The sequence below is a fragment of the Lysobacter niastensis genome, assembly GCF_031457115.1.
GTDB lineage: Bacteria > Pseudomonadota > Gammaproteobacteria > Xanthomonadales > Xanthomonadaceae > Lysobacter_J > Lysobacter_J niastensis_A.
Map to the genome: position 1 here is coordinate 432,791 of NZ_JAVDVY010000001.1, position 113,433 is coordinate 546,223.

The window sequence follows — 113,433 nt, forward strand, 5'->3', positions numbered from 1 at the left end:
GCCGCAGCCGGGCGGCGGATACCTGTTGCATCACGCCGCCGGCGATCGCCGGGTCGCGGTGCAGCCGATGACCAGCGACACGGCCAGCCCGTTGTTCGACGGCCTGTTCGCGCTGGCCCAGGCCGAACTGGACGCGGCCAAGGTTGCCTCGATTACCGACGGCGCTTTCGAGCGCGGCCAACCGATGGAGTGCCCGTGCTTCGAGACCGGCGAGAAGTGGCGGTATGTCTGGACGCGCGACGTCTCCTTCGCCACCGACCTGGCGCTGGCGAGGCTGGAACCCGAACGCGCCCGCGCGTCGCTGCGCTTCAAGCTCTCCGGCGCTCGTGAGGGCGCGCCGGCCGATGCGCGCTTCGTCGCGCAGGACACCGGCTCCGGCGGCAGTTGGCCGATCAGCAGCGACCGCGTGGTGTGGTTCCTGGCCGCACAGCACCTGATCGATGGAAACGACGAAGACAGTCGTCGTTTCGCCGATGAGGTCTGGCAGGCGCTCAACGATACGCTGGCGCAGGACCGACGCTACGTGTTCGACGCGGGCATGGGTCTGTATCGCGGCGAGACCTCGTTCCTGGACTGGCGCGAGCAGTCGTACCCGCGCTGGACCGCCAACGACGTCGGCTTCATCGCGCAGTCCTTCGCGCTCTCCACCAATGTGTTGCAGTACCGCGCGTTGCGCCTGGGCGAGCGGATGGCCCGCCAGCGCGGCGACGCACGCGCGCAGCAGTACGCCAGCCAGGCACAGGCGCTGGCGGCCGCCATCGAGCGCGCGTTCTGGCGCGAGGATCGCGGCCTGTACATGAGCTACATCGGCACTGCGGCGCATCCGGTGCCGTTCGAGGCCTACGACCTGCTGGGCCTGTCGCTGCTGATCGATAGCGGCATCGTGCCCGCCGACCGTGCCCTGCGCGCCCTGTCGCGCTATCCGGTACTGGACAGCGGAAGCCCGGCGATCTGGCCGCAGCAGCCCGGCACGGCGATCTACCACAACCGTGCGATCTGGCCGTTCGTCAGCGCCTACTCGCTGCGCGCGGCACGCGCGGTCGGGCATGCGCCGCGCATCGCCCACGAGGTCCGCTCGCTGATGCGCGGGGCGGCGCTGGCCGGTTCCAACATGGAAAACTTCGAGCTGACCACGCAGGCCGTGCACGTCGACGATGGCGCGCTCAGCGGTCCGGTGGTCAACTCGCCGCGGCAGCTGTGGTCGGTGGCCGGCTATCTCGACATGGTGATCGGCGGCGTGTTCGGCGTGCAGGCCGACGGCCGCATCGATGCCAAGCTGCCGGCCGAACTGGTGCCGATGCTGTTCGGCGATCGCCAGACCATTTCGCTGCAACTGCCGGAACGCCGGGTAACGTTGCGACGGCCGCGCAAGCTGTCCGGTGACCTGCTGGTGGCCGGCAAGCAGCACGTCGATGGCGCCGATACGGTCATCGACCTGGTCGCCACACGCGGCGCCGGTACTTCGCTGGCGCATGACGCGGCCACCTTCGCTCCGCGGTCGCCGGACGCGCCGGTGATCGACGAGGCCGGCACGCAATGGCAGGTCGACCTGCCCGTGCAGACGCGGCTGTATGAGAACGGCGTGCGCGTAGCCGATGCGACGGAACCAACGACGACGAAGCTGCCGAAGCAGGCGGCCGAGCAGTGTTTCAGCCTGACCCGCATCGACGCGCGCGGCCTGGAATCGCTGCATGGCCCCACCCGCTGCGTCGGTGATGCGCAGATAATCACTGGCAATTGGCCGCGCCGCTGGAGCGCGCCGCAGGATGGCCGCTTTGCCGTGCGCCTGGATTTCGTCAATCACCACGGCCCCATCAACACCGGAATCACCGCCGCGGTGAAATGGCTGGAGGTGCGGTGTGCGGACCAGCCATCGCAGGGTGGCGTGCTGGTGATGCCGCATGGCGAGCAGCGGCAACGTTCCAGCGCCGTGACCTTCCATGCGCCAGCGGGCGCACAATGCCGTTTCGACCTGCGCGACGGTTTCAACATGAGCTACCTGAGCCATTTCGCCCATTACACAGGCGGCACGGGCGGCGAGTCCGGGCCACTGAATTCGGCCGAACTGGGCGCGCTGCACCTGGTCCAGGTGGCTGATCCAGGCAATCCTTCCGTCATCCCCGCGAAGGCGGGGATCCCGTGATGTCGCGTGCAGAGCCAAAGTCCCTGGATTGCCGCTTTTGCGGGAACGACGATTCATTTTTCAAGGCCATAACCGAGATCCCTAAGCCATGACCACCAAACCGCAGCTGTCGTTCTGGCAGATCTGGAACATGTGCTTCGGCTTCCTCGGCATCCAGTTCGGATTCGCCCTGCAGAACGCCAACGTCAGTCGCATCTTCCAGACGCTGGGCGCGAGCATGGACGACATCCCGGTGCTGTGGATCGCCGCGCCGCTGACCGGCCTGATCGTGCAGCCGATCGTGGGCTACATGTCCGATCGCACCTGGACCCGGTTGGGCCGCCGGCGCCCGTACTTCCTGGTCGGCGCGGTGCTGGCCACGCTGGCGCTGTTCGCGATGCCCAACTCGCCAACGCTGTGGATCGCGGCCGGCCTGCTGTGGGTGCTCGACGCCTCGATCAACATCTCGATGGAACCGTTCCGCGCTTTCGTGGGCGACCAGCTGCCGACGCAACAGCGCGCCTCCGGCTACTCGATGCAGAGCTTCTTCATCGGTGTGGGATCGGTGATCGCCAGCCTGCTGCCGTGGCTGCTCGCCAAGGCTGGCATCGGCAATACCGCCGGTCCCGGCGAGGTGCCCGACACGGTGCGTTACGCGTTCTATTTCGGCGGCGCCGTGCTGCTGGCCGCGGTCGGCTGGACCGTGCTGCGCACGCGCGAATACCCGCCGGAAATGCTGCGCGCACACGACACCGTGCCGCGTGCACCGCAGCGTCCGCTCGACGTGGCGCGTGCACGCCGCAACGGCCTGGTCTGGCTGGCGATCGGCGCCGCCAGCGCCTTTGCGGTGCTGCAGTTCGGCCTCGACAAACAGTTGTACATCCTGGCCGGCCTGCTGGCCGCGTACGGCCTGGCGCTGATCGTGGTCGGCTGGACCCGCCGCGACAGCGCGTTCGCCCACATCATCACCGACCTGCACGACATGCCCGCGGAGATGCGCAAGCTGGCGGTGGTGCAGTTCTTCTCCTGGTTCGCGTTGTTCGCGATGTGGATCTACACGACCGCGGCGGTGACCGGCGTGCATTTCGGCAGCGCCGATACTTCGTCGGTCGCCTATAACGACGGCGCCAATTGGGTCGGCGTGTTGTTCGCCGCCTACAACGGTTTTGCCGCGCTGGCGGCGATCGTGATCCCGTGGATGGTGCGGCGCCTGGGCCTGCGCATCAGCCACCTGGTCAACGCCACGCTCGGCGGCCTGGGACTGCTGTCGTTCCTGCTGATCCGCGACCCGCAATGGCTGCTGCTGTCGATGGTCGGCGTCGGCTTTGCCTGGGCCTCGATCCTGTCGCTGCCGTACGCCCTGCTGTCCGACAGCGTACCGGCGGAAAAGATGGGCGTGTTCATGGGCATCTTCAACTTCTTCATCGTGATTCCGCAGCTGGTCGCGGCCAGCCTGCTCGGGTTCCTGCTGAAGACGTTCTTCGGAGGCCAGCCGATCCAGGCACTGGCGATTGGCGGCATCAGCCTGATCGTCGCCGGCCTGTGCGTGCTGCGCGTGCGCGAACCGGGCGCGGCGGTGGCGACCGCCACGGCGGCGCCTTGACGATGGGCTCGATACGAATGAGCCGCAGGCCCGTGGCGCGCGCCATCCGGATGCTGCTGCCTGCGCTGACTGTCACGGCGCTGACTGCCTGCGCCCACGGCGTCGCGACGACATCGAAGCCGTTGGACGTGTACGGCACCACCGAGCCGTTCGCCAGCGAAGCGGTGTACTTCGTGGTGACCGACCGGTTCGTCAACGGCGACACGTCCAACGACCAGCGCGAGCAGGGCGGGCCCGACCCGGCCCGGCGCACGTTCGATCGCCGCATCCCGGGGCCGAACGGCGAGAGCGACAACATCGGCTACCTCGGCGGCGACTTCAAAGGCGTGCTCGACAACGCGGGCTACATCCGCGACATGGGTTTCACGTCGGTGTGGATCACGCCAATCGTCGACCAGCCCGACGAGGCCTTCACCGGCGGCAAGCCGGCCAGTTGGGGCAGCTTCTGGACCGACCAGGGCAAGACCGGATACCACGGCTACTGGGGCGTGAACTTCTACCAGCTCGACGAGCACCTGCCGAGCCCGGGCCTGGACTTCGCCGGTTTCACCCGGGCGATGCAGCGGCAGGGACTGAAGGTGGTGCTCGACATCGTCGGCAACCATGGCTCGCCTTCGTTCACGATGCCGGTCGACCAGCCCAAGTTCGGTGAGATCTACGACAAGAACGGCAAGCTGATCGCCGACCACCAGAACCTGCCGCCGCAGCAACTCGACCCGAAGCACAACCCGCTGCATGCGTTCTTCCACACCAGGCCCGAGATCGCCGAGCTGTCGAATTTCGACGACAGCAACCCGGCGGTACTGGAGTACCTGGCCGGCGCTTATGAGCAGTGGCTGGACCAGGGCGCCTACGCGATGCGCATCGACACCATCGGCTGGATGCCTCACGCGTTCTGGAAGCAGTTCGCGCAACGCATGCGTGCGCGCCGTCCCGGGCTTTTCATGTTCGGCGAGAATTTCGAATACGACCCGGACAAGATTGCGCCGCATACGTGGGCCGAGAACGGCGGCATCAGCGTCCTGGACTTCCCGTTGAAGCAACGCATGGGCGACGTGTTCGGTCGCGGCAAGGACGGCAAGGCGCAGGCCGGTTTCGAGCACCTGGAAGGACGTCTTTATCTGCGAGACGGGCCGTACGCGAACCCGTACGAGCTGATGACGTTCTACGACAACCACGACATGCCGCGCCTGGACGCCAGCGACGCAGGCTTCATCGACGCGCACAACTGGCTGTTCACCGCGCGCGGAATTCCGGTCGTTTACTACGGCTCCGAAGTCGGCTTCATGCGCGGCCGAGCCGAACATGCCGGCAACCGCAACTATTTCGGCCAGGAGCGCGTCGATGCGGCGGCCGGAAATCCCATCCACGACCAACTCCGGCGCATCGCCCGGGTGCGTGCCGCGTCACCGGCGCTGCAGCGCGGTGTGCAACTGGACGTGCTGATGCAGGGAGATCGCGCCGCGTTCTACCGCGTGTACCAGCACGACGGTGTCGCGCAGACGGCGCTGGTGCTGCTCAACAAGGGCGATGCGCCGGCGTCGTTCGAGGTGAAGCAGTGGCTGCAGCCGGGGCGTTGGCGTGCGGCGCTCGCGGGTGGAGAGGTCGTGATCGGTGAAGGGCAGCCGTTGGAAGCGAGCGTGCCGGCGCATGGTGTCGAGGTGTATCTGCTGGATGTGCCGGTGATGCTCGTCGATCTGCAGCAGGAACTGCGCACGGCGATGGAGACCAAGCGGCCGCGCTGACACCGGCGGGGCCCGAACCTTTGTGTATCACCGTTCGTCCTGAGCGTAGGCCAAAGGCCGAAGTCGAAGGATGGACGGGACGCGATGCCTGGGCCCTTCGACTCCGGCGCTTCGCGCCTACGCTCAGGGCGAACGGTTGTAGGACGATTCCCCAACTGGATAACCGCTCGAGGGCGACACTCGAGTGACGATTACGCCCCGCTCGACCGCCTCACCACCAGCGATGCCGGCAACGTGATGCACTCCGTCGGTTCGCCATGCACCTGCCGCAGCAGCGTCTCCACCAGCAGTTCGCCAGCCCGCTTGGTGTCCTGGAAGACCGTCGTCAGCGGCGGGCTGGCGAAGCGCGCCATCGGGATGTCGTCGAAGCCGACGACGGCGATGTCCTCCGGCACGCGCAGGCCGGCTTCTGCGAACGCACGCAGCGCGCCGATGGCGATCAGGTCGCTGGCCGCGAACACCGCATCGAACTGGCCACCGCGAGCGAGCAATTCGCGCGCCGCGGTATAGCCGTCCTCTTCGAAGCTCTCCGCATCGACCTGCAGGATCGCTTCCATCGCGCCCCCGACCTCGCGCAGGGCGGCGTCGCAGCCGCGGAAGCGGTCGAAGAATTCCGGCCAATGACTCGACGCTCCGCCCAGGAAGGCGATGCGGCGACGTCCCAGTCCCACCAGATGTTCAGCGGCGAGGCGGCCGCCATTGAAGTTGTCGCAGCCGATCGACACGCCGGGCTGGTCGGACAGCACCGCGCCCCAGCGCACGAAACGCGTGCCCTGTTCGACCAGCTTCTCCAGCTTGCCCTCGTAGGCCAGGTAGTCGCCGTAGCCCAGCAGGATCAGGCCGTCGGCCTTCATGCTGTCCTCGTAGTCGGCGTGCCAGTCGTCGGACAGCTGCTGGAACGAGATCAGCAGGTCCTGGCCTTCGCGTGCGCAGGCGCGGGTGATCGAGCCGAGCATCGACAGGAAGAACGGGTTGATGTTCGACTCGTCCGGCGTCGGATCCTCGAACAGCAGCAGCGCCAGCGTGCCCGAGCGCTGCGTGCGCAGGCTGGAGGCATGGCGGTCGACCTTGTAGTTGAGCTCGCGGACCAGGGCCTCGACGCGCTTGCGCGTCTCGGCGTTGACCAGCGGGCTGCCCCGCAACACCCGCGATACCGTGGCCTGCGAGACGCCCGCGCGGTGCGCGATGTCCATCGAGGTGGCCTTGAGCTTCTTGCGCGTTCGCATGCGGGTGCGGCGTTCCTGTGCGGTGTTTCCTGAGGTTCCGCAGTGTAGTGAGCGCCGCAGGGGCGCGCATCTGGCAGCGCCGCACGGGGCCGCGTTCATCTGGAAAAGCCGGTTTGGAAGGCCGCTCTCGCCGGCTATGCGGTCCGCCCGGGAATCGAAGCGGGCATCAAAGCGATACGTGGAACAGGCGGCCGATCAACGAAGCCGCGGCCATCGCCAGCGCGCCCCAGAACACCACCCGCCCGGCGCCGCGCGCCACCGCCGCACCGCCGGCCCAGGCCGCCAGGGCGCCGGAGACTCCAAGACCCGCCAGCGTCGCGGCAATCGTGATCGCCTCGATCCGCGCCGGTGGCGACAGCAGCACCGCGGCCAGCGGCAGCAGCGAGCCGATGGTGAAAGCCGCCGCCGAGGCCAGTGCCGCCTGCACCGGCCGGGCACGCAGCGTGTCGGTGATGCCCAGTTCGTCGCGCGCATGGCTGCCCAGCGCGTCGTGCGCGGTGAGTTGCTCGGCCACCTGGCGCGCGAGTTCCGGTTGCAGGCCGCGACGGACGTAGATGCCGGTGAGTTCGAACAGCTCGCTTTCCGGATCCTCGACCAGCTCGCGCTTTTCCTTGGCGAGGTCGGCGTGTTCGGTGTCGGCCTGCGATTGCACCGATACGTACTCGCCCGCGGCCATCGACATGGCGCCCGCCACCATGCCGGCGATGCCGCTCATCAGCACGGAGTCCTGGCCGGCACCGCTGGCGGCGACGCCGACCACGAGGCCGGCGATAGACACGATGCCGTCGTTGGCGCCCAGCACGGCGGCGCGCAGCCAGCCGGCGCGCTCGGAGCGGTGGTGTTCGGCATGCCAGCGGCGCATCAGGGTCTCCACGGTGGTCCGCCATGCCGTGTGCCATGGAAGGCGTGCCATGGAAACCGGCGCCGGCGAAAGTGACGCGGGCAAGACTACAGCGTTGCAGTGTGGAGCTTGTTCGAGGCGGGGTGGGGGCTACACTGGCTGGGTCTTGCTATTGCAGGCGACGGCCGCATATCGCAGACCGGCTCCCAGGAGCTCACTCACTCCCCCATGAGGTGCGCGTGTCCGGTCCCAGTCAGGTCAAGGATGTCCCCATCGCCGCCGGTACGCAGGGGCGGACGCAGCTGATCGAGTTTCTTTCGTCAGGCGCACGCGCGCCCGACGACTGGAAGATCGGCACCGAGCACGAGAAGTTCGGCTTCCGCACCGACGACCTGCGCCCGCCCACGTTCGACGGCGAGCGTGGCATCGAGGCGGTGTTGAAAGGGCTGACCCAATTCGGCTGGGCTCCCGTAGAAGAGAAATCTTCTGAAGGGCCGGGCCGCGTCATCGCGCTCACTCGCGACAACGCCGCCGTGTCGCTGGAGCCGGCCGGCCAGCTCGAACTGTCCGGCGCGCCTTTGGCGACGCTGCACGACACCTGCTGCGAAGCCTCCACCCACCTCAAGGAAGTGCGCACCGTCGCCGAACCGATGGGGCTGGGTTTCCTCGGCATGGGCTTCCAGCCCAAGTGGCGCCGCGACGAGATGCCGTGGATGCCCAAGGGCCGCTACAAGATCATGCGCGAGTACATGCCCAAGGTCGGCTCGCTCGGCCTGGACATGATGACGCGCACCAGCACCGTGCAGGTCAACCTCGACGTGTCCTCCGAGGCGGACATGGTCAAGAAGTTCCGCGTGTCGCTGGCGTTGCAGTCGGTGGCGACCGCGCTGTTCGCCGACTCTCCGTTCACCGAAGGCAAGCCCAACGGTTTCCTCAGCTACCGCTCGCATATCTGGACCGACACCGATCCCAACCGCACGGGGCTGCTGGACTTCGTGTTCGAGGATGGCTTCGGCTACGAGCGCTACGTCGACTACCTGCTCGAAGTGCCGATGTACTTCGTCTACCGCGACGGCAAGTACATCGACGCCAGCGGCCAGTCGTTCCGCGATTTCCTCGACGGTCGCCTCCCGGCATATCCCGGTGAGCTGCCGTCGATCAAGGACTGGGCCGACCACAGCACCACCGCCTTCCCGGAAGTGCGGCTGAAGAAATACCTGGAGATGCGCGGCGCCGACTCCGGCCCGTGGAACCGCATCTGCGCGCTGTCGGCATTCTGGGTCGGCCTGCTGTACGACCAGACCGCGCTCGATGCGGCCTGGGACCTGGTCAAGGATTTCTCGCTGGAAGAAATGCATGCGCTGCGCAACGGCGTGCCGCGGCAGGCGCTGAAGCTGCCATTCCGCAATGGCACCGTGCTCGACCTGGCGCGCCGCGCGCTGGAGATCTCCGCGCACGGCCTGCAGCGCCGCGACCGCCGCAACCGCAACGGCGCCGACGAGTCGATCTACCTGGCGCCGCTGATGGAATTCGCCGAAGCCGGCATCACCCCGGCCGAGCGCAAGCTGGAGCAGTTCCACGGCGCCTGGGGCGGCAGCATCGATCCGGTGTTCACCGAGTACGCCTACTAGGGGGCCTCACCGGCCTCAACGCGCGCCGATGCGTTCCAGGCGGCGCAGCCATTCCCGGTTCATGCGCCGGGAGTGGGCGGGAAGTCTCCGCGCCTGTTGCAACGATTCCTCGCGCAGTCGCATCGCCGCTTCGCTTTCACCCCAGCCGTCGAGCACTTCGGCGTAGCGCGCGCGGGCTTCGAAGCCGCTGAAGTAGCCGACCAGCGTGTCGAATTCGTTCCTGGCCTTGGCGCGGTCGCCTTCTTCGGCCACGGCGCGCGCATAGATCAGGTGGCCGGCCGGCGAGCGGAAGTCCGGGCGACGCTGGATCAGCCCATCGAGCAACTGGCGCGCCTGGCCTGCCTGTCCCGATTCGAGCAGCGCCCGCGTCAGGCGCACCTGCGTGTCGGGATCGTCGGCATGGATGCCGCGCAGCGCATCGCGGTAATGCGGCACGGCCTCGGCCGGACGCCCGGCTTCCACCAGCGCGTCGGCGAGCCGGACGCGGTTGTCGGTGGTGGTCGCGGTGTCGAATGCTTCCTGCGCGGCGCGCAGCTCGCGCGCCGGATCCAGCAGCCGTCGCGCGCCCTGCACGAGCTGGCGACCGCCGTGGCTGTAGCGCAACTCCGGCAGCCAGACCGCGATCGCGTAGACGACGCTGCCGAGCAGCGGAAACACGAACAGGATGAAAAGCCAGTAGCGGTCCTGCCCGCTACGCACGGCGTGCACGGCGAAGAACAGCGCAATCACGACATGCAGACCCAATACAGGCATGGTGTTTCCCCTTGATCCCCGCGCGTATTTTTGCCGAGCGACGCGGGTTGCGCCAGTTGCTCGACGGCCGGCTGGAGACACGGCTGGAGGGGCAGGCACGAAGCGCCAGGGAGAGGGCTGCGTCAGGGCAAGACGAAGTCGGTGTAGGCAAAGCGGCTGTCGCGCAGCACGGTCTCGCCGCCCTGCACCGCCAGCGGCGCGGCGAACATCGGACCGGCGACGGCGAGCGTGTGGAATTCGCCGCGTTCGCCACAGGGGTCGACGGTCCCGGGCAGGTCGGCCAGCAGGTCCGCGTCGAACGCACGGCCGGCGAAGCGTGCATCCAGTTGCGTGGTGTCGACGCAGCACAGCCAGGCGCGCAGCCCGCCGTCGAGCATGTTGCGCGCCAGCACGGCCGTGTCCGATCCGAACAGCGGGTAATGCGGCGTCCAGCCCAGCCGCGCGCACAGGGCATCGCGATAGGCCTTGATGTCTTCGAGGAACAGATCGCCGAAGGCGATATCGGTCAGGCCGGGCCAACGCTCGCGTGCGCGCTCCAGCGCCGTGGCGAAGGTGGCCTCGTAACCGGCGTTGTCGGTGCCCTGCGGCATCCAGGCTTCGATCACTGGCAGGGCGGCGGCTTCGGCCTGGGCGAGCAGCACGGTGCGCCGGATGCCCTGCATCGCCACGCGGTCGTAGCCTTCGGTGAATGTCGTCAGCAGGCCGACGACCTCGACGTCGTCGCGCTGGCGCAGGGCGTGGAGGGTCCAGGCAGCGTCCTTGCCGCCGCTCCACGAGAGCAGGATGGGGGTGCGTTTCATGCGTCCAGCATGCGCGATAACGTGTCGGGATCGTAGTCATCGACGTCCTGGCGCCGAAGTGGAAAGTGGATAGAGGCGTGACCCATTCCGCCCGCTCATCCTTCGACTTCGCTTCGCTACGCTCAGGACGAACGGTGTGGGGCGTCGCGCATATCACGGTAGTCGCAATCGCGGCCCAGGGTTGGAATAGACCGATTCACTGCCACCGTTACGCCTCGATCGGGCCAACTCGCTACCACCGTTCGCCCTGAGCGTAGGCGCGCAGCGCCGGAGTCGAAGGGTGATCAGTCCCGCAGCGAGTCCGTCGCCAGGCCCTCAAAAGCGCGAAGCCGTCAGCTTCACATCCGCCCACTGCCACGCCGCGGCTTGGCGGCGCTCGCTCTCGCTGGCGGCATCGGCCTGTTTCAACGCGCGCTGCGCCTTGGCTTGTCCGTACAGCGACCAGCCGTTGTCGGGATACACGACCAGGTCCTGGGCATAGACCTCCGCCGCGTCCTTCGCACGGCCGGCGTCGAGCAGCGCCGCGCCCAGGTACGGGCGTACCGGCAACGGCCAATCCGGCGGCTCGTTGTAGTTGAGCAGGTCTTCGGCGGCCGCCGCCTTGCGCAGCGAGGCGATGCCGGCCTGGCGCTGGCCGGAAGCCAATTCGATCTCGCCGCGCAGCATCGGCTCGGCGACATCGAGCACGCGATCGGCGCGGTTGATGTCCCACAGCACCACCTTTTCCAGCGACGGATCGGCAGAAGTCCTGCTCAGTGCCTGGAGCTCCGTCTGCGCCGCCTGGATCTTACCCGTGCGCGCATAGGCCATGCCCCGGGCGAAATGCCAGATCGCCGTGGGATAGGGCAGCGGGGCCGGCGATGCCTGCTGCGCCAGGATCGCGTCCCAATCGCCGAACCGCGTCTGCGCGAACAGCGGCGCGACGACGAACTGCTGCATGAAGCTCATCTCTTCAAGTTTTGCCATGTCGGCGCGTTGCGCGGTCTGGCGTGCGGCCTCCAGCGCCAGCGTGCGCGAGCCGTGCAGGGCCGCGGTCATCGCGGCGAAATGCCAGTTGTGCGGCACGTAGCCCAGCGGGTACACGCCGTTGCTGCCGCGGCAGACCGCCAGGAAATCCTTGTCGGCGGTGCTTGCAGCGAAGTTGGTCAGCGTGGCGTCGTGGTAGCGGCCGGTGCGGATATAGATGTGCGCCGGCATGTGCACCAGGTGCCCGGACCCCGGGGCGAGCGAGGCCAGCTTGTCGGCATGGGGCTCGGCCCGCTGCGGCGTCTTCGAGGCCTCGACGGCGTGGATGTAGTAGTGAACCGCGCCGATGTGGTCGGGGTTGCGCTGCAGCACGCGTTCGAGCGCGCTTACAAGATCGTTCGTGTACTGCGCCGGCTGGCCGTCGGCGCTCCAGTACGCCCAGGGCGACAGGTCCATCAGCGACTCGGCGTACAGCGTGGCGATGTCGTCGTCGTCGGGAAAGCGCCGCGCGACGTCGGCCATGGCCTGGGCATAGGCCTCGTCGAGCGGCTTGCGATCGGCGGGCGCGGGCGTCGCGTAGCGCTTGGCCAGCGCTTCGATCAGCGCGCGGTCGGCCGGACGGGCATTGCCCGACAGTTGCACCGCGCGCGACGCCAGCGCGGTCGCATCGGCGGCCAGTTCGGGCGCCATCGGCAGGTTGATGTTCGGCCCCAGCACCAGCGCCTGGCCCCATGCGCACATCGCGCACTTCGGGTCGAGCCGCGCCGCTTCGGCGAACGCGCGGCCGGCGGTCTCGTGGTTGAAGCCGTACGCCAGCCGCAGCCCCTGGTCGAAATAGCGCTGGGCCGCAGGCACCTTCGTATCGATCTCGCGATGCAGCGTGCCGAACGTGTCGAACAGGGGTGGAGCGGCGGCAGTGGTTTCCTCGCGGACCGGCGCTTCGCACGCGGCGAGGAGGGTGCAGGCGAGCAGCAGTGACAGAGTGAGCGCACGACGCATGGCAATCACCGTGGTTTGAAGTTGAGGCGTGAGCCCCTCCCCCGCGTGCGGGAAAGGGTGATGCGAGTGGCGAGGATGCCCTCATCCGCCCCTTCGGGGCACCCCCTGATCGGTGGAAGAACGTCCTCGGCGGCCATTGCCGGTCGGCGTGGGGCAGGGGCCCCACCCGTTGCGCCTGTAACAGTCGCGGAGAAATGTTGCAGTGCGGTAGGCTCGGCGGATGAGCGTCCCAGTCCCCGATCCCGCCGTAGAGCCCACCGAAGAAACCCTGCGCGTGGTCGAGTTCGCCCAGACCGACACCCTGCTGCGCGAGGACGTGAAAATCGTGGGCGCCCTGGTCGGCGAGATCCTGGCCGAGCAGCGCGGTGCGGAGTTCCTGGCCCAAGTCGAACGGCTGCGACGCGCCGCCATTCGCCGCCGTGAAAACAACGCCCCGGCTTCGGAGCTGTCGGACGCGCTGGCTGGCACGCAGTTGGACCACGCCGGCGACCTGATACGCGCCTTTGCGACCTATTTCCAGGCGGTCAACGTCGCCGAGCGCGTGCATCGCATCCGCCGCCGCCGCGACTACGAGCGCAGTGGCGCCAGTGCGCAGCCCGGCAGCCTGCGCGAGGTGCTGGCCACGCTGGCGGAGCAGGGCGTGTGCCTGGAGGAAGTGGCCGCCCTGCTGCCGCGCCTGCGCATCGAGCCGGTGTTCACCGCGCACCCGACCGAGGCGGTGCGGCGCGCGCTGCTGGAAAAGGAACGGCTGATCGTCACCTGCCTGATGCAGGACATCGACCGCAGCCGCACGCCCTACGAGCGCCGCGCCGACCACGAACGCATCCGCCTGGCGCTGACCGCCAGCTGGCAGACCGCCGAGGCCCCGCCGGTCAAGCCGAGCGTCGCCGATGAGTTCGAGCACGTCAGCTACTACCTGTCGGAAGTGCTGTATCGCGCGTTGCCGGTGTTCTACGAGCTGTTCGAGGACGCGCTGCACGAAACCTTCGGCGAAGCGGTGCCGGCGCCGAACGTGCTCGGCTTCGGCACCTGGGTCGGCGGCGACATGGACGGCAATCCCAATGTCGGTGCCGACACCATCGCCGCGACGCTGGCCGGCCAGCGCGCGCTGGTGCTGGCGGCGTACCAGCGGGACATCGCCGCGCTGGGGCAGTTGCTGAGCCAGTCGCTGAGCCGCGTGGCCGTGTCCGACGAGGTGCTCGCGCGCATCGAGGAGTACCGCTACCTGCTGCCGCGCGCCGCCTCGACGCTCAAGCCGCGCCACGCCGACATGCCCTACCGCAACCTGCTCACCCTGATGGGGGCGCGGCTGCAGGCCACCGCCGACGACCACGTCAACGGCTATCCGGACACGGCGTCGTTCCTGGCCGACATCGCCGCCATCGAGCGCAGCCTGGCCACGCACCAGGGCAAGCACGCCGGCGGCTTCGCGGTGCGACGCCTGCGCCGTCGCCTGGATTGCTTCGGCTTTCACCTGGCCAGCCTGGACCTGCGCCAGGATTCGGGCACGCACGATGCCGCGCTGGCCGAATTGCTGGCCGATCCGCAATGGGAGTCGCGCAGCCACGACGAACGCGCGCAACGCCTGCATGCGCTGCTCGACGGCAGCGTGCCGGCGCCGAGCATGGGCAACGGCTCGGCGCGGCCGACGCTGGAGGTGTTCCGATGCGTCGCGCGATTGCGCATGCGCTACGGGGCACGCGCGTTCGGGCCGTACATCGTCAGCATGAGCCGCAGCGCCGCTGATGCGCTGGCGGTGCTGGCGCTGGCGCGCATCGCCGGGTGCGTCGATGGCGAGGGACGGGTGCCGCTGGACGTGGCGCCGCTGTTCGAAACCATCGACGATCTCGACGCCGCCGCCGATGCCCTGCGCGCGCTGTTCGCCGATCCGGTCTACCGCCGGCACCTGGCCTCGCGCGGCGACCGCCAGGTGGTGATGCTGGGTTATTCCGACAGCGCCAAGGACGGCGGCATCCTCGCCTCGCGCTGGGCATTGCAGCAGACACAGATCGCGCTGACGCAACTGGCGGCAGAAAGCGGCGTGCGCATCGCTTTCTTCCATGGTCGCGGCGGTTCGATCAGCCGTGGCGGCGGCAAGACCGAGCGCGCGGTGATCGCCGCGCCGCGCGGTTCGGTCGACGGCTACCTGCGCCTGACCGAGCAGGGCGAGGTGATCCACCGCAAGTACGGCATCCGCGCCCTCGCGCTGCGCAACCTGGAACAGGCCACCGGCGCGGTACTGCGCGCGACCTTGCGGCCGCGCCCGCCGGAAGCGCGCGAAGAGGGCTGGCGCGCGATCGCGGCCGGGCTCGCCGGCGATGCCCGCGCGCACTACCGCGCGCTGGTGCACGACGACCCCGATTTCCCCGCGTACTTCCGCGCCGCCACGCCCATCGACGTGATCGAGCGGCTGCGCATCGGTTCGCGCCCGAGCAAGCGCGCCAGCGACGCCGGCCAGACCTCGCTGCCGGGCATCGGTTCGCTGCGGGCGATCCCGTGGGTGTTCGCGTGGGCGCAGAACCGCGCCGGGCTGACGGCGTGGTACGGCGTCGGCAGCGCACTGGAGCGGGCACTGCAGCAGCACGGTCGCGAGACGCTCGCGGAAATGGCGCGCGACTGGCCGTTCTTCGGCACGCTGATCGACGACCTGGAGATGGTGCTGGCCAAGTCCGACCCCGCCATCTTCGAGCGCTACTCGCTGCTGGCCGGCGAACTGCATTCGCGCTTCCATCCCGTCATCGCCGCCGAGTTCGAGCGCACGCGCGTGGCGGTGCTGGCGATCAAGGGCAGCGACGAACTGCTGGCCGGCGACTACCGCCTGCGCCAGTCGATCCGACTGCGCAATCCCTATGTCGACCCGATCAGCCTGCTGCAGGTGGACCTGCTGTCGCGCTGGCGCGAGGCGGGCCGCCCCGACGACGCACTGCTGCAGGCGCTGGTGGCGACGGTGAACGGCATTTCGGCGGGGATACAGAACACGGGCTAGGGGTCCGCTCCACACCTTCAGGGAGGACTTCGCCCGGGCGCGGGAGATCCGGCAGGGATCCCGCCGAGGCTGTTTTCCTCGACGCCGACGCTTTTTGCTTCAACGCCCAGCCTATAAGCCCCACCGATGCGGCTTTTTTCTTGAACGTCGCAGCTTCCGTGCACCAACGGTGCGCCTTTTTTCCGCAACGCTGCAGCTCGCCGGCATCAACGATGCGGCTTTTTTCTCCGGCGCCGGAGATTCTTTCACCATCGATGCGCCTTTTTTCTGCGTCGCTGAAGCTCCCGGGCTTCGGCGGTGGAGCAATTTGCCGCAACGACCGTCCCGGACCATGCAAACGGCCGGCCCCGGCAAACCCCATCTGCGCCGCCCTAACGCGCCGCTGGCTACCATGCGCGACAACAAGCCAGGGTCAAGGAGTGCCACCGTGAAATCCCGTGCCGCCGTTGCCTTCGAAGCGGGCAAGCCGCTGCAGATCGTCGAGATCGACGTCGCGCCGCCGAAGGCCGGCGAGGTGCTGGTGAAAATCACCCATACCGGCGTCTGCCACACCGATGCCTTCACGCTCAGCGGCGACGATCCCGAAGGGCTGTTCCCGGCAGTGCTCGGCCACGAAGGCGGCGGGATAGTGGTGGAGGTCGGCGAAGGCGTCACCAGCGTCAAGCCCGGCGACCATGTGATCCCGCTGTACACGGCCGAATGCGGCAAGTGCAAGTTCTGCCTGTCAGGCAAGACCAACCTGTGCCAGGCGGTACGCGCCACCCAGGGCAAGGGCGTGATGCCGGACGGCACTTCGCGCTTCTCATACAACGGCCAGCCGCTGTACCACTACATGGGCACCAGCACCTTCAGCGAGTACACGGTGGTGGCCGAAGTCTCGCTGGCCAAGATCAACCCGGAGGCGCCGCTGGAGAAGGTCTGCCTGCTCGGCTGCGGCGTGACCACCGGCATCGGCGCGACGCGCAACGCGGCCAAGGTGAAGGAGGGCGACTCCGTCGCGGTGTTCGGGCTGGGCGGGATCGGCCTGGCGGTGATCCAGGGCGCGCGCCAGGCCAAGGCCGGCCGCATCCTGGCCATCGACACCAATCCGGGCAAGTTCGAACTCGCGCGGCAGATGGGCGCCACCGACTGCGTCAACCCGAAAGACCACGCCAAGCCCGTCCAGGACGTCATCGTCGAGATGACCGACGGCGGCGTCGACTACAGCTTCGAGTGCATCGGCAACGTCGATGTCATGCGCGCCGCGCTGGAGTGCTGCCACAAGGGCTGGGGCGAGAGCGTGATCATCGGCGTCGCCGGTGCCGGGCAGGAGATCCGCACGCGCCCGTTCCAGCTGGTGACCGGCCGGGTCTGGCGTGGCACGGCGTTCGGTGGCGTGAAAGGACGCACGCAGTTGCCGAGCATGGTCGAACAGGCGATGACGGGCGAGATCCAGCTCGATCCCTTCATCACCCACAACCTGCCGCTGGAGCGCATCAACGAGGCCTTCGACCTGATGCACGAGGGCAAGTCGATCCGCACCGTGATCCATTTCTGAGCGCAGCCCGGCGGGAGCGAACTTCCTTGCGCCCGTCGGATACGCAGTGACCGGAGGTGAGCGATGAGCATTGCGATCCATCCATCCGTCGACAACGGCTTCGCGCCGGGCCGCGACGACTTCGCCGGCGGCACGCTGGTGTGCAGGTGCGCGTCGGCGCCCGTCAAGGTCAAGGTGTCGGCGCAGACCCTGCACAACCATGCCTGCGGCTGCACCAAATGCTGGAAGCCCGATGGCGCGCTGTTCGCGGTGATCGCCGTGGTGCCGCGCGACAAGGTCGAGGTCGTCGAGAACGGCGACAAGCTGGCCGTCGTCGACGCCAAGGCCACGATCCAGCGCCACGCCTGCAAGGACTGCGGCGTGCACATGTTCGGTCGCATCGAGAACACCGACCACGCGTTCCATGGGCTCGACTTCGTCCACACCGAGCTGTCGCCCGACAAGGGCTGGTCGGCGCCGGGCTTCGCCGCGTTCGTGTCCTCGATCATCGAGTCGGGCGCCGATCCGGCCAACATGGATGCGGTGCGCGCGCGGCTGCGCGAACTGGGCCTGGAACCGTACGATTGCCTGTCGCCAACATTGATGGACGCGATGTCCACGCACGCGGCCAGGAAAGCGGGCGTGCTCAAGGCGTGAATTACTGACTCAAGGACTTCGATGGAACGGATCGAACAGCACGCCTGCCATGGCGGGCGACAGGAAGTGTGGAAGCATGCCTCGGACACGCTGGCCTGCGACATGCGGGTCGGCGTCTACCTGCCGCCGCAGGCCGAACGCGCGGCGTGCCCGGTGCTGTACTGGTTGAGCGGCCTGACCTGCACCGAGCAGAACTTCATCACCAAGGCCGGCGCGCAACGCTATGCCGCCGAGCACGGCGTGATCGTGGTGGCGCCGGATACCAGCCCGCGTGGCGACGGCGTGCCCGATGCGGAGGGATACGACATCGGCCTGGGCGCCGGATTCTATGTCAATGCGACTCAGGCGCCGTGGTCGACGCACTACCGCATGTACGACTACGTGACGCAGGAATTGCCGTCGCTGATCGAAACGTTTTTTCCCACCACCCAGGCGCGCGCCATCAGCGGCCATTCGATGGGCGGGCATGGCGCACTGGTGGCGGCGCTGCGCAATCCGGGGCGCTATCGCAGCGTGTCGGCATTCGCGCCGATCGTCGCGCCGACGCAGGTGCCGTGGGGGCACAAGGCGTTCGCGCAGTATCTGGGTGACGACCATGAAACATGGAAGGCATGGGACGCGGTGGAACTGGTGCGCGATGCGGCAGAGCGCCTGCCGCTGCTGATCGACCAGGGCGAAGCCGACGACTTCCTCGCCACGCAGCTGCGCCCCGAACTGCTGCGCCGCGCGTGCAGCGACGCGGGCCATCCGCTGCACCTGCGCATGCGCGCCGGCTACGACCACAGCTACTACTTCATCGCCAGCTTCATCGGCGAGCACATCGCGCATCACGCGACTGCACTGCGCGGCTGAGGGAAGTCCGCGCCAAGCCATACGTCAAAAGCCGTGACAGCCGTAACGGGTTAACCCGTTGCCGGAACCCCGTATGAACTCACGAAGCTGACTGCGCTGGCTCGCGGTCGGCATGGCACAAACCGTGCCGCAGTTATCAGCTTTGTCGGGGACCGCTACCGATCATGCGCTGCGGCCGCTGCATCAGCGGCCTGCACGCGATGCACGGAAGTGTCGACGGGTCGTCCAGACCACGCCGCGGCTTCCTGCGAGGGAAGGCCGGCACCGGCAGGAGCGCTGGTCCGCATTCCTTCCCCCACAGCAGCCCATTTCATGCCCATTTCCCGTGCGTTCCGTCATGCAGGTGTCTTGCCTGCGGCCTTGCTCTCCCTTGCCTCGCTCGCTGGCATCGCCGGAACCGCGAATGCCCAAGCCACTTCCGCGCCGGTCGTGGGCGAGCAGAAGACCGCAGTCATTCTGGTCAACTTCCAGGACGATGCCTCCCAACCGATCACCCCGGCTGCCGCGAACGCGCTGGTGTTCGGCGAGGTCAGCGATTTCTATTGGGAAGCGTCCTACCAGCGGACGTTCCTCAGCGGCAACACCTATGGCTGGTTCACGGTTCCTGTCAGCGCCGCCACCTGTGACGCGCCGGCGATTGCCCGCGAGGCCAATGCGGCCGCGGCGGCGGCAGGCGTGGACCTGTCCGGCTATACCCATTTGGTCTATCAGTTCCCTTACCGCAGCGCGTGCGGCTGGTCGGGCGCCAATGACCGCGGTGATCGGGGTGAGAACCGCGTCTTCGTCAACGGCGTGCGCACGTTCAAGGTGATTGCGCACGAACTAGGGCATCGCTTCGGCCTGTTCCATTCCGATTCGCTCGATTGCGGGACGGCCGTGCTGGGCGCCAGCTGCACTCAGAACAGCTACGGCGACCAGGCCGACGCAATGGGAAACCGCGACGCCCATTTCAATGCATTCCAGAAGGAACGCCTGGGCTGGTTCAACGCCGCGGGCGCGCCGGCCCTGACCACGGTAACGGCCAGCGGTCGTTACACGCTTGAGGCCTACGAGACCAAGAGCGGAGGAGTCAAGGCGTTGAAGCTGCTGAAGAGCGTCGATCCGGCCACGGGTCAGAAGACCTGGTATTACCTGGAATACCGTCAGCCCATCGGTTTCGACGCCAGCCTGGCCGACGCCGGCAACCTCGCCCAAGGCCTGCTGATCCGGACGGGCACCGTGGCCAGCGGCGGTTTCGCGACCAGCCTGCTTCTCGATGCGACCCCGGGCAGCAATAGCGTCAACGCGTACGACGTAATGGACGGCGCGTTGGCAGTCGGACGCAGCTTCACGGATGCCGATGCCGGGATGACGATTTCCCTGGTGTCCGCCGATGCCACGGGTGCGGTCGTAGACGTGAATCTTGGGGGGCAGGCGGCACAGTGCATCCGCACCGCGCCCACGTTGGCGCTGTCCGGACCGACGGCCTCGGTCGCAGCCGGAACGGCCAACACCTATACCGTCACCGTGTCCAATCGCGACAGCGCTGGATGCGCGGCCACAAGCTTCAACCTGGCCAGCAACGTGCCGACCGGTTGGAATGGCAACCTGGCTGCAACGAGTGTGAGCATGGGTGCCGGCACCAGCGCCTCCACCACGCTGATCGTGACCTCGCCAGTGGCGGCGACTGCCGGCACTTACACCGTCGGCGTCGGCGCGGCCAGCGGAGCCGGCAGCGTGCACACCGCGAGCGCCTCGGCCGTCTATTCGGTCGCGGCCGCCAACACCGGGACGCTCACCGAAACGCTGGGCACCGACAAGACCAGCTACGTTCGTGGCGAGTCGGTCCGCATGAGTGCGCGGGTGTTCAAGGGCGGAGTCCCTGTTTCCGGAGCGACGGTGAAGTTCTCGATCTCCGTGCCCGGGGGCGGCGTCACGACGATCACGGCGACGACCGCGAGCGACGGCTATGGGCGGGCGACCTACAAGCTGGGCAAGGGCAAGGGCGCCATAGGCGCGTACCAGGTGCGCGCCGATGCCAGCAATTCCGGTGCGAGCGCGACCGCCAGCGTCGCCTTCGACGTGCGCTGACGCCAACACCGCATCAATCCATCGAGCTAAAACAGAAGGGCGACGGAGCCATCGGCTTCGTCGCCCTTATTTCTGCCGCGGCCTAGGCCGCAGGGTTAGCTACTACGGCGTCGGACAAGCAGGGCACTCGGGGCACAGCTTGCAGAACGCATCGTCGGAGTCCTTGACCTCGGCATCAGCCGCGCGCCCGATGGCGACGACTTCGACCGTATCGCTGAACTTCACCTTCGACGGATCGAGGGTCCCGTCCGGGTTGCCAGCGCCGCTGTCGGCGGCCGTGGGCTCATAGCAGATGTCGAAGGACACCGGGAGGCCGTTGTTGGGCAGTGCGAGACTGCCACCATTGGCCGTCTGGAACGCCGCGGTGACGTTCACGCCAGTGCCCACGACTCCGCCGGTTCCCGGATAGTTCTTGATGCTGCTCACATCCAGGTACTGGCCCGAGGCAATCGGGTTGGTCACCTTGATCGTCGCGCACACCTGAGGCTTGAACGTCGTTGGATTGATCGACAGGCCCTTGCAATCCTTGGTCAGGTCGACGAGCGGCTGGATGTCGAGGTGGCAGGCTGCCACGTTGTCCGCGTCCTCTGTATCGGTGTCATCCGTGTCAGCCACGATCGGTGTGCCGTTATCGGTCGAACTCGCTCGCACGGTCACCTGGTTGGCGAAAGAGTTCGCAGGCGACAGGCACATCAGGCGGACCGGAATCGAAGTGCCTCCGGCCAACTCGTTGACGACGTTCTTCCAATCATCGTTGTCGCCGATCGGGATGGTCGGGTTCTGGACCGTATTGCCGATCTTGATGATGTCGCACTGGGTCGTCGAGGTGATGGAATTGTCCTGGAATTGCACGTCGAAGACGCTGCCGAAGCCGTCATTGCTGATCGTGACCACGTGTTCGGTCTTGAACAGATCGGTACCCGGGATGTAAACCGGGCTGGTCGTGTCGCACGCCTTGGTGACCTTCACGTTGCACAGATCGAAGTTTCCAAGGGCGAAGTCCTTGAGCTGCGCCGTCTCCGAGTGGGAAGACCGGGTCTCGGCGAGGAAGCTGGAGAAGCACACAGGACCGATCAGGGTGGTGATGTCTATCCCGCCCTCGAAGAAGCTGCGCGCCGGCATCTTGTTCGGCGGCGACGGATCGTTCGGCACGAAGGCCCAGAACTCGTCGATCTCGAACTCGTTGGTGGTCGCGCAGGCGGTGTTGGCCGGGGCACTGGGCGAGGCGGCGTTGCAGACGGTCACGCCGTCGGCGCCGCCGAAGGCCAGTTCCTTGAGCACCTTGGGCGAGCCGTGGGTGCCGGTGCCGTCGCCTTGCCACTTGAACACCTGGATCTCGGCGCGGGCGCCGCCATTGACGTAGTCCACCTGGACCAGGATGTCCTTGTCGGTGTGGTCGCCGGTGAAGCCGTTGCCGTTGATCTTTATCTCGTTCTGGGTGAACCAGAAGCCCAGCGCGGCATCGCCTTCGTTGTCGAACCGGTCGGCACCGAAATAGATGATCAGGTGGTCGTGCGGTACGGCCGGGTGACCGGGCTGGTCACTCGCAGGGAACTGCACGTTTATGGCCTTGGCATAGGCGTTGGTGATGTTGTTCTTGTTCGGGTTGGTGGCCGTGCCGGTGTTGTTGCCCCATTTGGTCGGGTTGTTGTCATCCTTCGAGCCGCCACCTTGGAAGAACGTTTCGGTGCCGAGTGGTGGCACCTGGTCGATGATGAAGGTTTCGCCCGGCCCGTTCAGTGGCAACTCTGCTGCCCAGTCGGTGCCGCCGCCCGCATCGTCGTTGGCGTTGCCGTCGATTTCCAAAGGCGTAGCGGGGTTGATTGCCAATGCAACGGACAACAGTCCTCCAAGGGTCAGCGCCGTGCCAAGCGCGGTTCCCAAAGCGGCCGTGGTCCAGCGAGGCTTGGTCTGGATCTTGCTTCCAGTAGCCATGGCTGTTTCTCCAAAGAAAACAGTGGTTAGGGGTGCGCACAGCCGGTGGGCAGCGATCTGCGGCCGCGCCAGCCTGCGTGGTTCAGGTCCCGTTCGAAATCGCTCATGCGGGTAGGGTGGCCGGGTCGGGTGAGGTGATGCGTTCATCAAGACAGCCGGCGTTATCAGGGGCGCCGCACCCGTTCCACGTACTGAGGGGTGCCCCACCATGACCACCTTGCCGGTGTTGGCAGTCGGCAGTGACCGCAACTGGCGAGCGCGGCTGGAACGGATCTTGTCCGGCCGCGGCGAAGTGACGTGGCTGGGCTCGCGCGGACCGGGGGAGCCGGGACGCGGGCCGTTGCCATCACTGCTGCTGCTCGACGGTGACGACCCTCGTGTTGAGCGCGAGCTGCAGCGCCTGCACGTGCCGATGCCGCAGCGCCTCTACTTCTTCGTGCGACCCGACGTGGCCTCGCTGCGCGACTGCGTCAACGCCGGCGCCGCCGGCTGCCTCGACAAGGAAGCCTCGCCGGAGACGGTGCTCAGGGCGATCCGCTCGGTCGGCTCGGGCCTGTTCGCGGTCGATCCGGCCCTGCTGATGCTGGCGATGGCAGGCGTGCCGGAGGAGCGCGAGCCGGCCGCGCCGGAGTCCCCGCCGGGCAACTGGTCGCAACTGACCGAACGCCAGCGCGAGATCGTGCGATGGGCGGCGCAGGGGCTGAGCAACAAGCAGATCGCCCGCCACCTGGGCATCAGCCCGGAGACGGTCAAGAGCCACCTGCATCACGTGTTCGAACGCGCCGGCGTCAGCGGCCGCATGGCCCTGTTGGCGATGCGCTGGGCCGAGAGCGAGGCCGAGCACGAGCATGAGGCCGAGGCCTCGCGCGATGGCGAGGGCAACGGTTCCGGAGGCTCGGCCCCCGGATCGAACGGGGCGGCCGGGGGCTCAGGCCGACGTGACGTCGCGTAGTTCCCAGGCGCTGCCGGCCAGCAGGCGCAGGCGGTGCTTGAGGACATTGCCGGAGATGCTGGAGGTGACCACCAGGTCGACGTGGAGATCCTTCTGCGCGCCCTGCACGGAAGCCTGACGATCCACCGCACCCAGCGAAGGATCGACGGCATCGGGATCATCCTGCATCGCGCGCCAGCGCTCGAACAATGTCGTCTCGCGCAACGCGGCCTGCAGTTGCTCCGCGAAACCCTCCGCGCTCACCGCGGTGAAGGCGAGCCCGGGATCCGGGCCGCGCGCGCGTTGCGCATCGGGAAGGCTGATGTAGTAACGGGTGGCCATGCCGTCCTCACTGGTTGGCGTTTGCGATGCAGTGTAGGCGAGCCACGATGGCCGGCCCGTGAAGCGAGCGACTGCCGGCGCCGCGCCGCGCGCCGCAATCAAGCCGAGAACTTCTGCCCTTCGGCCGCGAACCCCACCACCAGCGCTCCCTTGCCGACATTGACCATGCCCGTCAGGCTCATCACGCTTTCGAACAACTCGATGTTGTGCACCTGGCAGGCTTCGCGCAGCGCGTCGTAGCCCGGCAGCGCGCGCATGGCGTCGAGTTCGCCGCCATAGCTCAGGCACAGCGTCGGTGTCATCAGGTCGCCGTGGCCGATGCGCTGGACCACGTGCTCGAACAGCTTCTGCACGGCCGGGTTGAAGCCCTTGATCTTGGCCACCGGCCCGGTCTCGCCGCGGTTGCAGTGCAGCACCGGCTTGATGTCGAGCGCGGTGCCGAGCGCGGCGCTGAGCAGCCCGACGCTGCGGTCGCCCTTGGTGCGCCCGCGATTGCGGATGTAGTACAGGTCCGGCGGGACCAGGTAGCCGTGCGTGTGCAGGGCCAGGTTTTCCAGGCGTGCGCGGATCTTCGGCGCGCCTTCGCCGGCGGCCCGAAGGCGCACGGCCTCCACCGCGGTGACGCCTTGGGCGGCGAACAGGTTCTGCGTGTCGACCACGCGCAGCGCGAACGGCGTGTCGTGGCCGGCGGCGGCGCGCACCGGGCGGTAGTCGTTGAGGATCGCGAAGCTGGCCTGGGTGGCGTTGTCGAAGATCGGGCTGCGCGTCTTCGTGATCGTCATGCAGAACACGTAGTCGTAGTCGATCACCAGCCGCTGCAGGAACAGATCGTGGATCTGCTGCACGGTGAAGGGCATGGTCTCGGCCTCATGGCCGCGTTCGGCGACATGGGCATTGAGGAACTCCAGGGTCGCCTGCTCGTCGCGGTGGTCTGCCAGGACGGCGTCGCCGATGCGCACGGTGATCGGCAAAACCGTCACCTCGTTACGCTGCAGGTACTCCAAAGGCAGGTCGCAGGCCGAGTCGACGACGAGTCCAATGCGCATGTATTCCCCCCCGGGCTGGCGCCGATGCCGTTCTATTTGTGACGGGGAGCATACCTTCCCGTCGCACGGGGGGTTCGCTGCAGCGCAGCGAAAGTCGTTCAGCTGCGGCGCTGGAGGCCCACCGGCAGTTGCGAGGCCCGCTGCATGTCGTCATCGGCCAGCACGGCCGGGTCGCGCAGCGCCGCCACCGCGAAGTCGTGCGCGTCGTTGCCCCAGAACAGTTGCCCGTCCTCGAAGGCCAGCGTCGGCACGCCGTACACGCCTGCGGCGATCGCAGCGTCGGTGTTGGCGCGCAGCGCCGCCTTGGTGGCATCGGCCTGCAGGGCTTCTCCGGGCACGTCCAGCGCCGCCAGCAACGGCGCCAATGCTTCGATGCTGTCGCCGGCGCGGCCCTGCTTCCAGATCCAGTCGAATACCGAGTCCACGGCATCGGGCGTGCTGCCGGCGGCGATGGCCAGGCGCAACGCCGCCAGCGGGTTGAACGGATGCGCCGGTGGAAAGCGCAGCGTTACGCCTTCCTGGCGGGCCTGCCACAGCACGTGCCGGTAGGTGAACTCGCGTTTGCCCGGTATCTCGGCCGGCCCCTTCTGCCCGCACGCGTCGAGCACCGCGGCGAACACGATCGGCACCAGCGTAAGGTCGTAGTCGGCCTGCAGCGCCTTCACCTTCTGCCAGTGCAGGTAGGAGAACGGCGATATGAAGTCGAAGTACCAGGTCAGCTGCATCGCCGAAGTCCTTAGTGCCACGCGCCCAGGATCAGGCCGTACAGACAGAACTGCAGGATGTGGTAGCCGGCGTCGATCGTCCACAGCTTCAGGCTGCGCTGCGCGAAGGCGTAGTTGATGCCGAAGCTGGTCGCGACGAAGAACAGGCCCACGGTGAAGCCCGCGCCGAAGCCGTCGGCCGCCGATGCCTCGTTGCCCAGGAACACCGCAAAGATCAGCGCCGCCAGGAAGCTGCACGCGAACGCCGTGGCGAAGATGCGCGCCGGATGCCGCGGGGTGGTGTCGGGGTCGACGCCGGCCTCGGCGCACCAGGCCTTCTTGAACAAGGGGCCATACCAGATCCCGCCCAGCAGGAAAGCGGAAAGCGCAGCGGCGATGACCGCCAGCCAGTTGAGGTCGATCGGGGGCATGCCCATGAAGGCTCCGAATATTGGGTGGTGGCGATGGGCCACATGGTGGGTGATGCGGGCGGTGCGGTCGAGCCCTCCGTCCGGCGGACGGACCGCTTGGCCAATCGATCGTGGCGAGCGGGTAAGGGGCAATCTCGAGCGCATCCCCCATCGGCGTCCCGAGCCTATCCCCCATCGTCGTCGCGCGGTTTTGGTGGAGCCACCGTGGACAACGCCATCATCCCGGCCTGCGCCGGGATGATGGCGCAAGCGCTCAGCGCGCCGCAGGCACCCGATACGCAGGCGGCAGGGCGCCGCCTTCCGACGGCGTGCTGCCGTGCAGGTAACGGTCGCGCAGTTCGGTCTGGCGGCTGCGCATCGGGATCGCGCGGCCGTCCATCCAGACCTGCAATGCGACCGAACTGACCTCCAGCGGATCGCCGCTCCACAACACCAGGTCGGCGCGCTTGCCCGGGGCGATGGTGCCGAAGCGGTCGGCCACGCCGAAGGTTTCGGCCGGCACACGCGTCAGGCCGGCCAGGCCATCGGCCCACGGCAGGCCCGCCGCGACCGCATTGCCGGCGAGCTGGCGCACCTTGCGCGCGTTGTGCGAGGCGTCGCCCGACTGCGAGAAGCCGACCTGCACGCCCGCCGCATGCAATCGCGCGGCGTTGTCCATGGTGGCGCCGATGCGGTCGAAGTCGGCCGGCAGGTTGGCCAGCGGATCGACGAACACCGGCACCTTGGCCTGCGCCAGTTGCGGCGCGAGCTGCCAGGCCTCAGCGCCTCCCGCGATTGCGATGCGCACGTTGTGACGCGCCGACCAGCGCAACAACTGGCGGATGTCGGCGGCGCGGTTGACCGCGACCACGACGCGCCCGCCACCGCCCAGGTACTTCGCCAGTGCGGCGCGACCGGCAGGCGTCAGCAGGGCGGCGTGCGAGTCCGGCGCGATGCGGCCGCGCGCTTCGTCGATGAGCTGGTCGAGGATCATCCACTGCGCCGCACGCGAATTGCCGGTCAGGCCCGAGGCATCGCTGCCGAGCTTGAGGAACAGTTCGCGCGGTCCGACCGGATCGGCGCTGCCGTCCAGGCGCACCACGCCGCCCTGTCCGGCGACGATCGAACCGCCAGCGCCGGTGCCGGCGCCGAGCAGCGTCCAGCCGATGCCTTCGATGCGGGTCACCGGGACCAGCACCGAGGCCGGGTTGTAGGCCAGGGTGACGTCGAACTCCGGACGCACCGTCATTTCCTTGTTGGCGCCGAGCGTCAGCGTTTCGTCGACGGTTTCCTTCTCGCCGGAGACCTCCTCCAGCCCGATCTCGGTGATGCCGCCGAACAGCGTCGGCGTCAGGGGCCGGCCCTGTGCGTCGATGACCTGTGCATTGGCCGGCGCAGCCAGCCCCGTGCCGATGGCGCGGATGGTGCCGCCGCTGACCAGCACGTCGGCATTCTGCAGCGAGCCCTGCGCGGTGGCGGTGTGGACGGTGGCGTTGCGGATCAGTACTTCCTGGGCATGCGCGCCCATGGCGACCAGCGACAGCGTTGCCGCGGCCAGCGCGGTGCGGGCAAGGCGCCTCACAGCACACCTCCCTGCGCCGCCGCACCCTGGCCGAGCATGAAGTCCGACACCGGCTGGTGCGTGCGGTCGTTGCGGTCGAAAATCAGCGCGCCGTCGATGTAGACGCGCTCGGCCTTGGCGTAGACGCTGAAGGGCGTGCCGTTCCAGATCACCACGTCGGCCATCTTGCCCGGCTCCAGCGTGCCGGTCCGGTCGAGGATGCCCAGCGCCTTGGCGGGGTTCTGCGTCAGCCAGCGGATCGCGCGCTCCGGCGGTATGTCCATGCCGGCGAGCTTGGAATGCGCGATCACCTTCGCCGCCTCCTGGTTCAGGCGCTGGATGCCTTCGTCCGAGTCCGAATGCACGATCGCGCAACTGTTGGCCGGGCGATCGACCAGGGCGATGTTCTCCTGGATGCCGTCGAAGGCTTCCATCTTGAAGCCCCACCAGTCGGCCCACAGCGCGCCGCACACGCCTTCCTGCGCCAGGCGGTCGGCGATCTTGTAAGCCTCCACGCCGTGATGGAAGGCCGCGACCTTGAAGCCGAACTCCTTGGCCAGGTCGAGCATCGTGGTCATCTCATCGGCGCGGTAGCAGTGGATGTGCACCTGGATGTCGCCGTTGATCGCGCCGGCCAGCGTGTCCAGCTTCAGGTCGCGCTTGCCGCCGGTGTCCTTTTCGCTGTCGGCACCGTTGCCATTGCCATTGGACGAGCCCTGCCACCAGCGGCGCTTTTTCGGCTTCTTGTCCTTGGGGGCGTTCTTGCTGATGTACTCGCTGGCGTCGATGAAGGCCGCGCGATAACCGGCGACGTTGCCCATGCGCGTGCCCGGGCCGCTCTTCTGGCCATAGACGCGCTTGGGGTTCTCGCCGCAGGCCATCTTCAGGCCCCACGGCGCGCCGGGGAATTTCATCGCCTGGTACGTCGTCGCCGGCACGTTCTTCAACGTCACGCCGCGCCCGCCGATCAGGTTGGCCGAGCCGGGCAGGATCTGCAGCGACGTGATGCCGCCGGCCAGCGCGGTGGCGAAGCCGGGATCCTGCGGCCAGATCGAATGCTCGGCCCACACGTTCGGCGTGGTCGGCGCGGTCATCTCGTTGCCGTCGCTGTTCGCGCTGACGTTCGGACTCGCGTACACGCCCAGGTGCGAGTGGACGTCGATGATGCCCGGCGTCACCCACTTGCCAGTGCCATCGACGCGGGTCGCGTCGGCCGGTGCCTGCAACGAGGAGCCCACGGCGACGATCTTGCCATCGCGCAGCAGCACGTCGGCGTCGTCCAGGCGCTGGCCGGTGCCGGTCAGCACCGTCGCGTGCTGGATCAGCACCGGGCCGGACGCGATCGGACGGTAGGTGCTGGGGTAAGGGTCCTGCACGAAGCGGGAGCGCGCGGCGGCCTGGCTGGATGAACTGCCGGCTGCGGGCGCATCTGGCGTGGCGGCCTGCGCAAGGCCGACGGACAGCACCGCGACCAGCGCGGTGACAAGAGGTCGAAGCATGGATTTCCCCGGGATGGCAAGGCAACAGCTCCCGCACCGTAGCCGCGGTCACAGGTCCGTGCCAAGCATGACGATGGTCATGCTGGGGCGTGACACAATGCCCTTTTGACGGGCCCCGCTCGTCATTCCCGCGAAGGCGGGAATCTGGCGCCTTCGCTTCTGCCGCCCGATTTCGCAAAGTGCAGGTCGCCGGATGTCCGCCCATACACGACAAAAAAAGAGGAGACACTCCCGATGAAGGACAAGGAACAGATCGTCGACAACTGGCTGCCGCGCTACACCGGCGTGCCGCTGGACCAGTTCGGCGAACACATCCTGCTGACCAACTTTGGCGGCTACCTGCACACCTTCGCCCGCCTGACCGGCGCGGAGGTGATCGGCCTGGACCGCCCGATGCCCAGCGCCACCGCCGACGGCATCACCATGATCAACTTCGGCATGGGCAGCCCCAACGCCGCGACGATGATGGACCTGCTCAGCGCGATCATGCCCAAGGCCGTGCTGTTCCTGGGCAAGTGCGGAGGCCTCAAGCGCAAGAATCAGCTCGGCGACCTGATCCTGCCGATCGCCGCGATCCGCGGCGAGGGCACCAGCGACGACTACCTGCCGCCGCAGGTGCCGGCGCTGCCCGCGTTCGCGCTGCAACGCGCGGTCTCGACGATGATCCGCGATCTCGGCCACGACTACTGGACCGGCACCGTCTTCACCACCAACCGCCGCGTCTGGGAACACGACGAGGCGTTCAAGGAGCGGCTGCGCACGATGCGCTGCATGGCCATCGACATGGAGACCGCGACGATCTTCGCCGCCGGCTTCGCCAACCACATTCCCAGCGGTGCGCTGCTGCTGGTCTCGGACCAGCCGATGATTCCGGAAGGGGTGAAGACCGAGGCCTCCGACGCTCGCGTCAGTTCGGAATTCGTCGACCGCCACATCACCATCGGCATCGAGGCGCTCAAGCTGATCCGCCGCAACGGCAAGTCGGTAAAGCACCTGCGCTTCGACGAGTAGCCGACGGTTTGCCGCGGTCTCCGGACCGTGCTGGCCAACCGCGGAGCCCGGTCCCGAGCCCGTCGTCGGTCGCCCGGCGAGCGACGGCGGCGCGGGCCGCCGCTCCGGTAATCAATGCGGAACCGTGGTCGCAGCCTGCGCAACACCGCATCGGTAATCTCCGCGATCCAGCCGACCAGGATCGTCACCGATGCCCATCCAGACTTACACCGGCAGTTGCCATTGCGGCGCCGTCCGTTTCGAAGCCGATATCGACTTCAGCCACGGCACCGGCAAGTGCAACTGCTCGATCTGCACGAAGACCCGCAATTGGGGCGTGGTGATCAAGCCCGAAGCCTTCCGCCTGCTGAGCAAGCCCAGCGCCACCACCGACTACCAGTTCAAGAGCACCTCGTCGGTGCACTGGCCGTTCTGCAAGACCTGCGGCGTGCGCCCCTATGGCCTGGGCGACATTCCCGAAGTGGGCGGCAAGTTCGTCACCGTCAACATCGCCTGCATCGACAACATCAGCGCCGAAGAACTGGCGGCGATCACGGTGCGTTTCGCCGATGGGCGCAATGACAACTGGTGGAACCCGCCGGCCGTGACCAGCTATCTGTAAGCGTTGTCCCGGGTGAGGCCGCCGGCCGCATCCGGGGACATTCGGAGGCGGAAACGCCTTCGCAGCGCCAGCGACGCCCTCCGGGCACACTGTCGGTCTGGAGCTGGGAGGAAGGGTCATGGACAAATTCATCTACCTGGTCGTTGGCGCGGCGCTGACCTGGCTGTTCTATTTCGTGCAGCGCCGGGTTGAGCGACGCGGCGCGGTGGAGGCGATCGAGCGCAACCAGAAGCTGCTCGACCTCAAGCAGGGCCTGGACACCACCAACACCAACCTCGACGACCTGCGCCGCTTCGAGCAACGCCTGATCGGCAAGGCCGAGACCGCGGCGCGCATCGCCGACAACTATTTCACCCGCGCCGAGGAAGTCGCACGACAGGGCGGCGACGAGGCGGTCACCCAGCACGACATGAACCAGCAGGCGATCGACGAGTTCAGACACGCCGACTCGCGCCTGCAGGTCGTGGTGGCGCACCTGCGCAGCCAGCTCGACGACGAAACGCTGGCGATCTTCGAAGAGGCACAGCGAACCTGGCTGGATTTCCGTGGACGCTATGCGCGGTTCGTATCGCAGTCCTACTCGGGCGGCTCGATCCGTCCGTTGATCCATGCGGTCACGCTGGAGAGCATCACCGAACTGTGGATCAACGAGCTGGAAACGCAGTTGGGCGACGAGTCTGTGTGAGCGCGTTGCAGCAGTCGTCCCGAGCCGTCATCCCCGCGAAGGCGGGGATCCAGCGTCTTCGGGGTAACGACACCGGATGCTCTCCTTTTGCCGATTTGAAGCGGAGCCCGCCTTCGCAGGAATGACGATCGTAGCGACCGGCCGATAAGCTGTTCCCTCGACTCCCGTTCCCGTTGCCGTCCCCATGACCACCGCCACCGCCCACGACGTAGTGACCTTCTGGCGCGACGCCGGCGACCGCTGGTTCAGTCGCGACGAGTCTTTCGACGCGCGCTGCCGCGAGGATTTCCTGCACGCTCACCACGCCGCCGCGCGGCGCGAGCTGGAGCACTGGATGGACAGCGCCGACGGCGCGCTGGCGCTGGTGTTGTTGCTCGACCAGATTCCGCGCAACGTGTTCCGTGGCAGTCCGCACGCCTACGCGACCGATTCGTTGGCGCAGTACTACGCGGTGCGTGCGGTGGGACGCGGCTACGACCGCGTGGTCGATCCGGCGTTGAGGGTGTTCTTCTACATGCCGTTGGAGCATTCCGAGCACCTGGCCGACCAGGAGTACGGCGTGGCGCTCACCGCCGCGATCCCGGGGGACGACGGCCGCACCTACCTCGACTATGCGCAGCGGCACTGCGAGGTGATCCGCCGCTTCGGCCGATTCCCGCACCGCAACCACGTGCTGGGGCGCGAGAGCACCGCGGAGGAGCAGGCGTATCTCGATGCGGGAGGGGGCTTCACCTGAACCGGTAGCGTGACCCCAAAAACGAAACAGCCCGCGACCGGAGCGGTCGCGGGCTGCGTTGTCATGGCGGTGCGTGCGCGGACGATCAGTACTTGGCAACCGCAGGGTTCAGATCCGCCCAGGCATCGATGCCGCCGACCACGTTGTAAACCTCGCGGAAACCGAGGCCGCGGAAATGCTCGGCTGCCTGCTGGCTGCGTCCGGCGTGGTGGCACAGGAAGGCCAGCGCGGTGTCCCTGGGCAGTGCTTCCAGCGAATCCAGGCCATTGTCGAAGGTGTCGAAGGCGACCGGGGCCGCGGCAAGCGCACGCTCCTCGCCCGGACGCACGTCGACCAGCCGCAGCGTGCCGGCGCGCACGCGCTCTTCGGTCTCGGCTGGCGTGATCGTGCGCACCGCCGGTGGCGCGTGCGGGTTGTGCACGATCAAGCCGCGGCCGCGTTCGTCATCGACCCAGTCGATGCTGATGCCGTCGGCGCGGCGCGCCTGCATCCAGTCGGTCTGCACGCGCACGCCATCGATCTCGACCGCCACCGCGTTGGGATCCACCGGCGCCAGTTGCAGGCGGGCGTTGTGGCGCGCGTCGATGTCCAACTGCACGGCATAGCCTTCGCCAGCGTTGGCAACGGCTCCGCGCAGCATCTCCAGCGCGGGCGGGGTGATGGTCAGCTTCGGCGGGCTGCGGTCCGGGGCAGGCAGGCCGAGCGCGCTGTGCAGCTCGCCGCTGCCGGCCATCTGCTCGACGATGTCGCTGCCGCCGACCAGCTCGCCGTCGATGTACAGCTGCGGGATCGTCGGCCAGTTGCCGTACTGCTTGATGCCTTCGCGGATATCGGCATCGGCCAGCACGTTGACGTGGGCGTAGCCCTCCGGCAGCAGCGCGTTCAGCACGCCGACGGCCTTGGACGAGAAACCGCACTGCGGCGCGTCGGGCGAGCCTTTCATGAACAGCACGACGCGATTGGACTGCAGCAGGGTTTCGATGCGCGAAAGCAGCGCGGGGTCGAGGGACATGGCGGACTACCTGAAGGAATGCGGGTGGGGGCGGGTGAGACGTGGGGGCGGGCAGTCTACGTCGCAAGGTACGATGGGGCATGAATTCGCCGTTTTCGTCGCGCCCGCTGCACCAGCCGCCGCGCCATCCGCATGCCTGGGCCTGGGTCTTCGCCGTCTCGCAGTTGCTGGTGATCGCGCTGTGGTGGCGCTGGGGCTGGAAGATGGGCCTGCCGGCGATGGTCGTGAGCCACCTGACCGTCATCTGGGCGACGTTGTGGCCACGCTCGCGCCTGCTTGGGCCGGTGCTGAGCCGGCTGCCGACGTCCGAGCGCGCGGTCTGGCTGACCATCGACGACGGCCCGTCCGATGAAACCGCCGCCGTGCTCGACCTGCTCGACGCCCACGGCGCGGCCGTCACGTTCTTCCTCGTTGGCGAGCGCGCCCAGGCGCGGCCGGAGCTGGTGCGGGAGATCGTGCGGCGCGGCCACGACATCGGCCAGCACAGTCACACCCATCCGCAGGCCTGGTTCTGGGCGTTGCCGCCGTGGGCGATGCGGGCGCAGATCGACCAGGCGCAGGCCGCGCTGACGGCGATCACGGGCACGCCGCCGCGCTGGTTCCGCGCCGTGGTCGGCATGAGCAACCCGTTCGTTGCGGCGTCGCTGAAGCGGCACGGCCTGGCGCGGGCGGCTTGGTCGGCGCGCGGGTTCGACGGCGTGCATTGCGAGCCGGTGCGCGTGGTCGAGCGCATCGACCGCGACCTGGCGCCGGGTGCGATCGTGTTGATGCACGAAGGCGCGGCGCACGGGCGCAATGTGGAAACGCTGGCGCTGTTGCTGGAGCGGTTGCGCGAGCGCGGCTACCGGTGCGTGTTGCCGCAACAGATCGAAGACCTTTCCTCACCCGCCGGCGGGGTTGGGGGCGGTCAAGTCGGTGGTACGACCGAGTCTCCGGAGTCGAAGCCGGTCGAAAGCGCGAACGCGTGAATCGCCGCTTTTGGCCCTCTTCCGGGGCGCTGTTCGCCAGCGCGGCAACAACCCTCAGCGCGACAACAAATCGCGCGCCACCGGCAGGGCCAGCCCGGTCCACAGCTCATACATCGCCGCCGACGGATGCAGCCCATCTTCGGCCAGCATCTCCGCCTCGCCGCCGCGCTCGCGCGACACTGGCGTGATGTCGACGAAAGCCACGCCATGCGCCTCGCACACCACCTGCGCGGCGGCATTGAAGGCATCAAGCTCGGCGGCGATGGTCTCGGGCCTGGCAGGCGTGGTCTTCACGAACGGCGTCACGCCCCAGTCCGGAATCGACAGCACCAGCACGCGATCGGCGCGGCCGCGCGCATAGCGGATCGCGCGCTTGAGCAGATCCTCGAACTCGCCGCGGTAACCCACCGCGCTGCGTCCGCGGTACTGGTTGTTGACGCCGATCAGCAGACTGACGAAATCCCACTCGCCCAGCGGTTCGGCGCCGTCGATGCCCCAGGTCAGCTCGTCGGTGGTCCAGCCGGTGGTGGCGATGATGCGCGGGTCGGCCAGGGCGATGCCCTCGGCGCGCAGCGCCTGCGCCAGTAGCACCGGCCAGCGTCCGCTTTCCGCCACGCCTTCGCCGATGGTGTAGCTGTCGCCGAGGGCGAGATAGGACAACGCGGGAGCCGGCGCGGCGACCATGGCCTCAGGCCACCGCCTGGGATTGCCCGGCGTTACGCCCGGCGTTGTGTTCGGCATGGCGGTCGAGCAGGTGCTCGATGCGGCGGAACACTTCGCGCAGATCGTCCGGTTGCGGAAGTAGCGTCACGCGGAAATGGTTGCGATAGGGCACGTTGAAGCTGGACCCGGGCACCACCAGCACGTCCTCGGTCTCCAGCAGCTCCAGCGCGAAGCGGTGGTCGTCGAAGCCCTTGGCTGCATCGCCAGTCACCGACGGGAACGCATACAGCGCGCCCGCCGGCGCGACCAGCTGCAGATGCTTGCTGGCGGCGACGCTTTCGATCACCGCGCGGCGCGCCTCGTACAGGCGGCCACCCGGCGCGCACAGCGGCGCGATGGTGTCCTCGCCGTGCAGCGCGGCGTCGATCGCGAACTGGCCCGGCACGTTCGCGCACAGGCGCAATGCGCCCAGCAGATCCATCGCGTGGTGCAGGTTGCCGCTGGCGACCGGATCGCCCGACAGCACCGCCCAGCCCACGCGCCAGCCGCAGGCGCGGTGGACCTTGCTCAGGCCGCCGAACGACAGGCAGGGCAGATCGCCGGCAATCGGCGCGACCGGCGTGAACTGCGCGCCGTCGAAGAGGATCGAGTCGTAGATCTCGTCGCTCATCAGCAACAGCTTGTGGCGTGCGGCGATCGCGACGATCTTTTCGATCAACTCGCGCGGGTACGCGGCGCCGGTCGGATTGTTGGGGTTGATCAGCACGATCGCGCGGGTGCGGCTGGAGACCAGTTGGGCGATCTCGTCCGGATCGGGCAGGAAGCCGTTCTCCGGCAGGCAGCGGTAATAGACCGGGCGGCCGTCGTTGAGGATGGTCGCCGCGCTCCACAGCGGATAGTCCGGCGAGGGCAGCAGCACTTCGTCGCCGGGATTGAGCAGCGCGCGCAGCGACAGGTCGATCAGCTCGCTGACGCCGTTGCCGACGAACACGCGCTCCGGGCTCGCGTTGGGCGTGCCGCGCTGCTTGTGGAACGAAGCGATGGCTTCGCGCGCGGCCGGCAGGCCCTGCTGGTGGGTGTAGGGATCGGTGTCGGCGATGCGGTCGGCGATCGCGCGCTGCAGGTGCTCCGGTGCGCGGAAACCGAACGCACCCGGGTTGCCGATATTGAGCTTGATCAGCTTGCGTCCCTGGGCCTCCAGCTCGCGGGCTCGCCGGGCCAGTTCTCCGCGGATCTCGTAGCGGACTTCGGACAGGCGTTCGCGGGTCTTCAACGGGGGCAGGGACATTGCAGCGGGCACGGGGGACGAATGGACTGCCAGACTAGCCGAAAGCGGCGTGAACGGCACCGCATCGGCCCCGTGGATTTGCGGCTGTTTTCGCGCCGCGCCGGCTGATACCGATGGACATGCGCAGCGCAGCCGCGACTGCCCTATGTAGAATCCCGGCATGACTTCCACCGCCGCCGCCTTTTGACTTCCGAATTCGCCGCCTTGCAGGCGATCGGCTGGCCGCTCGCGGCCGGCGAGACATGGCCGGCGGGGGCACCGGACTGGCAACAGGCCTGGCGCGACCTGATGGCCGCGCACCCGCAGTCACGGCCGGCGCGGGTGGTCGAGCAGCACCGCAGCGGCTACGTCGTCGCCGATGGCCCGGACCAGACCTTCCCTGTGGAGTCGTTGCCCGAATGGCAGCGGCCGTCCGGTTTCCGCAAGGGCACCGTCACCATCGAGCAACGCCCCGGCGTGGGCGATTGGCTGCTGGTCGAGAGCCGCAAGGCCGTCGCGCTGCTGCCGCGCCACAGCACGATCAAGCGCGCCGCCGCAGGCGAGCACTACCAGCAGCAGCTGATCGCCGCCAACGTCGACACCGTGTTCGTCGTCTGCGGCCTGGACGCGGACTTCAATCCGCGCCGCATCGAGCGCTACCTGCTGCTGGTGCGCGGCGGCGGCGTGGAACCGGTGGTGGTGCTGACCAAGGCCGACCAGACGCAGGATGTGTCCGACGCGCTGGCGGCGCTTGTCGAACTGGCCGCACAGGAGGTCGCCGTGCGCGCGGTCAACGCCAAGGACGCGCAGAGCATCCTGACGCTGGCGCCGTGGTTGCAGCCTGGCCGCACCGCGGTGCTGGTCGGCAGTTCCGGCGCCGGCAAGTCGACGCTGACCAACACCCTGCTCGGCGTCGAGAGAATGAAGACCAGCGCGGTGCGCGAGAGCGACTCACGCGGTCGCCACACCACCACCTATCGCGCGCTGATCCCGCTGCCCTCGGGGGCCTGCCTGATCGACACGCCGGGCATGCGCGAACTCAAGCCCACCGGCGAGGAAGACGTCGCCGAGAACTTCAGCGACGTCGAAGCGCTGGCCGAGCAGTGCAAGTTCCGCGACTGCCGGCACGAGCGCGAGCCCGGTTGCGTGGTCCGCGCCGCGATCGAGGCGGGCAAGCTCGATCCGCAGCGCTTCGCCAACTACCTCAAGCTGCGCGACGAAGTCGCCGGCGCCGCCGGCCGGCTTGCCAACCGGCGTGCGCAGAAGGCTGATGAGAAAGTGCAGGGCAAGGCGCCGAACAAATACGGGAAGCGCTGAGCAACACACCCGACGCCGTTCGTCCTGAGCGTAGGCTGCAGGCCGAAGTCGAAGGAAGTGAGTCGGCTATTCAGCTTCCAGCCCGCGTTAGAGGGCTATTGCGCTTTGGACGTACACTTCGGCGCGCCACCCAATGAGTGCGCCCAAGCCGGCAGGCCGCCTTGAACAAGATGTCGCACGTGATGTCGCAGGAGGTCGCCCACCATGCCGCGCTCGATGCGCGGATGGTCGCAGCGGTGCGCGACATCAAGCTGCTCGCACTGGCGAGCTGGCCGGCCGACAAGGAAGCGGGCTTCCTGGCCAACTATGCGCGCGGCTGCGTCAAGCTGCCGCAGATCGAGTACCCGAAGCTGGATTTCAGCGAAGCGCGCAGCGAACTGGACGCGATCGCGCAGGCCGCCGATCCGCACCATCCGCTGGGGCATTACGTCGCCGATTCGGCGCGCAGCTGGGGCGTCGCCGCGGCGCTGTGCGAGGCACTGGGCACGCCGGCCGTCACCCAATACTCGATCCAGTTGTTCGGGCATCCCGGCATGGCCTTGCCCGGCGACGGTCCGACCACGCTGGAAGCAGCGCACCACTTCATCTCCATCGCCGACGAACTCGACCACGAGCTGATGTCGCCGGCCGAGCACGTCACCATCTCGGCGACCGCCCTGCAGCTGCAACTGCAGCGCGAGCTGGACGACTACTTCGACGGCCGCGTCATCGAAGTCGAGCTGGACCCGGACCTGATCGCCAAGGCCGCCGCCGGCGCCACCCGCATCCGCCTGCGCCACGGCGCCGCCTTCAGCGACTACGACCGCCACCAGTTGCTGCAGCACGAGGCCTTCGTGCATTCGCTGACCGCCCTCAACGGCCGCGAGCAACCGGTCCTGCCCAGCCTGGCGTTGTCCTCGCCACGCGTCACCGTGACCCAGGAAGGTCTGGCGACCTTCGCCGAGCAGATCACCGGCAGCATCGACATCGGCCGCATGAAGCGCATCAGCCTGCGCATCGAGGCAGTGGCCAAGGCGCTCGACGGCGCCGATTTCGTCGAGGTGTTCCGCTTTTTCCTCGCCGCCGGGCAGTCGCCGGAGGACAGCTTCGCCTCGGCGCAGCGCGTGTTCCGCGGCGTGCCGACCGATGGCGGCAGCGCCTTCACCAAGGACACCGTGTACCTGCGCGGCCTGGTCTGCGTGCACACGTTCTTCCGCTGGGCGCTGCACCAACAGAAGCTGCAGATGTGCCGCTACCTGTTCGCCGGCAAGATGACGCTGGGCGACGTGCAACGCTTCGAGCCGCTGTTCGTGCAGGGGATCATCAAGCCGGCGCGCTGGCTGCCGCATTGGATCGCCCGCGCGAACGGACTGGCCGGCATGCTGGCGTTCTCGCTGTTCGCCAACAAGATTCGCCTGGCCAGCATCGCCGAGGATTCGTTCGGGGAGCTTTAGCGGCCTTTAGCAGGCCTCACACAAGACACCGACACCGTTCGTCCTGAGCGTAGAGCCGAAGGCCCGAAGTCGAAGGAAGCGTAGGGCCGAAGGCCCGAAGTCGAAGGAAGGGTAGGCCGAAGCCGAAGCCGAAGCGCGAGGTGATCGCGATCCGCTCACCCTTCGACTTCGCTGCGCTACGCTCAGGGCGAACGGGAGGTGGGGAAGGCTCTGCGCGGCAGTCAGTCCGCACTTCCCGCCGCATGCTCGGCTTCTCGTAGTCACCGCAACGCCCGCAACCCCCCGTCCTTCCCGATCTCGTAATCCGCCTCGGCGCCCGTATCGACGAGCTGCACGCGTTCGCCGATGGCGACGCCGGCATAGCTCGGGATGTCGTGCATCAGGCGCAGGTAGATCCAGTGCTGCCCCGGATCCACTGCCCGCAGGCGCACAGGGTGCGAGCCGGCATGGACCACGGCATTGGCCATCGCCGGCGAGAACGTCGCCTGCAGCTCGCCCATCTCGTGCATCCGCCGCATCACGTTGACGCCGTGCCAGACGCTCAGCAGCGCCGCGATCACGAACACGATGCGCCCCGTCCGGTCCACCCGCGCCCATGCCGCAGCGGCCAGGCCGGCGGTTGCGGCGGCGAAGCCATAGCCGTACTGGTTGGCCGACTCGGCCAGGATCAGCACCGGTCCCAGCGCCGCCGCGCCCAGCAGCAGGAACCCCAGCAGCCAGCGAGGCCCCACGCGCCAGAACGTCCAGGCCAGCGCCAGCCAGACCAGGCCGGCGACCCAGAGCCGGGCATCGCCGGCGCCCTTGCCGAGCAGGCCGGTGATCCCCAGCCGCGTCGGGATCGACGGGTACAACTGGTACTCCAGCCAGCGCAGCGGCACGAACGCCAGGCTCCAGCCGTAATTGGCGGCTTCGCGCGGCGAGAACAGCAGCACGCCCAGGCGCAGTGCCAGATAGGCGAGGGCCGGGACACTGGCACCGGCCGTGGCCAGCGCCCATCCTCGGCGACGGCCCAGCAGCAGCCAGCCCAGTGCCGTTACGGCCGGGATCACGATCGCCGACTCCTTGGCCAGCAGGCCGATGGCGGTCAGCACCGCGCTGCCTGCGACGGTCACGGCCGCGCCGCGCTCACGCTGCGCCAGCAGACCGGTCGCCAGCGCGCAGCCGACCCAGATCAGGTCGCCGATCGTGCCGACCCAGCCGTGGGTATGCATGGCGAACGGGCCCAGCGCGAATACCAGAGCGCCGCCCAGCGAGGCCGCCACGGACACGCCGACGCGACGCAGAAGCAGCGCCAGCAGCGCCGCGTTGACGGCGCCCCAGGCCACGATTGCGCCGTGGAAAGCTTGCGGATGCGCGAACAACGCCTTCGACAACGCCAGCCACAGCGAGAACGTCAGCGGTCGATACTGGAAGACCTGCAGGTTGGTCCACAGTTGCGGCCGCGAGATCAGGCGGGCGTCGTGCCCAGCGAATGCCGCCCACTGCAACTCATCGTGGCTGAAGTAGCCCGGATTCAGGACCAGCGGCGCCTGTGCGATCAGCACGCAGGCAAAGGTGGCGGCCAGAAGCATCCATTGCGGCGAGGTCCCTGGCGTCCCCAAGCGTGTGCGCATCGTGTCCTTCCTTGTCTTGGAGGGCGCATTCTGCGCAACGCGTCGCGGGCCCGCCATACCGTGGCGTCCTCGGCTGTCTCGGGAAGCGGCTAGAATCGGCGGCCCCCCCGTGGTTTCCCGACCGATGTCCGATACCCCGTCCAGCAACGATCTCAAGCAAGCCGCGCTCGACTACCACCGCATGAGTCCGCCCGGGAAGATCCGGGTGACCGCGACCAAGCCGATGGTGACGCAGCGCGACCTGGCCCTGGCGTACTCGCCGGGCGTGGCCTTCGCCTGCGAAGCGATCGTCGCCGACCCCAGGACTGCCAGCGAGCTGACTGCCCGCGGCAACCTGGTGGCGGTGATCAGCAACGGCACCGCCGTGCTCGGCCTGGGCGACATCGGCCCGCTGGCCGGCAAGCCGGTCATGGAAGGCAAGGGCGTGCTGTTCCAGAAGTTCGCCGGCATCGACGTGTTCGACATCGAGATCGACGAGCGCGACCCGGACAAGCTGGTCGACATCATCGCCAGCCTCGAGCCGACCTTCGGCGGCATCAACCTGGAGGACATCAAGGCGCCGGAGTGCTTCATCGTCGAGCGCAAGCTGCGCGAGCGGATGAACATCCCGGTCTTCCACGACGACCAGCACGGCACCGCGATCATCGTCGGCGCCGCGGTGCTCAACGCGCTGGAAGTGGTCGGCAAGAAGATCGAGGACGTCAGGCTCGCCACCAGCGGCGCCGGCGCCGCCGGCATCGCCTGCCTGGACATGCTGGTCGCGCTGGGCATGAAGCCGGAGCACATCCTGGCGGTCGACCGCGACGGCGTTCTGTACACCGGCCGCGGCCACATGGACCCGGACAAGCAGCGTTACGCGCGCGACACCGACAAGCGCTCGCTGGCGGAAATAGTGGACGGCGCCGACATCTTCCTCGGCCTGTCCGCCGGTGGCGTGCTCAAGCCGGAAATGGTCGCCAACATGGCGCCGAAGCCGATCATCCTGGCGCTGGCCAATCCGTATCCGGAAATCCTGCCGGAGGACGCCAAGCAGGTGCGCCCCGACTGCATCATCGCCACCGGCCGTTCGGACTACCCGAACCAGGTCAACAACGCGCTGTGCTTCCCGTACATCTTCCGCGGCGCGCTCGACGTCGGCGCGACCGGCATCAACGAGCAGATGAAGCTCGCCTGCGTGCGCGCGATCGCCGCGCTGGCGCGCATGGAATCGTCGGACCTGAGCAGCGCCTACGGCGGCGACGTGCCGACCTTCGGCGCCGATTACCTGATCCCGCGTCCGTTCGACCCGCGCCTTCTTGTGATGCTGGCGCCGGCCGTGGCCAAGGCCGCGATGGAATCCGGCGTGGCGACGCGCCCGATGGAGGACATGGGCGCCTACGTCGAGAAGCTCAGCCAGTATGTGTACCGCACCAGCCTGCTGATGAAGCCGGTCTACGACCGCGCCCGCAGCAACCTCAAGCGTGTGGTCTACGCCGAGGGCGAGGAAGAGACCGTGCTGCGCGCGGTGCAGACGGTGATCGACGAGGGGTTGGCTTTCCCGATCCTGATCGGCCGTCCGGAAGTGATCGACACGCGCATCAAGCGCCTGGGCCTGCGCATGCGCGAAGGCGTCGACTACGAGCTGACCAACATCAACTCCGATCCGCGCTTCGACGGCTACTGGCAGCAGTACCACGCGTTGACCGAGCGTCGCGGCGTGAGCCCTGCCGCGGCCAAGAACCTGCTGCGCTCGCGTCCGACGCTGATCGCCGCGCTGATGGTCGAGCGCGGCGAAGCCGACGCGATGATCTGTGGCCTGGTCGGCCGCTTCCACAAGAAGCTGGGCTACCTGCGCAGCGTGTTCGACTTCGATCCGGGCGTGACCGGCACGGCCGCGATGACCGGCGTGATCAACGACCAGGGCGTGTGGTTCTTCCTGGACACGCACGTGCAGTGCGACCCGCCGGCCGAGCAGATCGCCGAGGCGACGCTGCAGGCGACCTACCGCATGAAGCTGTTCGGCGTAGAGCCCAAGGTCGCGCTGCTGTCGCACTCCAACTTCGGCAGCCACGACAACGCGTCGGCGGCGAAGATGCGTCAGGTCTACCAGATCATCAAGCAGCGCATGCCCAAGCTTGAGGTGGATGGCGAAATGCAGGCCGATACCGCGTGGGACGAGGAACTGCGCCACCGCATCTTCCCGAACACCACGCTCAAGGGCCGGCCGAACCTGTTCGTGATGCCGAACCTCGACGCGGCCAACATCACCTACAACATGATCCGGGTGATGACCGACGGCGTCGCCATCGGTCCGATCCTGATGGGCCTGGACAAGCCGGCGCACATCCTGACGCCGGCCTCGACGCCGCGCCGCGTGGTCAACATGACCGCGATCGCGGCGGTGGATGCGCAGATTCGCGCGCTGCGCGGCTGAAGCGGCCCGAGCGCCGGTAACTACCCCTCTCCCGCGTGCGGGAGAGGGCTGGGGTGAGGGCCGCAGCCGCGGCCAATCCAAACGGAAGTAGCCACCTTCAGTGGCTACTCATCCTCATCCCCGCCCCGCAGCACCTTCCGCTGCATCACGTCGAGATAAGCGTCCGCCTCCTCGACCGAGGTGAAGATCTCGTTGAGCGGCACCGCCTTCACCACGTCGAACACCTTCTTGATCTGCGGCTGCGGATTGAGCACCAGCACCTTGCCGTTGCGCGTCGCCAGCGCCTTGCGTGCCTTGAAGATCGAACGCACGCCCGCCGAGCTGATGTATTCCAGCCCCGCCAGGTCGAGCACCAGCGACTGGATGTTGGAGGCCAGCACCGGCGCCAGCCGCCGGTCCAGTTCATCGAAGCTGTGCGTGTCCAGGCGGCCTCCCAGCGCGACTTTCTGGTTGCCGTTGATCGCCGGATCGATGCGGATCTGCAGTTCCATGGAGTTCCCCTAATGGTCAGGCCGCGCGCAACACCACGCGCAGGATGTTGTACGGCTCGTCGCGCTCGTAACTGACCGCCTCGGCGATCTCGCGGATCAGGTGCACACCCAGGCCGCCGAGCGGGCGGTCGAGGATGCACGCCTCCAGCTCCGGTACCGGCTGCGACAGCGGATCGAACGGCTTGCCGGTATCGCGGAATTCCACGTGCAGGCGGTTCTCCTGCCGCGCGATATCGACCACGATCAAATGCTGCGGCCCGCGCGTGTCCTCGTCCAGGCCGTAGTCCATCGCATTGCAGACCACTTCTTCCGCGATCAGCTGCAGGTCGTTGCGCACTTCCGGCGCGATCCGGTGCTCGATCAGGGCGCTGTCGATCGCCGTGAGCAGTTCGCCCAGGCGTTCGCGTTCATTGGGGACTTCGATCCGCAGCTGCATTCAGGCGCCTCCGTCGTTATCCATGGACAAACATAGTGCCAGCACGGTGATGTCGTCCGATTGCGCCACCCCGTCGCTGAAGCGATGCGCGGCCGATACGAGCGATTCGCACAATGCCTGCGCATCGTTCCCCGGCGTCAGCGTCGCCAGCAGCCGTTCCTGTCCGAACGCCAGATTGCTGCCGTCGAATGCTTCGGTGATGCCATCGGTGTAGGCCACCAGCGCATCGCCCGGTTCGAGCCGGCCGTGCCAGATCGGGTAGTGCTCTGCGACGTCCACGCCCAGCGGGCCGGCGGCCTCCACCGGCAGGAATTCCTTGCGCCCGTCGGCCCGCACCAGCACCGGCGGCTCGTGCGCGGCGCTGGCCAGCAGCAGTTCGCCGTCGACGACATTCACCAGCCCGCACAGCACGGTGGCGAACATGCAGGTGTCGTTGCCATCGACCAGTCGTTCCGCGGCGGCGCGCAGCGCATCGGCGGGGGAGCCGCCGCGTCCGGTCGCCACCTCAAGCACCGTCATCGCGCGCGCCATGAACAGCGCCGCCGGCACGCCCTTGTCGGAGACATCGCCGATCGCAAACCACAACCGACGCCCGTCGCGCACGAAGAACGTATAGAAATCGCCGCCGACGGCCTTGGCCGGCTCCAGCATCGCGTAGGCCTGTAGGCGGCGGCCGTCCGCACGCAGCGTCGGTGCGTCCGGCAGCATCGCCAGCTGGATCTCGCGCGCGATCGACAGCTCGCTTTCGAGCTTCTGCCGGTTGCGCGCCAGCGACTCGATCTCGTCCAGCTGCGTGCGGATCGACGTGCGGGCGCGATCGAATGCCCGCGCCAGCAGGCCCACCTCGTCCTTGCGCGAAGTGTGCGGTACCTGCGACTCGTAATTGGCCTGGGCCAGGTGCGTGGCCGACGTCGCCAGTTGCTGCACCGGCTGGCCGATCCGCCCGGCCATGCGTCGCATCAGCAGCACGCAGACGCCGGCCAGCGCCAGGCCGGTCGCGCCCAGGATCATCAGGGTCCGGTTGAGGCGCTCGATGATCAGCTCGTAAGACTGCGCCACCAAGACGGTCCAGCCGCTGTCGCCGACCGGTTCGACCACGGTGAAGCGCTTCTCGCCGTTCAGGGCATCCACGTGCACCAGTTGCAGGTGATGGTGGTCCCGCACCGCATCGGCGGCCGGCCCCAGGTCGCTGCGGCCGGAGAGCTGGATGAAGCGCGCCAGGGTCAGCTCCCGGCTGACTTCCACGTCGGGATTGAGCGCCAGCATCCCGCCGGGCGCGACCAGGCTGACGCGCCAGCCGGGCAGGTGGGCCAGCGTCTGCAGGCTGTCGGTCAGCGCGGTCAGCGGCAGGTCCAGGCTGACCATGCCGCCGCCCTGCGGCAGCGGCTTGTTGTAGGTGACCATCCAGCGGTTGCCCGCGGTCTCGCTGAAATAGGGCTCGGACCACCAGCCTTGTCCGGCACTCACGGTGCGGCGGTACCAGTCCTTGCTGCGGTAGTCGTAGCCCTCGGCGACGAAATCGCGGTCGGCGCCTTCGGCCTGCACGTAGCGCGCGTAATGCGTGCCGCCCGGCGCTTGCGGCTCCAGCGCCAGCAGGCCGCCGGCGCAGCCCGGCGTGGACCTGATCAACGAACGCAGCGTGGCGGTCAGCGTCGCGGGGTCCAGCCCGGAATGCGCAGCCAGGTCCGACACACCGTCGGTGCTCACCGTCACCGCGCGCATGGTCGCGTCGAGTTGCTCGGCGGCCTGCTGCGCATTGGCCAGCGTATCCAGTCGCGCGTCGTGGTCGATCTGGCCCCGCATGTGCCAGGCCATGCCGGCGATCATCAGGCCCACCATCAACGTACCGACCAGGCCCGACCACAACGCGATCCGCAAGCGCAGGCTGTCGCGCCAGCGCACGCTGTCGATCTGGCCGAGCGGCAGAGCCTGCGGTCCGATGGTCATCGAAGATGCCCCTGGTCCCCTGCGCCGATCATACGCAGGAGTTTTGTGAGCGGGGCATGAGCCTGATGGGGGAGGCCATCTCACTCCCGTACCGGCGAGGGATAGCTACTGGCTCACTACCCGCTAGCCCGGGGCGTTTTTGGGAGGGAGCTAAGGATTCGATGCCTTAACGCGGCGCCCAACCCACTCCCACGCTGAAGGCTCGTCCCGCGCCCGGTTCGAAATACCGCTCGTTCGCCTCGTTGACGATCACCGAACCCACGAAGTCGCGGTCGAAAATATTGTCGACCCGCGCGAACCCATGCCATCCCGACCCCGGCACGCGCCACTGCAACCGCAACGCGAGCTGCGCATACCCCGGCGCGGCCTCGGTATTGCGGTCGTCGGTGTAGATCCGGTCGCTGGCGCGCAGTTCCACCGCCGCATCGAAGGCACCGCTGCCGGCGTTCCACGCCAACTCGGCGTATCCGTTGGCGAGCGGAATCCCCGGCACGCGGTTGCCCGCCTCGACGGTGCGCGTGACCACCACGCCGGCCGTGACCACCCGGTAGCTGAAAGGCGAAGTGAAGCGCGCACGCAGCCAGTTGGCCGTGGCCACATACGACCAGCGCTCACCCAACGTGCCTTCAAGCCCAGCTTCGATGCCCTCGCGTCGCGTGCGTCCGGCATTGGCGAAGCTGGCGCGCCCGCCGCGGTTCTCGGCCTGCACGATCTCGTCGTCGCCGTCGATGCGATACACCGCCACGTTGGCTTCGCCATCGTCATGCCGCCATCGCGCGCCGAGCTCGGCTGTGTCGAAAGTCGCCGCACTCAGGTCGTTGAAGCCCGCGCTGCCATCGGGCCGGTACGACAGCTCCGTCACCGTCGGCGTCTCGAAGCCATGCCCCAGGCTGGCGAAGATTTCGCCGCTCGCAAATGCCCGAGCGACACCCACCGACGCCGCCGTCTCGCTGTAATCGATGCGGCCGCTGTCGTCGCCATTGCCCGGCGCGATGTAGTGGTCGCGGGATTCGAAATCGATGCGCGCGTGCCGCACCGCCGCCAGCGCGTTCCAGTCATCGGCCAGGCGCAGGTCGCCGCTGACGAAGGCCTCGCGATCGTCGACACGGTTGTCCTCGTCGCGCCGCAAGCGGCCGCGCACACCGAGCTGGACGTTGCCCAGCCCGTCGTCGACGAAGTTCTCGTACCCGCGCCGATTCTCCTTCAGACGGCCGGCCTCCACGCCCATAGCCAGCGCGCCGCGTGCGAATTCCCAGCGATGCCCGACCTCGGCGCCGGCCGAACGCCGCTCCAGGTCGATCACGCCACCGGCGCTGCTGGGCGCGCGCTGCGCCACCACCGGCACCGCAAGGAACTGCACCACGTCGCGCTCGATGCCATAGCCACCCAGCCAATAGGCGCGGCCCGGCGCATACGCATCGTCCCAGCGCATCCCCGCCTGGGCGTTGTCGATACGCTTGCGCGTGTCGAACAGCAACGCCGCCGGATCGGTGCCGTGCGGCTCGCGCTGCCACTGCGCGCGGGTCAGGCCCAGCGGGTCGTCGGTGTACGGCTGCGACAGCCCGCCCAGCACCACGCGCAGGCGCCGGTCGGCATCGGGCGTCCACTGCGCGACCGCGTCCAGCTGCGCGCGTTCGGCCGAGCTGTGCGGGCGCTCGCCGTCGGTGACGAAGTGGCTGCCCAGCGCCTGCCAGCGCCAGGGCTCGCCGCCCTCGGCCCGTTCGATGCCGACTTCCGCGCGGTGACTGCCGAAGCTGCCGACCCAGCCATCGGCGCTCACGCCGCTGGGCCCATCGAGCGCCGTCTCGGCGACGATCGCACCGCCGGCCGCGTTGCCGTACTGCAAGGCCAGCGGCCCACGCAGCACTTCGATGCGGTCGAGCGAGCCGAGTGGGAAATTCGCCGCCTGTCCCTGGCCATCCAGTGCCGAGGACGGAATGCCATCGACGATCAGACGGATGCCGCGGATGCCGAAGGTCGAACGCGCACCGAAGCCGCGGCTCTGGATCTGCAGGTCCTGCGCATAGTTCTGCCGGTCCAGCACGCCGATGCCGGGCACGCGCACCAGCGTTTCGGCCAGCGACACCTGGCGCTGCCCGCTGCGCAGCGCGTCGCCATCGATCACGCTCACCGCGCCGGGGAAGTCCGACAGTGCACGCCGCGCGCCCAGCACCTGCACCGAGTCCAGCGTGGTCGTGTCCGCGTCCGCGTCCGCGCCTCGCGCCTGGGCGTGCAGCACGGTCATCTGCAAGGCCAGCGCTGCGCCGACGAGCGAGCGGGGGAGGGAAGGGCGATTCATTCGCCCATTCTCGCCAATGCGGTGTCTGTATGAATTGACCCCGCAGTGCCGAACCAACCCGTTGCGTCTCGTGCCCTCGCTCCAGCCCCCTCCCGCAAGCGGCAGAGGAAGCCTCCACCTCGCTTGCGGCACAGAAAGCAGCCCCCATTTCTGCTCCGTGCGCACTACCGCTTGCCACCAGATTCAGCCTCCCATCCCCGCCCAAACCTCACCGCACCCGCAGTCCCAAAAATGTCCCGCCGACATTGCCCAAACCGCACTGTGATCGTTTGCAGTACACCGCCAATGGGCTGCCCAATGGGCCGCCCAGCCAGCGCTTCACTGTTAGAATCCGGACTCTAATCTCCGCCCCCCAACGAGGCGCGGCCACGGGGCCGCGATGTGCATGACTTCTCTCCACGCCGTCATCAACGACCTGCTGCAGAACGACCCGGATCCCACCGAAACCCGCGAGTGGATCGAATCCGTCCAGGCCGTCATCGAGCGCGAAGGCGTCCAGCGCGCCCACCAGCTGCTCGAAGGCATGGTCGAGGTCACACGCCGCGCCGGCGCGCACCTGCCATTCCAGCCGACCACCGAATACATCAACACCATTCCCGCGCACCTGGAGGCCAAGAGCCCCGGCGACGCCGCGATGGAATGGCGCATCCGCTCGATCATCCGCTGGAACGCACTGGCCATGGTCGTGCGCGCCAACCGCAAGCCCGGCGACCTCGGCGGCCACATCGCCAGCTTCGCCTCGGCGGCCACGCTCTATGACGTCGGCTTCAACCACTTCTGGCGCGGCCCGGAAGGCGACCACCCCGGCGACGTCGTCGGCGTGCAGGGCCACAGCTCGCCGGGCATCTACGCCCGCTCCTTCCTCGAAAGCCGCCTGACCGAATCCCAGCTCGACCACTTCCGCATGGAAGTCGACGGCCGCGGCATCAGCTCCTACCCGCACCCGTGGCTGATGCCCGACTACTGGCAGGTGCCCACCGTGTCGATGGGCCTGGGCCCGCTGGCCGCCATCTACCAGGCGCGCAACTGGAAGTACCTGGAAGGCCGCGGCCTGATGCCCAAGTCCGACCGCAAGGTCTGGGCCTTCCTCGGCGACGGCGAAACCGACGAGCCCGAAAGCCTGGGCGCCATTTCCGTCGCCGGCCGCGAAGGCCTCGACAACCTGGTCTTCGTCATCAACTGCAACCTGCAGCGCCTCGACGGCCCGGTGCGCGGCAACGGCAAGATCATCCAGGAGCTGGAAGGCCAGTTCCGCGGCGCTGGCTGGAACGTCATCAAGCTGGTCTGGGGCAGCTACTGGGATCCGCTTCTCGCCCGCGACACCACCGGCAAGCTGCGCCAGCTGATGATGGAAACCGTCGACGGCGAGTACCAGAACTGCAAGGCCTTCGGCGGCGCGTACACGCGCGAGCATTTCTTCAACAAGTACCCCGAGACCGCGCAGCTCGTCGCCAACCTCAGCGACGACGACATCTGGCGCCTCAACCGCGGCGGCCACGACCCGCACAAGGTCTACGCCGCGTACCACGAAGCCACCCAGACCAAGGGCATGCCCACCGTCATCCTGGCCAAGACGGTCAAGGGTTACGGCATGGGCGCGGCCGGCGAGTCGCTCAACCCGACCCACCAGACCAAGAAGCTCGACGACGAGGCCGTGCGCCTGTTCCGCGACCGCTTCAACATCCCGGTCACCGACGCGCAGCTGGCCGACGGCAAGGTGCCGTTCTTCCACCCGGGCGAGAAGTCGCCGGAAGTGGAATACATGATGGAGCGCCGCAAGGCGCTGGGCGGCTTCCTGCCGCAGCGCCGCCGCAAGGCGACCCAGGCGCTCGAAGCGCCCAAGCTCGAAGTCTTCGACCGCCTGCTCAAGTCCAGCGGCGAGCGCGAGATCAGCACCACGATGTCGTTCGTGCAGGCGCTCAACATCATCCTGCGCGACAAGCAGGTCGGCCCGCGCTGCGTGCCGATCGTCGCCGATGAAGCGCGCACCTTCGGCATGGAAGGCCTGTTCCGCCAGATCGGCATCTACGCCCCGCACGGCCAGAAGTACAAGCCGGTCGACCGCGACCAGCTGATGTACTACCGCGAGGACGCTGCGGGACAAGTGCTGGAAGAGGGCATCACCGAAGCCGGTGCGTTCTCCAGCTGGATGGCCGCGGCCACCAGCTACAGCACCAACGACCTGCAGATGCTGCCGTTCTACATCTTCTATTCGATGTTCGGCTTCCAGCGCATCGGCGACAGCGCCTGGCAGGCGGCGGACATGCGCGCGCGCGGCTTCCTGCTCGGCGCCACCGCCGGTCGCACCACCATCAACGGCGAAGGCCTGCAGCACGAAGACGGCCATAGCCACCTGTTGGCCAGCGCCATTCCCAACTGCCGCGCCTACGACCCGACCTTCGGTTTCGAAGTGGCCGTCATCCTGCAGCACGGCATGCAGCGCATGCTCACCGAGCAGCAGGACGAGTACTACTACCTGACCCTGATGAACGAGAACTACGCCCACCCGGACATGCCGGAAGGCGCGGCCGACGGCATCATCAAGGGCATGTACCTGCTGACCGACGCCGGCAAGCCCAAGAAGGGCGAGCTGCGCGTGCAGCTGATGGGCTCCGGCGTCATCCTGCGCGAGGCCATCGCCGCGGCCGAGCTGCTCGACAAGGACTTCGGCGTCACCGCCGATATCTGGTCCTGCCCCAGCTTCACCGAGTTGGCCCGCGACGGCGAAGACGCCATCCGCCACAACCGCCTCAACCCGGAAGCCAAGGACCAGCGCAAGCCGTACGTCACCACGCTGCTGGAAGGCCGCCAGGGCCCGGCGATCGCCGCGACCGATTACGTGCGCACCTTCGCCAACCAGATCCGCGAGTTCGTGCCGATGCGCTACACGGTGCTGGGCACCGACGGCTTCGGCCGTTCGGACACTCGCGCCAACCTGCGTCGCCACTTCGAAGTGGACCGCTACTACATCGCCCACGCCGCCATCACGGCGCTGGCGGCGGAAGGCAAGATGACGGCAAAGGACGTGGCCCGCGCGATCAAGCAGTACAAGATCGACGGGGAGAAGCCGAATCCGATTGGGGTTTGACGGTCGATCCTAAGTTGGCTTTCAAGGGGCGCTTCGGCGCCCCTTTCCCGTCCAGCATCTCCGCAAACCTAGTATTCATCCTTGGCAAGGAGTTGCTGTACGCCGTGCTCAGACACTGCCTTGCGCAAAGCAAGGTAGATCACGACGAAGTAGGGATCGCATAGAGGCGCCGCTTTCCAACCTTCGCAGAGCGAAGCGTTGTGGCGAAATCAGTGCGAGGCGCGTTGAAGGGGAATACATGAGATCGCGTAAATCCCCATTTGGCCAAGAGGCGTTCACGCATCTTGACGGCCTTCCATACTTGGCTAACCAGCCAGCCATCGAGTTGCTGCATCTGCTCCTTGTCGGACAGCAGCGGATAAAAGCTCATTACGCCCTTGTAGAAAATTCGACCGCTGCTTCCAGCTAAGTAGCGCCGGATGTACTCATCACCCCCGAAGACGCGCACCTGGCCCTGGTCCAGGTGCGCGACCATCTGCGCTTGCTCGCCCGCCTCACCGAACCCGGCCGCGCAGCCGATGCCGACGAGGTGTCGCTATCGCCACGGCCTTGGCCCATTGCTTCGACCGCCTGGCCCGCGAGCTGGATGACGCCGCCAACGCCGCGCATTGGCCACGCTAGGGTCCTTAAGGTTGCCGAACCGTTGAGATGAAGTCGCTGAAGCTCAGAAGCTCGGGACGCACAGCCTTTGGATACCGATCATGTAGCGGCTTCGGCACGACCAGGGTCACACCTGCATCCCGCATCTCCTGGAACTGATTCAGAGAGACACCTTCCTGAAGCGTAATCAGGTGTTTGTTCGGGATGAGATCTGCTTCGTGCAGGACCTGACGCCAGCGATCCTTGCACGTGGTCTTCGCGGCTAGCATCCAAAGGGGCTGTCGTCCGCTTCGGTACGCCTGGACTGAGGGAAACAGGAAGTCAGGCTTCTTGTTTCCTTCCGATATCGCGCCGTGGGAGAAGCCCACGTCCTCCTCCTTGAGGATTCCGCGGACATGAAGCTCAAGGGAGCGCCCTGACCTGCTTTTTCGCCGATTGTTTACAGAATTGCTGTACTCGATGAACTCGTCGACGCTACCAAAGCCCTGTTGAATGCGCGGAAGAACGTGCATGTTCTCGATCGACTTGAACATTGAGAACTCACAGTCACGGCGAGCAATCAGGCGATCGTCTGGAGATCGGTTCAGGTGCAGACGCAACTCGATGCACTTGCCGACCACCTCCTCACCGGAGGGGAACGCTGATAGCCATTGAGGTGGAATGGTATCGATGGTCAGAGAGCATGTTCCGGCCTTCGTTTCTACGATCTTTGTTCTGGCCAGGTTCGATAGCAGAAGGGGAACGCCTGGCTCCACGGGGCCGACGCGTTCGACAAGAAAATCCTCTTCCGGCCCACTGCAGACCCAGACCGATACGTAATCGGAATCCGCGCTGGAGTATTTGCGGAACGCGAAGACACCGACAGATCCGGTCGAGTCAGGGTCGAGGACCGGCGAGGAGCGCCCACCCCAGCGTGTGATCCGGCACTCGTTCTTCGCAGCACGATACCAGGTCACTGACAGCTCCCTGTCTGGCTCTGCGTGGGAGTCGACAGAGCCGCGCAAGGAGGATTTCGGGTTCGGCTCCTGCGACGCCTTCAGTGAAGGAAACAGCAGAAACGCTTGTTCATTCGGAATGTAAGGACCGGCCTGATGCGAGTCGTTGGCCAAGGTGTCGTTCGCTGAAAGCCGCTTGATGTACCAGTGCCAGTCCTCTCCCTCATGCGAATCCAGCCAGTTCTGAAACCGCTCAATCAAGTCCTTTCTCCCCGTATCCGTGTGTCAACGTGCTTCGGATGATTGCAGCCAGTGTGCCAGCGAATCGAAGTAGGCCGCGCGCTCGCGCTCGTGTACTCCGCGCAGTGAGCATTCCCAGACGATACGCGTTCGCCACCCCAGTGCTGCGAGCTGACCCAATGCCCTTTCGTCGCGGCTCTGGTTCGACTCGATCTTGGCCCGCCAGAACTCGCTCCTTGTCTTGGGCAAACGGTAGAGCGGGCAATCGTGACCGTGCCAGAAGCAGCCGTGCACAAAAATAGCGGTTCTGTATCTCGGGAGCACGAGGTCCGGCCGACCTGGCAGTCCCGCGCCACCAAGTCGGTACCTGAACCCTCTTGCGTGCAGCGCCTTCCGGACCAGCAGCTCGATCTTCGTATCCGCACCACGGATCCGCGACATCTGTGCGGATCGCTGCTCGGGGGTGAGGATATCGGCCAACGGTCAGGCCACTTTCTTCGAGCGCTTCCTTGGCGAGGCTTCTTCCCTGGTGATGAAGGGCTTCATCGCGCGGGCGACTTCCGCGATCACTGGTACGACAACCGAGTTCCCGAACTGCTTGTACGCGCGGGTGTCGGACACGGGGATGCGGAACTCGTCATTGAAGCCCATAAGGCGCGCGCATTCGCGCGGCGTCAGGCGGCGCGGGTTCTTCTTCGCGCCTTGTGACACCAGGATTTCCGAGCCGTCCTTGTAGTAGCGCGCGGACAGCGTGCGGGTGGTGTCCTTGCCGGTCACCAGCCCGAAGCCGAAGCCGTTGCCCTTCTCGCGGTGCTTTGCGGCGTAGTTCTGCAGGTACGCCCAGAGATTGTCGGTCAGGGTGTAGTTCGCGGTGACCTTGCCCTTCTTTCCATCCAGGCAGTTCCACTCGGCGGGCTCGGAGCCATCCTCACGGTGCAGGATGCTGGCGAGCTTGGGAGCCTTTGCGAAATCCGGCAGCGCGAGGCCATCCCAGTCAAAGCCCACATCCTCGCGGAAGCCCACGATGATGATGCGCTCGCGATGTTGCGGGACGAAATGCTTGCCGTTGATGACCCTCGAGGTCACCTTGTAGCCGAGCTCGTTTTCCAGCACGTCGATGATGGTGGAGAACGTGCGGCCCTTGTCGTGACTGACCAGGTTCTTCACGTTCTCCAGCAAAAACGCTTTTGGCTGCTTCTCCGAGATGATGCGGGCGACATCGAAGAAGAGCGTGCCCTGCGTCTTGTCGGAAAAGCCGTGCGGCCGGCCCAGTGCGTTCTTCTTCGAAACCCCGGCAATCGAGAACGGCTGGCACGGGAAGCCGGCCAGCAGCACGTCGTGGTCCGGCACGTCTTTCTCGTGCACGGTGGTGATGTCACCCGCGAACACATGGCCGGGGCCGTCGTGGAAGTTGGCTGCGTAGGTCTTGCGCGCGTAACTATCCCATTCACTGGTGAAGACGCACTTGCCGCCCTGCTTCTCGAAGGCGATGCGCATGCCGCCGATTCCGGCAAACAGATCGATAAAGGTGAAGTCGGCCGGAGCGTCGTTCTCCAGCCCTTGGAGGGGCAGGAGGCGCTGGCGGATGGCATCGCTGACGTAGGGCGGGGGGTCGGACTCTCGAACCTGCCAGCGGCGGACGGTTCTTGCATCAACTCCGAGCGCCATCGCGACTTCGCGTGGGCTGTAGCGCTCAAGGACGTAATCGATCAGTGCGTGGGTATCCATCTGGGCTCCGGGCGGCGTGAAGACATCTTGTCCGTTTCTGTCCCGTGGGGGAAGAGGCGTGCACCATGAAATCCCAAACCCCGCTCATGCCGTGAGACGGGCTGTGGATAACGCGCCGCCGTCTGATGAGTGCGGCCTTCCGACACCTTGCGTCGCCTGCCGCGACGCAAGCGGCAAGGCTGCCCGGAGAATCGACATGCGAAAGGAACATCGCCCATCCACCGCCGCGCCCACGGCGGCCCCGCTCAACGGTTACGTGCTCCCCGAAGACGCCCACCTGGCCCTGGTCCAGACCCGCGACCAGCTGCGCCTGCTCGCCCGCCTCACCGAACCCGGCCACGCCGCCGATGACGGAGAGCTCTCCCTGTCGCCTCTGGCGCTGGCCCATTGCTTCGACCGCCTCGCAAGCGAGCTGGACGGCATTGTCGATGCGGCCCAATGGCCGCGCGGCATGGAGTAGGCATCACTCCGATGGCGGCGGCGGGAGCGGCTGGCAGATCGCACAGATGTCCTCGCTCGCCTCCGTCTTCGCGCCGTCAGCCTGTGCCAGTGTCCGCTTGATGTAGCTCTGTCGGCTGCGCGTCAGCGTGTCGCGCGTTGCGCCGTACGCGACGGCGGCGTCGTACAGCGCATCGGCGTTCTCGATAGGGCCGCCGACCAGGTTCAACGTCGCCCAGTCGAGCAGCAGGTTGGCGACGACAGGATCCTTCGGTCGCACGAACTGCGTGCGCTCGTACAGCTGATAAGCCAATGCCTGGTTGAGCTCCCAAAGCTTCACCGGCTTGCCATCATTCCCCGCAGGCGTGGCGGTAGGCAGCGGCGGGACAAGCGTGGGCTCGAACGTCACACCGCCCACCGAGCGACCGTCGAGGTAATCCGGGTTCTTCGCCAGCGCAGCCTTGGCCTGCAGGATGCGGGCGTGCAACCACTCCGAGCCATAGTGCTCGTGCTGGTTGCGCCGCATGCCGATGCGGATCCAGCGCAGCGCCACAGTGTCATGGCCGGCCAGTTCCAATGCGGTGCCCAGGTTCGCCGCCGTTTCGTGGTGTCCCGGGAAGCGTCGCTCGACAAACAGGAAGTGGCGGATCGCCAGGTCGTATTGCCCCTGATAGATCAAAAGCACGCCGAGGTTGGTCAGGTGCTCGAAGTCCGGTCTGGCGCGCGCTTCCTGGATGGTGCGGGTCGCGACCGACGACCAGTAGTTCCGCTGGTTCTGTTGGAACATGGGGTCGGTCATGTCCTTGCCGACGTACCAGCCCGCCTCGAACTTCTGTCCGGTGTGGTCGGTCCCCACCGCGTTGACGCAGGCGTTGGCCGTGGGCATGAACGCAAGCATCGTCGCGAAGGCGAAGGCCTTGATACGCATCAACGTCTCCTTGGGCGCCCGCTCCCCGCGAGCGCTATCCAGTATGCCGTGAGGCGGAGGGTCCAAGCTTCGACCTCCAAAGCTCCACGCTTCGACCTCCAAAGGTTGAAGGTCCGAGCTGGAAAGGTCGAAGCTTCGACCTCCGGAGGTGCAAGTTTCGACCTCAAGCCTCGGCCTTTCGACCCCTGGAGGTCCAGGCTTCGACCTTCCGGGGTTCAAGCTTCGACCTCTGAACTTCCACGCTTCCACGTCGACGCTCGGCAGGTGGGCCCTTTGAGGTCAACGCTTCGACCCCACGAGGTCCAGGCTTCGACCTTTCGGGGTTCAAGCTTCGACCTCAAGAGGTCCGGCCTTCAACCTGCAGGTACAAACGCCGACTTCAACCATCAACACCGAACGAAAGCAAAAAGCCCGCGGCTAGCGGGGGTCTTTGCATGCGACGAGTCAACAGCCGCCCTACAGTGAGGCTTACTAGTACGGCCGTTGTCCAATCGACTTCAGGCGGCCTCCAACGAGGCTGGCTAGGTCCACTAGCCAGCCCGTGGACCACTACTTCTTACGAAGTATGGCAATAACGGACGTCACCAACCCTGCTATGACCAGCAAGATGAGCCAATTCCACAAGCTGATTCCGAACATGCTTCCCCACTCCGGTCATTGGTAATAGCACTGCAGCGTGGTCTTGTTGGGGTCCCAATAACACCTCATTGAATTGGATCCCGTAGGGGTACCCGACAGGATTACGCCATAGTTCGATCCTGCATTCACCCAATGCGCCATCTGACCACCGCTACTGAAATGGTACTCGCCAGCGTAATTCGGACCATTCCCGGTGTTAACCGAAGAATCAGGAATCGGGTTGCCGTTGGCGTCTCTGCTTTCTCCAGGCGCGTATTGCGCTTCGTGTGTTGTTGAAGACGTGACCGTAAAGACCGTTGTTGACCCGTCCCGCCACTTGATTATGATTTTGAACCCAACAGGCAATGACATCGACATGGCGACAGAGTTGAGCGTCATGCCCAACTGTTTGAGCGCAGGGTTATTGCCGAGAGCCATTGCCTCGGCAATGCTCGTCCCCAGCTGACTTCGCATCGTCACGGACTGAACGAAATCGTACGCGGTGGCATTTTGGTAGGCGTTAAACGGGTTGGACCCAAATAACATGTCGTTCGCCGCATCTGGCGAGACGTTCACAACGATAAGGCTCTGTCCAGTCGCCTGGGCTTGTATCTTCGAATCCAGAGTGAAGAGGTATCGCTTGTAGGTTTGCGGATCAACTCCAAACTCGTCCGCAACTTTCCGCCTAATTTCCAGATCCTTCCGCACATTCCAAAGCGTAAGTTGCGCGTTTGGCTCATCGATAACGTAGGTCCACCCCAACGGACCAGCAAGCGCCGTCGCCTGCTCCTGAGCCTGACTACAGTTACTGCAGGTGTAGACAGCATCAGCGCTAGCAGAGCCAGAAAACCCCAAGCTACAAAGCAAAGCGGCAGCGGCGCAAACCGCTCTAGTTCCAAAATCCATTTCACCTACTCCTGTGGTGTAGAACGTCCGAATTGCGCACCATGCGCAAGTCATCACGCTCTCACTCGCTGCCAGCCGTCAACTACCGCAGCGCTTCCGCCAATATGCGCACAATGTGACTTCATCACATTGCAGGGGTCGCGCGAGATCAAAGAGCGGTCAACTAGCAGCTCATGCAGCGGCGCGAGCAGCAAGGCAAAACAAAACCCGGCAGACCAGGCGAAAACCTGGCCGGCCGGGCCGTTGATGTCACATTAGTAAGTGTCGTGTCAGCCGGCGGATGCGGACGGCACGGGCTCGGTGGTGTCGGCGGTACGGCGACCGCGGGCAAAGCGCGTGGACAGCTCGCGTCGCGCGCTCTTCAGGGCTTCACCCTTGCCGGACACGGACAGCAGGCGATAGCCCTCCAGCGAGATCGCCATGATGTCGCTGCCCAGCGCCATCTCGGCGTCGTCGGCCAGTTCCATCAGCTGCCGCAGTTGCTGCAGGCGCGGACGCAGGCCCTGCAGCATCGTCCGGTCCGACAGCGCTTCGGGCAGGCCGAGGTTGGGCGGGACGATTTGCGGATTGTTCATCAGCAGGTCCAGGGTCTGGTCGCAAAACGCGTACGACTTGGGCCCCATCTTCTTCATCTCCACACGGTCCTCGGGCTGCAGCGCGACGAAACCGGCGAACACGCGTCGCAGCGTGGCGATGGCGGCATCGACTTCGGCGAAATCCTCCGCCGACAGGTTCAACGAGATCAGGTTCTGCATAGCGCTATTTCCTTATGTCCATTAGCGAGTCCGGGCGTTGGCCGGACGGTCCGTGCTCCGCCGCGATCCGTGCGGACGGTGTTGCTGCGCTGCCGACGCATCGACGAGGGAGCGCAATCAGTGTTGCAGACAATGCGCACGCGCAGAAGTCGCGATGCAAATGTGATTCGCGATGGCGATAATCCCGATGTTTCGCGAACGGGGTGTTTGAGTGCTTGCTTTGATTCGGGGAAAAGTTAGGAAACGTCTCATTACATGGCTTTCGGCGCGCCACTAACCTGCAAACGAGTATTGAGCTTGCTGGCCGTTGCCGCGGCGCTGGTTCTGGAGATGCGCTGGCAACCTGCACAGGATTGCCACCCGTCATGCAGATAGTCCTGAACCATCCTTCGTCGTCGGTCGGGATGTGGCCGTCGGGCCGGTAGTTAGCAAAAGCCCAGACGAAACGGATGAATTCAACCATGTTGACCCGCAGACCCACGCCGCAATTTGTTTCGCTGTGGTGATCACGTGAAAAAGTCGCGCCTCTGCTGGAGTGCTTTGCCGCTCGCAACAGTGGCAACCATCTATATCGCTTCGGGAGTCAGGGCCGGCTACGTGTTTCTGGCGGGTGCCGTCCTTACTGCTGGAGTCGGCCTGCTTCGGGGAAGGAGCTCCAAGTGAAGCCATGGATGTTGGCCGCCGCGCTATCGCTTGTCCTGCTGGCAGGAGACGTGGCCGCTGCCACAGACGATTCGAAGAAGGGATCTGCCGAGCCAGACACACGCACGCTGGATGCAGTCGTAGTCAATGGCAGTCAGCCAGGTCCCGCTGTCTGGGAATTCAGTCGCGGCCGTAAGACGATCTGGATTCTGGGGACGCTTCAGCCTTTGCCGGAGCACGCTGAGTTCAACACGAGCGAGATCGAGCGGCGCATAGCGAAATCACAGGCGGTGCTCGGGTCTCGGGGCCTGCTCATTGGCGACAACATAAGTATCTTTCGCGGATTGATGCTTTGGCCGTCCATCCGTCGAGTCAAGTTCAACGCAGACGGCAGGGCGCTCAAGGACGTGTTGCCTCCTGCCACCTACGCAAGATGGCTCCAGGCGAAGGCCAGGTACATTGGCGATGATGCCGACATCGAACGGCTGCGGCCCATGTATGCTGCCTATAGCCTTTTTGAGGCTGCGAGAAAGGCGAGAGACCTCAAATACGAAAGTGGCGTCGACTCGTTGGTCAGACGCGCCGCCAAGCAACACGACGTGCCGCTCATTGATCGATCCCTGCGCTTGTCGATCAGCGACCCGAGGAGGGCGGTGAGGGAGTTCGCAGTCCCCCGGGCAGAGGACATTCGCTGCCTTGACCAGACGCTCGATCACCTGGATGGATTTGTTCGGACTGCCCAGGAGGTAGGCGATGCCTGGACGGTGGGCGATCTGGCGCGAATCAAGGCGCTCTCGAACGAAGATGCAGTGGTGGACGGCTGCTGGGCGCAATTGACCAATGAGGCCATAGGTCGGCAGCAAGGGATTCAAGATCTGTATGCACAAGTCGACGAGCGGTGGCTTGATAGCCTTCACCGCGCGCTGCGCGAGCAAGACACCGTGTTCGCCACGCTACCCGTTCGTGACCTGCTCGATTCGAAAGGCTTGGTGGCAGAGCTGAAGCGAGAAGGATTCCAGGTAGTGCCACCGGCATCGCCGGGTGACATTCGAGGGTTTGGCGAGTAGGGGCGGATCCGGCCTCGGGCCATCCTTCCCATTCGCCCTTCGGCTTCAGCGCAGCGCGCCTACGCTCAGGGCGAACGGGGTCGAGTGGCGCGGGACATCGACCACGGGTACTCGATGCTCCGGTTCGAAGGACCGATCAAGCTCCTCATGGCGCAGGCGCACTGGCATACAAGACCGTGCCACCCGGCTGGCCGACCATCGTCGGGGGCATCGCTGATGCGGCGTTTCGACGGAGCCTTTGCATGCCAGCCCGGCCTGGCCCGCCGGCTAAGCGCCGACAGTGTGCGCAGCCAGTACGAGGTCCATAACCAAGGAGGCACAGATGGAGCGTTCGTCATGGTGGCGGGTGGCCGCCTTGTTGCTGATGTGGTCGTCCCAGGCCCTGGCCGGACAGGGGTCCGCAAAAGGGCCAGCTCTGATCGAGGTCGAACGGTTCGCCGAGCTTCCGCAGGGCGTCCGCCATCCGGAAGGGCTCACGGTCGATCCGGACAGCGGCGAGTTCTTCGTGGGCACGTTCGATGCGCGCATGCCGGAGTCCGCGCGCAACAACCAGCTGCTGCGCTACTCCGCGCATGGCAAGGTGATCGCACAGCGCAGTTTCGGCGCGACCCCGCTGACCGGCCTGGCGTTCCGCGATGGACAGGTCTACGTGCTCAACTTCGGTGCATCAAAGTTGCAGCGCATCCCGGCTCGGTTCGACGCGAACACCCCGGTCGAGGACGTGACCACGTTCGCCGCACTTTCACCGGCCGCGCCGACCGAGCGCCGCATCGACAATCCCGACGGTAGCCAGGACCGGATTGCTTACGGTGCGGCGGGCTTGCCCGCCATCAACGGCATGGTGTTCGATCGCGCCGGCAATCTGTACGTGTCCGATTCGTTCCAGGGAGCCATCTACCGGGTCGCCCGGGCCACGCAGTGCACGCCGTGCGAAGTCGAGGTGTTCTCGCGTGATGCCTTGCTGGGCACCACCGGCGCGCTGCCGTTCGGTGCCAACGGCTTGGCGTTCAGTGCGGACGAGCGGGTGCTCTACATCAACAACGCCGGTGATGGGCGCGTGTTACGGATGACGTTGCCGGCAGGGCCGATTACGGTGCTGGCGGAAAGCGTGTACGGCGCCGACGGGCTCCTGTTCCATCGCGGGCTGTTGTGGGTCGCTTCCAATCAGACCGACAGCATCGTTGCGCTGGACGAGAAGGGACGTGTGCGCGCCCGTGCCGGCCAGTTCCAGGGCATCGATGCCGATGGAGCGCCGCGCGGCCTGCTGTTTCCTGCCGCCAGCGCGGTGCAGGGAGACTGGATGCTGGTGATCAACCTCGCACTGCCCATCACGGCAGCCCAAGGCGATGAATGGGAAGAGGACGTCACGCGCTGGACGATTTCGCGCTTCCGCATTCCGGCGTCCATGAAATAGGTCGCAACGAACGGACGTCTACGCGAGCGTTCGCGGAACCGAGGGCTCGAAGACGCACCGGGCGATGCCCGGATACGCCTCTTGCGAGGTGCGTCTTCTTGCCTTGCCCGAGCCGGTGGCTGTTGGAGAGCCTGATCCCTGCCCTCAGGGCATCTTGTCCAGCACCGCACTCATCTCCTCGGCGTTGAACGCGCGCAGCGTGTGCGTGCGGATGTTGCCGGCGGAGCCTACGGCCATGGCGAAGGTGAGGGCGGCCTGCTCGTCTTCGGCCTCGATGATCGTCACCAGGTCGTAGTGCCCCATCGTCCAGTAGATCTGGGACATGTTGGTGCCGAACTTCTTTGCCAGTTCCTTGACGGCGGCGGCGCGTTTGGTGGTGTCCTTGACGTTGCGGATGCCCTGGTCGGTGAACGTGGAGAGGGCGATGTACGTCGGCATGGGGGCGGCTCCGGTTCGAAGGACCGATCGGTTCCTGGCCGGTCAGCGCCGGTCCCTTCGCGCTGATCGTGGTTCGTGCGCAATGACTCAATGGGCGCCCATGCTCCGCCACTGCCGGCTCCCCGTCCGTCCCCCGCGCGGGTAGGTGGGGTGTGAACTCCAAACTCCGTGTCGCGTCCCGTTTCACTCGACCCCGTTCGCCCTGAGCGTAAGCGCGCAGCGCTGAAGTCGAAGGACGAATGGGATGGATGGCCTGAGCCCGCTCGCCTTCGACTCCGCTTCGCTACGCTCAGGACGAACGGGGTTCGCACGAATGCTTCCGCATTCCGAGCCACTACCGCTGGTAGCCCACCGCAAAACCATCCGAAGCCCACCGACACACACGATGGCTCGCACATTCACGCAAGCGAACACGGCGTGAAACCAAGCCCGAGCGCAGCGGGCACCGGGCCGCGGATGGCCGGCTGCCCCGGACACCTTCGTTCGCGTTGATGAGGTGCCGCATGGCCATCGAAATGCCTTCGGTGCGTGTGGAGGGGAATGTGCTCCCATCGATACGCGCTCACGGATCCACCCTGGAGTCCGCGACGTGATGCGGCGCAGTGCCTTTGTGCGCGCCGGTCTGGGCCTGCTCGCGGGCCTGGCGATCTGGAGTGCGAGCACGGGCGCATGGGCCTGCGTCGAACACAAGACGCACGTCCGCGGAAAGGGCACGCAGATCCTGGTGCCGGGCCTGATGGGCGATTCAGAGCGTCTGGCCATCGAGTGCCTGCGCCGGTACGGCTACACACCGAAGCTCGGCGGCCTGATTCCGTCCAGTCGTCCTGAAGGCACGGTGGCGTTGACGGTGCCGGCCGAAGGCGCCGCGCCGATCCCGGAGGGCAAGGGAACCCACGCCCCCGTTGCGGTGACCTATTGGGTGTCGTCTGGCGGGGTGGCGCACAACGGCGCGGCAGCGGCCCAGGCGCCCTCCGATGAAGCGGCGCCTCGACAGGACCAGCCTGCATCAACGCGCACCGTGACGGTGCCGGACCTCAACGGCAGATCACTCAGTTCGGCGAAAAGCCGGCTGAGATGGAACCGTCTGGGCTTTGGCGAGGTCGCGTGGCAGGCGCGCGGTGGCAAGGCGGGGCGCGTGATCGCGCAGGAGCCCGGGGCCGGGACGCGGGTCCCGATCCGCACATCCGTGGATCTGGTGGTGTCGAACGGACAGCAGCCCGAACTCGTTCCCGATGTCGTGGGCCATCAGGAAATGCGGGCCATCGGAGAGCTCGCGTCGGCCAATTTGAACGCAACCCGCCAGGGTCGGATGCACTCGGCCAGGCGTGCGGGCACCGTGCTTCGGACCGATCCGTCCGCGGGATCGGAGGCGCCGTCGGGTGGCGTGGCGTACTGGGTCGCGTCCGGACAGAACGTGGTCCCGGACCTGCGTGGCAGAACGCGCGATGGTGCGGCGCAGGCGCTGCGCGCGTCCGGATTCGCGATGGGCAAAGCGCCGGTTCGATTCGATGACGGCAAGCCGAACCGGGTCGTCGAACAGAAGCCCGCCGCCGGCATGGTCGTCAATGTCGACACGCCGGTGTCGGTGTGGCTCAGCAAGCCGCGGATGGTCCCCAAAGTCGCCGGCATGCTGGAGCGCGATGCGAAAAAGGCACTCGCAGCCGCCGGCCTGAAGGGCGTGAGGGTGGGTGAGGGGCCGGTGTCACCGGAGGGCGGACGTGTGTCCTCCTCGGAACCGCGCGCGGGCACGCGGGTAAGCAAGAACACGACGGTGCGGTATCGCCTCGCACCGCAGGTGGTCGCAGCCGTGAGCACGGATGCAGCGAACGACGGCCAGGACAAGCATGCAAGCCAACCGTCGGGCCAGGACGACGGTGCCCGGAACATGGCGCTTGAGACCGCGCGTTACAGCGAGAGCACCCTGGTCGCCAGCAACGACACTGCACCGATCCGCGACAACTCCACGACGGTGCGCGACGACACGACGCCAACGAGCACCGGCACGACAGTACGGCAGGATGCAGCCAATCTTCCGCAGGACGCCTTCTCGCTCGCGCAACGCACCTGGAAGGTCCTCGCCGGCTCGACCTCGTTGGCGCTCTTTCTCGCGGGTGTCTGGTGGACGCAGCTGCGCACCTGGCCGTGGCGTTGGCCGCCGCCGCGCCCGCGCATGGACGTGCGGATCAAGCCCGCCCGACCACCGTGGCCGATGATGAGCCCGCTGGATCACGACCCCGCACTCGACGTGCGTATCCGATCGACCTTTGCGCAGGGCGAAACAACCTTCGAGCAACCCCTGCCGGTGCTCGGCACGGAGATCCGACATGACTGACGCGAACCCCACGACGCTGCGCGAATTGCTGCCGAAAGAGCTCGATGGCCTGGAGGCGGTCATCGAGGACGGCCTGAGGAAAGAGAGCAACGGCAACCTTTCCACCCTGGCGTGGCGTTTCGTGCGCGCCAGTGCCGCCGCCGAGGTGGACAGGGCGCTCGACGCCGAGGCGTGGCAGGTGCTGGCCCACGCCTGGGCGAAAGCGAACGAGCTGCACACGCATGCCAACAGCCCACCGGGCGAAACGCGCGTCGTTCATCTGGGCAATCACGATTTCAAGACCGCCGTGCACCCCGAGCTGACGGTGGACATCGGAACGCCTCCCTATCCTGCGCCGCTGGTCTTCACGCTGGAAATAGCCACGCACATCGAATCCGCAACGCTGCGCATCAGGCAAGGACGCATCGTCGCGCTGGAGGCCGGTGAGGTGTGGGTATACGCGGAGTTGAAGTACGGCAAGGTGCGACTGCACAAGCAGGAATCCCCCATGCTCAAGCTGCCGGGCGAGTGGTCGTTCGACCCAGGGATACAGATTGAGCCCGACCGCGAGCAGCTCATGGGCAAGCGCGTGGCCTAGGTTCTCCGCTGCGCGGGTGGCATTCACTACGCCGGGTCGCGGCCGCATGGCACCGATGTATTGCGCCTCCCGCCGGAACCGGCGCGCGCCCTGTTTCGAACAGCGCGCGTCACCGGCGCCCCGCCATCCAACTCGGTCCTTGCTGCCGAGGGCACGGCAGTCGTCGTCAGCCATACGTCCACCCCACTCGCCCTTCGACGTCAGCGCTGCGCTGACGCCCAGGGCGAACAGGATCGAGTGACACGCAACGATCGATCGCTAGTACTCCAGCGTCACCGCCATCAGGCGCAGCGAGGCGTTGTAGGAGCCCTGACGGTGGATCTCGAAATACCACCACGGGCCGTCAGGCCCCCAGCCCTGGCCGGTCTCGATCACGGCCGATTGCTGCATCAGGATGGTCGGCGACTCGGGAGAGGTCACGGTGTCGGTGAGGAAGCCGCCGTAGGTTTCGAAGCTGCTGCCGTGGTGGAACGAGATCGCGGTGACGCCGAACGTGATGTCGCCGGATTGGTCGCTTCGCGTTTCGTACACGAGCGTTAACCGCACTTTGTCGCCTTTGAAATCCGCCGGGCGCTGCACGGTGAGGGTCATCTCACCGGTGTTGTCGGCCCAGTCGAGGCCACGCGGGTGCGGCGTGAACGTGCCAAAGCCGTAGGACAGGGCGCCGACAGGCAGGTTGAGCAGGTGTTTGTACGTAGTGCAGTCGCCGGCCGGCGTGCATGTCGGGGCTTTCGCTGCGGGCGTCGCTGCCTGGGCATCGGTGGTCATGACAACGGCGAGCAGCACCGCGGATGCGCCGATCAGTCCGATCTTCATATGCTGTATCTCCATGGGACGCGTCAGCGCCGGGCCGCTTCGCGTTTTCCGTGATGTGCGCTGTGTCGCCCGCCGACCCGGGGCGTGACGCGACGGTGCGGTCCCGGTTGCCAGGACCGCATCTGATGAGCACGCGGAACCGCTGCGAGCAAGGACATGCACAAAAATGAACGACTGCGACGTCCGGGGCAGGAGACAACCGCTGGCAGCATGCACTGGCTGGTGCGCACGGGCATCACTGATCGGTTCGCGATCGGCATGAAACCAGCTTGGCCGCACTCGGGGCGCGCGCGATTGTCAGGAAGGTACTCCGCTGCTTCCCAGGTTCGCGAACCTCAAGTCTGAGCAAAGGCTTCAAGCACCCCGGCGTTCCATCCCGACGAGTGTTTCTGCCTCTGCCAGCACCACGCAATTGCGCCCGGCCGCCTTGCCCCGGTACAGCGCCTTGTCCGCGCGTCGCAACAGCGAGCCTTCGCTCTCGCCAGGTACCAGTTCGGCGGCACCGAAGCTGGCCGTTACGGGCTGCGTCAGCGGAGGAATGATCTGCTGCGCCAATGCCGACCGCATGCGTTCCGCGCACGCCAGCGCCTCGGCCACGCCCACCTCCGGCATCAGGATCACGAACTCCTCTCCTCCAAAGCGCGCCACCAGGTCCGTCTCGCGGCAATGGGCTCGGATGAGGTGGGCAAACTCGTTAAGCAGACTGTCGCCGACCTGGTGCCCATGCTCGTCGTTGACTCGCTTGAAGTGGTCCAGGTCGGTGATGACGGCCGACAGGCGGCCGCCATAGCGCTGCACGCGGTGGATCTCACTGCGTAGCGCTTCGTCGAGCCGGCGTCGGTTGGCCAGGCCGGTGAGCGGGTCGGTCATGGACAATGCGCGAACGGCTGCTTCGCTCTCGCGCAGCGCCTGTTCGGTACGTTTTCGCTCGGTGATGTCCAGCACCACGGCGGTCATCCCGATCACCTCGCCGTTGTCGGACTTGAGCGGCAAGTAGCTGGCCAGCCAGTCGTGGTCGGTTTCCGGGTCCTGATGCGTGCGCCCGTGGACTTCGACATCGAGTACCGGCTCGCCGCGCTCGTAGACCGGCCGGTAGATCTCCCTGAGGTGGTCGGCCAGTTCCGGAACCATGTCCCATATCGTCTTGCCGATGTGCGCTTCGGGCGAGAATCCGTTGATCTGCGCCAGGCGATCGTTGATCCGAACGTAGCGGTATTCGCGATCGAAGTTGCAAAGCCCAACGGGGGCGTATCGATAGATCTGTTCGATTTCCGTCAGCCGCAGCCGCACCAGCTCATTGGTTCGGGCAAGCGCCTGTCTTGCCAGCCTGCGTTCGGTGATGTCGAAGACCGTGTACCGGCTCATGACGAACCGGCCCGCCGCATCGCGCACGGCCGTGGCACTCAACGACACCGGCAGTAGGCTGCCGTCCTTCCGGCGCATCTCGAACTCGACATCCTTGACCTCGCCTTGGAATTTGAACGTCTGGAAACTTTCCTCGAAGAAGTTCGTGTTCCCAGGCGTGAGCAGATCGAGGAACGTCAGCTTGCCGACCACCTCGTCGCGTGCGTATCCAAGCCACGAAAGCTCGGTGTCGTTGATGCGGACGAAAACGCCGTCGGCATCCAGCGAGTGATACCCGCAGGGAGCGTGTTCGTACAGATCCACCATCTCGTCGGCGGCTTCCCGCAAGGCGGCTTTTGCACGCCGGGCCTTCGTGTCGGCAACGTCCAGCAGGAGCGCATTCCACCAGATCACCGAGACGAAGAGCAGGACCATGGCGACCACCATGAGGTCGACGCCTACTCCGGTCTGATAGAGGTCCGCCTGCTCGCCCTGCAATCGTAGCCAGCCGAGGGCCAGCGGTGTAAGAAACGCGAACGGCAGCAGGCGCCGCGACAACTTGCCGCCCGCGCCGGCACTGGCGAGCAGGGTCTTGAATCCCCTTGCGGGCTGGAGGGCGAGGATGCCGAAGGCAAGCAGCAACAGTGCGACGATCGTATGCAGGGCGACACCATGGAATATCGGCCTCGCATACAGCGACTGTCTCCCGTAGAGGAGGCTGAGCAACCCCATCAGCAACAGCACCGAGGTCGTGAGCGCCATCAGTCGAGCGAGCCGATGTGCGGTCCTCGAATCGTGACGGATCAGCAGCAACGCGGTGCCAAGCAACCCGAATCCCAACGCGCCGATGATGGACATTCGTCCGGGGTAGGCGGCCTGCACCTCATGGGCCGGGTCGCGAAACAAAAGCTCATCGATGCCGAGGTTGATGTGCAGCAGGTACTCCGCGAGCGTCATGCCACTGATCGCGAGAACGACCCATGGCAGCACGCGCGCCACCGACCCCAACCGGGTGCCGTCGTAGTCGGGACGCAGCAGCAGGAGCGAGACGCCGGCGAAGACGAACGCGACCGCGCTGGCGGGCGCCATGGCGCCAAGCTCGGAGTGGATGCTCTTGAACAGTTCGATGTCGGCTTGCCAGCCGATCAGCACCAGCGCGCCCACCGTGGCTACTACCAGCGCACACAGCTGGGAGGCATGCAGCAATCGCCTGACTACCCCGTCGTCCACAAACTCGCCGATGGATGCGATTGAGGATGAATGTGGAGCGTGGGGTGCAGCGCTCACGACGGTTGTAGCCGCCTTCCGGGCTGAATGGGTTGTTTTCCTCATTCTAGTAGCGCGCGGTATCCATGGCCGGACCTGCGGCGTGCAGCACCCGCAGGGGTGAAGTTCCGGCCGAGGCCTTGGCTGGCCGCGTGCATCACTTGCGGAGCATTGCATTGGCATAGACACGACCGGCCGCACACGGGGCGCATCGGAGACATGGGGAGACATGGAAAGGCTTGGACGATGGGCACGGCATACTCGCGGCGCTGGAATTGGGCCTGCGCCATATTTCTTCGCCCGCTCTTGCCCTGTTTGCGGCTACCGTTGCGAACGTTCTCCTTGGAGCTGGCGCCATGGCCGCCACCATTCCCGAGCACATGACCGCCATCGCCATCCGCGATGGACACGGTCCCGCTGATGCGCTGCATGCGGTGGAGGTGCCGGTGCCGCAGCCCGGGCCGGGCGAGCTGCTGCTGCGTGTGCACGCCGCCGGCGTGAACCGTCCGGACGTGATGCAGCGCGAAGGCCGCTACCCGCCACCGCCGGGCGCGCCGGAGACGCTCGGGCTGGAAGTCGCGGGCGAGGTGCTGGTCGGTGCGGGGCGATGGCAGCCGGGCGATCGCGTGTGCGCGCTGCTCGGCGGCGGTGGGTATGCGCAGTACGCGGTGGTCGATGCGCGCCATGCGCTCCCGATCCCGGAAGGACTGGATTTCGTGCAGGCCGCGGCGTTGCCGGAAACGGTGTTCACCGTATACGCCAACGTGTTCGAGCATGGCGCGTTGCAGCCGGGCGAGCGAATGCTGGTGCACGGGGCGACTTCCGGCATTGGTGTGGCTGCGATCCAGATGGCGAAGGCGGCGGGCGCCCAGGTGATTGCCACCGCGCGCGGCGCGGACAAGGTGGTTGCGGCGCAAACGCTCGGTGCGGACATCGCGGTCGACACCACGCGCGACGAATTCGGCGCGGTGGCGAAGGCGGCGGGCGGTATAGATGTGGCGCTCGACATGGTCGGTGCGCCTTATTTCGAGCAGACGCTGGAGGCGCTCAATCCCGGTGGCCGCATCGTCTACATCTCCACGCTGGGCGGTGCCGTGCTGCACGTCCCGGTGGCTACGCTGATGCGCAAGCGCGCGGTCATTACCGGCTCGACCCTGCGTCCGCGCAGCGCCGACGAGAAGGCGCGGCTTGCGGCCGCGGTCGAGCGCGTGGTCTGGCCATGGATTGCGGCGGGCCAGGTGCGCGCCGTGGTCGACCGCACCTTTCCGCTGGAACACGCCGCGCAGGCGCACGCACTGCTGGAAAGCGGGCGGCATACGGGCAAGGTGGTGCTGCTGGCATGATCCAACCCGATACATTCAGATACAAAAAAGAACGGGGTTCTTGCGTGCACGGGGCTGGAGTCCGCTGCGTTGGTCCCCATCTGTTAGGGACTGTTCCACTCCCACCAGGAGCTCCCCCATGAGCGACTACCGCAAGACCCCCGATGCCATCGCCAAGCTGACACCCGAGCAGTACAGGGTCACCCAGGAAGGCGCCACCGAACGACCGGGCACGGGCGAGTATCTGGACACCACCGAGCCGGGCATCTACGTGGACATCGTGTCCGGCGAACCGTTGTTCGCCTCGTCGGCGAAGTTCGACTCCGGCTGCGGTTGGCCCAGCTTCACCAAGCCGATCGAGCCGGCCCACGTCAACGAGCTGCGCGATACCTCGCACGGCATGATCCGCACCGAGGTGCGCTCGGCGCATGGCGACAGTCACCTGGGGCATGTGTTCAATGACGGCCCGGCCGATCGCGGCGGGCTGCGCTACTGCATCAATTCGGCTTCGCTGCGCTTCATCCCGCGCGACCAGATGGAAGCAGCCGGCTACGGAGCCTGGATCGACCAGGTGGAGGACGTGCGATGACTACCGAGAAGGCAATCCTGGCAGGCGGCTGCTTCTGGGGCGTGCAGGATCTGTTGCGCCACATGGACGGCGTGATCTCCACGCGCGTGGGCTACAGCGGCGGCGACGTGCCCAACGCGACCTACCGCAACCACGGCACCCATGCCGAGGCGGTCGAAATCGTGTTCGATCCGGCGCGCATCAGCTATCGCGATCTGCTGGAATTCTTCTTCCAGATCCACGACCCGTCCACGCCCAACCGGCAGGGCAACGATGTCGGCACGTCGTACCGCTCGGCGATCTTCTACACCTCGCCGGAGCAGCAGCGCGTCGCACTGGACACCATCGCCGACGTCGATGCCTCCGGCCTGTGGCCCGGCAAGGCGGTCACCGAAGTCACGCCGGCGGGCGACTTCTGGGAAGCCGAACCGGAGCACCAGGATTACCTGCAGAACTATCCCACGGGCTACACCTGCCACTTCGTCCGCCCGGACTGGAAGCTGCCGCGGCGCGCCGCAGCGGGTTGATGGGTAGCGCAGCAACGGCGGCGAGTGCGCTCACCCCGCACGCCGCCCGCGCCGCGCGCCGAAATAGGCCCGCATCGCACTGCGCAGCCGATCGGCGCCGGGGCGGCCCCAGTCGCGTTGCAGTTCGCACGCCAGTGCGAGCACGGTGATCGGCGTTGCGCCGGCCTGGATCATGCGTTGGACCGCGGCCTCGTGGGCGGTCGTGCTGACGCCGCCGATGGCATCGACGACGAAATAGACCTCGTAACCTTCCCTCCGGGCGTCGAGCGTGGGGAAGGCGACGCACACCTCGGTCCACAGGCCCGCGATGATCAGCTTGGGACGTCCCGTCGCGGCGACCGCATCGCGGAACTCGGGGTCTTCCCACGAGTTCATGGTGGTGCGGTCGATCTCCTCCACGCCCGGTAGCGCGGCTCGCAGTTCGGGATTGGTCGCGCCCATGCCGTGGCGCACGTACACCGTGCTCAACACCACCGGCAGCTCGAAGGCGGTGGCCACCTCACCCAGCAGCGTGACGTTGGCGAGCAGTTCGTCATGCGCCATCGACGTGACGCCGGCGTACTGCTCGGGCTGGTAGTCGATCATGGCGAGGACGGCGTTGTGTGGCGTGATCAACGCGTCTTTGCTGGGATCGCGGACGGGCGTGACATCGGACATGGCGGCGCTCCTTCGTGGGAGACCGATTCTAGATCTGCACGTGGCAAGGCGGCGTGTCGCAACCTGGCATATCGGCGCGCCAGTCCACGCCGCCGTGTTGGAAACGCTGGTAACCTGCGCGCCTCTTCTGGTGGTTGAGTTCCCGGAGATCCCGACATGCGCATTGGCTTCCTGCTCGTCCTGCTCTCCGGCATCGGCCTGGCGCAAGCGGCGCCGCCGCAGACGCTGCGCGTCGACATCCAACACGCCGGTGATGCCAAGTCCGAGCGCTACGCACTCGAACGCGTGGTAGTGGAACCGTTGCCATGGCCGGGCAATCCGGCGCGGCCGATCGACACCACCAATCGCGGCGCCCAGAAGTTCGAGGTCGTCGATCCGGACAGCGGCCGGGTGTTGTACTCGCGCGGCTACAGCACGGTGTTCGGCGAGTGGCAGACCACCGATGAAGCCAAGCAGATGCAGCGCAGCTTCCAGGAGTCGATGCGCTTTCCGATGCCGGCCAAACCGGTGCTGGTGAAGGTGTACGGCCGCGACGCCAACAACGGCTTCTCACCGCTGTGGTCCGTGCGTGTCGATCCGCAGGCGCTGGACGTGGAGCGCGTCGCCAGGCCGGCTCCGGCCAGGCCGATCGCGATCCGCCGCAGTGGCGACTCGTCCCACAAGGTCGACCTGCTGCTGCTCGGTGACGGTTACACCGCGGCCGAGATGGACAAGTTCCAGGCGCGGGCACGCGCGCTGGCCGACCGCCTTTTCAACGTGTCGCCGTTCAAGGAACGCGCCGCCGACTTCAACGTATGGGCGCTCGCCGTGCCGGTACCCGAGTCCGGAGTCAGCCGGCCGTCCACCGGCGTGCATCACGTGTCGGCGACCGGTGCGCGCTACGACATCTTCGGAAGCGAGCGTTACGTGCTGACGCTCGACAATCGCGCGTTCCGCGAGGTGGCCCAGTACGCGCCCTACGACGCGGTCGAGATCATGGTCAACGGCGAGACCTACGGCGGCGGTGGCATCTTCGGCCAGTTCAGCACGGTGGCGGCCGACAACGACTGGCGCGACTACGTGTTCGTGCACGAGTTCGGCCATCACTTCGCCGCCCTGGCCGATGAGTACTACACCTCGCCGGTCGCCTACGCCTCGGCCGACACACCGCGCGTGGAACCATGGGAGCCCAACGTCACCGCGCTGCTCGATCCCCGCCACCTGAAGTGGCAGGATCGCGTGGCCGCCGCGACGCCGGTGCCCACGCCCTGGCCGAAAGCGGAGTTCGAAGAGCATGAGCGCCAGATCCAGGCGCGCCGCAAGCAACTGCGCGAGCAGCGCAGGCCGGAAGCGGAGATGAGCGCGTTGTTCCGCGAGGAGCAGGCGTACACCGACAAGCTGTTCGCCGACGCGCCCTACCGCGATGCGGTCGGCGCTTTCCAGGGCGCCAACTATTCGGCCACCGGTTACTACCGCCCACAGCTGCAATGCATGATGTTCACCCGCGCCGACGCTTTCTGTGACCTGTGCGCGCACGCGATCGACCAGATCATCGACCTGTACAGCACTGCGCCATGACCGGCAGGTGGGTGCGCGTCGAACGGCCCAAGCTTCCTCAATCGGCTTCAAACCGATACCGCACCTCCACGGCCGCGAACCCCGCCGAATCGACATCGGCGTCGATGCGCGCACCGGTGTCGTCCTCGAAGTCGTGGTGACGATCGAACTCGCTGCCGAGCTGGGCGGCCAGCCGCCAGCGCTGCGCGAACGTCCATTCGGCCGTGATGCCCGCGCGCCAGGCCTCTACGGTGTAGTCGAATTCGGCGCCGTCGCGTTCGTCGCTGACCACGTGCCATTGCTCGCCGGCCGGCGCGATCTCCATCCGCAGCAGCAGCCGCTCGTGCGCCTGCCAGTCCAGACGTGCTTGCGGCCAGCCGAACTCGACGGCGAAGCGCGGTTGCCGATAGAGCACGGCGAGCACGGGATAGGCCTGCGGATCGCCGAAGCGGTCGTCGTAGCCGGCGCCCGCACGCCAGCCCCAGCCGGAGACGGATGAGCGCTCGGCCGTCGCCGCGCCGTAGAGATGCACGTCGTCGCTGGTGGCGCGCGAGAACAGGTCCTTGAACACGTTGGACGACGTCGCCACCGTCGGCGCCGCGACCAGTTTCCAGGCGAGGGTGTCGCCCATGCTCCAGACAAGTGGTAGCTCCAGCCGATGCAGGTCGCGATTGCGGGTCGGAACGCCGGTGTAGGTGTAATGCGTGTAGACGTAGTCCGCACCGATGGCCAGTCCGCCCGAACCGAGGTCGAACGATGGCGACAGGACGCTCAACCCTTGCTCGCGCCCGGACATTTCCGCAGCGCCGAGGTTGGCGGCCGAGCCGAAATCGGCCTCCTGCAAGTGCAGGTAATGCGCGCGGATGCCGGCTTCCCCGGCATGCAGTGATCCGGTCGGCACGAGGCCGGCAAGGACGACGGGCAGCAAGAGCGAGTAGCGGGTCATGCGGGTCGATGCGCGTTACCGGGGAGCATAACGCCGTGGCGGTGATGGGCGCGGCTCGCTGCCGGCTGTTGAGATGCCTTAATGGCCTTGCTGGCCTTCATCACTCCATCGCGTCGTGGTCGGGTAACCGGCGTCGCCGCCGGTCGCGTAATGGGTGAACCTGACCTGCCTTCACGCCGTTCCGCGTTCGCCAAGTCCATCCACTCACCCTTGTAAGATCGCGGCGACAACCTCGGTTCGAGGCCCTCGACACATGGCCGACGTCTTTGTTTCCTACGCACGCAGCGACAAGCCGCGCGTCGCGCCGTTGGTCGCCGCGATCGAGGCGCGGGGCTGGTCGGTCTGGTGGGATCCGGAGATCGCGACCGGCCAGGACTTCGATCGCCAGATCGCCGCGGAGCTCAAGGTCGCCAAGGCCGTGCTGGTGGTGTGGACCCCGAAGTCGGTGGAATCTCGTTGGGTGCGCGGCGAGGCGCGGGAAGCGGCCGAGCGCGGCATCCTCGTTCCGGTGCGCTTCGAGCAGGCGAGCCTGCCCATCGACGTGCGCACTTTCCATACCACCGACCTCGACGGTTCGGCGCACGACGCGAGCGGTCCCAGGGTCCAGGAAGTGCTGCGCGCGCTCGAGGCCATGATCGCCGGCAGCGCCATTGCGCCGACGCCAATCCACGCAGATTCGACCCCGGCACCGCATGCAGGCGTTCCCGCGCGTGTCTCGATCTGTGTCCTGCCGTTCGTCAACATGAGCGGCGACGCGGAGCAGGAGTATTTCAGCGACGGCATCACCGAGGACATCATCACCGACCTGAGCAAGGTATCGGCGCTGGCGGTGACCTCGCGCAACAGTGCCTTCGTGTTCAAGGGCCAGTCTGTCGACGTCCTGAAAGTCGCGCGCGAACTCCGCGTCAGCCACGTGCTGGAGGGCAGCGTGCGCAAGGCCGGCGGCCGCGTGCGCATCACCGCCCAGCTGGTGGACGGGGCGAGCAACGATCACGTCTGGGCCGAGCGCTACGACCGCGACCTGAGCGACATCTTCGCGCTGCAGGACGAGATCTCCCAGGCCATCGTCAAGGCGCTGAAGCTCAAGCTGCTGCCCGAGGAGAAGAAGGCGATCGAACAGCGTGGTACGGGCAATGCCGAGGCATACAACCTGTACCTGATGGCGCGACAGCTCTACGTCACCGGCCATGAAGGCGATGCCCGGCGGGCCGAGGCGATCATCCGCCTGTGCGTGCGCGCCACCGAGATCGACCCCGGCTATGCGCGCGCGTGGGCGCTCATGGCATTCGGGCAGATGATCCTGCGCTACGTGCTCGGAGGAGAAGGCGACGACGGCCTGGTCGCGGCTGATCGCGCGCTCGCGCTGGACGCCAGCCTGGCGGAGGCCCATGCCGTCAGGGCCAGGGTCCTGGCGGACACCGGTCGTGAGGATGAGGCGTCCGCCGAGATCGACATCGCCTTGGATCTGGACCCGGAGTCCTATGAGGTCAACCGATGGGCCGCGTATCTGAGCTACCGGCAGCAACGGCTCGACGACGCCATACGCTACTTCGAAAAATCGACGACCCTCATGGATTCGGATCTCAATTCCGCCGCCATGCTGGTCAGCTCCTACACCGCCGTCGGCAATACGCAGGGCACTTTGCGCGCGGCGCGAATCACGCTGGCGCGATCCGAGAAAGCACTGGCGCAGGACCCTAACAACGGAACCGTCCTGGGCTACAGCGCCTATGCGCATGCCGCCCTTGGCGAAGCCGAGCGCGCCAAGGAGCGGATGAACCGCGCGCTGCTGATCGATCCGGACAACTGGAACATGCGCTACAACTTTGGCTGCGTGCTCATCATCTACCTGAAAGAGATAGATGCCGCCCTCGATCTGCTCGGTCCCGTTTTCGACAAGGCGACGATTGGCATCGTCAACTATGCCAAGGGCGATCCGGACTTCGCCGTCCTGCGCGACCATCCGCGATTCCAGGCCATGATCGCCGCCGCGGAAGCCCGCCTCGGGGCAGAGCAGGACGCCGCCCCGGCGAGGGAATAGGCCCGGGCCCGTCAGCGCCGAACTACGAAGGTTCGCTGGTCGCAGCGAACCATGCACTCACCGCATCACTTCTCGGCCTATCTTCGCGACGAATTCATCCAGGTCGACGGCATCGGTGTTGGCCAGGATGATCACCGTCGTGTCGCTGTGGAGGAATCGATAGAGCTGCGCCTGCGCTCCCATGATCCGCCCCGGCCGCTTGGCGACGCGATAGCCCCGGTTGTTGGCCTTTGTCTCGTACACCCACAAGCCCAGGCCGTAGTCGTCCAGTCCTGGCTCCAGCATCAGCGCTTGCGACTGTGCGCTGAGCAGCTTTCCACCGAAGAGGGCATTGGCGAACACCAGCAGGTTTCCCGGCGTGGAGTACATCGCGCCGGCGGCGTACCAGTTCTCCGGGTAGGCCGGCAGGTCCGGCGTCAACTTTCCGCTATCGTCGCGGTGGAAGTACGTATCGGCCAGGCGCGCCACGATGACGTCCTGCCTCAGCAGCCCGCTGTCGTGCATCTGCAGTGGGTCCAGGATCCGTTGGCGCAGGGCCTGTTCGAGGCTGAGGCCGGAAACGTGTTCGGCGATCTTGCCAAGGACGACGTAATCCGCGTTGTTGTACTCGAACGTCGAACCGGGCTTGGTCACCAGCGGGCCGCTGGCATAGCGGGACAGCAACTCGTCGCTGCTGTGTGGAAGCTGGTACACCGGAATCCCTTCGCGGATGGCGGATTGGGCATCCTTGACCTGGTCGTAGCCCGGCAAGCCCGACGTATGGTGGAGCAACTGGCGCACGGTGACCTTGTCCGCTGCCTCGCCGGTGTAGTCGGGCAGGTACCGGGCAATGGTCTGATCAAGGTCGATCTTTCCCTCGTCGCGCAGCTGCAGGATCAACGTGCTGGTGAACAGTTTGGTGATCGAGGCGATCTTGTAGCGCGTCCGGCTGCTGTTGGGCTGGTCAAATGGAATGTTCGCCAGGCCGAAGCTGCGCGTGTAGATCGCCTTGCCGTCCTGCTGGACCAGGATGGAGCCGCTGAAGTCGTGCTCGCGGGCATAGGACGCGATGAACTCGTCCGGCGGCGCGGCCACGGCCTGGGTGGTCGTGGATGCAAGCCAGAGTGCAGCAGCCCAAAGGAATCGGCTCATGGTGTCCTCGCTGTGGGGGCCGGGATGGCAGCGGCCATTCGCCTTTGGATACGGCTCGGGCGATCGCGGTTGCGCTGAGCCGGCAACAGCGGCCTTCACTGAGGCCTAATCGGCGACGAGTAGTGTGGAACCGTCCCGCCAGTGGGATGTTCCCTCCCTGATAGCCCCTCTTTTTGCCTGGGCAGGCGATCTCCAAGTCATTCGAGCCACGATCGCCGCCCGCTCCACGCAGGTGGGCATCGCCCGCGTCCTCCCCATACATCAGGAAAATCCATGAGCAAGCTCACCGGCAAAGTAGCCCTCGTCACCGGTGCCTCCAAAGGCATCGGTGCCGCCATCGCCACCGCCCTGGCCGCCGATGGCGCGTCCGTCGTCGTCAACTACGCCTCCAGCAAGGAAGGCGCCGAAGCGGTGGTCGCCCGCATCAAGCAGGCCGGAGGCACCGCGGTCGCCGTGCGCGGCGATGTGTCCCAGCAGGCGGAGGCGAAGGCGCTCGTCGATGCGGCGGTCCAGCAGTTCGGCAGGCTCGACATCCTCGTCAACAACTCCGGCGTCTACGGATTCGCGCCGCTGGAGGAGATCACCGAAGCGGACTTCCACCGCCACTTCAACGTCAACGTGCTCGGTGTGCTGTTGACCACGCAGGCAGCCTTGCCGCATCTGGGCGAAGGCGCGAGCGTGATCAACATCAGCTCGGTGGTCACCCGCATCACGCCGCCGCACAGCGCGGTCTACACCGGCACCAAGGGCGCGGTCGATGCGATCACCGGCGTACTGTCGCGCGAACTCGGTCCGCGCAAGATCCGCGTCAACGCGATCAATCCCGGCATGGTCGAAACCGAAGGCACGCACACCGCCGGCTTCCACGGCACCGATTTCGAGTCGGACACGATCGCGCAGACGCCGCTGGGGCGTATCGGTCAGCCGCAGGACATCGCCTCGATCGCGGTGTTCCTGGCCTCGGACGATTCGAACTGGATGACCGGCGAGCAACTGCTGGCTTCTGGCGGGGTGCGCTGAGCCCCTACTGTCGTAAACCCGCGGGGGCGGGTGTTACTCCGTCCCCGCGGATGCCTCACGCAGCCAACCCCATCACCACACCGACGCGGGAATCACGTCCTCGCAGGGCGAGCGGCTCGAATCGACCATGAGCTGCTTGAGCATCTGTGCCATCTGGCCGGCATACGCGTCGGCGTCGGCGACGGTCGAGATGCTGCGCTTCATCGCCACGCCTGCGCACGCGACCCAGGTCTGGGCGTTGGCGGGGTCGCTTTCCAGCAGCGACGTGTAGTGTTCGGCCAGCGCCTCGTAGCGGCCGCTGTCGGCCGACTCGACCACCGCGTCGCCGGCACCGCCCATCAGCACCAGGCGCGAGGCCGGGTTGTCCGGGAAGTCCGGCTTGAATGCCTCGATGGTGCGCGTGTCGATCACGCGAATGCCGTATTTGGTCTGCGTGTTCGGGTTGTAGAAATGGTATTCGCCGTTGCCCTGGGGGGCGTAGGTCGAACGCTTGTTCGGCTCGACCACGACCAGGTCGCCGCCGTCGCGCTCAAGCTGGATGGTGTAGCTGCCGCCTTCGAGCATGTACGTGCCGGCGCTGGCACCGCTGTCCTGTGCGAAGGCCGTGGGCGCGGCGAGGAGCAGCGCGAGCAGCGCCGATGCGACCACGCGATGAAACGGCACGCGCTTGCGCGCGTGATGGATCTGATGCATTGCGATTTCCCCCTGTTGAGATGGCCGCGGATCCGTGCATGGACGGTGCGGCCGGTCACACTTTGACCCGAAAAGGGGGAGGGATTCAATCCGCAGATCCGTGGCCGGCAGGCATGTCCCGACTGGGCCTGGCTGCGAACGAAACCGCAGGCTCGACCGTGTCCGTGGTGCCTGGCCGGGCGTCACGGCGGAATGCTGGAAACCTTCTCCCGCAGATACGCGTACCACTGTCGCTGTATACGGTCGATCGGACCGATGGTGGTTTCAAAATCTTCCAGCGAGCCACCTTCGGCAATCAGCTTGCGATAACCAGCGGCGTACTGCCCGTCGTTGTAGTGGAACAGGAAGTGGGACAGGCTCCAGAACTGGATGTAGTACAGGTTGACGTGCTGCCCGATATCCGGCCCGGTGCCGGATACCAGTTCGCGCAGTGGAATGATCCGGCCCTTGGCGATGTCGTCCTCGAGATCACCGCTCAGCGCCAGGCTCGTCAACCACCAGATGGGGTAGGCGTTGGTGTCTATCGTTCCCGGCAGCAGTTGGCCGTGCTCGATCCGGCTCGCTCCGAAGTAGCTCGCCAGGCCCTCATCCATCCATTGCGTTCGCTTGAACCCTGCGACTTCACGGTTCAGCTGGTGCGTCGCCTCATGGACCATCCAGTGGTACGGGTTGGGCTGGTCGTCGGCGTAATAGGCATAGCAGGTGGGCGTCCGGTAATAGGCTTCGGCCCAGGGACGGCTGCGATTGTTGGCTTTGAACTCCCGCTGGTCCCGGTAAAGCACCATCTTCAGTTTCGTATCCTGGGAGACGACGGGCAGGTCGGGAAAGAACGCGATGTAGGCGTCATGCAGGCTTTCGACGGCTGCGGCGACCAGCGCGGTCTGCGACGGCGTGGCCGTCGAACGGATGATGTAGTGCCGCGTCCGGAGCGTGGTCGCCGACTGTGCGCGCACCGAGCCGCTTGCTGCCGATGCGAACGCGGCGGAGGGGTCGGTCCTTTCGGCAGGAGTCATCCAATGCCAACAGGCATAGGCCGTCGTCAGCGTGCCCAGTGCGACAGCCAGCGCGAGGTGTCCCTTCATGTATCCCCCGGTTTCCCATGAAGTGGCGCGAGTGTCGCAGGTCCGGGGTTCAGGACGCCACCCGGAAGCCCGCCCTCACCTCGCTTACGAATCGAGACGCTGACGGCGTGCCGCAGGCCGTTCCACGGCAGGCGTGGTGAACGCCAATCGCCCGGCCATCGCCGCGGCTTCGCCGCGCGAGCGCACGTCCAGTTTGCGCAGGATCGCCGAGATGTGGTGGTCGACCGTCTTCTCCGAGCGCACCAGCCGCCGCGCGATCTCGGCGTTGGTCAGATTCTCGGCAAGCAGCGACAGGATCTGGAGTTCGCGCGCGGTCAGTCCGGCCGGGTTGGCGCTGGTAGTGGCGCGCGGGCCGCGGGCGACGCCGCGCACGCCCGCATCGCGCAGGTGCTCGCGGCAGCGTTTGACCGCGGCGGAGGCGCCCAGCGATTCGAGGACGGCAACGGCTTCGCGCATTGCGGACTCGTCGCCTTCAAGCAGGCAGAGAGCGCGCTCGTAGAGACAGCCCAGGCGTTGCCAGGTGTCGGCCGCTTCGCGCCAATGCCCGTCGATCTGCAGGGCGTAAGGCTCCTCGGTGCCTTCCGGCCCGGCCTGCATCAGGCCCAGGCGCAGGCACCAGTAGCGCAGTTCACCGAGGGCGCGCCGGTCCTGTCGTTCCTCGGCCAGGGCGTAGGCGTGCAGCACGATGGCATCGACGGGCGCGCCGTCGTTGCGCAGCCAGGCTTCCTCGGCGTGCGCGGCAGCGACCGGTGCCAGGCGCTGCAATTCGCCGGACTGCTGCGCGAGCGCGACGGCCTCTTCCAGCAGTTCGCGTGCGCCGGGATCGCCGCGACGCAGGCGCACGCGCGCCAGCACCACCAGCGCGCAGATGCGTGTGACCACGGCTACGTCGTGCGCGGTGACCAGGCGTCCGGCGATGTCGGCGGCGGCGTCCCAGTCGCTGCGCTCGAAGTCCAGTCGCGCCTGCCAGACCAGGATGTAGTTCGACCACGAGTCCAGGTCGCGCGCGCAGAAGTAGCGCATGGCCTCGGCGATCTGCTTCTCCGCGTCGACATAGTCGCGGGTCTTGACCGCCGTGCTGACCAGGTTGGCGTAGCAGCGTGCGACGTGCTCTTCGAAGTCGTGGGCCAGCGCGATCTGCAGGCTGCGCTCGATCATCGGCTTGCCGTCCGGCAGGCCGATCATGTAGCGCGCGGTGCCGACGTTGTTGAGTGCATGCGTCAGCACCTCGTCGCTGCCGATGCGGTTGGCCAATGCGATGGCGCGTTCGCCCCAGGCGACCGCCTCGGTGGTGTGGCCGGACAGCATGTACAGCTGCGATCGGTTGCTCAGCGCCCAGGCGTAGGCCTCGTCCTCGGGTTGGTCCTGCAGCAGCTGCACGGCCTGGTTGGCGTACTCCTCGGCTTCGCGCTTGCGTCCGCCGAACCAGCTCAGGCGCGACAACCAGCGAAGGGTCAGCCCCTCCTGGCGCACGTCGCCGAGCTTCCGCCAGATCGCCAGCGCGGCAAGGCGTTCTTCCATGGCGCAATCGTTCTGGTCTATGACATAGCACTGGTAGGAATGGCGTTCGAGCAGGTTGGCGCGTTCGGCCGGGGGCAGGCCGCCGGCGTGGGCCAGCGCGGTGCGGTACAGCGATGCGGCTTCGCAGTGCGCGCCGTGCGAGGCGGCCTCGTCGCCGGCGTGCAGGGCGTACTTCAGCACCGCCGCGGAGTCGCCGGCGCCGGAGGCGTGGTGCACCAGGCGCGACATCGGCACGCCGTGTTCGCCCCGACGCGCCAGGCAGGCGAGCACTTTGGCGTGCAGCGCGGCGGCCACCGGCGCCGACAAGGCCTGCTCGATGGCGATGCGCGCCAGCTCGTGGCGGAATGCGTACGAGCGACCGTCGGCGGTGAGCAGTCCCGATGCGAGCGCGGTCGACACATCCGCAGGCGTCGGCGTCAGCACTTCATCGACGATGTCCACCTCGATGCGCGCCGGAACGATCGCCGCGAGATCGAGCAGCGCACGCACTGCCGGCGGTTGGCGCGCCGCGCGTGCCAGCACCGCATCGCGCACGGTGGCCGGCAGGCCCTCGGCGCGCAGCGCTTCGGTGACGAAGAACGGGTTGCCGCCCGTGGCGGCGTAGATGCCGTCGGCGGGGCGGCTGGACTGGCGGGCCAGTTCGTCGACGCCGGCCTCCGACAGTGGCAGCAGCGGCACGCGCACGACGGCATCGGCGGGCAGGTCGCCCAGTACCAGTTGCAGCGGATGGCGTTCGCCGAGCTCGTCGTCGCGATAGCTCAGCACCAGCAGCGCGCGCACGCGCTGGATGCGGCGGGCGAGGAACTTGACCAGGTCGAGCGTGGCAGCGTCGGCCCAGTGCAGGTCTTCCAGCACCACCACGGTGGTGCCGCGCGAGTGCTGCAGTTCCTCGAGGAACGAGGCGAACAGCTCGACGCGGCGGCCTTCCAGGCCCAGCATCGATTGCAGCTTCGCGCCGAGCGCACCGGCCATGTCGTACAGAGGACCGAGAGGGCGCGGCGAGAAAAGCGCCTCGCATCCGCCCCACAGTACGCGGCCTTCGCGGTGCTGCGACAGCAGTTGGGTGACGAGCGAGGTCTTGCCGATGCCGGCCTCGCCGCAGACCAGCGCGGTGCGGCCGCTGCCCTGCGCCGCCGTTTCGAGCGCTTGCTGCAACAGTTGCAGGGCGTGTCCGCGTTCGATCAGTTCCACGGCAATCACTCCGGGGGATCGCCGCGATTATCTCCCAGCCGACGGACCGGCAGCGGACGGCCGACCTGTGCCGCGCATTCAGTAGTAGAAGTAGGGCGACAGCACCGATATCTCGGTGATGTGGGTCACCGGCAGGCCGTTGCGGCGCGCCACCTTGCGGATGGCTTCCGGCGCGGGGGCGTCGTAGATGCAGAATGTCTTCCGGCGGTCGGCGCTGACGTAGGAATGCAGCCAGGTCACTCCGTTCTCGCCGTTGATGCCGGCGATCTGCGCGCAGGCCCGGGCGCCATCCGCATTCACGGGGATGGCGAGGTCGGCCGGAAAGCTGCGTTCGACCAGGTACCGGGGCATGGCGGCATCCTCGTAGGTGGCCGGGCGCGGCTCAGACAAAGCGGAACATCCGCGTTGCCCAGTGGGTGACGTAGTGGCGGCCGTCGGCATAGCCGGAACTGTTGCCGTAGCCGACGCCGAACTCGGCGTCGCGGTCGCCATGGACATGGCGGATGGCCGGGGCCTGCGGGACTTCCAGCGCGGATGCGGCGTCGGCGGCGTCGCTGTCGATCCAGTCCAGGCGCTCGTCAAACGCTGCTAGCAGGCTGGCGGAGGTGGCGAATTCGAAGCGGGACATGGCGGTGATCTCGTCTGGCGCAGCCCGGGGCTGGACTGCGATGCCAGACTAGGTTTTTGCGTGTTTGCCTACATCGGGAGGGTTCCCCAGATTGCGCGCCGCCGTTCCCCATATTTCGCCCAACGCCACGGGGGTCAGGCTGGCACGGATGTTGCGCCGCGCGGCGTCGTCGAGGGCGCCGCAACGTGGTCTTCCGACTCGATCGGATAACGTGCGCCGCGCCGAAGTCCAATCGAGATACCGACATGACGATCAAGGGCGGCTGTCTTTGCGGGACCGTGCGGTACGAGATTGCCGGAGCATTCGCCGGTGCCGGAAATTGCCATTGCTCCATGTGCAGGAAGGCGCACGGAGCGGCATTCGCCACGTGGGCATTCGTCGATCCCGACGAGTTCCGATGGACGTCGGGAGAGGACTCGATAGCGGCCTACCGTTCGTCCCCGCAGCGGGAGCGGCTTTTCTGCAGCAAGTGCGGATCCCCGCTGGCAGCGTCGCATTCGGGAAAGATCTCGGAAGTCGTGCTGGGGGCGGTTGACGGCGATCCGGCGGTGCGGCCGCGCGAGCACATCTTCGTCGGGTCCAAGGCGCCGTGGTACGAGATCACGGATGAGCTTGCGCAATTCGAGCAGTGGCCACCGGGCATGGGACAGGCCTGACGGCCGCTGCCTCGCAGCGACCGACCTGTTTGCCTGTGGATGTGTTGCGCGCGGTGACAACGACCGCGCGCGAAAACTCAGAACGTGTCGCCCGGTACGCGCACCCAGCCTTCCATCAGCACGCGCGCGCTGCGGCTCATCACTGCCTTGGTCACAGTCCACTGGCCGTCGACCAGGCGCGCCTGCGCGCCCACGCGCAACGTGCCGGAGGGATGACCGAAGCGCACCGCCTCGCGCTCGCCACCGCCGGCAGCGGCGTGGACCAGCGTTCCCGGGATGGACGCGGCGGTGCCGATGGCGACCGCGGCGGTGCCCATCATTGCGTGGTGCAGCTTGCCCATCGACAGGGCGCGCACGTGCAGGTCGATGTCGCCGGCGCCGATCTGCTTGCCGCTGGAGGACACATAATCCTGCGCCGGCGCGACAAAGGCGACCTTGGGCGTGTGCTGGCGCGAGGCGGCCTGCTCGACGCTGCCGATCAGGCCCATGCGCACGGCGCCGTGCGCACGGATCGTTTCGAACTTCGCCAGCGCCGCCTTGTCGTCGTTGATCGCGCTCTGCAACTCGGTGCCGGAGTAACCGAGGTCGGCGGCGTTGAGGAAGATGGTCGGGATGCCGGCATTGATCAGCGTCGCCTTCAGCGTGCCCACGTCGGGCACTTCGAGGTCGTCGACCAGGTTGCCGGTGGGGAACATGGCGCCGCCGCCTTCGCCCTCGTCGGAGGGATCGAGGAATTCCAGCTGGATCTCGGCCGCCGGGAAGGTCACGCCGTCGAGCTCGAAGTCGCCGGTTTCCTGCACCTGGCCCGCGGTCATCGGCACGTGCGCGATGATGGTCTTGCCGATGTTGGCCTGCCAGATGCGCACGATGGCGATGCCGTCGTCCGGCACGCGCGCCGGATCGATCAGGCCGTTGGCGATCGCGAACGGACCGACCGCCGAGGACAGGTTGCCGCAGTTGCCGCTCCAGTCGACGAAGGCGGTGTCGATCGACACCTGGCCGTAGAGGTAGTCGACGTCGTGATCGGGCACGTCGGACTTGGAGATGATCACGCACTTGCTGGTGCTCGACGTGGCGCCGCCCATGCCGTCGGTGTGCTTGCCGTAAGGATCGGGCGAGCCGATCACGCGCATCAGCAGCGCATCGCGCACCGGTCCGGCGACCCGCGCGGCTTGCGGCAGGTCCTGCAGGCAGAAGAACACGCCTTTGCTGGTGCCTCCGCGCATGTAGGTGGCGGGGATGCGGATCTGCGGGGCGTGGGTCATGTGTGGGTCCGGTCTTGTTTGTGCGCCCTCTCCCGCATGCGGGAGAGGGATGGGGTGTGGGCAGGGGCGTCGTGGTGCAGGAGCGCCCTCATCCATCCCTCGGGGCATCTTCTTCCGCTTGCGGGAGAAGGGATGAAGATCAGGCGTTATCGGGGATTTCGGGTTCGACCAGCTGGGCCATCAGCGTCAGCGATTCCTGCCAGCCCAGGTAGCAGAACTCGACCGGGATCGCGTCGGGAATGCCTTTCTGGACGACGTGCAGTTCGGTGCCGCACAGCACCGGCTTGAGCGTCACCGTCACTTCCATCTCGCCGGGCAGGTCCGGGTTGTCGAAACGGTCGTTGTAGCGAAGCTTTTCGTTCGGCACGAGTTCGAGGTAGGTGCCGCCGAACGAATGGCTGTTGCCGGTGCCGAAGTTGGTGAACGACATCCGGTAACCACCGCCGACGCGCGCGTCCATCTCATGGACCTTGCCGGTGAAGCCGTGTGGCGGCAGCCACTTGGCCATCGCGTCGGGATCGAGGAATGCTCGATAGACGCGATCGGCAGGCGCCTTCAGGACGCGATGCAGGGTGACGGTTCCAGGCATGTCATAACTCCTTGTATGGGTGCTGCGGCTGGGAAGCGATACCTCGGGATGGCTCTCGGCGGCGCGAAGGATCACGCCGCCTGCGCGGACTCCAGGAAGTCGTTGGCGAAGCGCTGCAGCACGCCGCCGGCTTCGTAGATCGACACTTCCTCGGCGGTGTCCAGGCGGCACGTCACCGGCACTTCCACGCGCTCGCCGTTGCGGCGGTGGATGACCAGCGTCAGCGTCGCGCGCGGCGTGCGTTCACCGGTCACGTCGTAGGTCTCGGTGCCGTCGATGCCCAGCGTCGTGCGGTTGGTGCCGGGCAGGAACTCCAGCGGCAGCACGCCCATGCCGATCAGGTTGGTCCGGTGGATCCGCTCGAAGCCTTCGGCGGCGATCGCTTCCACGCCGGCCAGCCGCACGCCCTTGGCGGCCCAGTCGCGCGAGGAACCCTGGCCGTAGTCGGCGCCGGCGATGATGATCAGCGGCTGGCGGCGCTCCATGTAGGTCTCGATGGCCTCCCACATGCGCGTCACCTGGCCTTCCGGCTCGATACGCGCCAGTGAACCCTGCTTCACGTTGCCGGCTTCGTCGCGGACCATCTCGTTGAGCAGCTTCGGGTTGGCGAACGTCGCGCGCTGCGCGGTCAGGTGGTCGCCGCGGTGCGTGGCATAGGAATTGAAGTCCTCTTCCGGCAGGCCCATTTTCGCCAGGTACTCGCCGGCGGCGCTCGCCAGCATGATCGCGTTGGAAGGCGAGAGGTGGTCGGTGGTGATGTTGTCGCCCAGCACCGCCAGCGGACGCATGCCGCTGAGCGCGCGCTCGCCGGCCAGCGCGCCTTCCCAGTACGGCGGACGGCGGATGTAGGTGCTCTGCGGGCGCCAGTCGTACAGCGGGCTGACCTGCGCGCTGCGATCGACGCTGAACTTGAACATCGGGTCGTACACCTGGCGGAAGTGCTCGGGCTTCACGCTGCTGGCGACCACCGCGTCGATCTCTTCATCGCTCGGCCAGATGTCCTTCAGCGTGACGGCATTGCCGTCGGCGTCGGTGCCCAGCGCGTCCTTCTCGATGTCGAAGCGCACCGTGCCGGCAATGGCATAGGCGACCACCAGCGGCGGCGAGGCGAGGAAGGCCTGCTTGGCATAGGGATGGATGCGGCCGTCGAAGTTGCGGTTGCCCGACAGCACGGCGGTGGCGTACAGGTCGCGGTCGATGACTTCCTTCTGGATCGCCGGATCCAGCGCGCCGCTCATGCCGTTGCAGGTGGTGCAGGCGAAGGCGACGATGCCGAAGCCCAGTTGCTCCAGCTCCGACAGCAGGCCGGCTTCTTCCAGGTAAAGCTGCACGGCCTTGGAGCCGGGCGCGAGCGAGCTCTTCACCCACGGTTTGCGGACCAGCCCGCGCGCGTTGGCGTTGCGCGCCAGCAGGGCGGCGGCGATGACGTTGCGCGGGTTGCTGGTGTTGGTGCAGCTGGTGATCGCGGCGATGATCACCGCGCCGTCGGGCATCTGGCCCGGCACTTCCTCCCACTTTCCGGCGATGCCGCGCTCGGCAAGATCCGATGTCGGCAGGCGCTTGTGCGGGTTGGACGGGCCGGCCATGTTGCGCACGACCGTCGACAGATCGAAGGTCAGCGTGCGCTCGTACTGCGCGTTCGCCAGCGCATCAGCCCACAGGCCGGTTTGCTTCGCGTAGGTCTCGACCAGCTTGATCTGTTCGTCCTCGCGGCCGGTCAGGCGCAGGTAGTCGATGGTCTTGTCGTCGATGAAGAACATCGCCGCGGTGGCGCCGTACTCGGGTGCCATGTTGGAGATGGTGGCGCGGTCGCCCAGCGTCAGCGCGGAGGCGCCTTCGCCACGGAATTCCAGGTACGCGCCGACGACCTTCTCCTTGCGCAGGAATTCGGTCAGGGCGAGCACGACGTCGGTGGCGGTAATGCCCGGCGCCGGCTTGCCGGTCAGCTCGACGCCGATGATGTCGGGCAGGCGCATCCACGAGGCGCGGCCGAGCATCACGCTCTCAGCTTCCAGACCGCCCACGCCGATGGCGATCACGCCGAGCGCATCGACGTGCGGCGTGTGGCTGTCGGTGCCCACGCAGGTGTCCGGGTACGCGACGCCATGGTCGGCATGGATCACGGGCGACATCTTCTCCAGATTGATCTGGTGCATGATCCCGTTGCCCGGCGGGATCACGTCGACGTTCTTGAACGCCTTCTTGGTCCAGTTGATGAAATGGAAGCGATCTTCGTTGCGCCGATCCTCGATCGCGCGGTTCTTGGCGAACGCTTCCTTGTCGAAGCCCGGTGCTTCCACCGCCAGCGAGTGGTCGACGATCAACTGCGTCGGCACCACCGGATTGATCTGCGACGGATCGCCGCCCTTGTCGGCGATGGCGTCGCGCAGGCCGGCCAGGTCCACCAGCGCGGTCTGGCCGAGGATGTCGTGGCACACCACGCGGGCGGGGAACCAGGGGAAATCCAGGTCGCGACGGCGCTCGATCAGCTGGGTCAGGTAGGCGTCGAGCATCGCCGGCTCGGCGCGGCGCACCAGGTTCTCGGCGTGCACGCGCGAGGTGTAGGGCAGCCGGTCGTAGGCACCGGGGGCGATCGCCTCCACCGCGGCGCGCGCGTCGAAGTAGTCGAGCTGCGTGCCCGGGAGCGGCTTGCGGTATTGGCTGTTCATGGAGGGCTGGACTGGCTGGGGGCAAGGGGGCGCGCCGCAGTACGCGGGCAACGATGGCACTGAGGCTCCCGGCCAGCCATGCGGTGGCCGGGAAGCTCGATTCGGCATGCCCGGGATTATCGCATTCGGCGCGGCTGGATCACCTGCGGCCAATGAGTGCCCGTCATCGCCCCCCCGACATGGGGGGCGGCTGGGCCGTCACGCCGCAGCGTCCCATTGGCCGAGCCGCCGGCGTTCCCGCGTTCGTCAGCCGACAACCCAGGAGAATGCCGTGGCCAAGTCGTTGCCGATCAGCGCTGCCGTTTTGCTCACCCTGGCGCTTGCGGACGTCGCGGCCATCCGCGACGCGCAGGCGGGCGATCCCACGCCTGACCGTTCCCTGGTCGCCTCGGACTGCCTGAGCATGAAGGCCCGTCCCAACGGGCCTGCGCACCTGCGCAACGCCTGCGAATACGACGTCGAGTACGTCTACTGCTCGGTCGATGGACCCAGCAACAAGTGCGCGCACGCCCGGTTCGGCTACCAGGCGATCGAAGCGCGCGGCGAGAGTCCGTCGCCGTTCCCCAGCGAACACACCTATCGCTATGGCGCCTGCCGCAACGACGGACGCGAGGGATCGGTCAGCATCGAAGGCGTGCGCTTCGACGGCGACAAGCTGGTCTTCGACTGCGTCAGGATCTGATCGAACCGACGTCCTTCGCGAATCGGTCACGCCAAAGCCCTGCACCGCATCCCCTCGTGCGGTGGGGCTTCGCCCCTGTTCTTGCGCGATCGCCGACTACGGCTTGGCGGCGACGGTGGCCCGGCCCAATCGCCGCAACTGCGCCATCGCGTCGTCGGTCGCGCGGCGTGTGCACACCGATACGGCGGGCTCGCCGTCCGGGAACTCCTGCGCCAGTTCATCGCATACCTGGGCCGCGGCTTTGCCGACGCGGTCTTCCAGTGCGTACAGGTCGGCGGTGCGCGTCAGGTCGAGGTCGCTGTAGCTCACCTGGGCCTTCTTCTCCGCCACCGTGATCTCCTTGGGTACCGCGGAACCCCTTCGCGCTTGACGTGGTAGGTGATGCGCGGGGCAACTACCGTGACCGTGTCCAGCTCGGTCGATGCCGCCTGGGTCTGGGCGATGGCGGGGATTGCGGCAGACAACGCCAACAGCAGCGCTGCCGGAACCGCTCCGGTCTTGAAAGTCGTGCTAGCCATGATCGTTACTCCTGAGGGGGCATTCAGCCCTTCATCGCATCCCATCCTGGCGGGTGGGCATCGGGACACGTTCCCGAATGACGATCCAGCGCGACGCCCGGCGGCAAGGCGTGCCAAGGCGGCTTATGTGCACCGCGAAGAAAAGCAGGGGCATGACGTCTCGACGAGAGGCCCCGTTCAGCGGCGCACTACGCCCTCGCTAACGCGCGCCACGTGTGCGCTCGGCCATCTCACCCGGGCGGGGGATGATGCGCAGGGCGTTGCGTTAAACCGTTGTTACCTGCCCAGGGTTTCGCTGGCGGGCGGCGTACCTTCGCTGGTCGGCGAATCGACGTATTGGCGCGCGCAATCGTTCAGCCGATGGGCGAGGTAGCGGTCGTAGAGCGTGGTGTGCAGGTTGTGCAACGCCAGCTCGATGCGGAACGGCGTGCGCGGATTGCGGTCGAGCAGGCGCGCGATGTGGAAGCCGACCGGTTTGACGCCCTGCTTGTGCACGTAGACTTCGAAGCCGCGATAGAACGGGTCGGCCAGCAGCGCATCCAGTTGCGCAAGACGGCTGCGTGCATCTTCCGGAAGGCCGGCGCGCAATGCCGGATCGCGCTCGTACAGCAGGCGCTCGAACAAGCGCCACTGCTTCGGAAGTTCCAGTGCGCGCGCCAACTCCCAGATCCGGCGGTTGCGGTCGTTGTAGTACTCGAAGCCGCCGTGCGCCCGCAGCGCCTGGGCGGCGTCGGCGTCTACGTCATAGACGACGAAGTTCTCGGCCTGGTTGTGGATGTCGTCCAGCGTGCTGCGGTCGAACACGTGGTAGATGAAGCCCGGCAACCCCATGAAGGCCTGCCGGCCGCTCGCCGCCGCAGCGCGTGCGCGGCCATCGTGGGTGAACGTGCCTGCAGACGATCCCAGCAGGATGCTGCGGGTGGGATGGAGGCGATTGAACGTGCCGATGACGATTTCGTCGGCGTCGAATTCGGAATCGAACGCGGCCATGCCGTAGAGCTCGGCTTGCGTCGCGTACTGAGCGATCTGCCGGCCGACGCCACACTCGGCGCGCACCTCGCCCTCGTAGAAGCCCTCTATCGCGCGTGAGTTGGCGCCGCGTGGGCGATAGCCACGACCGAACATCGCGACCGGTTCCCAGCCGTCGTGGGACGAGCCGGTCGGCCCGAAGCCGATCCACCCCACCTGCAACGCCGAGAAGCGGAAGCCGCGATTGTCGACCAGGCGGTCGACGGCGCGTCGCGTGGCCTCGCCAAGGGCAAAGGCGTAGGCGCAGCGCGTGGCCGGGTGGTGCAGCAGTTGCGCAAGCGTCCGCTCGCGCGTGGCGGCGTCGAGGGAGTCAGGCCAATGCACGACGAGGTCACCGGCCGCTTGCGCTGCAGCGAGATCGGCACGATCGCAGGGCGCGCCGCCATGTACCTCCACGACGTTCCCGTTGGCGGGGATGAAGCGCCAGCCGAGTTCTGTCAGCAATCGTTCCTGGCAACTCGAGTCGGTGTGCGCAGCGACGGGACCGACAAGGAGCACCAGCGCCAGCGCGGCGACGCGACAAGGCGAAATCCTATGGCGTGCCTGTGGCGACATGTGTGATCGGTGCGTAGATGCCAAACGTCGACCCCGAGGGTACGCCGACGGCCGGTGTATTCAATGAAGTCCCGCGCCACTGGAACAGTCGTCATCCTTGATACGTCCCTCTCCCGACTGAGGGAGAGGGAGCGTTCCCAGCGAAGAGCTGCTCTTAGTGGCGATGCATCGAGGAGCCGCCCGCGCCAGCCAGTTTCGGTGTGGGCGCCGAAACTTCCTCCATGACTTCGGCGATCGCCTTGCGTCCGCCGGACAGCGCCACGTCGGCCGTGGCGACGATGCCGACGATCCGGCCCTGCGCATCGACCACCGGAACCCGGCGGATCTGCGCCTGCTCCATCGCGTGCAGGCAATCGCTGAGCTTGGTGTCGAGGCTGACGGTCCTGGCGGGCGAGGTCATCGCATCGGCGGCCGTCGCCACGGCGGGATTGCCACCGTTGGCCACCACGCGCACGACGATGTCGCGGTCCGTGACCACACCCAGCGGCTTGCCTTGTGCATCGACTACGGGGATCTGTCCGCAGTCGTGCGACAGCATCAGCGCCGCGACTTCGGGAAGCGGCGTGTTGACGTAGCAGGTGACCGGATCGCGGGTCATGACCGATTCGATGGTTGCCATATCGATTGCCCTCTGTGCTTGCGGAGTCGCATCGACGTTAGCCTGCCGAGCGTTACGGGCGTGCTAATGGACATGCCTGCAGCCCAAATGCTGGCCGAACAGTCAGGAGCGCATGTCAGGACGCCGCATGTCAGGCCGTTTTGACGCGCCGTAGACGAATCCTTCCGACCACTTAATGGCACGTTATTTTCGCATCATCGCCTGCGATGCACCCCATCACCGGATGCTTAGAGCACCGGCGGTAGGATCACTTCACCCTAGGAGACGCGAGCGCTCAGACGAGGACCCCTCAGAAGAGCCCGAGCTCGATGCCCCCTGGGGCTGACAGCAGGTCTCGAACCTGCCATCGAACCGCCGGCCGATCGCTCGACCGGCGGTTTTTTATACAGCCCGTGCATCACAGCCTGCCCTCATTGCCCGTATAGCTGACTCCTTGCACGCGGCCCTTCTGGTTGGCCAGACACGACCATGGCGCCTCGGCGCCGGGCACCTTCACCGTCACCCCAACGCCCGCCTGCGCCCATGACACATCGGTGATCTTCAGTTTGTCGCGATGGACGCCTGTCTTTTTGGCGACTGCATCCAGGCAGGCCTTCTCCGCGGCGGGATACTGGCCCTTCCCATGCACGACCGCAGACTCGTTGGACGCCGCAATGCTGAGTCGCTTCAGCGCGTCATGCCCGTTCACGTAAACCGTGTCCGGCGGAGCATCCCGCACTGGAGTGCCGTCGTGAGCCAATGCGACCGCGCCTGCCGCGAGAAGTGCCGATGCGCACAGTAAAGATTTCATGCACAGGCCCCAGTGCGCGTGTGCGATCACATTGGCATACCGGCTGTTTGGGGCAAGTCAATGTCCGTGTCTGATGTTCATCGCGCAGTGCACTTCGAGCGGAATCGAAACTAGGGCGGCAGCGGCATCTCCGACGCGGCCGTCTTCGCGTCGACGACGCGAACGACCTCCGCTCCCCCCAGCGTTCCTGAAGACTTGGCCTGCGATACCTTCCAGGGCTGGAACAGCAGGCCGGAGCTGCACACCCGCACATAGACCGGATGGGTCGCATCCACCGTCAACAGCAGCGGCCTGCCGAATGCCAGCTCCCCGACCCGGGCGGTCAATTCGTGTTGCGCGGGCGTGGCTCGCGTCACGATGGCGACTTCGTGTCCCAGTTCGGCCACGCGTTCGCCGTCCAGAAGGATATCGACCGTGCCGTGGGAGCACGTGCGATCCGGCATGTACACGTGGATGGTCCCGTAGGCCTTCCCGGCGGCAGTGGCACCGGCGAATGCAGCCGCTTCCGGCAGCGTATGCCGGATGCGGCGGTACCAGTCGCGCGCCTGCTCGCTGGCGGTATCCCAGGCTCCGCGTTTTTCCAGCAGATGGGTCAGCACGCGGCCATCGTCGGAATAAGCCACCATCAGGCTGTAATCGCGATAGCTCTCGCCGGCACCGGTCGTCGGCAATGCGTAGAACCATACGTCGCCGCTGGTGCGCCAGGACCATACCGCGACATCGATGTCGCGCAGATTCAGCGTCGGTGGCCCCAGTCGTTCCCGCGCCTGCGCCATGGTCATGCCCGCGTCGTACAGGAACGAGGCCTGGTCCGGCGTGACCGGCTCGCCTTGCGCCGCCTTCTGCCTGGTCGGGACGTAGACGCAGGCGGAAAGCATCAGGCAGGCGGCGAGCAAGGCCGGGCGGTGCATGTCGATTTCTCGGTCCGGATGGTCCGGACAACGTTCCGCCGTCGTGTCTCAGGCCATCGCCGGACTCGTCGATCGGCGCAAGCGCCGGGCATGGCGCCACGGACAAACGTGATCCGGACAAACGTGATCCGGACAAACGTGATCCGGACAACGCCATGTGGACAACGCATGTGGACAAACGGGCGGGCGGCACCGATGCTCCCGGAGTCCGAACGGCTATCAGCCGGACGAGGGCGACAGCCATCCAAAAGGGGCCACGATGTTGAGTCGAATCCTTCCCGCACGCGTCGATAGCCGTTTCCGCGGACACGTGCTGGCGTTGTGGCTGTTCGTGCCGATCACGTTGATGATGATCGCGATCAGCCTGTTGCACATCTTCTCCGCCGACGGCGGCGCGCAGTCGGTGTCGACGATGCCGCTGGACACGTATCCCGCCGGCGCCGCGCAGAACGTGATCGCACTGATGTCGCGCCTGGGGCTGGAGCAGCTGTTGCTGGGGCTGATCGCGCTCGTGGTGCTGCTGCGCTACCGCGCGCTGATCCCGCTGATGTACCTGGTGTTCGTCGCGCACTACCTCGGGTACCAGGCCATCGCCGGGATGAAGCCGTTGGCCTTGGCCGGCGTCTCGGGCGCCAGCACCCCGGCGATCGTCATCGCGGCCGCGAGTGGCGTCGGACTGGTCCTGTCGCTGGTCGGAAAGGGCTATCGCAGGCGCTATTGACCGCCACGAAGTCGTGACGCCGCGGGCGGAACTCAGCCCGCGCCAGTCCGGACATGGAAGCCCAGCGCTCCGGCCACCAGTCGCAGCGCCTCGTCGTCGCGTTGCTGAGTGATCCAGCCGGCATGGTGTTCGCTGCCGGTTTCCCAGGTCCACAGCGTGTAGTGGTGCTCGCGCAGCCGGTCGTAGGCGGTGTTGATCAGCGTCGGCACTTCGACCTGGTCGAGGTCGTTCTCCTCGTCATCGATTCCCCAGTCGATGTGCAGGTTCCATCGCGCGGCCAGTTCGTCCACGCTTTCGACCAGTGCCTGCGGATCGTCCTCGGCGACGAAGAAGCCGGCCTTCCAGTCGATCGCATCGCGCAGCAGCCACACCGGGTCGGCATCCTCGCCAGCGTCGGCGGCGGCTTCGCGGTACGCGGCGAACTGCTGCAGCGCGGCGTCCTCGTCGCCGGGATTGATCAGCAGCAACAGTTGCCAGACCACGGCTTCCTGCGCGGCCTCCTCGTCGACGTCGGATTCGTGGCCGAAGGCCTGGTCGAAATTGTCGTCGGGATCGAATTCGTCGGGCATGGTCATGGCGGACACCGCGCTGGCGGGTCCATAGGATAGGCCCGTTGCAACAGGATGGGTTGCAAAAAAAGAGGGCTCCCCTGCGGAGCCCTCCAGATGGCCGGCGGTCCGTGCCGGCACAAGAACGAGTGAATCGGCACGCGTCGATCCAAATGCGCGCGTCCAAATGCGCGCGTCGATCTAGACGTGGATCAAACCATCAATAGCCCAACGCCTCGGCGACCAGCCCGTTCGCCAGGTTCACCAGCAGGTAGCGGTCGTCCATCGGGCGCACCCAGCGATAGCCGGCCGGCGGCGGCTGCAGGCGGTACACGCGGTAGTCGTTGATGTAATAGCGCGAATCGACGTAGGCCAGAGGAATGCGGTCGCCGCGCTTCCAGGCCTGCTTCTCCCAGCCCTTGTGCTTGCCGTTGTCGTGATGGCCGTAGGCCATCGGCGGAGTGGCGGGGTGGGACTGGGCGTGAGCCGGCTTGTCCTTGTCCGCCCCCTTGCCGTCGCCAGCCACTGCTGGCGCGGCAACCAACGCCAGGACAGCCAACGGGATCGCAAGAATTCTGTGCTTCTTCACGAATGCCTCCTTCTGCGTTGCGACTCTCGCGTCGCGGCTCCAATGAGCGTGTTCCGAGGCGAACCTATCGCCGGCGATGTGAAAGACCCGGCACGGCGCGCTGAACGCTGCACAACGGTTCAGCCGGCATCGCGCGGACTCGAGGCGCCCGCGAGTACACCGCTGTGTACAAGAAATTGACGCAGCCGTTCCATGAACTCCGGTTCGAAGAACGGACAGTCGTTATGGCCGCACGCCATCGGCACCAGCGTCGCGTTGGGCGCGGCCTTGAGCAGGTACTCGCTGTACCGGTAGGGAATGATGTCGTCGTCGCGGCCGTGGAGCAGCAACACCGGCCCGTCGTAATCGCGCAGTGCCAGGTTGTCGTAACGGTCGCGCAGAAGAAATGCCGGCGCGCCCATGCGATGGGCGAAGTCGTCGAGCGACCCGAACGCGGCCATCAGCACCACGGCGCTCGCCGGCCTTTGCCGCGCCAGCGCCACCGCCGGCCCGGTACCGATCGAGCGGCCGATGATCACTATCTGCGTCGCGTCCACATCGCGGCGCGCCGCCAGCCAGTCGTAGGCCTTCAACGCGGCTTCGTCGAGCGTTGCGCGCGATGGCCGGCCGTCTGTGCCGGCATAGCCTGGATACTCGACCAGCAATACGTGCATACCGGCCGCCGCCAATGGCTCGAGCAAGGGCACGTTCTGGTCGACGAATTCGGCATTGCCGTGGAAGAAGATCGCGGCAGGAGCGCGCGAGGCGGGGTCTGGGTGTTCGCGACCCGGTGGCTGGCGGGCGTGAAGCAGGACGCCTTGCACGTGGCCGAACGAAACCGGTATCGATACGGCCTCGGCGTGCGCCGGCAATGCGCGTCCCACGCCGTCCCAGTCCATCGATGCGCCGGGGAACATCACCGATCGCTGCTGCACGAACAGCAGGGCGAGATAGCACACGTAACCGGCAAGCAGCGCGCCGAGTAACAGCAGGACACCGCGGGTCATGGCCGAGCCCATGGAAGCGTCGCGCGCAGCCTAGCCTAGCCTGGCTCGCGTTGCCTGAGCGTCGAGTGGTCCGTTACCACAAGCCGCATCGAAGCATCGAAGGGCAGTCGGAGTTGCAAGTCATCCCGGCCATCGTCGCCATGCCACCACCGCCACGGCCGTCATCAGCACCGCGGACACGAAAGGAATTGCCGGGCTGTCGTCGCGGGCCGCCAGCCCCACGACATTCCACGCGTTCCACAGCGCACCGGTGCCCAGCGCGAAGATCGACCACCGCTTGGCGGCACCGCGTTCCGTGCGGATGCCGGCCCCGCCAGCCTCCGTATCCCAGTTCTTGTCGCGATCCATGCGTTGCTCCTCGGGCGTCAGAAGCCCCGTTGTCCTCTGATTTCAACACCTCTACGGATGGTGTAGATATACCGCGCATGAATGCCGAGTGCCCGGGCGAGACGGTTGATGTCAAAGCCGGCCCGCCGAAGCACCCGGGTGAAGCACCGGCGCCGTGCGACCGCATCCGGCCGCGATGAACGTTCGATCAAGAGCCCGGCGCGAGTCGCATTTGCCGCCCATTCCCACGCCACCGGAACCAACGCCATGACCACGCCCACTCCCGCCCGCATCATGCAGATCGGCATGGGCTTCTGGCCTGCCAAGGTGCTGTTGTCGGCGGTGGAGCTGGGCGTGTTCACCGCGCTGGGCCCCAAGGCGCGAACCGGGCGCGAGCTGCAGGAGGCGCTGGCCCTGCATCCGCGGGCCAACCCCGATTTCTTCGATGCGCTGCTGGCGCTGGGCTTTCTCGAGCGCGATGGCGATGGCGAGGCGGCGCGGTATCGCAACACGCCCGAGACCGCCTTGTTCCTCGACAGGACCAGCCCCCAGTTCCTCGGCGGTTTCCTGGAGATGGCCAACGCGCGCCTGTACCGATTCTGGGGCGACCTGTCCGAGGCGCTGCGCACCGGCAGCCCGCAGAACGAGGTCAAGCATTCCGGCGCGCCGATGTTTGTCGAGCTCTACAGCAAGCCCGAGCGCCTGGAACAGTTCATGGACGCGATGAGCGGGATCTCGACGGGCAATTTCCAGGCGCTGGCGGACAAGTTCGATTTCTCGCGCTACCAAACGTTGTGCGACGTCGGGGGCGCCACCGGCCTGCTGTCGATCCTGGTGGCGAGCAGGCACCCGCACCTGCAGTGCATTTCCGCCGACCTTGCGGCCGTCACGCCGATCGCCCAGCGCCGGATCGCCGCCGCGGGTTTGGCCGACCGGGTCGAGGCCCGGTCGATCGACTTCTTCGCCGATCCGCTGCCCAAGGCCGACGTGATCACGATGGGCATGATCCTGCACGACTGGAATCTGGAAAAGAAAATGCACCTGATCGGTGCGGCGTACGACGCCCTGCCGCCGGGCGGGGCCTTCATCGTCGTGGAGAACCTGATCGACGATGCCCGGCGCGAGAACGCCTTCGGACTGATGATGTCGCTGAACATGCTGATCGAGTTCGGCGATGCCTTCGACTTCACCGGCGCGGATTTCGACCGCTGGTGTCGCTCGGTGGGATTCAGCCGCACCGAGGTCATCCCGCTGGCGGGGCCGGCCAGCGCGGGCGTGGCTTACAAGTAAATCGAGGCCCCCGGTGCGCGCAGCGTGCTCGGAGCCACGCCGTCAGGAATTGCCGAGAAACTCGATCAGCGCGCGACGGCGCTTGGGCGAGAGCTTGTTGAGCAGGTCCAGCAGCTTGCGGTGCTCGGCACTGGCATACGGAAACGGGGCGGCTTCGCGCACCGACAGGTCATCGGCCACCATCGGCCCGCGGCCGGTGACCAGCCACTCGAAGCAGACGCCGGTCTGCGTGGCCATTTCGACGAGGCGCTCGAGTTCGGGCAAGGCCAGGCCACCCAGCCATTTGCGCGAAGTTTCTCGGCTGACTTCGTAGTGACCGGCCAACGCCGTGGTGCGGCCGCGGCCCTTGATGAAGCCGGCATGATCCAGGGCGTGGTTGAGGCGACGCGCGAAGGCGGCGTGTAGCGTCGTCGTCATCGATCACTCGTCGGCCACTCCGGCCGGGCCCTGATCCGTCGTCGGCGGCGCCGGAGATGCCTGCCCAAGCGCCGCGAAAGAAGCGCAACCCATTGTTGCGTCCCCCATTCATGCGTTGGCCAAGTTGCGGTTGTTGACAAAACCAACTACGAAGTGGCATATCGTTGTCAAACGCAACGCTGCCAAGGACAGGACATGCAAGAGGAATCTCGCGCACCGGTCGTCCTCGCGACCCTCGAGGCCGGCTATCTGCTTCCCGAAAACGCGCTGCTGGCGCTGATCGAGGTCCGCGACCAGTTGCGGCTGCTGGCGCGCCTGACCGAGCCCGCCGCCGCGCAGGACGATGCCGAACTGGCGGTCTCGCCCATGGCACTGGCCCATTGCTTCGACCGGCTGGCCGGCGACCTGCAAGGCGTGATCGACGCCGCGCACTGGGTCGACCGGCTGACCGGCGACCTGCAAAGCATGATCGACGCCGCGTGCTGACGGCCATCGCAATGAGTTGACCACCCCCCTTCTATCCTCGCCCCTGCTGCGTGTCCTCACTGGTCACGGCCGGCCCATTGTCCCGGGCCGGCCCCGGAGGTTTTGGCATGGCATCGATACGGCGGGAAATACAGGTGGCTGCGGAGCCCGAGCGCGTGTGGGACGCGCTGCGCGACGTGGGCCGGATACACGAGCGTCTGGTGCGCGGGTTCGTCACCGACTGCCGGCTCGAAGGCGACGCGCGCGTGGTCACCTTCGGCAACGGCATGACCGTGCGTGAACGCATCATCGACGTCGACGATACGCAGCGCCGCGTAGCGTGGTCGGCGGAGGGCGAGCCTTTCAGTCATTACAACGCCTCGGTGCAGGCGTTCGCCGAAAGCGACGGCCGCACCCGACTGGTCTGGATCGCCGATTTGCTGCCCAACGAGCTCGAGCCACAGGTCGCCGGCATGATCGACCAGGGCATGGTGGCGATGAAGCGGACGCTGGAGCAAGACCAGGGAGCTACGGGATGATCTACGACGCCCTGCGCGAAAGCCACGAACGGCAACGCTCGCTGTGCCGCAAGCTGCTGCGTACGAAGGCGCACGACCAGCGCCGCGTCGACCTGTTCCGCGAGCTGCGCATCGAGCTGGCGGCGCACGAGGCCGCGGAGGAGCGCTATCTGTACGTGCCGATGCTGATGGACGACCGCGGGCTCAATTCATCGCGCCATGCGTTGCACGAGCACCACGAGATCGACGAACTGGTCGAGAAGCTGCGCGAGGGGCGGCCGGGCGACCGTGGCTGGATGGCCACGGCGCGCGCGCTGTCCAAACAGGTGCACCATCACCTGCGCGAGGAGGAGACCAAGTTCTTCCAGATGTCGGGGAAGATCCTCAGCGCCACGCAGAAGCAGCGGCTGGGCAAGAAGTACCTGGCCGATTACCGCAGCATGCATCGCAAGCTCGCTGCGGAAGCCTCGTAGCGCCTAGCGCGCCAATTCTGCCGCCAGGGCCCGCAGCATCGCCGCGCCGTCGCCACGCCACGCACTGCCGTGCATGCAGGCCAGCGTGGTCGGCTGGGTCATGGCCAGCTTCTCGATAAGCGCGTCCGCATCCCGCGTGTGCGAGAAATAGTCCATCGCCCGGCGGAAGGTCTCGCTGGGTCCCAGCACATCGCCTTCGGTGAGCGCGACGCTGCCATCTCCGGGTTGCGTCAGCAGGTCGCCGCACATCAGCGTGGCGGTGCTCGTCTCGATCAGGTAGCCGCACTCCCACGCATGCGGGAGGTGCGGCGCGTCCAGCCAGCGTACGCTGTGGCGGCCCAGCGGGACGACCTCGCCATCGGCCAGTCCGCGCGGCGGCCGGTCGGCCAGGTCGCCGATCGACACCATCGCGGCGATGGCGCTGCACAGCGGCGCGGCTTGCGGCGCGGCGGCCAGCCACTGGTTGAGCGAGCCGCACTCGTCCGCCTCCACGTGCGAAAAGGCCACGTGCCGAAGCCGCGCCACCGGCATCACGTGCGCGACCGCCTCCTGTACCAGCGGGAACAACTGGCGCAGGCCGGTGTGGAACAGCAGTGACTCGTCATCAAGGATGAGGTACTGGTTGAACGAGAACGCACCGGCGTCGCCGGGCAGCATGACCGGTGTGTTGATGCGGAAGATGCCGTCGGCAATCTCGTGCACGTTCGTGCCGGACTGCGTGTTGGTGGTGGTCATGTCGCCCTCGCTCGGAAGCAGGTGTCGCTCAATAACGCCGCAGCAGCATCGACGCCGTGGGTCTGGGCGACTCGCGGATAAGGCCGTCGTTCTGCCGCTGCACGGCATTGGCATGGATGCGTAGCTGCCAGGCCGGCGTCACCAGTGGCGTCGCCTGCAGCGACATGGCGGTGATCCCCGTGACGGTCGCGGCGGCCGGCATCGGGCTGGCGACCGACACCGCCGGCGCGGCGAACACGTCGGTGCGGTTGTCCAGATCGCCGCTGCTGGTCTTGACGTAGAACGGCACGAACACGTTGCCGCGGTTGCGCAAGGCCTGGTAGTCGCCGAGGAAGTAGCCGCCCGCGTTGGGCGCCACGTCCAGGTCGAAGACGTTGGCGATGCGGGTCTCGGCCCAGGTCGTGCCGCCGTCGATCGAGCGCCCCAGCCAGTACTCGGTCTGCAGTACGCCGGTGTCGATGGTGTTGGCGCGCAGGTCGTAGTAGGTCACGCCGACGGTGCCGTTGCCCAGCACGTGCACGCTGGGAGTGAAGGCGTGCACGTTGACGGCGTTGTTGTTGACGCGGACCGGCGCTGACCAGGTCAGGCCATCGCTGACGGAGCGCGACAGGGCGATGGCGTCGACGGCACCGGCGCTGAAGCGCGCGTCCTGCCAGACCACGTAGAGGTCGCCATTGCGCGGATCGACCGCGGCCTGCGGCAGCAGCGAGCCGTCGCGGATCAACGTGCCGGTGTCGGGATCGCGCGCGCCGATGGCGAGCTGGTCGGCGATGCGCACCGGCGCCGACCAGGTCGCGCCCTTGTCGGTGGAGCGCACGACCGCGACGGACGCATTGCGCATGCCGTTGACGGATTCGAGCTGGGTGAACACGTTGACCAGCGTGCCCGCCGGGGTCACCACGATGACGTTGCCGATGGTCTGCCGGTTGAGGCCCGGGTCGTAGATGGCGCGCGCCGGCTCCCAGCTCGCGCCGCCGTTGGTGGTGCGGGCGAAATAGGTCGGGCCACCGGTGTCGTTGGGGAGCAGGCGGTCCCACACGGCATAGACGAAGCTGGAGTCGGTCGGGTCGGCGGTGATCGTGTTCTTGTCGTTGAAGGAATCGGCGCCGTCCTGGATCAGTGTGATCGGCCCGCTCCAGGTGTTGCCGCCATCGAGCGAGCGCATGACCAGCATCGCGTTGACCGAGCCGGCCGCGAACGAAGCGCCGGTCGTCGATAGGGCCATCGCATGGGCGACGCCATTGGGCGAGAACGTGACCCACGGGTCGGTGACGCGCGCGTAGTCGCCGCCATTGAGCGCGTTGCCGCCGCCGCAGCGCGAGAACGGCAGCGGCCGCCGCGTCCAGTTGACGCCGCCATCGCGCGAGACCGCCGCGACGATGCCGCGCGCAGAGCCATTTGACCAGCGATCCTGCTGCCACACGCCGATCATGTGGTTGGCATCGCCCGGATCGACCGCCATATGCGGCTCGACTTCGGCATTGACATAGACCGTGCCGTTGACGGCCTGCCCGTCGCAGCCGGTCGCGAAGGCCGTCACACCGGACGCGCGGTATTCGGGATCGACCTGCGGTGGCGGCGGGGGAGGGGGCGGCGGTGGCGGCGGGGGTGGCCGTGGCGGCGGAGGCGGATCGCCGCTGGTGATCGTCAGCCGCGCGTGGTCGGCACTGCCGCAACCGGCCAGACACAGGGCAAGCGCCAGCACGACAGGACCGACGAACGACTCACCCTTCATCGCACGCTCCCAGGCAGCCCGTCGCGCCGGGCGACGGATCAGGTAACCAATCTAAGCAGTGGGGATGTTTGCCGGCTGTGTAGGGTTCCCCCCTTTGCTTGGTGCTCGTCATTCCCGCGAAGGCGGGAATCCAGCGCCTTGGCATTTGTCGCGTGCGCGTGAACCGAACTCGCTGGCCCCGCTTGCGCGGGGATGAGGCAAGACACGATCCGAATGCGGATCGCATTCCCGCAGTCGTGCCCGTTACAGTGGTCACGGGGAATGAAAGTGTCTGGGGAGGACACGCATGGAGAGTTGGAAAGGATGGGTGCTTGCCGCCCTGATCGGGTCGATGGCACCGGCCTTCGCGCAGGGGGGCGCACAGGCAGACGCGCAGGTGGATCTGGCCCCGTACCTGCGGCGCGATGGCTTCGAGAGCATCAAGATCTCGCCCGACGGCAAACACTACGCCGCCACGGTGCCGCTGGAGGACCGCACAGTGCTGGTGATCGTGCGGCGGTCCGACAAGCAGTTCCTAAGCAAGGCGGCCGGCGTCAAGGATTCGGTGATCGCTGACTTCTGGTGGGCCAACGATGAACGTGTCGTCGTCGCCATGGCGGAGCGCATGGGCAGTCGCGACCAGCCTTATCGCACCGGCGAGCTGCATGCCATCGACATCAACGGTGCGCGCGTCAAGGTGCTGGTTGGCAAGCAGCCCGAGCCAGGTCTGGTGGCGACCTACGGCGGCAGCGACGACCGCGAATACGCGGACTTCATCGACCGCGTGCCCGAGGACCCGCGCAGCATCCTGGTAGGCGTGTCGGAGATCAGCGCCAATCCGCAGACGCGCGTCGAAAAGCTCGACGTCTACACCGGACGTCGCACGCTGGTGACGACCGCCCCGCCACGCCGCGCCACACTGGTCACCGACCCCCGCGGCCAGGTCCGGCTGGCCGAGGGCAAACGCGGCGACGACAACTACAGCAAGCTCTACCACCGCGAGAGCGCCACCGGCGAATGGGCGCTGGTCAACGACGAAGCGACCAGCGGGCATTACGAGTGGCCGCTGGGCTTCTCTGCGGACGGCGTGACCGCCTACCTGAGGGTCAGCCAGCCCAAGGGGCCCGATGCCATCGTCGCGTGGAACACGCACACCGGCGAGCGCAAGGAGGTGCTGCGCGATGCCGATGTCGACCCGTACGCGCTGCTGTTTGACCGCGACGGCCGCACGCTGATAGGCGCGCAGTACATGAGCGGCGGCGTGCGCAGCCGGTTCTTCGACGAGGCCGGCGACACGGCGCGTGCCTATCGCCGGTTGGAGAAGGCGTTCCCCGGTTCGACGGTGTCGATCGACTCGTTCACCCGCGACGGCCGCATCGCGCTGGCGCAGGTCTGGAACGACCGCGCGAAAGGGGACTACTACCTCTATGACACGCAGACCCGCTCGGCCGAAGGCGTGTTCGCCCAGCAGCAATGGTTCAACCCGGAGGCGATGCCCGCATCGCGCGAAGTGACGCTGCAGGCGCGCGACGGACTGGTGCTGCGCGGCTACCTGACGCTGCCGCGTAATGCCGCGCAGCCGATGCCAATGGTGGTCATGCCGCATGGCGGGCCGTTCGGCATATTCGATCAATGGCAGTTCGACGGCGACAGCCAGATGCTGGCCGAAGCGGGCTACGCGGTGTTGCGAGTCAACTACCGCGGTTCCGGCAACTACGGCTGGTCGTTCCGCCAGGCCGGCGCGCGCGAGTGGGGCGGCACTATGCAGGACGACCTGACCGATGCCACGCAGTGGGCCGTCGCCCAGAACATCGCCGACCCCGAGCGCATCTGTATCTACGGCGGCAGCTACGGCGGTTATGCGGCCCTGATGGGCGTGGCGAAGGAGCCGGACCTGTACCGCTGCGCGGTGGGCTATGTCGGCGTCTACGACCTGGAAGCCATGCACCGCGACGACAGCCGCGTGACCCGTTGGGTGCGCGAGTACGTCACCGACTGGGTGGGCGAGCGCGACGACCTCGCGGCCCGCTCGCCGACGACGATGGCGCAGCGGATCAAGGCGCCGGTGCTGTTGGCCGCGGGCGGCCAGGACACGCGCGCGCCGATCGCGCACAGCAAGAAGATGGAGCGCGCATTGCGCACCGCGGGCAAGCCGGTGGAAACGCTGTACTTCACGACCGAGGGACACGGCTTCTACACCGAAGAGCATCGTCGCGAGTTCTACACGCGCCTGCTCGACTTCCTGGCCAGGCACATAGGCGGCGCGCGCGCCAAGGACTCCGGTGAAGTTCAGGGGACGCAGTAGGCCTGGCGTGTCATTGCATAGCAGGGCCGGCTGACGGGAAGGCCGGTCCTACGCTCGAATCACATTTGCGCATGTGCATTGGAACATGCACGCTGCGCCCACCATTCATCCGGGGAGGGAAGGGTATGAGACTCATAGTGGCTGGCATCATCGGCGGCATCGTGATGTTCATGTGGGGCGCGGTGTGGCACATGGCGTTGCCCTTCAGCGAAGCGGGCATGAAGGTGCCCCCACAGCAGCAGGTGGTGCTCGATGCGATCGCGCCGACGACCTCGGGCGAAGGCATCTATATGTATCCGAGCATTTCGCCCGAGAAGATGAGCGATAAGGCGGCGATGCAGGCCTTCGCCGAGGAAACGCGCGGCAAGCCGTACGCGCTGGTTGTGTACCAGCCGGGCGGCAATCCGATAAACCAGAGCATGGTGCCCAACCTCGTCAAGCAGCTGGTGACCTGCATCCTGGCGGCGCTGGTGTTGGCGTGGGTGCTGTCGCTGACCGCGTGGGGCTTTGGCCGCCGCGTGATGGTGGCCGGCGCGATGGCGGTGTTCGCGTGGATCGCGATCAGCCTGCCGCACTGGAACTGGTACATGTTCCCGATGAGCTTCACCGCCAGTGCGCTGGGCGAGCAGCTGGTCGGCTGGCTGCTGGCCGGTGCGGCGATCGCGTGGTGGCTGGGACGGGGCGAGCGGGCGAAGTAATTCCCGCCAAAAGCCAGCCGTGGTGTTCAGGTGAAGGACGGCTCATGCCGTCCTTCACCTTTTGCGGTGTCGGGATCGGCGACGCTTGTCCGTCGGACGGGGAAGGGCGCTGCCATCGCCGGGATTCCCCAACCCACAACGGAGCTGCCATGACCCAGATCTACGTCAACCTTCCGGTCCAGAGCCTGGATCGCTCGATAGAGTTCTACACCAGGCTCGGCTACGCCTTCGATCCGCGCTTCACCGACGAGAACGGCACCTGCATGATCGTCGGCGAGAACATCTTCGTGATGTTGCTGACGGTGCCGTTCTTCCAGACCTTCACCAGCAAGATGGTCTGCGATGCGAGCCGCAGCACCGAGGTGATCATCTGCATATCGGCCGAAAGCCATGCCGCGGTGGATTCCCTGCTCGACAAGGCGGTCGCCGCCGGCGCGCGCGAGCCACGCGAGGCCAAGGACCACGGGTTCATGTACGAGCGCTGCTACGAAGACCCCGATGGCCACATCTGGGAAGTCATCCACATGCAAGCTGAAGAACAAGCCGATGCGTAGCGCGGGCCTCGGCCCGCCAGATCGTCCCGCCACGTAGAAACTTTCCTTGAGCCCCACCTTCCCCTGCGCGAGCATTCCCCCATGCACGCACTCACCTTCTCCCGTTTCGGCGGTCCCGACGTCCTGGATTGGACCGAATTGCCCGATCTGCGCTCAGCGCCTGGCGTGGCGGTCGTACAAACGCGCGCGATCGGGTTGAACTTCGCCGACATCTACCGACGCCAGGGCCGCTACCACCTGGCCGGTTCGCCGCCGTGGATCGCCGGCTACGAAGCGGCGGGCGAGATCGCGGCGCTGCATCCCGATGACAGCGGCGGCACGTGGCGCGTCGGCCAGCGCGTGGCGTTCGCCGACAGCGCATTCGCCAACGCCGAACAGGTCGCCGTGCCGCTGGATCGCCTGATCGCATTGCCCGACGACATCGCCTTCGATACCGCCGCGGCATTGCTGCTGCAGGGCCTCACCGCGCAGTTCCTGGTCGAAGACAGTCATGCGGTGCAGGCGGGGGAAATCGTGCTGGCGCATGCCGCCGGCGGCGGCGTCGGCCTGTTGCTGGTGCAACTGGCGGCCACGCGCGGTGCGCGCGTGATCGCACTGGCATCAAGCCAGGACAAGCGCAGCGCGGCGATCGCCGCTGGCGCCGCGCATGCGCTGGACTCCAGAGAAGGGTGGGTCGATCAGGTGCGCGCGCTGGCGCCGGACGGCGTCGATGTCGTGTACGACTCGGTCGGGCGCACCTTGCACGACAGCCTCGCGAGCGCGCGCATGGGCGGCACTGTCGTGTTCTACGGCATGGCGGCGGGAGATCCCGAGCCGGTCGATCCGCGCGTGCTGATGGACCGCTCGCTGGCCCTGGTCGGCGGCGATCTGTGGAATGTGCTCACCAGCGCGCAGGCGCGGCAGCATCGCGCCACGCGATTGTTCGAGGCCGTGCGCGACGGTCGGCTGCAGGTCACCATCGCGGCGCGGTTTCCGCTTCGCGAAGGCGCGCAGGCGCACGCGTTGCTGGAAGGCCGCGGCAGCATTGGCAAGGTGCTGCTGATCCCGTAGGTCCCGCTTGCGGGAGAGGGATCGACCGGACTCACCCTCCTGAACGAATCCAATCCGACGACGCCGGGAAGCGCCTGCTTACGCCGGCCTTGGTAATATGATGCCAATCATATAACGCAAGGCCTCCCCGTGCGCTACGACGCCACCCACAAGCAGCAGACCCGCCAGCGCGTGCTTCGTGCGGCGGCAAAGGCCATCCGCAGCGAAGGCGCGCATCGTGTCGGCGTGGCGGGTGTCATGCGCGAGGCCGGCCTCACCCACGGCGGCTTCTACGCTCATTTCGATTCCAAGGACGCGCTGGTCGTGGCCGCGATCGAACAGATGTTCGAAGAGTCAATCGAGCACTGGGAACGCGAAACCCGCGGCCGCGGCGATGCCGAAGGACTGGCCGCGTACATCGACCTGTACCTGTCGGAAAAGCACCGCGACCGGCCCGGCACCGGCTGCCCGATCGCGGCACTGGCGTGCGAGTTGCCACGCCTGGACGCGGCGGCGCGCGAAGCCTTCGCCGCTGGTTCGCGCCGCCTGACCGACGCACTGGCGCAGCCGTTGTCGCGCCTGGGTCACGCCGACGCGCCAGCATTGGCTGCCTCCGTACTGGCCGAACTGGTCGGCGCGCTGGCACTGGCGCGCTGCGAATCCGACCGCGCGCGCTCGAATTCGCTGCTGACGGCATCACGAAACGCATTGCGTCGACGACTCGGCCTCAACTGCAAGGAGCAGCCCGCGTGAGCATGCCGCAACGTGACCATCGCGCCAGGAACGCGCTTCCCTCCTCCCCCGACTTCCTGCCATGACCGAATCCGATCCCGTTGTCATCGTCTCCGCGGTTCGCACGCCGCTGGGCCGTTTCCTGGGCGACCTGTCGCCCGTGTCCGCGCCGACACTGGGCGCACACGTCATCCGCGCCGCGCTGGAGCGCGCCCACCTGGCGCCGGAGCGCGTCGACGAAGTGCTGATGGGCTGCGTGCTCCCCGCCGGACAGGGCCAGGCGCCCGCACGGCAGGCGATGCGTGGGGCCGGCCTGCCCGACGCGGTCGGCGCGACCACGATCAATAAAGTCTGCGGCTCGGGCATGAAGGCGACGATGCTGGCGCACGACCTGCTGCGCGCCGGCTCGGCCGACCTGGTCGTCGCCGGTGGCATGGAGTCGATGTCCAACGCGCCGTACCTGCTGGCCAAGGCGCGCACCGGCTATCGCGTCGGCCACGACCGCATCCTCGACCACATGATGCTCGACGGCCTGGAGGACGCGTACGAACCGGGACGCCCGATGGGCGATTTCGGCGAGGCCGCCGCCACGCATTACGGTTTCACCCGCGCCGACCAGGACGCCTACGCCACGCAGACGCTGACGCGGGCGCGCGCGGCGATCGAGAGCGGCGCGTTTGCCGACGAGATCGTTCCGGTCGCGGTGCCGGGGAAGGGCGGCGAGCGCCTCGTCGACACCGACGAGCATCCGCTCAAGGTGTCGCCGGACAAGATTCCGCAATTGAAGCCCGCCTTCCGCGCCGACGGCACGATCACCGCCGCCAGCGCCTCGGCCAATGCCGACGGCGCCGCCGCGCTGCTGCTGACGCGGCGCTCGGTCGCGCAGCGCGAAGGCCTACCGATCCTGGCCGAGATCCGCGGCCATGCCACGCACAGCCAGGCGCCGGCCTGGTACACCACCGCGCCGATCCCGGCGATACGCAAGCTGCTCGACCGCGTCGGCTGGAGCGTGGATGACGTCGACCTGTTCGAGATCAACGAAGCCTTCGCCGTGGTGGCGATGGCGGCGGCCAAGGACCTGGGCATCGCGTCCGACCGGCTCAACGTGAACGGCGGCGCATGTGCGCTCGGACATCCTATCGGCGCCACTGGCGCCCGCCTCATCGTCACCCTGCTGCACGCATTGCAGCGCCGCGGCCTGAAGCGTGGCGTGGCGTCGTTGTGCATCGGCGGCGGCGAAGCGACGGCCATCGCCATCGAACGCGTCGGTTGATTCCCTCCCCCAAACGTCAACAGTAGGTGCATAGATGGATATCAAGAATTCGGTGGTGCTGGTGACCGGCGCCAATCGCGGCCTCGGCCTGGCGTTGGTGGAAGCGCTCAAGCAGGCCGGCGCGGCCAAGGTCTATGCCGGTGCGCGTAACCCGGCATCGGTGAAGAGCGAAGGCGTCACCCCCGTCGCGCTGGACGTGACCTCGCCCGAGAGCATCGCCGTCGCCGCGAAGGCCTGTCCTGACGTGACGATGGTGATCAACAACGCCGGCATCTCCCGCGGCGGCGTGCTTCTATCCGATACCGGCGAGCAGGCGCTGCGCGAGGAGATGGACACCAACTTCTACGGCCCGCTGCGCATCAGCCACGCATTCGCGCCGGTGCTGGCGGGCAACGGCGGTGGCGCGCTGATCAATGTGCTGTCGGTGCTGAGCTGGATCAGCCTGCCGGGCACGGCGACGTACTGCATCTCCAAGGCGGCGGCCTGGTCGTTGACCAACGGCCTGCGCAACGAACTGCGCGAGCAGGGCACGCAAGTGGTCGGCGTGCACCTGGGCCTGATGGACACCGACATGACCGCGGGCTTCGACGCACCGAAGATCTCGCCGAAGGACGTGGCCGCGCAGATCCTGCAGGTAGTGCAGGAGGGAGGAATGGAAGTGCTGGCCGACGACACCAGTCGTGCTGTCAAGGCGAGCCTGTCGTCGCCCGACAAGGCGGCGTATCTCGCGCCGCCAGCGACCTCACACCGTTCGCCCTGAGCGTAGACGCGTAGCGCCGAAGTCGAAGGATGGGCCGGTAGGAAAGCGCCTGATTGCCGCCATTCCTGCGAAGGCGGGAATCGATCTCTCCGCGGGAATGACGAAAAGGCGTGCGCTGTTTCCTGGCCTCAAGCAGCAGCCTTGCAGTAGCGCCCGCGCCGCTCCGGCGGCGCGCGCAGCACCTGCACCACGTAGTAATCGAGCAGGCGACGCGCCTGTTCCTGCTGCGATGCGGGCACCAGCGTGCCGGCGTCGCGCAACCAGCCATCGATGCAAAGCGCGGCCTCGTCGTTGCCGTTGGCGCACGCCAGCAGATGGTCGAATGCCACCCGATATTGCCCAAACCCCGCGCGGTCCATCGGCGCGCCGTGGCCCGGCACCAGGATCTTGAAGTCGATGGCATCAAGCGCGGCCAGGGCATCGCGCCATCCGGCCGGGCAGGCGGTGTCCAGGAATGGCGCGGGCAGCGTGACCAGGTCGCCTGCCAGTAGCACCTTCGTCGCAGGATCGAAAAGCCAGACATCTCCGGCGGTAGCCGCGTTCGCGCTGAACCCGATGCGCATGCGCCGGCCCGCGATCTCCCGTTCCTCACCGTGTTCCACGACGCGGGTCGGGATCAGCGAGTCGTGCTCGGCGATCGTTTCCATGTCGCCGCGCACATCCGACAGTTGCGGCTCGGCGATGGCGCCGCGGTCGATCATGGCCTGCGCCTGCCTGCGGCTGTCGGCCAGGAAACCGGTCAACGCGCCGTTCACCGCATCACTGGCGAGCACTTCGACGTCGGGGTAGGCCCGCCGCAGCATGCGATTGCCGCTGCTGTGGTCCAGATGCCAGTGGCTGTTGATGATGGCGGCGATGCCCTCGCCACTGGCGCGGGCATGGTCGAGCAGGCGCTGGGTGTGCTCGCGATGGCGTCCGGTGTCGAACACGATCAGTCCGTCGGGCGCTTGCAGCACGATGCTGTTGCCATCGGGCTGCCGCCCCGGCACGAAGTCGCCGCGGAACAGCGCGATGCCGGGTGCAATGGGCACGCCACCCGCCGCCCGCACCTGTTCCGCCGAGGGCTTGGGAGCCGCCGCGCAGGCGGCAACGCACACTGCGGCCATCGCCGCCATCGCAAGCACGCGCATCGTCAGCCTCCACTGGGTCCTGGCGACCGACGTTATCGTGCGCGGAGTGGGGCAGTAGTGCCTTTGGTCATTACGCGATCACAGTTGCGGATGCGGTCTGCGCTCCATGAGCAAATGCGGGCGCCACGACTCGTGCGTCATTCATCTTCATGCCGTGCGTTGCGAAACGACAGCAGCAGCGTCACGTCGTAGACGATCTTGAGCACGCCGCACGCAACCAGTGGCGCTGCCAGCCATCCGGTCGCCAGCAGCGCGCCGCTCAACGATGGACTGAAGGCCGATGCCAGGCTGCGGGGAACGGCGGTATAGCTCGCCGCCGCGGTTCGCTCCGATGGCGTGACCACGCTCATGACGAAGGCCGAACGCGTGGGTACATCCATCTGCGACAGCAGGGCCCGGACGAGTAGCAGCCCCAGTGCAAGTTCCAGCCTCGGCGCGAACGCGGCGGCAATCAATGCCAGGCTGGAAGGTATGTGCGTGAATACCATGGTGTTCAACAGGCCGAAGCGCCTGGCGACCCGGGGCGCGGCCAGTTGCGAGAACGCGGTCATCAGTCCGGACCAGAAGAAGAATGCACCGGCCGCGGCGACGGACAGATCGAAGCGTTCGAAAAGCCACACGACCATCAACGACTGGACCAACAGGCCGCCGGCGAAGGCATCCAGCGAAAACAGCGCGGCCAGCTTCACCACGATGCGCCGCGAGGGGCCCAGGGCTGCCGGAGGATCGGGCGCCGCCTGGAGTTTGCGTCCGGGCAATCGGCGGTACAGCAGCCATATCAACAGCCCGATCACGCCATAGACGACAAACATGCCCCGCAGGGCGGGAACGAGCCCGATGCCCAACCCGACCAGAGCTTCCGGAGCGGCCGCGGCGAGGGAGCCCACTGCCGCGAAAAGCGCGCCGACCAGGCTGTAACGGGCAAACAGCGTCGTGCGCGCTTCGCCCTGCGCGGCGTGCGCGAGCCGGACGTGCTCGAGCGGCAGGAACACGCTGACATCGCCCGAACTGGGGTTCAACGTGCCGACGAAGGCGACGATCAGCAACGGCAGGAAGTGCGACAGGCTGGCAAACGCCAGGCCGGTCGCGAACATCAGCAGTGCAGCGCCGAGCAGCAGGCCGCGATGGTGGAAGCGATGCCCCCAGATGCCCACCGCCAGCGTCATCAGTGCCGATCCCAGCAACGTCGCGGTACTGAGCAATCCCACTGCCCATGTGTCCAGGCCCAATGCCAGCAGGTAGGCGGGAAGCAGAACCGAGATGAACCCATCCGCGAACGCGCGCAATCCCCGCCCCAGCAGGAGCAGGCGAACCTCAGCAGGAAGGCTGGCGAATCGGGTCACCTGGAAGCGCGAGGACCGTGTCGGCCTCCATCATGCACGAGCCGTTGCAAGGCGGCGCTCTTCCAGTCGGACGACGTCCTCGCGCCTGAAACCCAACCCGAGCAGTGGCGTTGGGTTGAATGAGTTGCCGAGCCGTTGGTCGGAAGTGCTGGCTAGTTCTGAAGCGCGACCAAGACAACTATTGCCCAAAGACCGAGAACAGCAACGAAGTTGATGGTGAAGACAAGGCCTCGCAGCCGGATGTTGGTGGTCAGTATCTGCACAAGACTGTGCAGGACCCGGCCAATAACAAAGATCCATGCCAGCACAAGCGAGAAGCGGCTCGTGCCTGATTGGAGAAGAATGAGGCAGGCAGCGTAGAAGAATAGCGGCCACTCGAACTGGTTCGAGAGATTGGCGCTGATACGGGGCTCAATCCTTCCCCAAGGATTGCTGCCGTCCGGCCGACGGCCAATGCCCCAAATCGCCGGGGCACGGGCAACAGTGAGCATCACATACAGAAGGGCAGCCAGCGCAACGTGCGCCGCCATGGGCATGATCAACGGGTGCGACATGGAGGTCCCTGGTTCCAATGGACTGCTACGGCCTAACGCGTGATTCAAGCAGATCCGCGAAGCGGCTTCGACTCCGCGTCACCTGACATTGGCCGAATCAAAGTGTGGATTTTCGATGATGCCGAACCTGTTGCCGAAGGGATCCATCACCGCGCCAACCTTGATGCCGCCGCCCACGTCCGTGACAGCGTCCAGCGGGCTTGCACCAAGCTCAACCAGCTTTGCAAATTCCCGCGATGCGTCTGTCACACCCCATAGCGGCTGTGGGCCGCTTGCACCAGGTTGGCCATCCGGGATCAGGCCAAGCTCGAACCCGCCAACGTTGAAGCCAACGTAGAACGGCTCGTCAAAGTAGGGCGGTACACCAAGAATCTGCGCATACCACTGCTTTGCAGCGACCAGGTCGCCAACGGGGTAAATGGCAGAACGTAACCCAAGAATCAATCGCCTTCTCCAATGATTTGACGATGAGGCGTAGCGACGAACTACTCTGCCCTGAGCCGCCGCTTCCTGTCGACGTGCGCGATGCGAACGAGCCTTCTGAAGGACGCATCATCAAACCTCTGGCCGGGTCTGAGTTCGATGTGCCACGCCTGAATTAAGCCGAGCCGCGGAGCGGCTTCGGATTGAATGAATTGTTAGGGCGGGCAATCAACCCGGCTAGTGCCGTGAGACCAAACGCTGCCCGAAGATGCCGTATTCCTCTTCAATTGTGATGGTTGAATGCAGGGGCGGAAGTGTCGAACTGCTAATGGATAGTGAAACCACAGAACCATCATCAAGATGGACGACCAGGAACCCTCTCGCGCCTTTGGTTCCTTGGATGAGGTCTGAGCGAACGACAGTGCCACGAATGAGCTTGGGCTGCGACCCGGGTGCGGGAACGTTGAGCAGCACGACAAGCACA

General features: G+C 66.8%; 103 protein-coding genes (1 of these 103 running past the window's edge). 46 read left to right on the top strand and 57 right to left on the bottom strand.

The genetic code is table 11. The annotated features are described in order from the left end of the window. The 3 genes from J2X06_RS02065 to J2X06_RS02075 all read left to right on the top strand — a co-directional run. Window positions 1-2,143 carry the 3' portion of a Six-hairpin glycosidase-like protein gene (locus J2X06_RS02065; RefSeq protein ID WP_310057632.1) on the top strand. 125 nt of this gene lie to the left of the window's left edge, so 2,143 of the gene's 2,268 nt are visible here — the last part of the coding sequence; the start codon falls outside the window, past its left edge; it ends in the stop codon at window positions 2,141-2,143. An 88-nt stretch (window positions 2,144-2,231) separates the two neighbouring features. Next, the gene (locus tag J2X06_RS02070; protein ID WP_310057634.1) at window positions 2,232-3,725 is read left to right on the top strand and encodes an MFS transporter; all 1,494 of its coding nucleotides are present in this window, start codon (window positions 2,232-2,234) and stop codon (window positions 3,723-3,725) included. 17 nt (window positions 3,726-3,742) lie between these two features. Further along, entirely contained in the window at window positions 3,743-5,470 is a 1,728-nt protein-coding gene (locus J2X06_RS02075) for an alpha-amylase family glycosyl hydrolase (RefSeq protein WP_310057636.1), read from the top strand. Between the two features lie 191 nt (window positions 5,471-5,661). Here J2X06_RS02075 and J2X06_RS02080 read toward each other — a convergent pair whose 3' ends face one another. Together J2X06_RS02080 and J2X06_RS02085 are read right to left on the bottom strand one after the other, a co-directional pair. Further along, window positions 5,662-6,696, bottom strand: a complete 1,035-nt coding sequence (locus tag J2X06_RS02080) for a LacI family DNA-binding transcriptional regulator (RefSeq protein WP_310057638.1) — start codon at window positions 6,694-6,696, stop codon at window positions 5,662-5,664. A 166-nt stretch (window positions 6,697-6,862) separates the two neighbouring features. Beyond that, on the bottom strand, window positions 6,863-7,558 hold the full coding sequence (locus J2X06_RS02085; RefSeq protein ID WP_310057640.1) for a VIT1/CCC1 transporter family protein: 696 nt from the start codon (window positions 7,556-7,558) through the stop codon (window positions 6,863-6,865). A gap of 218 nt (window positions 7,559-7,776) precedes the next feature. Between J2X06_RS02085 and J2X06_RS02090 the strand changes: the two genes are divergently transcribed. Next, window positions 7,777-9,168, top strand: coding sequence for a glutamate--cysteine ligase (locus tag J2X06_RS02090; RefSeq protein WP_310057642.1), 1,392 nt, complete (start codon window positions 7,777-7,779; stop codon window positions 9,166-9,168). A 15-nt stretch (window positions 9,169-9,183) separates the two neighbouring features. On the opposite strand, the gene J2X06_RS02095 is transcribed toward J2X06_RS02090, so the two are convergent. From J2X06_RS02095 to J2X06_RS02105, 3 genes are all read right to left on the bottom strand, one after another. After that, on the bottom strand, window positions 9,184-9,921 hold the full coding sequence (locus J2X06_RS02095; RefSeq protein WP_310057644.1) for a tetratricopeptide repeat protein: 738 nt from the start codon (window positions 9,919-9,921) through the stop codon (window positions 9,184-9,186). Window positions 9,922-10,043: 122 nt separating this feature from the next. Beyond that, on the bottom strand, window positions 10,044-10,721 hold the full coding sequence (locus J2X06_RS02100) for an ATP-binding protein (protein ID WP_310057646.1): 678 nt from the start codon (window positions 10,719-10,721) through the stop codon (window positions 10,044-10,046). A gap of 315 nt (window positions 10,722-11,036) precedes the next feature. Next, a complete protein-coding gene (locus J2X06_RS02105; protein ID WP_310057647.1) occupies window positions 11,037-12,686 on the bottom strand; it encodes a hypothetical protein in 1,650 nt (549 codons plus the stop codon). Between the two features lie 220 nt (window positions 12,687-12,906). Here J2X06_RS02105 and ppc point away from each other — a divergent pair, with 220 nt between their 5' ends. The 5 genes from ppc (at window position 12,907) to J2X06_RS02130 (ending at window position 20,767) form a co-directional block, all read left to right on the top strand. After that, window positions 12,907-15,672 (top strand): phosphoenolpyruvate carboxylase, encoded by a 2,766-nt coding sequence (gene ppc, locus J2X06_RS02110; protein WP_310057648.1) that lies wholly within the window; start codon window positions 12,907-12,909, stop codon window positions 15,670-15,672. Window positions 15,673-16,099: 427 nt separating this feature from the next. Next, on the top strand, window positions 16,100-17,209 hold the full coding sequence (locus tag J2X06_RS02115) for an S-(hydroxymethyl)glutathione dehydrogenase/class III alcohol dehydrogenase (protein ID WP_310057650.1): 1,110 nt from the start codon (window positions 16,100-16,102) through the stop codon (window positions 17,207-17,209). Window positions 17,210-17,272: 63 nt separating this feature from the next. Beyond that, on the top strand, window positions 17,273-17,845 hold the full coding sequence (gene gfa / locus J2X06_RS02120) for an S-(hydroxymethyl)glutathione synthase (RefSeq protein ID WP_310057652.1): 573 nt from the start codon (window positions 17,273-17,275) through the stop codon (window positions 17,843-17,845). 21 nt (window positions 17,846-17,866) lie between these two features. Then, on the top strand, window positions 17,867-18,697 hold the full coding sequence (fghA, locus tag J2X06_RS02125; protein ID WP_310057654.1) for an S-formylglutathione hydrolase: 831 nt from the start codon (window positions 17,867-17,869) through the stop codon (window positions 18,695-18,697). Between the two features lie 312 nt (window positions 18,698-19,009). Next, window positions 19,010-20,767 (top strand): NEW3 domain-containing protein, encoded by a 1,758-nt coding sequence (locus J2X06_RS02130; RefSeq protein WP_310057655.1) that lies wholly within the window; start codon window positions 19,010-19,012, stop codon window positions 20,765-20,767. Window positions 20,768-20,869: 102 nt separating this feature from the next. Here the strand turns inward: J2X06_RS02130 and J2X06_RS02135 are convergent, their stop codons facing one another. Further along, the gene (locus tag J2X06_RS02135; RefSeq protein ID WP_310057657.1) at window positions 20,870-22,912 is read right to left on the bottom strand and encodes a hypothetical protein; all 2,043 of its coding nucleotides are present in this window, start codon (window positions 22,910-22,912) and stop codon (window positions 20,870-20,872) included. On the opposite strand from J2X06_RS02135, the gene J2X06_RS02140 reads away from it, so the two are divergent. Then, the gene (locus J2X06_RS02140) at window positions 22,911-23,654 is read left to right on the top strand and encodes a response regulator transcription factor (protein ID WP_310057659.1); all 744 of its coding nucleotides are present in this window, start codon (window positions 22,911-22,913) and stop codon (window positions 23,652-23,654) included. The two genes, J2X06_RS02135 and J2X06_RS02140, sit on opposite strands and share 2 nt — an antisense overlap. Here J2X06_RS02140 and J2X06_RS02145 read toward each other — a convergent pair. From J2X06_RS02145 to J2X06_RS02170, 6 genes are all read right to left on the bottom strand, one after another. Further along, window positions 23,631-23,975, bottom strand: coding sequence for a hypothetical protein (locus J2X06_RS02145; protein ID WP_310057661.1), 345 nt, complete (start codon window positions 23,973-23,975; stop codon window positions 23,631-23,633). The two genes, J2X06_RS02140 and J2X06_RS02145, sit on opposite strands and share 24 nt — an antisense overlap. 98 nt (window positions 23,976-24,073) lie before the next feature. Further along, a complete protein-coding gene (locus tag J2X06_RS02150; RefSeq protein WP_310057662.1) occupies window positions 24,074-25,021 on the bottom strand; it encodes a DegV family protein in 948 nt (315 codons plus the stop codon). A gap of 98 nt (window positions 25,022-25,119) precedes the next feature. Next, the gene (locus tag J2X06_RS02155) at window positions 25,120-25,746 is read right to left on the bottom strand and encodes a 2-hydroxychromene-2-carboxylate isomerase (protein WP_310057663.1); all 627 of its coding nucleotides are present in this window, start codon (window positions 25,744-25,746) and stop codon (window positions 25,120-25,122) included. Window positions 25,747-25,757: 11 nt separating this feature from the next. After that, window positions 25,758-26,162 carry a DUF1761 domain-containing protein gene (locus J2X06_RS02160; RefSeq protein ID WP_310057665.1) on the bottom strand — a complete coding sequence of 135 codons (405 nt, stop codon included), beginning with the start codon at window positions 26,160-26,162 and terminating at the stop codon, window positions 25,758-25,760. Window positions 26,163-26,409: 247 nt separating this feature from the next. Next, window positions 26,410-27,663 carry an amidohydrolase family protein gene (locus tag J2X06_RS02165; RefSeq protein WP_310061158.1) on the bottom strand — a complete coding sequence of 418 codons (1,254 nt, stop codon included), beginning with the start codon at window positions 27,661-27,663 and terminating at the stop codon, window positions 26,410-26,412. A 50-nt stretch (window positions 27,664-27,713) separates the two neighbouring features. Beyond that, a complete protein-coding gene (locus tag J2X06_RS02170) occupies window positions 27,714-29,195 on the bottom strand; it encodes an amidohydrolase (protein ID WP_310057667.1) in 1,482 nt (493 codons plus the stop codon). Window positions 29,196-29,429: 234 nt separating this feature from the next. On the opposite strand from J2X06_RS02170, the gene J2X06_RS02175 reads away from it, so the two are divergent. The 4 genes from J2X06_RS02175 to J2X06_RS02190 all read left to right on the top strand — a co-directional run bounded on the left by J2X06_RS02175 (window position 29,430) and on the right by J2X06_RS02190 (window position 32,228). Then, window positions 29,430-30,206, top strand: a complete 777-nt coding sequence (locus tag J2X06_RS02175; RefSeq protein ID WP_310057669.1) for an AMP nucleosidase — start codon at window positions 29,430-29,432, stop codon at window positions 30,204-30,206. Between the two features lie 190 nt (window positions 30,207-30,396). Next, window positions 30,397-30,807: a GFA family protein gene (locus tag J2X06_RS02180; protein WP_310057671.1), complete on the top strand. Its 411-nt coding sequence runs from the start codon at window positions 30,397-30,399 to the stop codon at window positions 30,805-30,807. A gap of 118 nt (window positions 30,808-30,925) precedes the next feature. After that, window positions 30,926-31,492, top strand: coding sequence for a lysozyme inhibitor LprI family protein (locus J2X06_RS02185; protein ID WP_310057673.1), 567 nt, complete (start codon window positions 30,926-30,928; stop codon window positions 31,490-31,492). A 184-nt stretch (window positions 31,493-31,676) separates the two neighbouring features. Then, window positions 31,677-32,228 (top strand): DUF924 family protein, encoded by a 552-nt coding sequence (locus tag J2X06_RS02190; protein ID WP_310057676.1) that lies wholly within the window; start codon window positions 31,677-31,679, stop codon window positions 32,226-32,228. A gap of 85 nt (window positions 32,229-32,313) precedes the next feature. Here the strand turns inward: J2X06_RS02190 and grxD are convergent, their stop codons facing one another. Continuing rightward, complete coding sequence (grxD, locus tag J2X06_RS02195; RefSeq protein ID WP_310057677.1) at window positions 32,314-33,240, bottom strand: Grx4 family monothiol glutaredoxin; 927 nt, start codon at window positions 33,238-33,240, stop codon at window positions 32,314-32,316. Window positions 33,241-33,320: 80 nt separating this feature from the next. Between grxD and J2X06_RS02200 the strand changes: the two genes are divergently transcribed. Further along, the gene (locus tag J2X06_RS02200) at window positions 33,321-34,208 is read left to right on the top strand and encodes a polysaccharide deacetylase family protein (RefSeq protein WP_310057680.1); all 888 of its coding nucleotides are present in this window, start codon (window positions 33,321-33,323) and stop codon (window positions 34,206-34,208) included. Between the two features lie 54 nt (window positions 34,209-34,262). Here J2X06_RS02200 and J2X06_RS02205 read toward each other — a convergent pair whose 3' ends face one another. Continuing rightward, a complete protein-coding gene (locus tag J2X06_RS02205; protein ID WP_310057682.1) occupies window positions 34,263-34,892 on the bottom strand; it encodes an SGNH/GDSL hydrolase family protein in 630 nt (209 codons plus the stop codon). A gap of 4 nt (window positions 34,893-34,896) precedes the next feature. Further along, window positions 34,897-36,159 carry an aminotransferase class I/II-fold pyridoxal phosphate-dependent enzyme gene (locus tag J2X06_RS02210; RefSeq protein ID WP_310057684.1) on the bottom strand — a complete coding sequence of 421 codons (1,263 nt, stop codon included), beginning with the start codon at window positions 36,157-36,159 and terminating at the stop codon, window positions 34,897-34,899. A 183-nt stretch (window positions 36,160-36,342) separates the two neighbouring features. Between J2X06_RS02210 and rsgA the strand changes: the two genes are divergently transcribed. Together rsgA and J2X06_RS02220 are read left to right on the top strand one after the other, a co-directional pair. Further along, on the top strand, window positions 36,343-37,455 hold the full coding sequence (gene rsgA, locus J2X06_RS02215; protein WP_310057686.1) for a ribosome small subunit-dependent GTPase A: 1,113 nt from the start codon (window positions 36,343-36,345) through the stop codon (window positions 37,453-37,455). 170 nt (window positions 37,456-37,625) lie between these two features. Then, on the top strand, window positions 37,626-38,888 hold the full coding sequence (locus J2X06_RS02220) for a flavohemoglobin expression-modulating QEGLA motif protein (protein ID WP_310061160.1): 1,263 nt from the start codon (window positions 37,626-37,628) through the stop codon (window positions 38,886-38,888). A gap of 260 nt (window positions 38,889-39,148) precedes the next feature. On the opposite strand, the gene J2X06_RS02225 is transcribed toward J2X06_RS02220, so the two are convergent. Further along, window positions 39,149-40,501, bottom strand: coding sequence for a hypothetical protein (locus J2X06_RS02225; RefSeq protein ID WP_310057688.1), 1,353 nt, complete (start codon window positions 40,499-40,501; stop codon window positions 39,149-39,151). 124 nt (window positions 40,502-40,625) lie between these two features. On the opposite strand from J2X06_RS02225, the gene J2X06_RS02230 reads away from it, so the two are divergent. Beyond that, entirely contained in the window at window positions 40,626-42,914 is a 2,289-nt protein-coding gene (locus J2X06_RS02230) for an NADP-dependent malic enzyme (RefSeq protein WP_310057691.1), read from the top strand. Between the two features lie 104 nt (window positions 42,915-43,018). On the opposite strand, the gene J2X06_RS02235 is transcribed toward J2X06_RS02230, so the two are convergent. From J2X06_RS02235 to J2X06_RS02250, 4 genes are all read right to left on the bottom strand, one after another. Next, window positions 43,019-43,405, bottom strand: a complete 387-nt coding sequence (locus J2X06_RS02235) for an STAS domain-containing protein (protein WP_310057693.1) — start codon at window positions 43,403-43,405, stop codon at window positions 43,019-43,021. 16 nt (window positions 43,406-43,421) lie between these two features. Further along, entirely contained in the window at window positions 43,422-43,841 is a 420-nt protein-coding gene (locus J2X06_RS02240; RefSeq protein ID WP_310057695.1) for an ATP-binding protein, read from the bottom strand. Further along, window positions 43,842-45,788, bottom strand: a complete 1,947-nt coding sequence (locus J2X06_RS02245) for a SpoIIE family protein phosphatase (protein ID WP_310057697.1) — start codon at window positions 45,786-45,788, stop codon at window positions 43,842-43,844. A gap of 166 nt (window positions 45,789-45,954) precedes the next feature. Beyond that, window positions 45,955-48,087 carry a TonB-dependent receptor family protein gene (locus J2X06_RS02250; protein ID WP_310057699.1) on the bottom strand — a complete coding sequence of 711 codons (2,133 nt, stop codon included), beginning with the start codon at window positions 48,085-48,087 and terminating at the stop codon, window positions 45,955-45,957. 385 nt (window positions 48,088-48,472) lie between these two features. On the opposite strand from J2X06_RS02250, the gene aceE reads away from it, so the two are divergent. After that, the gene (aceE, locus tag J2X06_RS02255; protein ID WP_310057701.1) at window positions 48,473-51,175 is read left to right on the top strand and encodes a pyruvate dehydrogenase (acetyl-transferring), homodimeric type; all 2,703 of its coding nucleotides are present in this window, start codon (window positions 48,473-48,475) and stop codon (window positions 51,173-51,175) included. Between the two features lie 139 nt (window positions 51,176-51,314). On the opposite strand, the gene J2X06_RS02260 is transcribed toward aceE, so the two are convergent. Then, window positions 51,315-51,650 carry a hypothetical protein gene (locus J2X06_RS02260; protein ID WP_310057703.1) on the bottom strand — a complete coding sequence of 112 codons (336 nt, stop codon included), beginning with the start codon at window positions 51,648-51,650 and terminating at the stop codon, window positions 51,315-51,317. Here J2X06_RS02260 and J2X06_RS17995 point away from each other — a divergent pair. Continuing rightward, window positions 51,639-51,827 carry a hypothetical protein gene (locus J2X06_RS17995; RefSeq protein WP_430539476.1) on the top strand — a complete coding sequence of 63 codons (189 nt, stop codon included), beginning with the start codon at window positions 51,639-51,641 and terminating at the stop codon, window positions 51,825-51,827. The genes J2X06_RS02260 and J2X06_RS17995 overlap by 12 nt on opposite strands. On the opposite strand, the gene J2X06_RS02265 is transcribed toward J2X06_RS17995, so the two are convergent. The 3 genes from J2X06_RS02265 to dcm are packed head-to-tail and all read right to left on the bottom strand — an operon-like array spanning window position 51,802 to window position 54,678. Further along, window positions 51,802-52,971: a type II restriction endonuclease gene (locus tag J2X06_RS02265; RefSeq protein ID WP_310057705.1), complete on the bottom strand. Its 1,170-nt coding sequence runs from the start codon at window positions 52,969-52,971 to the stop codon at window positions 51,802-51,804. The genes J2X06_RS17995 and J2X06_RS02265 overlap by 26 nt on opposite strands. 24 nt (window positions 52,972-52,995) lie before the next feature. Continuing rightward, window positions 52,996-53,430: a very short patch repair endonuclease gene (locus J2X06_RS02270; protein WP_310057707.1), complete on the bottom strand. Its 435-nt coding sequence runs from the start codon at window positions 53,428-53,430 to the stop codon at window positions 52,996-52,998. A 3-nt stretch (window positions 53,431-53,433) separates the two neighbouring features. After that, a complete protein-coding gene (gene dcm / locus J2X06_RS02275; protein WP_310057709.1) occupies window positions 53,434-54,678 on the bottom strand; it encodes a DNA (cytosine-5-)-methyltransferase in 1,245 nt (414 codons plus the stop codon). Between the two features lie 196 nt (window positions 54,679-54,874). Here dcm and J2X06_RS02280 point away from each other — a divergent pair, with 196 nt between their 5' ends. Continuing rightward, window positions 54,875-55,138, top strand: a complete 264-nt coding sequence (locus tag J2X06_RS02280; RefSeq protein ID WP_310057714.1) for an XAC0095 family protein — start codon at window positions 54,875-54,877, stop codon at window positions 55,136-55,138. A gap of 3 nt (window positions 55,139-55,141) precedes the next feature. Here the strand turns inward: J2X06_RS02280 and J2X06_RS02285 are convergent, their stop codons facing one another. The 3 genes from J2X06_RS02285 to J2X06_RS02295 all read right to left on the bottom strand — a co-directional run bounded on the left by J2X06_RS02285 (window position 55,142) and on the right by J2X06_RS02295 (window position 58,323). Beyond that, window positions 55,142-56,044 (bottom strand): tetratricopeptide repeat protein, encoded by a 903-nt coding sequence (locus J2X06_RS02285; RefSeq protein WP_310057717.1) that lies wholly within the window; start codon window positions 56,042-56,044, stop codon window positions 55,142-55,144. Window positions 56,045-56,698: 654 nt separating this feature from the next. Beyond that, window positions 56,699-57,568 (bottom strand): hypothetical protein, encoded by an 870-nt coding sequence (locus J2X06_RS02290; RefSeq protein WP_310057719.1) that lies wholly within the window; start codon window positions 57,566-57,568, stop codon window positions 56,699-56,701. Between the two features lie 269 nt (window positions 57,569-57,837). After that, entirely contained in the window at window positions 57,838-58,323 is a 486-nt protein-coding gene (locus J2X06_RS02295) for a hypothetical protein (RefSeq protein WP_310057724.1), read from the bottom strand. A 659-nt stretch (window positions 58,324-58,982) separates the two neighbouring features. Here J2X06_RS02295 and J2X06_RS02300 point away from each other — a divergent pair. Together J2X06_RS02300 and J2X06_RS02305 are read left to right on the top strand one after the other, a co-directional pair. Beyond that, window positions 58,983-60,032 carry a TraB/GumN family protein gene (locus tag J2X06_RS02300; RefSeq protein WP_310057727.1) on the top strand — a complete coding sequence of 350 codons (1,050 nt, stop codon included), beginning with the start codon at window positions 58,983-58,985 and terminating at the stop codon, window positions 60,030-60,032. A gap of 322 nt (window positions 60,033-60,354) precedes the next feature. Beyond that, complete coding sequence (locus J2X06_RS02305; protein ID WP_310057730.1) at window positions 60,355-61,446, top strand: SMP-30/gluconolactonase/LRE family protein; 1,092 nt, start codon at window positions 60,355-60,357, stop codon at window positions 61,444-61,446. A 144-nt stretch (window positions 61,447-61,590) separates the two neighbouring features. Here J2X06_RS02305 and J2X06_RS02310 read toward each other — a convergent pair whose 3' ends face one another. Next, entirely contained in the window at window positions 61,591-61,884 is a 294-nt protein-coding gene (locus J2X06_RS02310) for a GYD domain-containing protein (protein ID WP_310057732.1), read from the bottom strand. Window positions 61,885-62,476: 592 nt separating this feature from the next. On the opposite strand from J2X06_RS02310, the gene J2X06_RS02315 reads away from it, so the two are divergent. Beyond that, window positions 62,477-64,216, top strand: coding sequence for a PASTA domain-containing protein (locus J2X06_RS02315; protein ID WP_310061162.1), 1,740 nt, complete (start codon window positions 62,477-62,479; stop codon window positions 64,214-64,216). After that, entirely contained in the window at window positions 64,209-64,793 is a 585-nt protein-coding gene (locus J2X06_RS02320; protein WP_310057734.1) for a hypothetical protein, read from the top strand. Before J2X06_RS02315 ends, J2X06_RS02320 begins: the two co-directional genes overlap by 8 nt. A gap of 258 nt (window positions 64,794-65,051) precedes the next feature. On the opposite strand, the gene J2X06_RS02325 is transcribed toward J2X06_RS02320, so the two are convergent. Then, on the bottom strand, window positions 65,052-65,609 hold the full coding sequence (locus tag J2X06_RS02325) for a hypothetical protein (RefSeq protein WP_310057737.1): 558 nt from the start codon (window positions 65,607-65,609) through the stop codon (window positions 65,052-65,054). A 354-nt stretch (window positions 65,610-65,963) separates the two neighbouring features. Then, complete coding sequence (locus tag J2X06_RS02330) at window positions 65,964-68,117, bottom strand: sensor domain-containing diguanylate cyclase (RefSeq protein ID WP_310057740.1); 2,154 nt, start codon at window positions 68,115-68,117, stop codon at window positions 65,964-65,966. A gap of 458 nt (window positions 68,118-68,575) precedes the next feature. On the opposite strand from J2X06_RS02330, the gene J2X06_RS02335 reads away from it, so the two are divergent. The 3 genes from J2X06_RS02335 (at window position 68,576) to msrA (ending at window position 70,636) form a co-directional block, all read left to right on the top strand. After that, window positions 68,576-69,562, top strand: a complete 987-nt coding sequence (locus J2X06_RS02335) for an NAD(P)H-quinone oxidoreductase (protein ID WP_310057744.1) — start codon at window positions 68,576-68,578, stop codon at window positions 69,560-69,562. 118 nt (window positions 69,563-69,680) lie between these two features. Continuing rightward, the gene (msrB, locus tag J2X06_RS02340; RefSeq protein WP_310057747.1) at window positions 69,681-70,130 is read left to right on the top strand and encodes a peptide-methionine (R)-S-oxide reductase MsrB; all 450 of its coding nucleotides are present in this window, start codon (window positions 69,681-69,683) and stop codon (window positions 70,128-70,130) included. Then, on the top strand, window positions 70,127-70,636 hold the full coding sequence (gene msrA / locus J2X06_RS02345) for a peptide-methionine (S)-S-oxide reductase MsrA (RefSeq protein WP_310057750.1): 510 nt from the start codon (window positions 70,127-70,129) through the stop codon (window positions 70,634-70,636). Before msrB ends, msrA begins: the two co-directional genes overlap by 4 nt. A 30-nt stretch (window positions 70,637-70,666) precedes the next feature. Here the strand turns inward: msrA and J2X06_RS02350 are convergent, their stop codons facing one another. Then, a complete protein-coding gene (locus J2X06_RS02350) occupies window positions 70,667-71,293 on the bottom strand; it encodes a hydrolase (RefSeq protein WP_310057753.1) in 627 nt (208 codons plus the stop codon). A 156-nt stretch (window positions 71,294-71,449) separates the two neighbouring features. On the opposite strand from J2X06_RS02350, the gene J2X06_RS02355 reads away from it, so the two are divergent. Next, a complete protein-coding gene (locus tag J2X06_RS02355; protein WP_310057756.1) occupies window positions 71,450-72,850 on the top strand; it encodes an IgA Peptidase M64 in 1,401 nt (466 codons plus the stop codon). A 37-nt stretch (window positions 72,851-72,887) separates the two neighbouring features. Here J2X06_RS02355 and J2X06_RS02360 read toward each other — a convergent pair whose 3' ends face one another. Beyond that, window positions 72,888-73,775 carry a hypothetical protein gene (locus J2X06_RS02360; protein WP_310057759.1) on the bottom strand — a complete coding sequence of 296 codons (888 nt, stop codon included), beginning with the start codon at window positions 73,773-73,775 and terminating at the stop codon, window positions 72,888-72,890. 253 nt (window positions 73,776-74,028) lie between these two features. Between J2X06_RS02360 and J2X06_RS02365 the strand changes: the two genes are divergently transcribed. Then, window positions 74,029-75,816 carry a TIR domain-containing protein gene (locus J2X06_RS02365; protein ID WP_310057762.1) on the top strand — a complete coding sequence of 596 codons (1,788 nt, stop codon included), beginning with the start codon at window positions 74,029-74,031 and terminating at the stop codon, window positions 75,814-75,816. Between the two features lie 57 nt (window positions 75,817-75,873). On the opposite strand, the gene J2X06_RS02370 is transcribed toward J2X06_RS02365, so the two are convergent. Further along, window positions 75,874-76,947: a serine hydrolase domain-containing protein gene (locus tag J2X06_RS02370; RefSeq protein WP_310057765.1), complete on the bottom strand. Its 1,074-nt coding sequence runs from the start codon at window positions 76,945-76,947 to the stop codon at window positions 75,874-75,876. Between the two features lie 273 nt (window positions 76,948-77,220). Here J2X06_RS02370 and J2X06_RS02375 point away from each other — a divergent pair, with 273 nt between their 5' ends. After that, window positions 77,221-77,967: a glucose 1-dehydrogenase gene (locus J2X06_RS02375; protein ID WP_310057768.1), complete on the top strand. Its 747-nt coding sequence runs from the start codon at window positions 77,221-77,223 to the stop codon at window positions 77,965-77,967. A gap of 72 nt (window positions 77,968-78,039) precedes the next feature. On the opposite strand, the gene J2X06_RS02380 is transcribed toward J2X06_RS02375, so the two are convergent. The 5 genes from J2X06_RS02380 to J2X06_RS02400 all read right to left on the bottom strand — a co-directional run bounded on the left by J2X06_RS02380 (window position 78,040) and on the right by J2X06_RS02400 (window position 83,082). Beyond that, window positions 78,040-78,660 (bottom strand): hypothetical protein, encoded by a 621-nt coding sequence (locus tag J2X06_RS02380; protein WP_310057771.1) that lies wholly within the window; start codon window positions 78,658-78,660, stop codon window positions 78,040-78,042. 182 nt (window positions 78,661-78,842) lie between these two features. Next, on the bottom strand, window positions 78,843-79,742 hold the full coding sequence (locus J2X06_RS02385; RefSeq protein WP_310057774.1) for a DUF1570 domain-containing protein: 900 nt from the start codon (window positions 79,740-79,742) through the stop codon (window positions 78,843-78,845). An 84-nt stretch (window positions 79,743-79,826) separates the two neighbouring features. Beyond that, window positions 79,827-82,454, bottom strand: a complete 2,628-nt coding sequence (locus J2X06_RS02390) for an ATP-binding protein (RefSeq protein WP_310057776.1) — start codon at window positions 82,452-82,454, stop codon at window positions 79,827-79,829. Window positions 82,455-82,532: 78 nt separating this feature from the next. Next, the gene (locus tag J2X06_RS02395) at window positions 82,533-82,805 is read right to left on the bottom strand and encodes a DUF4242 domain-containing protein (protein WP_310057779.1); all 273 of its coding nucleotides are present in this window, start codon (window positions 82,803-82,805) and stop codon (window positions 82,533-82,535) included. 31 nt (window positions 82,806-82,836) lie between these two features. Next, window positions 82,837-83,082: a hypothetical protein gene (locus tag J2X06_RS02400; protein ID WP_310057782.1), complete on the bottom strand. Its 246-nt coding sequence runs from the start codon at window positions 83,080-83,082 to the stop codon at window positions 82,837-82,839. Between the two features lie 245 nt (window positions 83,083-83,327). On the opposite strand from J2X06_RS02400, the gene J2X06_RS02405 reads away from it, so the two are divergent. Further along, complete coding sequence (locus tag J2X06_RS02405) at window positions 83,328-83,738, top strand: GFA family protein (protein ID WP_310057785.1); 411 nt, start codon at window positions 83,328-83,330, stop codon at window positions 83,736-83,738. A gap of 77 nt (window positions 83,739-83,815) precedes the next feature. On the opposite strand, the gene prpF is transcribed toward J2X06_RS02405, so the two are convergent. The 3 genes from prpF to acnD form a co-directional block, all read right to left on the bottom strand. Then, on the bottom strand, window positions 83,816-85,003 hold the full coding sequence (gene prpF / locus J2X06_RS02410) for a 2-methylaconitate cis-trans isomerase PrpF (protein WP_310057788.1): 1,188 nt from the start codon (window positions 85,001-85,003) through the stop codon (window positions 83,816-83,818). 139 nt (window positions 85,004-85,142) lie between these two features. Next, the gene (locus J2X06_RS02415) at window positions 85,143-85,592 is read right to left on the bottom strand and encodes an SRPBCC family protein (RefSeq protein WP_310057790.1); all 450 of its coding nucleotides are present in this window, start codon (window positions 85,590-85,592) and stop codon (window positions 85,143-85,145) included. Window positions 85,593-85,663: 71 nt separating this feature from the next. Beyond that, window positions 85,664-88,261 (bottom strand): Fe/S-dependent 2-methylisocitrate dehydratase AcnD, encoded by a 2,598-nt coding sequence (acnD, locus tag J2X06_RS02420; protein WP_310057798.1) that lies wholly within the window; start codon window positions 88,259-88,261, stop codon window positions 85,664-85,666. Between the two features lie 271 nt (window positions 88,262-88,532). Here acnD and J2X06_RS02425 point away from each other — a divergent pair, with 271 nt between their 5' ends. Further along, complete coding sequence (locus J2X06_RS02425) at window positions 88,533-88,943, top strand: hypothetical protein (RefSeq protein WP_310057799.1); 411 nt, start codon at window positions 88,533-88,535, stop codon at window positions 88,941-88,943. 96 nt (window positions 88,944-89,039) lie between these two features. Here the strand turns inward: J2X06_RS02425 and J2X06_RS02430 are convergent, their stop codons facing one another. Both J2X06_RS02430 and J2X06_RS02435 read right to left on the bottom strand, forming a co-directional pair. Next, on the bottom strand, window positions 89,040-89,366 hold the full coding sequence (locus tag J2X06_RS02430; RefSeq protein ID WP_310061165.1) for a UrcA family protein: 327 nt from the start codon (window positions 89,364-89,366) through the stop codon (window positions 89,040-89,042). Between the two features lie 371 nt (window positions 89,367-89,737). Next, complete coding sequence (locus J2X06_RS02435) at window positions 89,738-90,814, bottom strand: hypothetical protein (RefSeq protein ID WP_310057802.1); 1,077 nt, start codon at window positions 90,812-90,814, stop codon at window positions 89,738-89,740. Between J2X06_RS02435 and J2X06_RS02440 the strand changes: the two genes are divergently transcribed. Then, the gene (locus J2X06_RS02440) at window positions 90,809-91,051 is read left to right on the top strand and encodes a hypothetical protein (RefSeq protein WP_310057806.1); all 243 of its coding nucleotides are present in this window, start codon (window positions 90,809-90,811) and stop codon (window positions 91,049-91,051) included. The genes J2X06_RS02435 and J2X06_RS02440 overlap by 6 nt on opposite strands. Before the next feature lie 148 nt (window positions 91,052-91,199). Here J2X06_RS02440 and J2X06_RS02445 read toward each other — a convergent pair whose 3' ends face one another. The 3 genes from J2X06_RS02445 to J2X06_RS02455 form a co-directional block, all read right to left on the bottom strand. Next, window positions 91,200-91,664 carry a CBS domain-containing protein gene (locus J2X06_RS02445; protein WP_310057809.1) on the bottom strand — a complete coding sequence of 155 codons (465 nt, stop codon included), beginning with the start codon at window positions 91,662-91,664 and terminating at the stop codon, window positions 91,200-91,202. Between the two features lie 397 nt (window positions 91,665-92,061). Further along, a complete protein-coding gene (locus J2X06_RS02450; RefSeq protein WP_310057811.1) occupies window positions 92,062-92,454 on the bottom strand; it encodes a hypothetical protein in 393 nt (130 codons plus the stop codon). 110 nt (window positions 92,455-92,564) lie between these two features. Continuing rightward, the gene (locus J2X06_RS02455) at window positions 92,565-93,365 is read right to left on the bottom strand and encodes a hypothetical protein (protein WP_310057813.1); all 801 of its coding nucleotides are present in this window, start codon (window positions 93,363-93,365) and stop codon (window positions 92,565-92,567) included. Between the two features lie 259 nt (window positions 93,366-93,624). Here J2X06_RS02455 and J2X06_RS02460 point away from each other — a divergent pair, with 259 nt between their 5' ends. Beyond that, entirely contained in the window at window positions 93,625-94,086 is a 462-nt protein-coding gene (locus tag J2X06_RS02460; protein WP_310057816.1) for a hypothetical protein, read from the top strand. Between the two features lie 32 nt (window positions 94,087-94,118). Here the strand turns inward: J2X06_RS02460 and J2X06_RS02465 are convergent, their stop codons facing one another. From J2X06_RS02465 to J2X06_RS02480, 4 genes are all read right to left on the bottom strand, one after another. Then, the gene (locus tag J2X06_RS02465; protein ID WP_310057819.1) at window positions 94,119-94,661 is read right to left on the bottom strand and encodes a DUF6630 family protein; all 543 of its coding nucleotides are present in this window, start codon (window positions 94,659-94,661) and stop codon (window positions 94,119-94,121) included. 193 nt (window positions 94,662-94,854) lie between these two features. Continuing rightward, window positions 94,855-95,223, bottom strand: coding sequence for an RcnB family protein (locus J2X06_RS02470; RefSeq protein ID WP_310057822.1), 369 nt, complete (start codon window positions 95,221-95,223; stop codon window positions 94,855-94,857). Window positions 95,224-95,342: 119 nt separating this feature from the next. Beyond that, window positions 95,343-96,209, bottom strand: coding sequence for an alpha/beta hydrolase (locus J2X06_RS02475; protein ID WP_310057824.1), 867 nt, complete (start codon window positions 96,207-96,209; stop codon window positions 95,343-95,345). A 120-nt stretch (window positions 96,210-96,329) separates the two neighbouring features. Beyond that, complete coding sequence (locus tag J2X06_RS02480; protein ID WP_310057826.1) at window positions 96,330-96,557, bottom strand: hypothetical protein; 228 nt, start codon at window positions 96,555-96,557, stop codon at window positions 96,330-96,332. A gap of 246 nt (window positions 96,558-96,803) precedes the next feature. Between J2X06_RS02480 and J2X06_RS02485 the strand changes: the two genes are divergently transcribed. After that, window positions 96,804-97,826 (top strand): methyltransferase, encoded by a 1,023-nt coding sequence (locus J2X06_RS02485; RefSeq protein ID WP_310057828.1) that lies wholly within the window; start codon window positions 96,804-96,806, stop codon window positions 97,824-97,826. Between the two features lie 42 nt (window positions 97,827-97,868). Here the strand turns inward: J2X06_RS02485 and J2X06_RS02490 are convergent, their stop codons facing one another. Further along, window positions 97,869-98,243, bottom strand: coding sequence for a helix-turn-helix domain-containing protein (locus J2X06_RS02490; RefSeq protein WP_310057831.1), 375 nt, complete (start codon window positions 98,241-98,243; stop codon window positions 97,869-97,871). 195 nt (window positions 98,244-98,438) lie between these two features. On the opposite strand from J2X06_RS02490, the gene J2X06_RS02495 reads away from it, so the two are divergent. The 3 genes from J2X06_RS02495 to J2X06_RS02505 all read left to right on the top strand — a co-directional run bounded on the left by J2X06_RS02495 (window position 98,439) and on the right by J2X06_RS02505 (window position 99,699). Next, the gene (locus J2X06_RS02495; protein WP_310057833.1) at window positions 98,439-98,729 is read left to right on the top strand and encodes an XAC0095 family protein; all 291 of its coding nucleotides are present in this window, start codon (window positions 98,439-98,441) and stop codon (window positions 98,727-98,729) included. 107 nt (window positions 98,730-98,836) lie between these two features. Then, a complete protein-coding gene (locus J2X06_RS02500) occupies window positions 98,837-99,247 on the top strand; it encodes an SRPBCC family protein (protein ID WP_310057836.1) in 411 nt (136 codons plus the stop codon). Beyond that, entirely contained in the window at window positions 99,244-99,699 is a 456-nt protein-coding gene (locus tag J2X06_RS02505; protein ID WP_310057839.1) for a hemerythrin domain-containing protein, read from the top strand. The genes J2X06_RS02500 and J2X06_RS02505 overlap by 4 nt, the downstream gene beginning before the upstream one ends. Window positions 99,700-99,702: 3 nt before the next feature. On the opposite strand, the gene J2X06_RS02510 is transcribed toward J2X06_RS02505, so the two are convergent. Beyond that, entirely contained in the window at window positions 99,703-100,434 is a 732-nt protein-coding gene (locus tag J2X06_RS02510; protein WP_310057841.1) for a hypothetical protein, read from the bottom strand. Window positions 100,435-100,462: 28 nt separating this feature from the next. Further along, window positions 100,463-102,169 (bottom strand): sialidase family protein, encoded by a 1,707-nt coding sequence (locus J2X06_RS02515; protein ID WP_310057842.1) that lies wholly within the window; start codon window positions 102,167-102,169, stop codon window positions 100,463-100,465. 286 nt (window positions 102,170-102,455) lie between these two features. Here J2X06_RS02515 and J2X06_RS02520 point away from each other — a divergent pair, with 286 nt between their 5' ends. From J2X06_RS02520 to J2X06_RS02550, 7 genes are all read left to right on the top strand, one after another. Beyond that, the gene (locus J2X06_RS02520; RefSeq protein WP_310057844.1) at window positions 102,456-104,453 is read left to right on the top strand and encodes an alpha/beta hydrolase family protein; all 1,998 of its coding nucleotides are present in this window, start codon (window positions 102,456-102,458) and stop codon (window positions 104,451-104,453) included. 125 nt (window positions 104,454-104,578) lie between these two features. Further along, window positions 104,579-105,151, top strand: coding sequence for a hypothetical protein (locus J2X06_RS02525; RefSeq protein ID WP_310057847.1), 573 nt, complete (start codon window positions 104,579-104,581; stop codon window positions 105,149-105,151). Window positions 105,152-105,300: 149 nt separating this feature from the next. Next, window positions 105,301-105,705: a VOC family protein gene (locus J2X06_RS02530; RefSeq protein WP_310057851.1), complete on the top strand. Its 405-nt coding sequence runs from the start codon at window positions 105,301-105,303 to the stop codon at window positions 105,703-105,705. Window positions 105,706-105,786: 81 nt separating this feature from the next. Next, entirely contained in the window at window positions 105,787-106,755 is a 969-nt protein-coding gene (locus J2X06_RS02535) for a quinone oxidoreductase family protein (protein WP_310057854.1), read from the top strand. 129 nt (window positions 106,756-106,884) lie between these two features. Beyond that, a complete protein-coding gene (locus J2X06_RS02540) occupies window positions 106,885-107,487 on the top strand; it encodes a TetR/AcrR family transcriptional regulator (protein ID WP_310057857.1) in 603 nt (200 codons plus the stop codon). Between the two features lie 61 nt (window positions 107,488-107,548). After that, complete coding sequence (locus tag J2X06_RS02545; protein WP_310057860.1) at window positions 107,549-108,739, top strand: acetyl-CoA C-acyltransferase; 1,191 nt, start codon at window positions 107,549-107,551, stop codon at window positions 108,737-108,739. 34 nt (window positions 108,740-108,773) lie between these two features. Further along, entirely contained in the window at window positions 108,774-109,499 is a 726-nt protein-coding gene (locus tag J2X06_RS02550; RefSeq protein WP_310057863.1) for an SDR family oxidoreductase, read from the top strand. A 128-nt stretch (window positions 109,500-109,627) separates the two neighbouring features. On the opposite strand, the gene J2X06_RS02555 is transcribed toward J2X06_RS02550, so the two are convergent. The 4 genes from J2X06_RS02555 to J2X06_RS02570 form a co-directional block, all read right to left on the bottom strand. Continuing rightward, the gene (locus J2X06_RS02555; RefSeq protein ID WP_310057866.1) at window positions 109,628-110,629 is read right to left on the bottom strand and encodes an MBL fold metallo-hydrolase; all 1,002 of its coding nucleotides are present in this window, start codon (window positions 110,627-110,629) and stop codon (window positions 109,628-109,630) included. A gap of 137 nt (window positions 110,630-110,766) precedes the next feature. Next, entirely contained in the window at window positions 110,767-111,972 is a 1,206-nt protein-coding gene (locus J2X06_RS02560; RefSeq protein WP_310057869.1) for an MFS transporter, read from the bottom strand. A 152-nt stretch (window positions 111,973-112,124) separates the two neighbouring features. Further along, window positions 112,125-112,526, bottom strand: coding sequence for an MAPEG family protein (locus tag J2X06_RS02565; RefSeq protein ID WP_310057872.1), 402 nt, complete (start codon window positions 112,524-112,526; stop codon window positions 112,125-112,127). A 78-nt stretch (window positions 112,527-112,604) separates the two neighbouring features. Beyond that, on the bottom strand, window positions 112,605-112,970 hold the full coding sequence (locus J2X06_RS02570; protein ID WP_310057876.1) for a VOC family protein: 366 nt from the start codon (window positions 112,968-112,970) through the stop codon (window positions 112,605-112,607). Window positions 112,971-113,433: the final 463 nt, after the last annotated feature.

Excerpts from the sequence above, each read along its gene's own strand:
- J2X06_RS02070 (WP_310057634.1), top strand. The coding sequence starts at position 2,232 with ATGACCACCAAACCGCAGCTGTCGTTCTGGCAGATCTGGAACATGTGC.
- J2X06_RS02075 (WP_310057636.1), top strand. The coding sequence starts at position 3,743 with ATGAGCCGCAGGCCCGTGGCGCGCGCCATCCGGATGCTGCTGCCTGCG.
- J2X06_RS02080 (WP_310057638.1), bottom strand. The coding sequence starts at position 6,696 with ATGCGAACGCGCAAGAAGCTCAAGGCCACCTCGATGGACATCGCGCAC.
- J2X06_RS02085 (WP_310057640.1), bottom strand. The coding sequence starts at position 7,558 with ATGCGCCGCTGGCATGCCGAACACCACCGCTCCGAGCGCGCCGGCTGG.
- J2X06_RS02095 (WP_310057644.1), bottom strand. The coding sequence starts at position 9,921 with ATGCCTGTATTGGGTCTGCATGTCGTGATTGCGCTGTTCTTCGCCGTG.
- J2X06_RS02100 (WP_310057646.1), bottom strand. The coding sequence starts at position 10,721 with ATGAAACGCACCCCCATCCTGCTCTCGTGGAGCGGCGGCAAGGACGCT.
- J2X06_RS02105 (WP_310057647.1), bottom strand. The coding sequence starts at position 12,686 with ATGCGTCGTGCGCTCACTCTGTCACTGCTGCTCGCCTGCACCCTCCTC.
- ppc (WP_310057648.1), top strand. The coding sequence starts at position 12,907 with ATGAGCGTCCCAGTCCCCGATCCCGCCGTAGAGCCCACCGAAGAAACC.
- gfa (WP_310057652.1), top strand. The coding sequence starts at position 17,273 with ATGAGCATTGCGATCCATCCATCCGTCGACAACGGCTTCGCGCCGGGC.
- fghA (WP_310057654.1), top strand. The coding sequence starts at position 17,867 with ATGGAACGGATCGAACAGCACGCCTGCCATGGCGGGCGACAGGAAGTG.
- J2X06_RS02130 (WP_310057655.1), top strand. The coding sequence starts at position 19,010 with ATGCCCATTTCCCGTGCGTTCCGTCATGCAGGTGTCTTGCCTGCGGCC.
- J2X06_RS02140 (WP_310057659.1), top strand. The coding sequence starts at position 22,911 with ATGACCACCTTGCCGGTGTTGGCAGTCGGCAGTGACCGCAACTGGCGA.
- J2X06_RS02135 (WP_310057657.1), bottom strand. The coding sequence starts at position 22,912 with ATGGTGGGGCACCCCTCAGTACGTGGAACGGGTGCGGCGCCCCTGATA.
- J2X06_RS02145 (WP_310057661.1), bottom strand. The coding sequence starts at position 23,975 with ATGGCCACCCGTTACTACATCAGCCTTCCCGATGCGCAACGCGCGCGC.
- J2X06_RS02150 (WP_310057662.1), bottom strand. The coding sequence starts at position 25,021 with ATGCGCATTGGACTCGTCGTCGACTCGGCCTGCGACCTGCCTTTGGAG.
- J2X06_RS02155 (WP_310057663.1), bottom strand. The coding sequence starts at position 25,746 with ATGCAGCTGACCTGGTACTTCGACTTCATATCGCCGTTCTCCTACCTG.
- J2X06_RS02160 (WP_310057665.1), bottom strand. The coding sequence starts at position 26,162 with ATGGGCATGCCCCCGATCGACCTCAACTGGCTGGCGGTCATCGCCGCT.
- J2X06_RS02165 (WP_310061158.1), bottom strand. The coding sequence starts at position 27,663 with ATGGGCGCGCATGCCCAGGAAGTACTGATCCGCAACGCCACCGTCCAC.
- J2X06_RS02170 (WP_310057667.1), bottom strand. The coding sequence starts at position 29,195 with ATGCTTCGACCTCTTGTCACCGCGCTGGTCGCGGTGCTGTCCGTCGGC.
- J2X06_RS02175 (WP_310057669.1), top strand. The coding sequence starts at position 29,430 with ATGAAGGACAAGGAACAGATCGTCGACAACTGGCTGCCGCGCTACACC.
- J2X06_RS02180 (WP_310057671.1), top strand. The coding sequence starts at position 30,397 with ATGCCCATCCAGACTTACACCGGCAGTTGCCATTGCGGCGCCGTCCGT.
- J2X06_RS02185 (WP_310057673.1), top strand. The coding sequence starts at position 30,926 with ATGGACAAATTCATCTACCTGGTCGTTGGCGCGGCGCTGACCTGGCTG.
- J2X06_RS02190 (WP_310057676.1), top strand. The coding sequence starts at position 31,677 with ATGACCACCGCCACCGCCCACGACGTAGTGACCTTCTGGCGCGACGCC.
- grxD (WP_310057677.1), bottom strand. The coding sequence starts at position 33,240 with ATGTCCCTCGACCCCGCGCTGCTTTCGCGCATCGAAACCCTGCTGCAG.
- J2X06_RS02200 (WP_310057680.1), top strand. The coding sequence starts at position 33,321 with ATGAATTCGCCGTTTTCGTCGCGCCCGCTGCACCAGCCGCCGCGCCAT.
- J2X06_RS02205 (WP_310057682.1), bottom strand. The coding sequence starts at position 34,892 with ATGGTCGCCGCGCCGGCTCCCGCGTTGTCCTATCTCGCCCTCGGCGAC.
- J2X06_RS02210 (WP_310057684.1), bottom strand. The coding sequence starts at position 36,159 with ATGTCCCTGCCCCCGTTGAAGACCCGCGAACGCCTGTCCGAAGTCCGC.
- J2X06_RS02220 (WP_310061160.1), top strand. The coding sequence starts at position 37,626 with ATGTCGCACGTGATGTCGCAGGAGGTCGCCCACCATGCCGCGCTCGAT.
- J2X06_RS02225 (WP_310057688.1), bottom strand. The coding sequence starts at position 40,501 with ATGCGCACACGCTTGGGGACGCCAGGGACCTCGCCGCAATGGATGCTT.
- J2X06_RS02230 (WP_310057691.1), top strand. The coding sequence starts at position 40,626 with ATGTCCGATACCCCGTCCAGCAACGATCTCAAGCAAGCCGCGCTCGAC.
- J2X06_RS02235 (WP_310057693.1), bottom strand. The coding sequence starts at position 43,405 with ATGGAACTGCAGATCCGCATCGATCCGGCGATCAACGGCAACCAGAAA.
- J2X06_RS02240 (WP_310057695.1), bottom strand. The coding sequence starts at position 43,841 with ATGCAGCTGCGGATCGAAGTCCCCAATGAACGCGAACGCCTGGGCGAA.
- J2X06_RS02245 (WP_310057697.1), bottom strand. The coding sequence starts at position 45,788 with ATGACCATCGGACCGCAGGCTCTGCCGCTCGGCCAGATCGACAGCGTG.
- J2X06_RS02250 (WP_310057699.1), bottom strand. The coding sequence starts at position 48,087 with ATGAATCGCCCTTCCCTCCCCCGCTCGCTCGTCGGCGCAGCGCTGGCC.
- aceE (WP_310057701.1), top strand. The coding sequence starts at position 48,473 with ATGACTTCTCTCCACGCCGTCATCAACGACCTGCTGCAGAACGACCCG.
- J2X06_RS02260 (WP_310057703.1), bottom strand. The coding sequence starts at position 51,650 with ATGGTCGCGCACCTGGACCAGGGCCAGGTGCGCGTCTTCGGGGGTGAT.
- dcm (WP_310057709.1), bottom strand. The coding sequence starts at position 54,678 with ATGGATACCCACGCACTGATCGATTACGTCCTTGAGCGCTACAGCCCA.
- J2X06_RS02280 (WP_310057714.1), top strand. The coding sequence starts at position 54,875 with ATGCGAAAGGAACATCGCCCATCCACCGCCGCGCCCACGGCGGCCCCG.
- J2X06_RS02285 (WP_310057717.1), bottom strand. The coding sequence starts at position 56,044 with ATGCGTATCAAGGCCTTCGCCTTCGCGACGATGCTTGCGTTCATGCCC.
- J2X06_RS02290 (WP_310057719.1), bottom strand. The coding sequence starts at position 57,568 with ATGGATTTTGGAACTAGAGCGGTTTGCGCCGCTGCCGCTTTGCTTTGT.
- J2X06_RS02295 (WP_310057724.1), bottom strand. The coding sequence starts at position 58,323 with ATGCAGAACCTGATCTCGTTGAACCTGTCGGCGGAGGATTTCGCCGAA.
- J2X06_RS02305 (WP_310057730.1), top strand. The coding sequence starts at position 60,355 with ATGGAGCGTTCGTCATGGTGGCGGGTGGCCGCCTTGTTGCTGATGTGG.
- J2X06_RS02310 (WP_310057732.1), bottom strand. The coding sequence starts at position 61,884 with ATGCCGACGTACATCGCCCTCTCCACGTTCACCGACCAGGGCATCCGC.
- J2X06_RS02315 (WP_310061162.1), top strand. The coding sequence starts at position 62,477 with ATGCGGCGCAGTGCCTTTGTGCGCGCCGGTCTGGGCCTGCTCGCGGGC.
- J2X06_RS02320 (WP_310057734.1), top strand. The coding sequence starts at position 64,209 with ATGACTGACGCGAACCCCACGACGCTGCGCGAATTGCTGCCGAAAGAG.
- J2X06_RS02325 (WP_310057737.1), bottom strand. The coding sequence starts at position 65,609 with ATGAAGATCGGACTGATCGGCGCATCCGCGGTGCTGCTCGCCGTTGTC.
- J2X06_RS02335 (WP_310057744.1), top strand. The coding sequence starts at position 68,576 with ATGGCCGCCACCATTCCCGAGCACATGACCGCCATCGCCATCCGCGAT.
- msrB (WP_310057747.1), top strand. The coding sequence starts at position 69,681 with ATGAGCGACTACCGCAAGACCCCCGATGCCATCGCCAAGCTGACACCC.
- msrA (WP_310057750.1), top strand. The coding sequence starts at position 70,127 with ATGACTACCGAGAAGGCAATCCTGGCAGGCGGCTGCTTCTGGGGCGTG.
- J2X06_RS02350 (WP_310057753.1), bottom strand. The coding sequence starts at position 71,293 with ATGTCCGATGTCACGCCCGTCCGCGATCCCAGCAAAGACGCGTTGATC.
- J2X06_RS02355 (WP_310057756.1), top strand. The coding sequence starts at position 71,450 with ATGCGCATTGGCTTCCTGCTCGTCCTGCTCTCCGGCATCGGCCTGGCG.
- J2X06_RS02360 (WP_310057759.1), bottom strand. The coding sequence starts at position 73,775 with ATGACCCGCTACTCGCTCTTGCTGCCCGTCGTCCTTGCCGGCCTCGTG.
- J2X06_RS02365 (WP_310057762.1), top strand. The coding sequence starts at position 74,029 with ATGGCCGACGTCTTTGTTTCCTACGCACGCAGCGACAAGCCGCGCGTC.
- J2X06_RS02370 (WP_310057765.1), bottom strand. The coding sequence starts at position 76,947 with ATGAGCCGATTCCTTTGGGCTGCTGCACTCTGGCTTGCATCCACGACC.
- J2X06_RS02375 (WP_310057768.1), top strand. The coding sequence starts at position 77,221 with ATGAGCAAGCTCACCGGCAAAGTAGCCCTCGTCACCGGTGCCTCCAAA.
- J2X06_RS02380 (WP_310057771.1), bottom strand. The coding sequence starts at position 78,660 with ATGCATCAGATCCATCACGCGCGCAAGCGCGTGCCGTTTCATCGCGTG.
- J2X06_RS02385 (WP_310057774.1), bottom strand. The coding sequence starts at position 79,742 with ATGAAGGGACACCTCGCGCTGGCTGTCGCACTGGGCACGCTGACGACG.
- J2X06_RS02395 (WP_310057779.1), bottom strand. The coding sequence starts at position 82,805 with ATGCCCCGGTACCTGGTCGAACGCAGCTTTCCGGCCGACCTCGCCATC.
- J2X06_RS02400 (WP_310057782.1), bottom strand. The coding sequence starts at position 83,082 with ATGTCCCGCTTCGAATTCGCCACCTCCGCCAGCCTGCTAGCAGCGTTT.
- J2X06_RS02405 (WP_310057785.1), top strand. The coding sequence starts at position 83,328 with ATGACGATCAAGGGCGGCTGTCTTTGCGGGACCGTGCGGTACGAGATT.
- prpF (WP_310057788.1), bottom strand. The coding sequence starts at position 85,003 with ATGACCCACGCCCCGCAGATCCGCATCCCCGCCACCTACATGCGCGGA.
- J2X06_RS02415 (WP_310057790.1), bottom strand. The coding sequence starts at position 85,592 with ATGCCTGGAACCGTCACCCTGCATCGCGTCCTGAAGGCGCCTGCCGAT.
- acnD (WP_310057798.1), bottom strand. The coding sequence starts at position 88,261 with ATGAACAGCCAATACCGCAAGCCGCTCCCGGGCACGCAGCTCGACTAC.
- J2X06_RS02440 (WP_310057806.1), top strand. The coding sequence starts at position 90,809 with ATGCACGACGAGGTCACCGGCCGCTTGCGCTGCAGCGAGATCGGCACG.
- J2X06_RS02445 (WP_310057809.1), bottom strand. The coding sequence starts at position 91,664 with ATGGCAACCATCGAATCGGTCATGACCCGCGATCCGGTCACCTGCTAC.
- J2X06_RS02450 (WP_310057811.1), bottom strand. The coding sequence starts at position 92,454 with ATGAAATCTTTACTGTGCGCATCGGCACTTCTCGCGGCAGGCGCGGTC.
- J2X06_RS02455 (WP_310057813.1), bottom strand. The coding sequence starts at position 93,365 with ATGCACCGCCCGGCCTTGCTCGCCGCCTGCCTGATGCTTTCCGCCTGC.
- J2X06_RS02460 (WP_310057816.1), top strand. The coding sequence starts at position 93,625 with ATGTTGAGTCGAATCCTTCCCGCACGCGTCGATAGCCGTTTCCGCGGA.
- J2X06_RS02465 (WP_310057819.1), bottom strand. The coding sequence starts at position 94,661 with ATGACCATGCCCGACGAATTCGATCCCGACGACAATTTCGACCAGGCC.
- J2X06_RS02475 (WP_310057824.1), bottom strand. The coding sequence starts at position 96,209 with ATGACCCGCGGTGTCCTGCTGTTACTCGGCGCGCTGCTTGCCGGTTAC.
- J2X06_RS02480 (WP_310057826.1), bottom strand. The coding sequence starts at position 96,557 with ATGGATCGCGACAAGAACTGGGATACGGAGGCTGGCGGGGCCGGCATC.
- J2X06_RS02485 (WP_310057828.1), top strand. The coding sequence starts at position 96,804 with ATGACCACGCCCACTCCCGCCCGCATCATGCAGATCGGCATGGGCTTC.
- J2X06_RS02490 (WP_310057831.1), bottom strand. The coding sequence starts at position 98,243 with ATGACGACGACGCTACACGCCGCCTTCGCGCGTCGCCTCAACCACGCC.
- J2X06_RS02495 (WP_310057833.1), top strand. The coding sequence starts at position 98,439 with ATGCAAGAGGAATCTCGCGCACCGGTCGTCCTCGCGACCCTCGAGGCC.
- J2X06_RS02500 (WP_310057836.1), top strand. The coding sequence starts at position 98,837 with ATGGCATCGATACGGCGGGAAATACAGGTGGCTGCGGAGCCCGAGCGC.
- J2X06_RS02505 (WP_310057839.1), top strand. The coding sequence starts at position 99,244 with ATGATCTACGACGCCCTGCGCGAAAGCCACGAACGGCAACGCTCGCTG.
- J2X06_RS02510 (WP_310057841.1), bottom strand. The coding sequence starts at position 100,434 with ATGACCACCACCAACACGCAGTCCGGCACGAACGTGCACGAGATTGCC.
- J2X06_RS02515 (WP_310057842.1), bottom strand. The coding sequence starts at position 102,169 with ATGAAGGGTGAGTCGTTCGTCGGTCCTGTCGTGCTGGCGCTTGCCCTG.
- J2X06_RS02520 (WP_310057844.1), top strand. The coding sequence starts at position 102,456 with ATGGAGAGTTGGAAAGGATGGGTGCTTGCCGCCCTGATCGGGTCGATG.
- J2X06_RS02525 (WP_310057847.1), top strand. The coding sequence starts at position 104,579 with ATGAGACTCATAGTGGCTGGCATCATCGGCGGCATCGTGATGTTCATG.
- J2X06_RS02530 (WP_310057851.1), top strand. The coding sequence starts at position 105,301 with ATGACCCAGATCTACGTCAACCTTCCGGTCCAGAGCCTGGATCGCTCG.
- J2X06_RS02535 (WP_310057854.1), top strand. The coding sequence starts at position 105,787 with ATGCACGCACTCACCTTCTCCCGTTTCGGCGGTCCCGACGTCCTGGAT.
- J2X06_RS02545 (WP_310057860.1), top strand. The coding sequence starts at position 107,549 with ATGACCGAATCCGATCCCGTTGTCATCGTCTCCGCGGTTCGCACGCCG.
- J2X06_RS02550 (WP_310057863.1), top strand. The coding sequence starts at position 108,774 with ATGGATATCAAGAATTCGGTGGTGCTGGTGACCGGCGCCAATCGCGGC.
- J2X06_RS02555 (WP_310057866.1), bottom strand. The coding sequence starts at position 110,629 with ATGCGCGTGCTTGCGATGGCGGCGATGGCCGCAGTGTGCGTTGCCGCC.
- J2X06_RS02565 (WP_310057872.1), bottom strand. The coding sequence starts at position 112,526 with ATGTCGCACCCGTTGATCATGCCCATGGCGGCGCACGTTGCGCTGGCT.